At 58.6% G+C, this 105657-nt stretch carries 73 protein-coding genes and 1 tRNA gene (1 of these 74 cut by a window edge); 41 read left to right on the top strand and 33 right to left on the bottom strand.

The genetic code is table 11. The annotated features are described in order from the left end of the window. Positions 1–313 precede the first annotated feature (313 nt). The 6 genes from CA85_RS11915 to CA85_RS11890 all read left to right on the top strand — a co-directional run bounded on the left by CA85_RS11915 (position 314) and on the right by CA85_RS11890 (position 5232). Positions 314–754 carry a hypothetical protein gene (locus CA85_RS11915; RefSeq protein ID WP_146391564.1) on the top strand — a complete coding sequence of 147 codons (441 nt, stop codon included), beginning with the start codon at positions 314–316 and terminating at the stop codon, positions 752–754. A 168-nt stretch (positions 755–922) separates the two neighbouring features. Further along, entirely contained in the window at positions 923–1306 is a 384-nt protein-coding gene (locus CA85_RS11910) for a hypothetical protein (RefSeq protein WP_146391563.1), read from the top strand. Between the two features lie 110 nt (positions 1307–1416). After that, complete coding sequence (leuB, locus tag CA85_RS11905) at positions 1417–2493, top strand: 3-isopropylmalate dehydrogenase (RefSeq protein WP_146391562.1); 1077 nt, start codon at positions 1417–1419, stop codon at positions 2491–2493. 71 nt (positions 2494–2564) lie between these two features. Continuing rightward, complete coding sequence (locus CA85_RS11900) at positions 2565–3521, top strand: phosphatidate cytidylyltransferase (RefSeq protein ID WP_146391561.1); 957 nt, start codon at positions 2565–2567, stop codon at positions 3519–3521. Between the two features lie 37 nt (positions 3522–3558). Continuing rightward, positions 3559–4083, top strand: coding sequence for an NADPH-dependent FMN reductase (locus CA85_RS11895; RefSeq protein ID WP_146391560.1), 525 nt, complete (start codon positions 3559–3561; stop codon positions 4081–4083). A 36-nt stretch (positions 4084–4119) separates the two neighbouring features. Next, positions 4120–5232 carry a glycosyltransferase gene (locus CA85_RS11890; protein WP_146391559.1) on the top strand — a complete coding sequence of 371 codons (1113 nt, stop codon included), beginning with the start codon at positions 4120–4122 and terminating at the stop codon, positions 5230–5232. A gap of 48 nt (positions 5233–5280) precedes the next feature. Here the strand turns inward: CA85_RS11890 and CA85_RS11885 are convergent, their stop codons facing one another. Then, positions 5281–7272 carry a hypothetical protein gene (locus tag CA85_RS11885; RefSeq protein ID WP_246112723.1) on the bottom strand — a complete coding sequence of 664 codons (1992 nt, stop codon included), beginning with the start codon at positions 7270–7272 and terminating at the stop codon, positions 5281–5283. A 478-nt stretch (positions 7273–7750) separates the two neighbouring features. Here CA85_RS11885 and CA85_RS11880 point away from each other — a divergent pair, with 478 nt between their 5' ends. Continuing rightward, complete coding sequence (locus CA85_RS11880) at positions 7751–9181, top strand: MFS transporter (protein ID WP_246112722.1); 1431 nt, start codon at positions 7751–7753, stop codon at positions 9179–9181. Between the two features lie 150 nt (positions 9182–9331). Here CA85_RS11880 and CA85_RS11875 read toward each other — a convergent pair whose 3' ends face one another. Beyond that, the gene (locus CA85_RS11875; protein ID WP_146391558.1) at positions 9332–9745 is read right to left on the bottom strand and encodes a DUF2780 domain-containing protein; all 414 of its coding nucleotides are present in this window, start codon (positions 9743–9745) and stop codon (positions 9332–9334) included. Between the two features lie 326 nt (positions 9746–10071). On the opposite strand from CA85_RS11875, the gene CA85_RS11870 reads away from it, so the two are divergent. From CA85_RS11870 to CA85_RS11860, 3 genes are all read left to right on the top strand, one after another. Then, on the top strand, positions 10072–10479 hold the full coding sequence (locus CA85_RS11870) for an RNA recognition motif domain-containing protein (protein ID WP_146391557.1): 408 nt from the start codon (positions 10072–10074) through the stop codon (positions 10477–10479). Positions 10480–10844: 365 nt separating this feature from the next. Then, on the top strand, positions 10845–11153 hold the full coding sequence (locus CA85_RS11865; protein WP_186774893.1) for an ISAzo13-like element transposase-related protein: 309 nt from the start codon (positions 10845–10847) through the stop codon (positions 11151–11153). Next, positions 11137–11742 carry a PEP-CTERM sorting domain-containing protein gene (locus tag CA85_RS11860; RefSeq protein ID WP_146391555.1) on the top strand — a complete coding sequence of 202 codons (606 nt, stop codon included), beginning with the start codon at positions 11137–11139 and terminating at the stop codon, positions 11740–11742. Before CA85_RS11865 ends, CA85_RS11860 begins: the two co-directional genes overlap by 17 nt. 445 nt (positions 11743–12187) lie before the next feature. Here the strand turns inward: CA85_RS11860 and CA85_RS11855 are convergent, their stop codons facing one another. Further along, positions 12188–16558, bottom strand: a complete 4371-nt coding sequence (locus tag CA85_RS11855; RefSeq protein ID WP_146391554.1) for a PVC-type heme-binding CxxCH protein — start codon at positions 16556–16558, stop codon at positions 12188–12190. 63 nt (positions 16559–16621) lie between these two features. Continuing rightward, a complete protein-coding gene (locus tag CA85_RS11850) occupies positions 16622–17749 on the bottom strand; it encodes a Gfo/Idh/MocA family protein (protein WP_146391553.1) in 1128 nt (375 codons plus the stop codon). Between the two features lie 188 nt (positions 17750–17937). Here CA85_RS11850 and CA85_RS11845 point away from each other — a divergent pair, with 188 nt between their 5' ends. The 5 genes from CA85_RS11845 (at position 17938) to CA85_RS11825 (ending at position 25514) form a co-directional block, all read left to right on the top strand. Next, complete coding sequence (locus CA85_RS11845; protein WP_186774892.1) at positions 17938–19086, top strand: AraC family transcriptional regulator; 1149 nt, start codon at positions 17938–17940, stop codon at positions 19084–19086. A gap of 182 nt (positions 19087–19268) precedes the next feature. Further along, complete coding sequence (locus CA85_RS11840; RefSeq protein WP_186774891.1) at positions 19269–19613, top strand: ArsR/SmtB family transcription factor; 345 nt, start codon at positions 19269–19271, stop codon at positions 19611–19613. A 93-nt stretch (positions 19614–19706) separates the two neighbouring features. Continuing rightward, positions 19707–20795 carry an ACR3 family arsenite efflux transporter gene (arsB, locus tag CA85_RS11835; RefSeq protein ID WP_146391551.1) on the top strand — a complete coding sequence of 363 codons (1089 nt, stop codon included), beginning with the start codon at positions 19707–19709 and terminating at the stop codon, positions 20793–20795. Between the two features lie 227 nt (positions 20796–21022). Further along, a complete protein-coding gene (locus CA85_RS11830) occupies positions 21023–24004 on the top strand; it encodes a PSD1 and planctomycete cytochrome C domain-containing protein (protein ID WP_146391550.1) in 2982 nt (993 codons plus the stop codon). A 1-nt stretch (position 24005) separates the two neighbouring features. Further along, the gene (locus CA85_RS11825) at positions 24006–25514 is read left to right on the top strand and encodes a DUF1501 domain-containing protein (protein WP_146391549.1); all 1509 of its coding nucleotides are present in this window, start codon (positions 24006–24008) and stop codon (positions 25512–25514) included. A gap of 236 nt (positions 25515–25750) precedes the next feature. On the opposite strand, the gene CA85_RS11820 is transcribed toward CA85_RS11825, so the two are convergent. The 4 genes from CA85_RS11820 to CA85_RS11805 all read right to left on the bottom strand — a co-directional run bounded on the left by CA85_RS11820 (position 25751) and on the right by CA85_RS11805 (position 30032). Beyond that, positions 25751–27961 carry an AI-2E family transporter gene (locus CA85_RS11820; protein ID WP_146391548.1) on the bottom strand — a complete coding sequence of 737 codons (2211 nt, stop codon included), beginning with the start codon at positions 27959–27961 and terminating at the stop codon, positions 25751–25753. A gap of 160 nt (positions 27962–28121) precedes the next feature. Then, positions 28122–28463: a transposase gene (locus tag CA85_RS24890; RefSeq protein WP_186774890.1), complete on the bottom strand. Its 342-nt coding sequence runs from the start codon at positions 28461–28463 to the stop codon at positions 28122–28124. A gap of 477 nt (positions 28464–28940) precedes the next feature. Further along, positions 28941–29183 carry a hypothetical protein gene (locus tag CA85_RS11810; RefSeq protein ID WP_186774889.1) on the bottom strand — a complete coding sequence of 81 codons (243 nt, stop codon included), beginning with the start codon at positions 29181–29183 and terminating at the stop codon, positions 28941–28943. Positions 29184–29417: 234 nt separating this feature from the next. Continuing rightward, a complete protein-coding gene (locus CA85_RS11805) occupies positions 29418–30032 on the bottom strand; it encodes an RNA polymerase sigma factor (RefSeq protein ID WP_146391546.1) in 615 nt (204 codons plus the stop codon). A 123-nt stretch (positions 30033–30155) separates the two neighbouring features. Between CA85_RS11805 and CA85_RS11800 the strand changes: the two genes are divergently transcribed. From CA85_RS11800 to CA85_RS11785, 4 genes are all read left to right on the top strand, one after another. Continuing rightward, positions 30156–32762, top strand: a complete 2607-nt coding sequence (locus CA85_RS11800; protein WP_146391545.1) for a protein kinase domain-containing protein — start codon at positions 30156–30158, stop codon at positions 32760–32762. Between the two features lie 586 nt (positions 32763–33348). Continuing rightward, positions 33349–34146 (top strand): ADP-ribosylglycohydrolase family protein, encoded by a 798-nt coding sequence (locus tag CA85_RS11795; RefSeq protein ID WP_146391544.1) that lies wholly within the window; start codon positions 33349–33351, stop codon positions 34144–34146. A gap of 148 nt (positions 34147–34294) precedes the next feature. Next, positions 34295–34537: a hypothetical protein gene (locus tag CA85_RS11790; RefSeq protein WP_186774888.1), complete on the top strand. Its 243-nt coding sequence runs from the start codon at positions 34295–34297 to the stop codon at positions 34535–34537. A 297-nt stretch (positions 34538–34834) separates the two neighbouring features. Further along, the gene (locus tag CA85_RS11785) at positions 34835–35446 is read left to right on the top strand and encodes an amino acid kinase family protein (protein WP_146391542.1); all 612 of its coding nucleotides are present in this window, start codon (positions 34835–34837) and stop codon (positions 35444–35446) included. A gap of 46 nt (positions 35447–35492) precedes the next feature. Here CA85_RS11785 and CA85_RS11780 read toward each other — a convergent pair. After that, positions 35493–35575, bottom strand: a tRNA-Ser gene (locus CA85_RS11780). A gap of 191 nt (positions 35576–35766) precedes the next feature. After that, positions 35767–37635 carry a transketolase gene (locus tag CA85_RS11775; RefSeq protein WP_146391541.1) on the bottom strand — a complete coding sequence of 623 codons (1869 nt, stop codon included), beginning with the start codon at positions 37633–37635 and terminating at the stop codon, positions 35767–35769. Positions 37636–37881: 246 nt separating this feature from the next. Between CA85_RS11775 and CA85_RS11770 the strand changes: the two genes are divergently transcribed. Both CA85_RS11770 and CA85_RS11765 read left to right on the top strand, forming a co-directional pair. Next, on the top strand, positions 37882–38091 hold the full coding sequence (locus tag CA85_RS11770) for an acetyltransferase (protein WP_146391540.1): 210 nt from the start codon (positions 37882–37884) through the stop codon (positions 38089–38091). 234 nt (positions 38092–38325) lie between these two features. Further along, on the top strand, positions 38326–40014 hold the full coding sequence (locus CA85_RS11765; RefSeq protein ID WP_246112720.1) for a S1C family serine protease: 1689 nt from the start codon (positions 38326–38328) through the stop codon (positions 40012–40014). Between the two features lie 150 nt (positions 40015–40164). Here CA85_RS11765 and CA85_RS11760 read toward each other — a convergent pair whose 3' ends face one another. Next, positions 40165–40818, bottom strand: a complete 654-nt coding sequence (locus CA85_RS11760) for a DUF6655 family protein (protein WP_146391539.1) — start codon at positions 40816–40818, stop codon at positions 40165–40167. 242 nt (positions 40819–41060) lie between these two features. Further along, positions 41061–41807: a glucosamine-6-phosphate deaminase gene (gene nagB / locus CA85_RS11755; protein WP_146391538.1), complete on the bottom strand. Its 747-nt coding sequence runs from the start codon at positions 41805–41807 to the stop codon at positions 41061–41063. Between the two features lie 160 nt (positions 41808–41967). Between nagB and CA85_RS11750 the strand changes: the two genes are divergently transcribed. From CA85_RS11750 to asnS, 3 genes are all read left to right on the top strand, one after another. Continuing rightward, positions 41968–43026 carry an aldose epimerase family protein gene (locus CA85_RS11750; RefSeq protein WP_146391537.1) on the top strand — a complete coding sequence of 353 codons (1059 nt, stop codon included), beginning with the start codon at positions 41968–41970 and terminating at the stop codon, positions 43024–43026. A gap of 86 nt (positions 43027–43112) precedes the next feature. After that, positions 43113–45092, top strand: coding sequence for a sodium:solute symporter family transporter (locus CA85_RS25675; protein WP_246112719.1), 1980 nt, complete (start codon positions 43113–43115; stop codon positions 45090–45092). 38 nt (positions 45093–45130) lie between these two features. After that, positions 45131–46519, top strand: a complete 1389-nt coding sequence (gene asnS, locus CA85_RS11735) for an asparagine--tRNA ligase (RefSeq protein WP_146391536.1) — start codon at positions 45131–45133, stop codon at positions 46517–46519. Between the two features lie 21 nt (positions 46520–46540). Here asnS and CA85_RS11730 read toward each other — a convergent pair whose 3' ends face one another. Continuing rightward, the gene (locus CA85_RS11730; protein ID WP_146391535.1) at positions 46541–48766 is read right to left on the bottom strand and encodes a hypothetical protein; all 2226 of its coding nucleotides are present in this window, start codon (positions 48764–48766) and stop codon (positions 46541–46543) included. 57 nt (positions 48767–48823) lie between these two features. Here CA85_RS11730 and mnmG point away from each other — a divergent pair, with 57 nt between their 5' ends. Beyond that, entirely contained in the window at positions 48824–50716 is a 1893-nt protein-coding gene (mnmG, locus tag CA85_RS11725) for a tRNA uridine-5-carboxymethylaminomethyl(34) synthesis enzyme MnmG (protein ID WP_146391534.1), read from the top strand. A gap of 117 nt (positions 50717–50833) precedes the next feature. On the opposite strand, the gene CA85_RS11720 is transcribed toward mnmG, so the two are convergent. The 5 genes from CA85_RS11720 to CA85_RS11700 form a co-directional block, all read right to left on the bottom strand. Then, positions 50834–51682 carry a sugar phosphate isomerase/epimerase family protein gene (locus tag CA85_RS11720; RefSeq protein WP_146391533.1) on the bottom strand — a complete coding sequence of 283 codons (849 nt, stop codon included), beginning with the start codon at positions 51680–51682 and terminating at the stop codon, positions 50834–50836. 171 nt (positions 51683–51853) lie between these two features. Beyond that, positions 51854–52243, bottom strand: coding sequence for a holo-ACP synthase (gene acpS, locus CA85_RS11715; RefSeq protein WP_146391532.1), 390 nt, complete (start codon positions 52241–52243; stop codon positions 51854–51856). 4 nt (positions 52244–52247) lie between these two features. Beyond that, complete coding sequence (gene trpS, locus CA85_RS11710) at positions 52248–53210, bottom strand: tryptophan--tRNA ligase (protein ID WP_146391531.1); 963 nt, start codon at positions 53208–53210, stop codon at positions 52248–52250. Between the two features lie 177 nt (positions 53211–53387). After that, positions 53388–55001: an amidophosphoribosyltransferase gene (locus tag CA85_RS11705; protein ID WP_146391530.1), complete on the bottom strand. Its 1614-nt coding sequence runs from the start codon at positions 54999–55001 to the stop codon at positions 53388–53390. Positions 55002–55103: 102 nt separating this feature from the next. Next, complete coding sequence (locus tag CA85_RS11700; protein ID WP_246112718.1) at positions 55104–56720, bottom strand: sodium/glutamate symporter family protein; 1617 nt, start codon at positions 56718–56720, stop codon at positions 55104–55106. A gap of 372 nt (positions 56721–57092) precedes the next feature. Here CA85_RS11700 and CA85_RS11695 point away from each other — a divergent pair, with 372 nt between their 5' ends. Then, on the top strand, positions 57093–60185 hold the full coding sequence (locus CA85_RS11695) for a CHAT domain-containing protein (RefSeq protein WP_146391529.1): 3093 nt from the start codon (positions 57093–57095) through the stop codon (positions 60183–60185). 52 nt (positions 60186–60237) lie between these two features. Here CA85_RS11695 and CA85_RS11690 read toward each other — a convergent pair whose 3' ends face one another. From CA85_RS11690 to CA85_RS11680, 3 genes are all read right to left on the bottom strand, one after another. Further along, entirely contained in the window at positions 60238–60933 is a 696-nt protein-coding gene (locus tag CA85_RS11690; RefSeq protein WP_146391528.1) for a glycosyltransferase family 25 protein, read from the bottom strand. A 37-nt stretch (positions 60934–60970) separates the two neighbouring features. Beyond that, positions 60971–62344, bottom strand: coding sequence for a glycosyltransferase (locus tag CA85_RS11685; RefSeq protein WP_146391527.1), 1374 nt, complete (start codon positions 62342–62344; stop codon positions 60971–60973). Positions 62345–62411: 67 nt separating this feature from the next. Further along, complete coding sequence (locus CA85_RS11680; RefSeq protein ID WP_246112717.1) at positions 62412–62879, bottom strand: hypothetical protein; 468 nt, start codon at positions 62877–62879, stop codon at positions 62412–62414. Positions 62880–62972: 93 nt separating this feature from the next. Here CA85_RS11680 and CA85_RS11675 point away from each other — a divergent pair, with 93 nt between their 5' ends. After that, on the top strand, positions 62973–64169 hold the full coding sequence (locus tag CA85_RS11675) for a C1 family peptidase (protein ID WP_146391526.1): 1197 nt from the start codon (positions 62973–62975) through the stop codon (positions 64167–64169). 679 nt (positions 64170–64848) lie between these two features. On the opposite strand, the gene CA85_RS11670 is transcribed toward CA85_RS11675, so the two are convergent. The 4 genes from CA85_RS11670 to ypfJ form a co-directional block, all read right to left on the bottom strand. Further along, the gene (locus CA85_RS11670; RefSeq protein WP_246112716.1) at positions 64849–70200 is read right to left on the bottom strand and encodes a bifunctional serine/threonine-protein kinase/formylglycine-generating enzyme family protein; all 5352 of its coding nucleotides are present in this window, start codon (positions 70198–70200) and stop codon (positions 64849–64851) included. Between the two features lie 121 nt (positions 70201–70321). Then, entirely contained in the window at positions 70322–71278 is a 957-nt protein-coding gene (locus tag CA85_RS11665; RefSeq protein WP_146391525.1) for a DNA cytosine methyltransferase, read from the bottom strand. A gap of 102 nt (positions 71279–71380) precedes the next feature. After that, positions 71381–72580, bottom strand: a complete 1200-nt coding sequence (proB, locus tag CA85_RS11660) for a glutamate 5-kinase (RefSeq protein ID WP_146391524.1) — start codon at positions 72578–72580, stop codon at positions 71381–71383. 159 nt (positions 72581–72739) lie between these two features. Further along, positions 72740–73594: a KPN_02809 family neutral zinc metallopeptidase gene (ypfJ, locus tag CA85_RS11655; RefSeq protein ID WP_146391523.1), complete on the bottom strand. Its 855-nt coding sequence runs from the start codon at positions 73592–73594 to the stop codon at positions 72740–72742. Positions 73595–73918: 324 nt separating this feature from the next. Here ypfJ and rimO point away from each other — a divergent pair, with 324 nt between their 5' ends. The 4 genes from rimO (at position 73919) to CA85_RS11635 (ending at position 78279) form a co-directional block, all read left to right on the top strand. Then, the gene (gene rimO / locus CA85_RS11650) at positions 73919–75391 is read left to right on the top strand and encodes a 30S ribosomal protein S12 methylthiotransferase RimO (RefSeq protein WP_146391522.1); all 1473 of its coding nucleotides are present in this window, start codon (positions 73919–73921) and stop codon (positions 75389–75391) included. Further along, on the top strand, positions 75388–76365 hold the full coding sequence (locus CA85_RS11645) for a hypothetical protein (protein WP_146391521.1): 978 nt from the start codon (positions 75388–75390) through the stop codon (positions 76363–76365). The genes rimO and CA85_RS11645 overlap by 4 nt, the downstream gene beginning before the upstream one ends. A gap of 192 nt (positions 76366–76557) precedes the next feature. After that, the gene (locus tag CA85_RS11640) at positions 76558–77181 is read left to right on the top strand and encodes a DUF533 domain-containing protein (protein ID WP_146391520.1); all 624 of its coding nucleotides are present in this window, start codon (positions 76558–76560) and stop codon (positions 77179–77181) included. 84 nt (positions 77182–77265) lie between these two features. Then, a complete protein-coding gene (locus CA85_RS11635; protein ID WP_186774886.1) occupies positions 77266–78279 on the top strand; it encodes a PDZ domain-containing protein in 1014 nt (337 codons plus the stop codon). A gap of 212 nt (positions 78280–78491) precedes the next feature. On the opposite strand, the gene CA85_RS11630 is transcribed toward CA85_RS11635, so the two are convergent. Beyond that, the gene (locus CA85_RS11630) at positions 78492–78710 is read right to left on the bottom strand and encodes a hypothetical protein (protein ID WP_146391518.1); all 219 of its coding nucleotides are present in this window, start codon (positions 78708–78710) and stop codon (positions 78492–78494) included. Between the two features lie 338 nt (positions 78711–79048). Here CA85_RS11630 and CA85_RS11625 point away from each other — a divergent pair, with 338 nt between their 5' ends. Then, entirely contained in the window at positions 79049–82588 is a 3540-nt protein-coding gene (locus CA85_RS11625; protein ID WP_146391517.1) for a DEAD/DEAH box helicase, read from the top strand. A gap of 66 nt (positions 82589–82654) precedes the next feature. Here CA85_RS11625 and CA85_RS24885 read toward each other — a convergent pair whose 3' ends face one another. Then, positions 82655–83347 carry a BON domain-containing protein gene (locus CA85_RS24885; RefSeq protein ID WP_186774885.1) on the bottom strand — a complete coding sequence of 231 codons (693 nt, stop codon included), beginning with the start codon at positions 83345–83347 and terminating at the stop codon, positions 82655–82657. A 101-nt stretch (positions 83348–83448) separates the two neighbouring features. On the opposite strand from CA85_RS24885, the gene CA85_RS11610 reads away from it, so the two are divergent. Continuing rightward, positions 83449–85422 (top strand): DUF3352 domain-containing protein, encoded by a 1974-nt coding sequence (locus CA85_RS11610; protein WP_146391515.1) that lies wholly within the window; start codon positions 83449–83451, stop codon positions 85420–85422. A 90-nt stretch (positions 85423–85512) separates the two neighbouring features. Here CA85_RS11610 and CA85_RS11605 read toward each other — a convergent pair whose 3' ends face one another. Next, positions 85513–86727: a DUF6807 domain-containing protein gene (locus CA85_RS11605; RefSeq protein ID WP_246112715.1), complete on the bottom strand. Its 1215-nt coding sequence runs from the start codon at positions 86725–86727 to the stop codon at positions 85513–85515. 207 nt (positions 86728–86934) lie between these two features. Between CA85_RS11605 and CA85_RS11600 the strand changes: the two genes are divergently transcribed. Further along, complete coding sequence (locus CA85_RS11600; RefSeq protein ID WP_146391514.1) at positions 86935–87846, top strand: lactate/malate dehydrogenase family protein; 912 nt, start codon at positions 86935–86937, stop codon at positions 87844–87846. 2360 nt (positions 87847–90206) lie between these two features. Here the strand turns inward: CA85_RS11600 and CA85_RS11595 are convergent. Together CA85_RS11595 and CA85_RS11590 are read right to left on the bottom strand one after the other, a co-directional pair. Next, positions 90207–90428, bottom strand: a complete 222-nt coding sequence (locus CA85_RS11595; protein ID WP_146391513.1) for a hypothetical protein — start codon at positions 90426–90428, stop codon at positions 90207–90209. Further along, complete coding sequence (locus CA85_RS11590; protein WP_146391512.1) at positions 90388–90867, bottom strand: helix-turn-helix domain-containing protein; 480 nt, start codon at positions 90865–90867, stop codon at positions 90388–90390. Before CA85_RS11590 ends, CA85_RS11595 begins: the two co-directional genes overlap by 41 nt. 909 nt (positions 90868–91776) lie before the next feature. Between CA85_RS11590 and CA85_RS11585 the strand changes: the two genes are divergently transcribed. The 7 genes from CA85_RS11585 to CA85_RS11555 all read left to right on the top strand — a co-directional run bounded on the left by CA85_RS11585 (position 91777) and on the right by CA85_RS11555 (position 100957). Further along, positions 91777–93585 (top strand): efflux RND transporter periplasmic adaptor subunit, encoded by a 1809-nt coding sequence (locus tag CA85_RS11585; RefSeq protein ID WP_146391511.1) that lies wholly within the window; start codon positions 91777–91779, stop codon positions 93583–93585. A gap of 11 nt (positions 93586–93596) precedes the next feature. Next, entirely contained in the window at positions 93597–96788 is a 3192-nt protein-coding gene (locus CA85_RS11580; RefSeq protein ID WP_146391510.1) for an efflux RND transporter permease subunit, read from the top strand. 50 nt (positions 96789–96838) lie between these two features. Beyond that, entirely contained in the window at positions 96839–97225 is a 387-nt protein-coding gene (locus CA85_RS11575; protein WP_146391509.1) for an RND transporter, read from the top strand. 323 nt (positions 97226–97548) lie between these two features. Further along, entirely contained in the window at positions 97549–98241 is a 693-nt protein-coding gene (locus CA85_RS11570; RefSeq protein ID WP_146391508.1) for a hypothetical protein, read from the top strand. 168 nt (positions 98242–98409) lie between these two features. After that, positions 98410–99639, top strand: coding sequence for an ABC transporter permease (locus CA85_RS11565; RefSeq protein ID WP_146391507.1), 1230 nt, complete (start codon positions 98410–98412; stop codon positions 99637–99639). 31 nt (positions 99640–99670) lie between these two features. After that, positions 99671–100207 carry an STAS domain-containing protein gene (locus CA85_RS11560; RefSeq protein WP_146391506.1) on the top strand — a complete coding sequence of 179 codons (537 nt, stop codon included), beginning with the start codon at positions 99671–99673 and terminating at the stop codon, positions 100205–100207. Between the two features lie 66 nt (positions 100208–100273). Beyond that, the gene (locus tag CA85_RS11555) at positions 100274–100957 is read left to right on the top strand and encodes an ABC transporter ATP-binding protein (protein WP_146391505.1); all 684 of its coding nucleotides are present in this window, start codon (positions 100274–100276) and stop codon (positions 100955–100957) included. Positions 100958–101555: 598 nt separating this feature from the next. Here the strand turns inward: CA85_RS11555 and CA85_RS11550 are convergent. From CA85_RS11550 to CA85_RS11540, 3 genes are all read right to left on the bottom strand, one after another. Continuing rightward, positions 101556–102815, bottom strand: coding sequence for a hypothetical protein (locus CA85_RS11550; RefSeq protein ID WP_146391504.1), 1260 nt, complete (start codon positions 102813–102815; stop codon positions 101556–101558). Beyond that, positions 102812–104647 carry a type IV pilus biogenesis protein PilM gene (locus CA85_RS11545; protein WP_246112714.1) on the bottom strand — a complete coding sequence of 612 codons (1836 nt, stop codon included), beginning with the start codon at positions 104645–104647 and terminating at the stop codon, positions 102812–102814. The genes CA85_RS11550 and CA85_RS11545 overlap by 4 nt, the downstream gene beginning before the upstream one ends. 70 nt (positions 104648–104717) lie before the next feature. Next, on the bottom strand, positions 104718–105657 hold the 3' portion of the coding sequence (locus tag CA85_RS11540) for a type II secretion system protein GspK (RefSeq protein WP_146391503.1). It continues 869 nt past the right edge of the window; only the last 940 of its 1809 coding nucleotides appear in the window; its start codon lies off the right edge, out of view — the gene reads right to left on this strand; the stop codon is at positions 104718–104720.

The following is a 105657-nucleotide window of genomic DNA, read 5'->3' as shown; positions in this document are numbered from 1 at the left end:
GCGAGCTCAAACGCCGAAATCAATCAAAATATCCCAAGCTGAAAAAGCCTCGACCCAGTCGAGCCAAGCGGATCACGGTCGAGCCCGTGAAACCACCAGATTCGCCCTAAGTCCACGCCATTAGAGCTCGGCTCCGTTTCTCCCGGCAGTGCCAGTCTAACATTGACAATCACATCCCACAAAGAAATCCTTCGATACGGGAGCCATGCCTTGAAAACCTCGGGCGCACGCTTCCGTCGGATGAGCCTTAAAACACATGTCAAATGATTCGCCTCCAAAGGGTCGGCCCCCTATTCGCATGGGCTCGTCCGTTATGAAGCTGTCGATCCCCCAATTGCTAGGATATCTCTGGGCGGCACCGAACACGTTGTTGGGGATCGCGATCGGATTGTTGCTCGGCGGACGATTTCAGCGCGTCGATGGCGTACTCGAAGTTCATGGCCGGCATGTGGCCCGGGTGCTGGCCCGGATGATCGTGCCTGCGGCAGCATTAACGATGGGGCATGTTGTCTTCGGCCGCGACCTCGAGGCACTGGCCCGGACGCGAAACCACGAACGCGTGCACGTCCACCAGTACGCGATTTGGGGCCCCTTTTTCTTGCCCACTTATCTCGGGGTGTCACTGTGGCTCTATGCCCGTGGACGTGATGGCTATCGCGACAATCCGTTTGAAATCCAAGCCTATGCGATCGACGATCCGGGGTGCCCCCAGTCTCCTAGACCGCAGGCCCGCTCGGACGATGGGCTAGATTAGCGCGCGGTCGCCACTGAGATGCGAGGTCCAGCGATCGCAGACACCCTCACCTGCAGCCCATTTGCGTTAGAACGCGGGAACGGCAACCGATTCTTGTGAGGGACTCGTCGCCTCGTCCACTACCATGTCCGTTACGAAACTTTCTGTTCCTTCGCCAGGAGAATTTCTGTGAGCATGCCTCCCGCCAACCCCTACAGCAACTCGGCCGCTTCGTCCGACGAACCGGTTTATCTCGGCGGTCGACAGCGGTCACTGAAAATCCGCCGCATCGACCCGCTGTCACTCGGTTGCATGCAGGGAGCGTTGTTCGCACTGATAGGCTTGATTCCCGTGCTGTTCATCATTTTCATGACGATCGTTGGTGCTGCGGGCGGCGGCTTTCGCGCCGCTGGGAATCAGCTTGTCGTCGGGGTCGCTGGCACGCTGATCTTGGGCGTCCTGGCGCCATTGGTTTACGGTGTGATGGGATTCGTTGGTGGGGTGGTCCTGGCGTTGGCATACAACTTCATTGCCTCCTTCAGCGGCGGGGTCGAATTGGAGCTCGGTGAGTAGAGCGTGCGGCTGGCCGATCGCGGTGGCACCCTGGGGCTGAACGGGGGATTCAGCTAATCTGTGGGGGAAAATTGTTTCCCCATTCCGTCACGTTCTCACATTCCTTGACCATGAAACACTCCATCGTATTGCTGCCCGGGGACGGGATCGGCCCTGAAATCGTTGCTCAAGCCCGGGGCGTCCTCGAGGCAGTCGCCAGTCGCTTTGGTCACGATTTCTCGTTCAGCTCGCACCGCATTGGTGGGATTGCGATTGACGAGACCGGCGATCCGCTGCCCGCAGAAACGGTAGACGCCTGTCGCTCCGCCTCGGCCATCTTGCTCGGTGCGGTCGGTGGTCCCCGCTGGGATGATCCTTCGGCGAAGACGCGTCCCGAAGCCGGGTTATTGCGAATTCGCAAGGAACTCGGGTTATTCGCTAACCTGCGTCCGATCAAGTTATTCGATGAACTCGCCGACGCGTCCCCCTTGCGGGCCGACATCGTGCAGGGCACCGACATCCTGTTCTTTCGCGAGCTGACCGGCGGGGTCTACTTCGGCGAGTCCGGCAGCAGCGGGGAAGGCGAGGACGAGACCGCTTTCCAGTCGATGACGTATTCGCGCCGAGAGATCAAGCGGATCGTGCGGATGGCGGCCACCGCTGCCCGCGAGCGATCCAATCGATTGACGAGTGTGGACAAAGCCAACGTGCTCGAACCGAGCCGGTTGTGGCGGCGCGTGGCGGCGGAAGTCATGACCGAAGAGTTCCCCGATGTCCAATACGATGTCGTGCTCGTCGACGCCATGGCGATGCATCTGATCAATCGCCCTGCGGACTTTGATGTCGTGGTGACGGGGAATCTCTTCGGCGACATTTTGACCGACGAAGCCTCGATGCTGCCTGGGTCGCTCGGCATGCTGCCGAGTGCTTCGTTAGGGGAATCCGGTCCGGGACTGTACGAGCCGATTCACGGCAGCGCCCCTGACATCGCGGGTAAGGGAATCGCCAACCCTTTGGCAACGATCCTGGCCGCCGCGATGATGCTACGTCATTCCCTCTCCTTGCATGCCGAGGCTGACGCGATCGAAACCGCCGTCGCCGGTGTCTTGGCCGATGGACTGAGGACTGCGGATTTGGCCCGAGGTGATTCCGAGGCGATCTCTTGCGAAGCCATGGGAGCAGCCGTGGTCAAGAAGATCGCGGGCTAAACGCCTATCCGAAAAGGGGGCTGAGTGCTGACCTCCCGATCGCATCCCCATAGCAGGTAAACGAATCCCGCGTGCCCGACTTCACCACCTTCATTTTGATCGGCGTCATCCTGACGGCGCTTTCGATCGCGACCTTGGTCGGGATTGTGATGGGGCGTGGGAACGCGCCGGGGACGGATGCGGCCTTGGTGAAGCGTTTCCAAGCCAAGCTGCGTGTTTGGTGGATCATGGTGGCGGTGTTTGTTATTGGCACCCTGGCGGGACCGACGACGCTGGTGGTGATCTTTGCGGGAGCGTCATTTTGGGCCCTCCGCGAGTTCATCTCAATGACGCCGACGCGACGTGGCGATCATCGTACATTGTTCTGGGTGTTCTTCATCTTTCACCCTCTGCAATTCATCCTGATCGGGCTGGGCAGCGCTTACTACGAATTTTACAGCATCATGATCCCCGTCTACGCGAGCCTGTTCATTCCGGCGCGGGCAGCGATTTCGGGTGACGCCAAGCGTTTTCTCGAACGATGTGCCAAGATTCAGTACGGGTTGATGATTTGCGTCTATTGTCTTTCCCATGCCCCCGCCCTGCTGCATCTCGATCTTGTTCGCACCGATGGTACAGCTTGGAAAGACAACACTAACTTGCTCATGTTTTTCGTGTTGATCTCGCAGCTATCGTTGACTCTCGAACGGGTTTGGAGCCGCTGGATTGGCAAGCACGTGATCGCGCCGCAAATCAATGCCTCCCGCACCTGGGAAGGTGTGGTCGGCTCGGTCATGACGACGGGTTTGATCGCGGCGATGCTGCGTTGGGCAACGCCGTTCTTTTGGTGGGAAGCTCTGTTGATGGGGGTCGTAGTCACGATCATGGCGAGCGTGGGGACGCTGACGATGAGCGCCATCAAACGCGATCGGGGCGTCATGGATACCGGCACGCTCGTCGAAGGCCACGCGGGAATTCTCGACCAGATCGACAATATCTGTTTTGCCGCACCGATCTTCTATCACGTGACCCGTTTTTTCTTTACCTAGTCTTTCCTCTCGATCAACGGCCCAGCCGTTTGACAGCATGCATTTGATTCTCAGCTCGTCGCTTCACCCGAACAGCCGCAGCCGCATCCTGGCCCGAGAAGTGGCCCAGCGTCTGCGAGAACGGGACTGTGAGGTGGAAGTGTTCGATCTGTCGCAGCGAGTTTTGCCACCCTGCGACGGAGCGACTGCGTACGGTGACCCGGAAGTCATTGCGTTGGCAGATCTCATCCGCCAGGCAGATGCCATCTTCGTGGCCTCGCCGGTCTACAACTACGATGTCAACGCCGCGATTAAGAACGCCGTCGAACTGACCGGCAAGGCTTGGACGGGCAAGATTGTGGCGTTGATGTTGGCCGCTGGTGGCCACGGTAGCTACATGTCCGCGATGGGATTGGCGAACAGTCTGATGTTAGATTTCCGTTGCCTGATGGTACCGCGATTTGTGTACGCCACGGGCGTGGATTTTGAAGGCGAACAGCTGGCGGATGAAGACATCACCCGCCGAGTCGATGAACTCGTCAACGAGACCATGCGGATTTCAGTGGCATTGAATGCCGGGTAGCCTGTTGTTGGCTTGTTCTCTTCTCCAAGGTCCCCCGTGCAGATCGACCTCGTCATTACCGAACTTAACGTAGGTGGGGCTGAACGGACGCTGACCCGCTTAGCCATCGGGCTGAAGGACCGCGGGGACGAGGTTCGCGTGTTCTCGCTCGGGCCGCTCCCAACGCCTGAACTCGGTGCATTGGTGAGCGACCTGCAGGCTCACGGAATCGAGATCGAGTCCGGCCAGGGACGTGGGATTGCCGACCTAGGATCGGTCTATCGAAAGCTGCGGAGTTGGCTGCGATTGCGACCTGCTGCGCTGCGTCAGAGCTTTCTGTTCCATGCCAACGTGCTAACCAAGGCAGCGTTGCCCGCACCCGAGCGACGGAACTGGGTAGCCGGTGTGCGAGTGGCCGATCCCAACCGCCCGCGCATCGTCATTGAAGGCCAGGCACTGCGCAGTGCCGCGAAGGTGGTCTGCGTCAGCTCAGCGGTCGCCGAGTTTGCTCAGCAGCAGTATCGGCTTCCGTCAAGCGAGCTCAGTGTGATCGGAAATGCGGTCGAGACCGAACGATTTGCGAGTGCGGTGCCATTGGACTGGCGAGATTTCGGATGGCCCGCCGATATCCGTGTCGTGTTGTTTCTCGGCCGACTGCACACTCAGAAGAACATCGCGCTGCTGCAGCGGACGCTCGATCGCTTTGCACCGGCCGGCTCCAATGTCAGACTCGCGATCGTCGGCAGCGGCGCGCTCGGCGCGGATTTGCGACGATGGGCGGACGGGGTGCCAGGAGATCGCGTCGGCGTACTCGACTGGCAACCCAATATCCCGGCCCTGATCGCGGCGAGTACCCTATTGGTACTGCCGAGTCACTATGAGGGGATGCCCAATGTCGTGATGGAAGCCATGGCGGGCGGGAAACCGGTTGTCTGTAGCCGCGTGGAAGGCAGCTTGGAACTCATCGGAGACGCTGCCGAGCAAGGTTTTGATCTAGGAGATGATGAACAGTTCGTCGCCAAGGTGAACCATTTTCTAAACGACGCCGACTTTGCCGCTCGAGTGGGAGCGAAGAACCAACAGCGGATGAACGATCTATTCTCGGTGCAACGCATGGTCAACACCTATCGTGGCCTGTACGAGACGATTGGCGAAGGGCGAGCGTCGTGACCTCCACCGACGGTGGTGGCGTCGTTTAACGAAACACCATTACTAACCTCACCACTCGATTTCCACGGGGCGGCCAAGCATGATGCTTCCATCTCGCTGCGCGTTGGCCTGCAGTCGGACGGGCCCGGTTCCGATCTGTGCAGGCGTCAGCGTGACATCACCAGAGTCGCTCTCGAAAGTATGGATCACACGTCCGAGATGGATAAGATGGATGCTTTCAGCTTCGTCGCATGCCACTGAAACGGTCATCTCGCCGGGCGTGTCGCTCGGTGTCTGTTCGATCTGCGGGAGGTGCGATTCTTCGCCAACGAGGATATTTCTGTGAGTGCCGATACGCGGCTGCGTGGGGTGAGCGCCGATGAGCGAGACCCGAACATCCACTACCCCTTCGGCGTTCGCGGGCAGGTTGACGCGAATTTTTGGTGTCGGTCGAATGCGTCCTGCGGACTTTCCGTTGAGGTAGAGTTCGATTGCCGCAGTGGGAACACTGTCGGGAGTCCGGGGCAGGGACTGCCACGTGATTTCGATGGCGGGTGGTTTGCTCTCGATTCGCACGAAATCGTTGGGTGCGCGGGCAAATGGCTGGCACAAGGGATCGCCGACGATCAGCAGTTGGTAGGGTGATGGAACGCTCAGGTAGAACGCTTCGATCGCCGCCACCCCTTCGCTGTAATAGGGATACATCATCGCGGAAGGGAACTTTGGTGGCAGCGAGTACGGTTCGGTCACAGTTCCGCTGCTCATCGCAGCGCCGGCATGCAGCAGGGCGGTGAGTTTCGTTTGCGAGTTATTCTGAAACATGCCGCCGAAACTGGTCAAGTTCTCAGCGATCGCCCCTGACGCAAACGTCCACTTTTTGTTACTCAGCGGCAGCGAAGCAGCCCCCAGCATCATGCCGACATAGGAACCGGATTGGCTCGGTAGCGCCGAGGAAAAGATCTCAACGTCGTCGTTGCGGGAGAGGAGCCAGGAAAGAGCATCGGTGGTGACGGGGAATCGTGTTTTGGAACGCACGTCCTTGGTCTTGGAGAAACCAAACGTTGCATCGGGGTAGGTTCGGTCTGCCGGGGCGGCGAGGCTGAGCGAATCGATGGCTTGCTGCAGAGTACTACCATTTTTGTGAACGACGGCCAGCACGCACGAGAGCATGTAGGGCATCCCACCTTCGTCGGCTTTCACGGCATGGCCACAATTGGTCCAACCTGCGGTGTTCGAGAAGCCGATCGGTCCCTGCATGGTATGCGGGACATCTTCGAGCTGGTCGAGCAGGCGGCGGCGATCGCCGGGCAGGTCCACGGCGTCCCCGCCGAAGAGTTGGGAGAGCGGTTCGGTCTCGATCAGGTATCGTCGATTAATCCAGCCCCGCTCGATGGACTTTCGGACCTGCGCGAGTGCTTTGTCTTCCTCACCGCTGCGCAGCCAGTTTTCTGCTGCGAGGATGCGGAGTGGAAAGAGCGTCGGGAATTGATCGGCGAGCGATTGCATGCTCTCGGCAGCCTCAGTGAACTTCTCCGCTTTGCTGTCGCTGATTGCCGCCTCGAACTGCTGCGCGTTCTCGCCGCTAAATGGGTTCGCGAAGTGGCGGCCAAAGGGGCCGCGGGCGTAGAGGTTGGCTCCCCAAGCGAGTAGATTGGGAGAATCACTCAACACCCAGCGATAGAAGTAGGTCAGTGAGTTGATCGACGCGACCGGGGTTCGGTACTTGCTATCAGCCGGGTCGGGAAAGCGTTTGGCAAGCTCGCCGATGTTGACCGACGTGGGGAAACCTGCCGAGTAGGCGACCACCCTGATCTGGGGGGCGATTCCGCGAGAATTGATCGTCTCCAATAACGGCTTGAGAATTCCGTCACGAAACGCATCGAGTGAGATACTCAGCTCGCTCGGGACATCTTCCAGCACGATCACATTGTGGGAGGGAATGTCGCGCAGGGCCGCGTAGTGATTGGCGATCGTGAGCGAGTCGGTCGATGAACCGTTGACAATCAGGGCAACGTTCTCACCGGTCAATCCGGCCTGCAGTCGCGTTGGAGCGACTAGCACGCAACCCACCACCAGCAACAGTGAGACTGCCCGAAGCGATAACGCTGGGAACCACCTTTGACTGTGATTCAGGTGGGTGCGGGCGGGGCGCCCGCGAACCGGTGCGTGGGAGTCCCGCCCGCAGTGGTAGAAAGCGCGTTTTTCGGACGAATATAAGACTGCACAGCGTTGCCGCATCAGGTGCCAACGCCGGCGTTGTCGGCAGAAGTTTGGAAAGTTCACGCGCATGACTCGGGACCGGGTGGATGGCAACGCCAGAGGGACATTGATGAAACAGCGTCTCGGGATGGGCAACGCATGCATTAACGAATATTTCACACTATAGCCCAAACCCAAGTGTCTCGATGGGTTGAGCCGCTCGAGGCGGGTGGTTGCCTTTCCGGCACCATCGCGTTGGACCAACCCACAAACCGCCCCAGTCGTCATGGCGGCATCAATGCACTTGACGACAACCGTTCCGTCACCGATTTTTGAGGATATGAAACTCGCCACCCCTTCTCCCCGTCACACCGTCGCAAACCATAACACCGCGCCGACCGATGGTGAGCCGACCGATGCCGCCTGCCGGGGGACATCGCATCCAGAGGCACTGCCTCAGGAGTCACCAGCCGCGGATGTGGAAACTACCGATCCCGCAGGTGCCTCGTCATCGTGGCCTGCGCCGTCGACATCCTCTGCTCGGCCTGTCCCCGTCTCGATGCGTCCGGAGCCCTTTTGGGAGCCGCTGCGACTGCGGCTGTTTCGGTTTTTCTGGATGGCGTCGTTGGCTTCGAATCTCGGCACGTGGATCCACGAGGTCGGTGCGGGGTGGTTGATGACCACGCTCCAAGGCAGCCCTGAGATGGTGGCGGCGGTGCGGACGTCGATGTCTTTGCCCATCGTTTTTCTCGCGATTCCCGCTGGTGTTTTGGCGGACCGGTTTGACAAGCGGCGACTGCTGATCATGACGCAGTCGCTGTTGTTTGGCGTCACCGCGATCCTCGCCGTGCTCACCTGGAGCGGCCATATCACCGCATGGGGGCTACTGGCACTGACCTTTGTGATGGGGTTGGGCATGGTGGTGCATGTCCCGACCTGGCAATCGGCGATTCCCGAACTCGTGCCACGCAACCAGATTTCTCGCGCCGTAGGATTGGGGAGCATCAGTTTTAACCTGGCCCGCACGCTGGGCCCAGCCCTCGGCGGTGTACTGATTGCCCTGGTGGGGATCTGGAGCACTTTTGCGATCAATGCCTGCACGTTTGCCGGCGTGGTGATGGTGCTGATCTCGTGGCAGCGGACGGCCAATGAGAGCAGCCGAGGCCGCTCGTTTGGATCCTCTCTGCGGCAGGGTGTCCGCTACGTCGCGATCCATCCAGTGATGCGTCATGTGATGCTCGGCGTGGTGCTCTTTGTCCTGCCCGGCAGTTCGCTGTGGTCGCTCTTGCCGCTCTATGCCAAGACCGAGCTCGGTTGGGGGTCGAGTGGCTTTGGGATTCTCGTCGCCTGCGTCGGGGCGGGGGCGGTCTCGGGTGCGGCCTTGCTTCCGCGACTGCGTCATCGATTCGGCTCGGATCGGTTGGTTGCCGCCGCGATGTGCCTGTTCGCGGGGGGGCAAGCCATCATGAGCTTTTCGCCATCGTGGCAGATCCTGCTGCCTGCGGTCCTGCTGATGGGGGCGGGCTGGATGGCGACCTTGACGACGCTCAACGCGACCGCACAGATCACCCTGCCGACACGCCTGCGAGCTCGTGGGATGGGTTGTTACCTGACGATGATGGCCGGTTCGATGGCAGTCGGGTCACTGCTGTGGGGCCAGATCGCGGGCCAGATTGGTCTAGGAGGAGCGTTGTTTTCCGCCGCCATCCTGATGCTGTTCACAGCGATCGTCGGACTCTTCTTTCCGCTGGCCACTCGGCTGGACGACTGAACGGGCTTTTCTGGCAGGCGAGTGCGCCAAACATTCGTGTTCCCCGAGGCCTGACGACCTGCGGCTCAGAAATCACTGAGCCGGGTGTCGCCACGGGGTAGCAGTCCTAATCTGGCGAAACGGTCCCGCGTTTGGGAGAAACAGGGACCTCTACCGTCCCATCAGCGATTTGAGCATGGGCAATTTGGCGATGATCTGCTCGACAGTTTCGTCACCGAGCTTTTCACGCAGGAACGCAAAAACCGTTTTGAGCATCGGGCCGATTTTATCGACATCGACACCGGTGCTGGCCAGGGCGGAGGCCATTTCCATTCCCGCGCCCGACTTCCCGCCGAACATCGACGAAACGGAGCTGGTCAGCTTGCCGAGCAGGCCGCCCCCCGCAGCGGGATCGGGTGCTTCGGCAGCTGCTTTCTCCGCACCGGGAACCGCCCCAGCGACCTGGGCAAACAATTGCGAACCGATCTGGCTCTTGAGCAACGCCATCACTCTGCTGAGGGCTGCGTTCGCAGTTTTTGAATCGATACCGAGTTGGCTGCTGATCAGTTTGATCAATTCGTCCATCGTTTCGCTTTCGTTGGAAAAAGACTACTTAAAACGTCCGCCATGACTCCAAGAGGGTGCCTCCCTACAGCACAGGCGTTTCAACCGTCAGCCGTGCCACCTGATTGTGGGTCGGCGAAGGCCGGCATACAAGACTGCCGAGCCGCCGGAGGGTTATTTTTGCGACATCCGCCATTGACTGCCGCTCGCCTTTGGTTCAGGCTGAACGGCCAGTTGAGCACCACACTCTCGGCGGTGTGTTACTTTTGGAAGTGTTTTCCAGTAATTCCGCCCCTGAATGCGAGAGGCATTTTGTCTCGTTGGTGACGGTTCGTAAGGTTAGTTTTGTGACGAATATTTATGTAGGGAACTTGTCGTTCTCCGCTACCGAAGACGATCTTCGGGAAGCATTTGAGCAGTACGGCGAAGTATCCACTGCCAACATCATCATGGATCGAGAAACAGGTCGCAGCCGCGGTTTCGCATTTGTCGAAATGGCGGACGCTGAGGGTGCCAAGGAAGCGATTGAAAACCTGGACGGTCAATCGATCGCCGGTCGCAATGTGACAGTGAATGAGGCTCGCCCACGTGCTCCCCGCACCGGTGGCGGTGGCGGCGGAGGAGGAGGTCGCGGCGGCTACGGTGGCGGCGGCGGCGGTCGTGGCGGCTACGGCGGCGGCGGCGGTGGTGGCGGCAGCTACGGCGGTGGCGGTGGCGGCTACGGTGGTGGTGGCGGCGGTGGCGATCGCTACTAGGCCTGCCGGTCAAATTACCAGCCGCTATCCTGCTGAGAAGCCGTTTACCGGGTTCGCGAATTCACTAACCTCGCCAGCCCACTGAGTAAACATCACGAAAACGGGACGAACTCCAACGGGTTCGTCCCGTTTTTCGTGCGCTCTGGCAACAAATCAGGTTCATCCGACGGAAGCGTGCGCAGAGCACAGCGGAAGGTTTTTGAGTACTGTCATATCCAGAACGAAAATTTGCAGTGCGCGCGTACGCTCAGCGGCACCACCAATAGGGTAGCTTTTTCGACACTCAAAGTCCACTGTTTGTCGGCCAGCCAGCACGGCTCGGTTAGGGCTACCGCGTCCCGCTCTATCGGGAACGCCTGCACCGCGTGGCGGTCACCCTTGGAATCCCAATTCGCGTCGCTCATCTGCCTCCGTATTGCAGCAAATACAACCCGATCGATCATCGCCTGTTCTGTCACCTAACACGAGCGATCAGCGGACGGCTCGTCGAATCACTCTCATGGATGCAGACGCTGATTTCGAAAGTCAGCACGCGAACTGGCTTGAAGGTTGTCTGCGAGTTGGCTCGCAAAGTCTACCACTCTGGAATCAAGGTAGAGCAAGCATTCAAAGACAACGAACCGACTCAGCGGGACTCAAGCCTCAGTAAATTCAACTATGTCATCCCATGCTGAAATCCCGAAGTTGTTTCCGAACAGGTCCTATGATGCTGGCGACAGCGGCTTCATTGATTTGCACATTTACAGTAACTCTGCCGACGAACTGGATTCCTATGTTTACGGTGTAAATATAACGGGAGGGCCCGGGGTGGCGTTCTCGGATCCGCAGAGCGAGTCCTTCCTGATGGACGGGGACTATGTCTTTTCCGGGGTGAGCTCGAGCGTGATCAATTCTTTTCCGGTAACGTTCGTCGGCGGTGGTGGTAGCGAAATCACGGTGGGCGACAATACCGAGGACCCGGCATCTGCGTTTACTCCCTCGCCCGTCGTGCTGCCGGGATCGGGAGCCCCCAGCCTCCTGGCGCGACTTGAATTTGATACGAATTCTGCTGGAACCTTCGATTTCGAGTTTGATGCTCTCTCGACTTTTTCCGACATAGATTTCAACGGCATCGCCGTCTCGTCCACCGGCAGTAGTATTACCGTGAATGCCGCCGCCGTTCCAGAACCTTCCAGCATACTGATATTCAGTCTTGGGTGCGTCGTTGCAGGATGGTCGCACCGACGCCGCAGGCGGCGGGCGGTTGTGCCAGCAGGCATCTAAGCCAGTTGCAAAGGCACCGTGTCGCCGGGATTGGACGCCACACTGCCGAACCAAAAGTGCTATTGCGAGGGACAGGATGTCGCTCGCCTCAGCCGAAGTCCTGCCTCGAGTGAGGCGAGACGCGTTGGGAGAACGCGAAGAGGCGTAAGCTTCCAGCTTGCGGTCGGCAACAACGCCAGCTCAAAGCTTACGCCACTTTCAATCTCCGCAGCAATGTTGCCGATGGTGTTCGCTTGCGCACAAACCACCGGCTATTTTCTCAAAATGCCCTCGGCGTCGGTTCAACTCGTCGGGTTCTGTCGGTCTCGAACCCCGCCATGGCCCCGTCCCGCCATGGCCCCGTCCCGCCATGGCCCAGTGCCGCCATGGCCCAGTGCCCTTCCGTTGAGCCTGGGCTTCCCACTTGGTTCCCGCCGCATGCTGGCGGATCAACCAGGCCGGCGGATCATTCGGGTTCCGTGTTTGCATCGCCACCCCGGGCTTGCTCGACGGTCACGGCCATGATCATTGGGGCGCTGATGTCATCGCCCTTGACGAATTCGAGCCTCTCGATCGGGGCGTCCCGTTGGGGCGAGACGCTGAGATAGCGGATCTGTTGTTGGCCGAGCGCGAACGCAAACTCGCTGCCGGGGACATCGACGCGGCGGATATAGTCGGCGAAATGGATTCCGTTCTTCAACTCGTGGTCCTCGGTTTCGCCGCCGGCGTAGTGCAGACGCACAATCATCGAAACAGTTTGCTCGGTGCTGAAGGGAAAACTCCATCCGCCGACGCCGCTGAGCAGGTGGATCGCTGTGGCGGGAGAGCCCAACGGGATCGACACGCTCCGAGGCATTTTGGGAGGCAGGGGCCCGTTGGGACCGTGCAATAGGATGAGGTTCGGAACCGTTTGATTCTGAGGGTCCGTGAGCAGGAAGGGCACTCCTTGGAAGACTTTCGGTCCCCAGTTCTCGAAGACCATCCGGTCGGGGCCTCGGTCGCTATTGCTGAACAGCCCCTTGGTGCTGATCGCGGTGGAAAACTCATCGAGCGGGATTGGCACGTAGCCACCGGTATCGGTCAAGAATTCCAACAGGTCGCTGAGCTCCGATTCACTGATTTGCTTCTCGAAACCCTCCGGCATCACACTCTTCCGCGAGGCGATCAGCTCCTCGATGTCTTCACGCGGGACGCTGATTTTTTTCGCTTGCGAATCAACGATCGTGATCGACGTTTTGGATTCGCCAGCGAGCATCCCGTTGATGATCAATCCATCGAGGGTCAGCACGCTGTACATGCGGTAGTTGCCCTCGACGTTTCGCGACGGGTCGACGATATGCGTCAAGAGTTCGGCTTTGGGATGGACCGCCATGCCAGTGAGGTTGGGGCCGACCTTTTGGCCCATGTCCCCGTGTTGATGACAGTTCGCACAAACTTTCTTGAAGACGGCTCGGCCGGCATCGACATTGCCACTGAGTTTGGTCACATGCATCAAAGATTGCAGCACCTTCTCGCGATCCGCGTCCGGCAATCCGCCACCGCGAGCGAGCAACGCTTCGGCTTGAGACTGCATGGATTTGTCGGGGAACGCTCGCAGCGACTGTTTCTGTTCGAGTGACAGTTCGTCGAAGTCGAACTCATTGGCTTCGGCCGCCGACAACAATGATTTTGCCCAGTCGGGTTTACTGAGCACGACATCGATCGCCGATGACTTGACGCTCGGTGAGAACGCGGCGAGCGCTTCGATTAAAACATCGCCCGCGTCGCTGGCATTGCTTCGCTTGATCGCTGAGAGGAGTTCGCCGGCAAGCTCCGGGGAGGTTTGGGGGGTGATGGTTTCCAAAATCTCTGCGACCACGCCAGGGTCATTGGCGCGGAATCCGATCAGGTCCCGCGCGGCCGACAATCGATCGGTCGGGGCGGCGTCCTGATCAGCCATCACGTCCATGATCGAATCGATAATCATATCGGCCTCGGAGTCCAATGCGTCGATGCCCGCGCGAGCGGCGAGGCGAAGCAGTTTTACCTGGACCGGACCGCCAACATTCTGGAACGTTTCGACAAGACTTTTATGGAGAGACTCGTTCGTGGCAATCGTGAAATCGTTGGGCAGTCCCCTGGTCAGTCCATCGAGGATGGCCACGGACAAGCTTGGGGCGGCATCCGACAAACTCGCGACGATTCGCTCGAGGCGATCAGCATCCGGTTGCTGGCGTGCGACATGCTCCGAGACGCGCTCTGTGATGTTGGCGAGCGGACCCGTGGCGGTCGCCTTGGAGGTGGCGACCGATTCCAAGAAGGGAACGCAGTGGGTCGCGGCGGCGGATGTCAGAGCATCGATCAGGATTGGGTCGGTTTCGCCGCTGGCCAGTTCAACGACAAGCTTACCCGCGTCACGCGATGTGGGCATGTCCGCAAGCGTCAGGATCGCCTGTAGGCGGACCTGTGCATTGGCGTCGCGGAAAAGCGACTTGTGTTCGAGCAGGGTCTGCGATCCGGTTGCGTCGGCCGGCATCACCGCGATCGCACTGCGGCGGACTCCTGCCGATGGGTGTTTCAGTCCCGACGCAACGGCTTGCCCCGTCAGAGCGTTCGATCCGTGGAGCGTGCGCAGGGCATGGATCGCTGCCACGTTCAAGCCAATAGGATCGACGTTTTCATCGCCGATCAACTCCACCAGTTTTTGCTTGATCTCGGCTTTGCTGCACGCGTCCCGTTCGATCAGCAAGCGTTGGGCGTGCAATCGCCATCGCATCGAAGGGTGGCTGAGTGTCTGTACCAAGTCCTCGTCACTCGCTGCGGCGAGGTCCGTGAAGTCGTGCAGTTTTCCCTCTTCCGCTGGTACGACGCGATAGATGCGGCCATGTCGTTTGTCGCGTAGGTCGCTCTCGTAGGCTGCTCCTTTACCGGTTTGGAAACCGTTGGGCGTCGGGTTATGTTGCACGATGTAGTTGTACCAATCGAGAACCCAGACGGCTCCATCGGGACCGACCTCAGCCATCACCGGCGCACTCCATTCATCGTCGCTGGCGAGCAGATTCAGGGGGCTGGTCGACGTGAAGTTGGCGCCCTGGGGGCTCAGGACAAACGTTCCGACCAAGTGCCCCGTCGGGCCGGCTACGAAGGCGGTTCGGTTCCACCACTGCGCCGGGAACGCTCGGGCCGTGTAGAGAGCGTGACCGGCCCCCGCGGTATAGCCGCCGTGGTGATCGACCTGGCGAACATTTTCGGTGATCGGGTCAAATTTGTGCGTGTCGGCAATCGCATGCAGCGTCGAGGGGGCCCAGCCGCGAACCCGTTCGTAGTATCGGTTGGGGATCGGCATGAACATGCTGGGGTTGTGATTGGCGGTCGACCCGAAAATCAAACCCTCTTCGCTGATACCGAGACCCCAGGTGTTGTTGTCGCTCGAGCGAACGAATTCCAAGTCGGTGACCTGAGGCGGATCGGATTGCGACAATTTGAATCGCCAGAAACCCTGGCGGAACGACTGCGATTGGCCGCCAGCGAATTCCGGCCGGCTGTTGTTGTATCCCTGCATGGCCCAAATCCAATTATCCAGCCCATAGCGGAAATTGCTCACGCCGCCGTGGGTGTCGCCGAGCGACCAGCCGGTGATCAGGGTTGTCTTTTCATCAGCAACATCATCGCCGTCGGTATCCTTCAGGTAGATCGTCTCGGTACCATTCTGCACGACAGCTCCCCCGCGAACGATCACGATCGACGTGGGGATGCTCAATCCTTCAGCGAAGACAGTGAATTTGTCGGCCACCGCGTCGCCGTCGGTGTCTTCGCAGATGCGAATTCGGTCGCGGTCTTTGCCAAGTTCATTGGGGTAGTCGAGCGTCTCGCAGAGCCACAGTCGCCCACGAGCATCCCAGGTCATGGCGATCGGTTTGGCCTGGAAGTCACGCTCGTCGGCGTAGCGTTCGACCGCCAATCCTACTGGGGTGACGAAGTGCTTGATCGATTCTCCGGGGGGCAGTGGTTTCTGCATCAACGTCTTGGGTTTGCCCTGCACACCCCACCTGTCGCTCGGCGTGTAGTTGGGGATTTCGGGGCCCACGTCGATGAACTCAGCGTCAGCCACATCGGTGCGTGGGGCGGTCATTTCCGGGGCGTCAAAACGTCTCTCCGCTAGATAATTACCCGCCTTGGCTGGGTCACCACCGGCTGCCCAGCGGATGCCGCGTTCGACGAGGTTTTGGAATCCCGCGTTGTTCCACGTTCGCCCGTCGTGTCCGGACGCGGTGTAAAAAACACGGCCTTGCCCGTCGGTGCGGATCCAGGTCCACGGTTCACGCCCCTCTTCATCAACCCGGTACTCCAATACCGTGCGATTGGCATCGTTGTGCAAGTGATGCACGTAGGTTTCATCCCAGCTGCGGAAGCCGCCGTAGCCCTGCATCAGTTCGTGATCCGGATCGGCTATCTCGGCTTGAAAGACGCCAGTCCCGTGGCGTTGAAATTGGGCGCCCATCAGTGCGACCAGATCCGGCTGATTTCGAAAACAAAAAGATGCGCAGTGCAGCGGCACGAATCCACCGCCCTCAGCGACGTAGTCCAGAATCGCGTCGGCGCGGTCCTTGCTGATCTCGTCAATGTTTGCGAAGACAATCAACGCGTCGTATTGCTCGAGATTGTCTTTCGTCAACGTGCGCAGGTCATCGGTGTAGACCAGCGAGATGCCGCGGTCAGCCAGCACCGGTTGCAATTCGTCAAACCGGGCCCGGGGTTGATGGGGACCGTTGTCGCCGAGAAAGAGCGCGGTGAGGTCGGCAGCCTGTGCCAAACCGGCTAGCGAAAAGCAGAGGAAGCAGAGTGCAAGTCGGAACATGGAGGCAAGCCTATCGGAGGTCGGACGTGATGCAGTGGATGGGGGTGTTTGACGAGAGCAGGGCTAAACGGGCTGCTTCAGCGTGAACTCAGGCAGCTGAACGATTTTTCCTCCGTTCATCGCCGATTCGTGGGCGCAGATGCCCACGCAGGTCCAGTTCGCTGACGTGACCGCATCGGGACGCGGATCGCGGTCTTCACGCAAGGCACTGATGAACTCGTGAACGAGGTGTGGGTGCGAACCACCGTGACCGCCGCCTTGAACGAAGGAGAGATGTTCGCTGTCGTGAATCTCCTGTGGCATGGTGAACCGGCGGATCGACTCGGGGAGCAACGACGCGAAGTCAGGGACCTCGATCTTTTCGGGAATCTCCGGTTCAGGCTTCTTCGCGGTGTGCAAAACGTGAGGCTCGTTTTCAATCAATGTCCACTCGAAACTCTTCTTTGTTCCATAAACGTCAAAGCTCTCTCGGTATTGCCGAGCCACGTCGTAGAGGGCTCGCCAGATGTGAGCGGTCAGCTCGGTATCCTTGATCTTGATGTGGCATGACTGGACCGCAAACGGATTGCCCGATAGTTCTGCAATCTCATCACGAACCTTTCCGGATCCGAAGCAGCTGACGTACTCGGCTAAACCATCGACCAGTCCCAGGCATGGGCTGACCACGTGCGTGGCGTAGTGCATCGGCACCATCTCTTTCCAATAGTCCGGCCAGCCGTCCATGTCCTGCGGGTGCGAAGCGGCCAGGTGCTGGATCTCGCCCAGTTCGCCCTGGTCGTGCAGTTGTTTGATATAGAGGAACTCGCGGCTGTAGACCACTGTCTCGGCCATCATGTACTTCAGTCCAGTTTGCTGGACCTTGTCGACGATCCGCTTGCAGTCTTCGATGGTCGTTGCCATCGGTACTGTGCACATTACATGCTTGCCCGCATCCAGCGCCGCCAGTGACATCGGGGCGTGGTCTGCGATCGGGCTGTTGATGTGGACGCAGTCGATATCGGCATCGGCGAGCACGTCAGCGTAGTCCGTGTAACGACGGTCGATACCGAATTGGTCACCGGTCTTGTTCAGTTCGGTTTCGTTGCGACGACAAATCGCGACCACTTCGGCATCGGGATGAGCCTGGTAGATCGGGATAAATTCCGATCCGAACCCGAGTCCCACCATCGCTACTTTTACTGTCTTCGCCATTTCACTCGTTCCTCGTGTTTGAGTTTGATGCTGCATCTGTCGATCGATTGCCCCACGATTGTGGCTAAAACCTGAGCTGCAACAATGCAATTTCACGCAGAAGTATTGAGATATTTCACCTCGCGAATTATTCTGATATGCGGCAGAAATGCCGTCTTGAGTCCCCTGAGTTCGTGTCTGATTGAGGAATGATGCCACGTCGCGCCGTCGCCTTATTAGTGGAAACGTCGAATTCCTACTCGCGTGGCGTGCTCGAAGGGATCGTGGACTACGTGCGCAAGCACGAGCGTTGGTCGATTTTTCTGCCCGAGCAGGAACGCGGCGGCGAGCCACCGAAGTGGTTGGGGCGGTGGCAGGGAGATGGCATCATCGCGCGGATCGAGAATGATTCCATCGCAAGAGCGTTGACGCGGTCGCAGATGCCTGTGGTCGATGTCAGTGCGGCCCGGCATCTTCCCAGTATCCCCTGGGTCGAGACCGACGACGTTGCCATCGCGCGGTTGGCGGTGGAGCATCTCCTCGACCGGGGTTTCCGAAATCTCGCCTATTGCGGTGATCCCGGTTTCAATTGGTCGAACTGGCGCCGGGATGAGTTTCGCAAACTTGCTCAGTCCGAGAATTTCGAACCGCACGTCTTCGACACTCTGACTCGCAATGATGCCAAGTATTCATGGACGCGAGAGAAACGCGGCCTGGCAGCCTGGCTCAAACGACTGCCGCGGCCGGTGGGGATCATTGCCTGCTACGACATCCAGGCGCAGAAGATTCTTGAGGTTTGCCGGGAGTTGGACATCGCCGTTCCCGAAGAGGTGGCCGTGCTCGGTGTCGACAACGATCACTTGCTTTGCGAGCTCGCCGACCCGCCTCTGTCGAGTGTGATCTGCAATACGCGGCGTACCGGGTACGAAGCGGCCTCGCTGTTGGATCGATTGATGCGAGGCGAAACTGTCGGCGATGCTCCGGTTCTCGTCAAACCGATCGGTATCCAGGCGAGGCAATCGACCGATATCCTCGCCATCGACGATCCCGATGTCGTCGCTGCACTGCGGTTCATTCGTGAGCATGTTTTCGAAGGAATCAACGTCGCCGATATCGTCCGCCACGTGCCGTTGTCCCGCCGGGTCTTGGAGAGCCGCTTCCAAAAGATGTTGGGCCGATCGCCGCATGCGGAAATCAATCGGTTGAAACTCGATCGCATCAAGCAGCTGCTCAGAGAAACGGACTTCTCGTTGCCCGAGATCGCCAGCCGAACGGGTTTTGAACACGACGAATACCTCTCCGTCTTTTTTCGCAAGGCGACCGGCATGCCCCCAGGCAAGTATCGTCGGACGCCGTAACGTCGGCGGCGAGGTCCGCAACGTAGGCGGCGAGGTCCGCAGTGTTTTTTCGGCCGTTGGTTCGTGCTGAAGGACGCCCTGGCAGGCGGTGGCGGATGTTGTGTTTTGCGATCTTGACGCGGTCGGTCTCAGGTACTACGTTTGCATGATGACGCATGTATGCAACGAACGGATCCTCTGCCATGAAACCCCACGAAGCCTCGCAGTGCTGCGGGCCGATTGACGACCTGTTGGACGCCGAGCTTTTCAAAGCCTTGGGCGAACCGACTCGGCTGAAGCTATTGTCGTGCCTCGCCAAGTGCGGTCGGCCCTGCTCGGTGACCGAGCTAGCCGAGTGTTGTGACGTTGATTATTCCGTGGTTTCGCGTCACTTGGGCATGTTGGAAAGAAGTGGCGTCCTATCGGCCTCGAAGGAGGGACGCACCGTTTTCTACAACGTGCGGTACCAGCATTTGACGGACGCCTTTCGCTCCTTGGCCAAGGCGATCGAGACCTGCCGCCCCAAGTGTGGGACGAAGAAGCCCTGATTCCAGACGGGCGAGGCTCGGCTGGATCGTTTTACTTGTCACAGTTCAGCGTTTCTGTGACTTCTCTACCAAATATTTCGCAATAAAAAAACGATGGACACCACAAGCAAAGCTGAGAAGCCTGGCATTAGCTTCTTCGAACGAAACCTGACGTACTGGGTTGTGATCTGCATGGTTGTCGGGGTGTTGATTGGCAAATTCGTGCCAGCCTTCCCCGAGTTTCTTTCCAAGCTCGAGTACGCCAATGTCTCGATCCCGATCGCGATACTGATCTGGTTGATGATCTACCCGATGATGATGAAGGTCGATTTTGCCAGTGTGAAAAATGTGCGTAAGAACCCACGGGGGCTGTACGTCACCTGGATCGTGAACTGGCTGATCAAACCCTTCACAATGTTCGCGATCGCAGCATTCTTTTTTTATGTCGTGTTCAAGCCTTGGATCCCAGCAGAACTCGCCAAAGACTATCTGGCGGGCGCAGTTTTGCTTGGGGCCGCGCCCTGCACAGCCATGGTTTTTGTATGGAGTCACCTCACACGCGGCAATGCTGCCTACACGGTTGTTCAGGTCGCGACCAATGATTTGATCATTTTGTTCGCATTCACGCCGATCGTGGCCCTGCTGCTCGGTATTGGGGGGATCACGATTCCGTGGATGACATTGATCGTTTCGGTGGTGTTGTTCGTGGTCGTGCCGCTCACCGCGGGCGTGTTGACGCGTGGGTTCGTTATCCGTTCCAAGGGAGAGGCGTACTTCCAAGACGAGTTTCTTCCTCGCTTCGGCAACGTCACCATTGCTGGTTTGTTGTTGACGTTGGTGTTGATTTTTTCGTTCCAGGGCGATGTGATTCTCAACAATCCGCTGCACATCGTGATGATCGCCATTCCGTTGATTATCCAGACCGTGTTGATGTTCTTTATCGCCTATGGGACTTGCTACCGGCTCCATTGCCGGCACGACGTCGCGGCGCCCGCGGGGATGATTGGTGCATCGAACTTCTTCGAGCTTGCCGTTGCGGTCGCGATCACTCTGTTCGGTGCCGCTTCACCGGTCGTATTGGTCACGATTGTCGGCGTGTTGGTGGAAGTGCCCGTGATGCTGGGGCTCGTCGCTTACGCGAATCGAACCCGGGGTGCGTTCTCTGACTCGGAGGCCAGACCGGAAGGCGGAGACGCGGCTTGAGCACCTTTCTCAGGCAATCGGATAGGTGTTGTCCACAATTTCAGCTGCGGCGAGCGGGTTCTTTGCGTAGAATGGTGTTCTGCGAATTCGCAGCGGTCGCCGCTCACTCGGCTAGCGGAACATCCCGCAGGCAGTGGTGACTGTACAAATTTGACGCTCGAGCGAGGCGGATGAACTCATCGCTTGCTAGCGTTTGAAGTTGTCGTCAGCCCTTGAATACCACTGAAATGTTTGATTCGATCATCTCCCGCTACCCATTCATTGCACTCATTTGGTGGGCTGCAGCGATCGCTAGCACGGTTGTGGCTGCTGAGTCGCCAGCGGACGCCGGAGCGGCTGCCGCGGCTGACTCGTCGTTGACGACAGCCGTTGAGTTTGCAACCGATATCCAGCCGATTTTCAATGAGCACTGTGTCGCCTGTCATGGCGGTGTGAAGCAAGCCGCGGATGTGTCGTTCATCCACCGCGACGCGGCCCTGGCGGTGATCGAGCCCGGTGCTCCCGAAGACTCTCTGTTGATCGACCGGATCACGTCGGACGATGAGTACGAGATCATGCCCCCGGCCGAACACGGTTCACCGCTGGCCGCGGAAGAGGTGGAGGTATTGACTCGCTGGATCGCCGAAGGTGCTCAGTGGCAACAGCCCTGGTCCTATGAGCAGCCATCTGCACCGGAGATTCCCGAGACCGGCAACGACGATTGGTGCCGCAGCCCGCTCGACAGGTTCGTGCTGGCGAGATTGCAGCGGGAAGGCGTTTCGCCGGCGCCGCCTGCCCAGCCGCTGCAGTGGCTACGGCGGGCGACGTTTGACTTGACCGGATTGCCACCGACGGCGGCCGAGGTGTCCGCGTTCTCGGCGGATCTCGAGCGGGCATGCGACGATCAGGCTAAGCAGGAGCGGGTGTACGCTGAGACGATCGAACGTCTGCTGGCATCGCCGCAATACGGTGAACGCTGGGCATCGGTTTGGCTGGATCAAATTCGTTATGCCGACTCGAAGGGTCTTGGGCTGGACGGTCGACGGAACATTTGGAAATACCGAGACTGGGTGATCGATGCTTACAACGATGACATGCCCTTCGATGAGTTTACGATTCGGCAGCTCGCAGGCGATCTGCTCGAACAACCCACGATCGACGATTTGGTTGCGACGGCCTCGAACCGTTTGACACAGTCGAACGATGAAGGGGGTACCGATGACGAAGAGTTTCGGATCGCAGCGGTGCTCGACCGAGTGAGTACCGTTTGGCAGACCTGGCAGGGCATCACGATCGGTTGTGTGCAGTGCCACAGCCATCCCTATGATCCCATCTCTCACGAGGAATTCTATCAATCGGTCGCGTTCTTCAATAACACGGCCGATAGCGATCTCGGCGAAGAGTATCCCATCCTTCGCGTGCCTTTGGAAAGCAAGAACAACGACGCGGCAGTGAATCTCGATCGGGAAATTCGCAGTCTTGAGGAATCGATCTGGAGGCGAGAGCGTGATGTGGTCTCCGATAAAAATGCCCACTGGCGGCCGATCACCGAACTGAGGGCGGAGGCGGACAAACAGACCGATATCGATGTCGAGATTCGCGACGGGACGACCGAGTTCTTTACCACTGATACGCTCTCCAATGGGACCACGATCACATTGACCGGTGAAATCCCAGCTGGTGTCGAGGAATTGACCGCCATTCGTTTAACCCTGGCGCCGCGGAACTTGGAAACGGCAAAGGCGGATTCGGAATGGGGGTTTGTGCTCTCTCAGATCAAGGCCAGTCTGTTGGTGCCTGGTGAAGATGTCGTCCACGTCCTACTCGATCGAGTGATCGGTGATGAAGCGCACCCATTCAAAGACCCCGATCAGAGTTTGAATGAGAAATCACGCGATGGATTCGCAGCCTACACTCGGATCCATTACCCACGGACGGCTGTGCTCGTCCTCGACAAGCCGCTAGCTATCAACCGGGCAAGCAATCTCGATGAACCCGTTGAACTGAAGATTGAGCTCAAGCACAGCGTCAACGCACTCGGTGCGTTTGCTTTGGTCTCGCGCCGGGGCAGTCTCGCTGTTTCGGACGTCGCGGATCTGCAGGCACAACTTGGCGGCGAGGCATTGGTCGACCAACGCGAGCGGCTTGCCAAAGCCGAGTCGCAGCGGAAGGAAATCGCCAGTACGAAGGTGCCGATCATGCGCGAGCGGCCCGAGCACCTCAGTCGACCGACGCACGTATTCATTCGCGGCCTGTTTCTGACTAAGGCCGATCGAGTTGAACCAGGTGTTCCAGCATCGATGCCGCCGCTGGTCTCGGCGGGCGGGGAAAACGCGGATGCCTCTGCGGGTTCACCGCCGACGCGTCTAACTCTCGCGAAGTGGATCGCCAGCGACAACAACCCGTTCACTGCCCGGGTGGCCGTCAACCGCGTGTGGGCCCGGCTATTTGGGATTGGTATCGTGGCAACGGAGGAGGACTTTGGTTCGAGTGGGGAGCGACCCTCGCATCCGCAGTTGCTCGATCATCTTGCCACGCGTTTTCAAGGCGAGCAATCATGGAGCCAAAAGGAGCTCTTGCGATCCATTGTGCTCTCGAGCACCTACCGTCAGGACGCGGCCAGTCGTCCGGGCTTGAAGGCCCGCGATCCTGAGAACCGTTTGCTCGCTCGCGGCCCCCGCTTCCGTTTGCCAGCCGAAATGGTTCGTGACGCGGCGCTCGCTGCTTCTGGGTTGCTGACCGAAAAATTGCACGGCCCGCCCGTCCAGCCACCCATCCCCGCAGGAATTTGGAAACCATTCGCGGGCGACCCCTGGAAGACACCTGGCACGGACGATCCCGATCGGTATCGTCGTTCGATCTACACTTACACCAAACGCAGTATCCCCTATCCCATGTTCGCGGCTTTCGACGCCCCGTCGCGTGAATTTTGCACGCCCCGCCGGCTCCGCAGCAACACACCACTGCAAGCTTTGACGACGCTCAATGACACCACCTTTGTCGAGTGTGCCGAGGCGCTCGCTTCGCGAATGCTCAACGAGCACGATGAAGTTGGCGACCAGCTGCGATTCGGTTGGATAACCGTTGCCACGCGTGATCCAAATACGGCGGAGCTTGCCGCCCTGAAGTCGCTTTATCAAACCTGTCTCGACGACGGAGATCCGCCCGACGACGCCATGCAGGCGGTTGCGGCGGTGCTGTTGAACCTCGACGAAATCATGAGTAAGTAGAATGTCTCAACGAGAAACTCTCGCGCAATCTGTCGTTCGCCAATCGCTGGAGAACACGACGCGGCGAAACTTCCTCAATCAATGTGTCTCGGGCATGTCAGCGGGGATGGGCGGGTTGTACCTAGCGTCTCAAATGGCGGGCAGCGCTCAAGCAGGCTTCCAGCCCCAGCATGCCGCCACGGATCCGCTCAGCCCCTTGTCTCCGCCCCAGCCTGCGAAGGTGAAACGGGTCATCTATCTGCACATGGTCGGAGCCCCCAGCCAGTTGGAGCTGTTTGACTACAAGCCGGATCTGAATGCGCTCGATGGCAAGGAGTGTCCGCAATCGTTCCTGGAGGGAAAACGTTTTGCGTTCATCAACGGCACCCCGCGGATGCTCGGCCATCAGTATCAGTTTTCGCAGCATGGCGATTGCGGAGCCTGGGTGTCCGAGATGATGCCGCATACAGCCGAATGCGTGGATCAGCTCTGTTTTATCAAAACGATGCAAACGGACCAGTTCAACCACGGCCCGGCGCAGTTACTCTGTCATACCGGCGCTACCGTCATGGGGTCGCCTTCGATTGGATCCTGGGTTACTTGGGGGTTGGGGACAGAAAACTCGGACCTGCCCGGGTTCATCGTATTGCTTTCGGGCGGGCGGTTGCCGAGGGTTGGCAAGGCCTTGTGGAGTTCTGGCTTTTTGCCCTCGGTGTATCAAGGTGTGCAGTGCCGATCGCAGGGAGATCCGGTTCTCAACGTCACCAATCCGCCGGGCGTGTCACGCTCGCGGCGACGACAACAACTCGATACGCTCGACACGCTCAACCGAGAATCGTACGAGCAGTATGGCGACCCCGAGACACTCACGCGCATCGCGCAGTACGAGATGGCGTTCCGGATGCAGGTTGCCGCTCCGGACGTGATGGACATCCGCAAAGAGTCCGCAGAGACCTTGGCTGCTTACGGCGCCGAACCGGGCAAGGAATCCTTTGCGAACAACTGCCTCCTCGCACGACGGCTCGTCGAGCAGGATGTGCGTTTTGTTCAACTGTTTGACTGGGGATGGGACACTCACGGTTCCAGTAAGGGCGAGTCTCTCAATCATGGTTTCCGCGATAAATGCAAGCAGACCGATCAACCCGTCGCGGCTTTATTGAAGGATTTACGCCAGCGAGGTTTGCTCGAAGACACCCTCGTGATCTGGGGTGGGGAGTTCGGACGCACCCCGATGCGTGAGAACCGGGGCGGCGGCACGATGGCGTACATGGGCCGCGACCATAGCCCCGATGCCTTCACGATCTGGATGGCGGGCGCCGGCGTCAAACCCGGCTTCACCTACGGCGAAACCGACCCTGTTGGATACACGGCGACGACCAATCCAGTCCAACTCCGCGATCTCCACGCCACGCTGCTACACCTGCTCGGATTCGACTACCAGCAACTCACCTATCCGTTCAAAGGTCTCGATCAGAAGCTCACCGGCGTCAAACCAACCCGGCTTGTCAAAGATATCCTCTTAGACAGTTAAGCAACGCGTGATCGATGGATGACGAATTCTGCGAACGCCGTTTGGTCGCCGACAAGACAATATGCCGACGAGACAACAGATTGTCGTTTTCCCACAAGTATCCCGCAGCGGTTTATAGAAGATAGCTGTAGGTCAGCGGATCGCCACCAACGGCTATTTTCGAAAAACGCCTGCGGCGAAGCATCACTCGTGGGCAAACCACGGCTCGCCGCTTCGTCCGCGGCGGCACTGAATGCTCAGCTGGGTTCCTGGTTCTTCATCGCTGCCTTATCGGTGGCGAGCACTGGGTCGTTTTGAGCGAGGATGGATCGGATCTTGGCTGCTGTTTGCGAGTAGGAAGTCGTCATGCTGGTGGCACCGGCCTTGCGGAACTTGACGAACAGATTGTCGTAATTCTTGAATTTGCCCAAGCACGCGATCACCACCGCGCCTTGATAGCCCTCACCGCGAATGGTCTTGCACAGATAGCGGGCTTGCGCAAAACCACCCTTGGGCAATACCACGATCACAACCAGTGGCGGATCCATTTGGGCGACTTGCTTTCCCACATCTTGCGGTATCTTTTCGTCGTCGATTGCCGTCAGCCGGAAGCTTTCCGCTCCGGCAATCCGAAGTAGGTTCAGAATCAGGATCTCACTGAAGTGGTGTGAGGTGCAACCTACGATGGTCGGCAAAGTGGAGTCGCCAGCACTGCTCGCCTCGGACGGACTCGCCTCGGTTTCGTCGCCAGAGTTCAGTTGGGATTTCCCGTCTTGAAGGTCCTCCGGATCAGCGGGCTCCGGATTTTCATAGGCGGCAATCAGTCCGCCGGTCAGTGCAAAGAGTCGGTTCGCGTCGGCATCCGTGAGATTCTCAGCGTCGTGGTCCAAGCGAATTCTTTTGAGTGCCGGTACGAGGACATTGTCGCAAGTTTGATCGATACCATGTTCCTCAACATGCTGCGTCAATATCTCGCCGGCACGGTGCTCGTCGCTCGCTAACAGCCTTTGGTAGAACCGCATTGAAGGCGAGATCTGGACGTCCTCGCCCAATAAAATCGATAGCATCTCGAAGCGGGGGGCATATCGGCCGAGGACGACGAAGCAAACCGTCAGCGGCGTCGAGAGGAACAAGCCGACCGGTCCCCACAGCCATCCCCAGAAGATGGCAGCAAAGACCACTGCGACTGCAGAGATCCCCGTGCTGGCGCCGTAGAGCCAAGGTTCCAAAACGTTGTTGCTGATTAGTTCCATCGTGACGATCAGTGCTGCGACGGCAATGAACACGCTGTAACCGGGGAAGACCGCGAACGCCATCGTGAGCGGGAAGACCGCCGATGCGATGGGACCGATGTAAGGTACGAATCGCAGGCAGGTCCCCATCGCTCCCCACAACAACACGTTGGGAAAGGCCCCTTGCTCAGTCATCAGAGCTCCGATGACTGCCAAGCCGATCGAAAGCACCACCCCGTAGGAAGTGTTGACAATCGTCTGAGCGATCAGGTAACGGCTGATCCGGCCGGCCGCCTCGTCCATCGCTTCGGTGGTCGTGACGTAATCTCCATGGCTGACCACCGCGATGATCCGATCACGCAGGTCTTCCCGGTGAATCAACGTGAACAACGCGATCACACATACCAAGCCTGCTGTTGCCAAGGGCCCGAGCATCGTTCCGGCAGTCGATGCCCAAGACGCCAGTGGCAGGTCGTCTTGGATCTCAATCATGTAGAGCGGTCGCTTCGGAGACGATCCGTCGTGAGTGAACTCCATCTGGTCGGCGCCGGGGGCCGGGAAAAATCTGTCCGTCCAGCGCTGCACCAGCGATCGGTCGCCCGGAACGTTGGTCGGCCCTCGGTCGGGTAGCGCTTCGACGGGGAGCCCTTCGACGGGGAGCCCTTCGATGGCATCGTCAAAGCCAGGAGTCTCAATGATGCCGGGCGTCGGGTCGTCTGGAGGCGTTGCTTGAGCGGGGACAGCCTCGGTGGTGGAGCTGTCCGCCGCCGGCTCGGAGCTTTTTGATGCTCCGTCGTCCGACTCCGCCTCGTCGGCATCTTCGGTCTCGGACTCCGCGCCGCTCTCCATCGCTTGGGTGACGTCATCAGCTAACTTGTCCAGCGATCCACCGACTCCTGTCGTCATGCCCGCCATGCTGCGAGCTTTATTGACCAACTCATCGCGGTGCGTGGGCAGATCCGAGATCAAATTCGAAATCTCGCCGCCAATGAGTGTTGCCACGCCCGCGAGTAGCAAGAACGTCAGCGTCGCGGTCAGGACGACCGCCAGGACGTTGGGGACGCCCCTCCGCTGCAACCGAATGACGATTGGGCTGAGCAGAAACGATAAAAGCAATCCGAGTGCTAGTGGGATGAAGACATCTCGCGCGAAAAACAATGCGGCCACTGCCAGCACGACGGCGAGCAACTGCGCCACCGTAGTGATCAAGGCGAGTTCAGATTTCGGTTTTGTCATCCACGCGGACCTGGGAAGGATTGCATTGAAGTAGTGAGCCAGCCAACGGCTGTAAAAAGCATGAACGCGACGGGGGCGTAGCGATACCCCTCAACAAAGATGCGGGCTAGTGAACGGATGATCGCATCGTCGAGCCGTGAACAGGGCGACTAGCGCTGCGTCACAGCTTAATCTTCGGGTAGATCGATGTGAGTTTTGTTCTTGCGTCGTCGATCTTCATCTGCCAATCGACGCCACGCTGTCTTTTGTTGGCATCGCAAGCCCATGCAGACGTCTCCGATTCGAGCGTGGCGATATCACCGATCCGGCGACCAGCAACGCATTGTCGAGTCATGCTGCTCAACTCGTTCTCTGCAATGTTCAACCAACTGCCATCCTTGGGCGTATAGTGGAACTCAAGGCGGCGAACCAATGATCTCGCACGATCGGGTTCAAAGACTTCGTAGAAGGCTCCATTCGTGTGCGTGTTAAGATTGTCGCACACCACAATGACCTGGTTCATCCGACGGAAGCGTGCGCAGAGCACAGCGGAAGGTTTTTTGAGGCATGGCTCCAGTATCCAATGATCGTTCAAAAATGCTTCCCTGACGAACAAACGCTCGCCAGGGACCGACAACACCATTGGCGTACCGCTTTTGCAGGGAAACGCTGGCGACCGAGATATCCCTTGCCAAGCCAGCACCTCTGCAGAGCTCGGCTCCGTTTCTCCCGCCAGTGCCAGTCTAACATTGATAATCACATCCCACAAATAAATCCTTCGATACGGGAGCCATGCCTTGAAAACCTCGGGCGCACGCTTCCGTCGGATGAGCCCTTTTTTTGCGCACGAGATCGCGGATTCGGTGGTAGATGCCCCCGGCAATCTGGCCAATTCAGATTTGGTCACTGGCAATCCGACCGTTTTCCAGTTACTTGCTCCACGACCGCGCAGCAGCCAATCCAGGGGCATCGAATTCGAGCTAGTTGTCATCGGTTTGTGTCAGACCGACGATAAGCCCAACGGATTGCCGGGAGCGCAAAGCCATTTTTGGTCGCGCCGAGATGCCTCTTCGGCCAAATGCTCTGGGCTGCCGGCGGCGCGGCGGAATACTCGTCCGAACTTGAGCACAATGTCGCACCAACCATGGGTGTCCAAGCCGATGCGAGTCAGGATGGGCTGCAGATGCTCTGGGATTGACCCGACCTTGTCGCTGCGAATTTGACGCCCCGTCCAATCAAGCAATTCCAGGTACCTTTCCAACGAGACACTTAGGAATCCCTTCAGGCTGCCGCGCCGCCCCGAGTCGTCCAGATTCGGAAAGTCAGAGGGACACGGAAAGTCAGAGGCACATAGCACCTTTCGAAGAAGTTTGACTTCGCCTGGTGGACAAAGTGCTATGTCCCCGTGGTCCGTCCGCAACTGCTCCTCCCTAAATTCGTGATTGATCACGATGGCCGCCACAAGTGCAATGAAGCACTAGAGATCGAGCGTCTGCAGGTCGCTTAATCGGCGTCGCAGTGTCTTAAGGACGCGAGACTTGGCTTGATACACACTGGCTCGCGAAAGTCCAGTTGCTTCGGCAACGTCTGCTGCAGGTTTGCCGTCGATTGTCGTCTGCCAGAACGCCTTCCACGTCGTCGACTCAAACTCCGCTTCAACTTCGCGAAGTATCTGCTGGCAGATCGCACTGAGCATATTGGAACTGGTGATTGTTGATTCTACCGCGTCGACTTGTTGCTGCAGTAGCAACATGGCTTGCGTTCCACCGCCGGCCTGCTGCTGCTTGGCGGCTTGACGGAAGTAGTCCACCGTCCGGCTGCGCGTGATCGAAGCCAACCAACTGCGAAAACTGCCTTCCGCTTCCCGGCGCTCAAACCGAGAGATCCCTCGGGCCACGGTGCTGAAAACGTCTTGCACCACGTCCGCTGCGTCGGCCTCCGGCACCCCCGATGATCGGCACCAACGATAAATGATCGGCCCGAACACAGATGCCAAACGCTCCCACTGCTCTGGGGCCATCCGCCGAACGCCCGAGAGGCATGCTGTGGAGAGCGTGGGGTGATCGCTGTGGTGTTTGCGTGCGGAGTTCATTCAAAAAGTGGTGTCAGACGTTTGCGTTCATAACTGGAGCGGCCCTGTAATTCCGAAATTCCTGGCGAATTACTTACCCACGAAGTCCCCCTTCCAATTTGTCTTACCTCGAAGGAAAATGCAATGATGACTGCAATCCCGTCGCAATGCCCGCCCTCGAAGAAACTGCACGATTACGCTTTGGGAAAACTTGCCGACGAGGATAGCGAAGCAGTCTTTGAACATCTTTCTGAATGTTCCGCGTGCACATCCGAGCTGGAAACTCGTGACGACTGTGAAGATTCCTTGATCGCGAATCTTCGCAAGGACGCTCCACACTCTCGGCTGGATGACGAAGCAAACTGCTCGGATGCGGTTGCCCGAGCTGTACGAGCCTTTTCCGCGACATCCCATCTCCTGCTTGACGAACTTCCAGTTCACATCGGGGAGTATGAAATTGTTCGCTCGCTCGGATCAGGTGGCATGGGCAGCGTCTATCTTGCCGAACACACGAAGCTGGGCCGGCAGGTGGCGATCAAGGTGTTGGCGACCCATCGGCTCGCCGATCCGCGTATGCAACAGCGATTTGAATCGGAGATGCGAGCCGTTGGGCGCCTCAGCCATCCCAACATTGTCACCGCCCATGACGCACGCGAAATCGAGGGCACAGCAGTTCTGGTCACCGAGTTTATCGATGGCCTTGATCTGCGACAGCTCGTTGCCGCAAGCGGGCCGATGCGAATTGCTGATGCGTGCGAAATCTTGCGCCACGTCGCCTTGGCACTCGCGTATACACATGATCAAGGATTCGTCCATCGGGACATCAAGCCATCGAACATCATGCTCAGTCGTACTGGCGAAGTGAAACTGCTCGATCTGGGACTTGCTCGTTTTCAGTACGGTGCCCCCGATCACCCCGAGATCACGGGGACCGGTCAAGCAATGGGAACGGCAGATTATATTGCCCCTGAACAGATTGCCGACAGTCGTACCGTGGACGCCCGAGCGGATATCTATGCACTTGGCTGCACTCTGATGAAGTTGTTGACCGGGAGTGCTCCTTTCGCCGATGAGCATCATCCCACGCCTTTTGCCAAGATGACCGCTCACGTTTCCAACGATCCCCCACGACTTTGCGATCGTGCTGCCAACGCGCCCAGAGAACTCGGGAAGTTGCTCGATTCGATGTTGCAAAAAGAGCCTGCCCGCCGTCCTCAGACACCCCGTGAGGTCGCCGATCGGCTAGCAAAGTTCACAGACGGTCATGAAGTAAAAACACTGCTCGCAAGGGCTGAGGGGGTGGCAGTTGCCAAAGATCGTCCATCGCAACCACCCCAACGATTTGACTCTCCCACGATGACGAAACCTTCTCGTCAGGACGTGCCGGCGACGGTCGCGATCGCAGCGAGCTTTCTTGGCTTGCTGCTTGGTCTGATACTGGGCGTCATCATCTCAATTCAATTCCCCGACGGCACCACCACGCAGATTGATGCCCCAGCGGGCAGCCGGATCGCGGGCGAGCAGCAAGCCTCTCGGAAGCCTCGTCCGTCTTGGAACGGACCCTCGACACCTCCCCAATTTGACCAGGCCCTTGCTCCGGTCCAAGCCATCGGCAACACGGGGGTCCCCTCGGGAGAGCGGCTCGCGATGATGATCTTGCTGGATCAAGACGACCTGACCCCGCAAGAGCTTGCCGAAGCGAAACAAATGCTCACATTGCCCCGTGGACACAAGTTTTCTGCGGTGATGACGAACCATGGTATTTGGATTCCGCTAGCTGATGAGGTCGAAGCACCGATCGTGCGCGAGCACAATGGAACAAGGTACGCATTGGCGTCGTCTCAGCCCACAACGCGAATCGAGTGGCGAGAGATGTCCGGTCACATCACCACGCAGATAGTGCCATCGCCCGAACAGGCTGATTCCTATCGGCTGCAACTTCACTTCGATCCCACGCTCGAAAAACAAGTCCGACAACTGACGCGAACGAGCCTCAACGAACAACTCGCGATCGTTGTGGACGACGAAATCACCATGGCTCCAAGAATCCAATCAGCGATACGCAGCTCCGCAGCTTTGACAGGCAATTTCACGCTCCAAGAGTGGCAGGCGATCCAGAGGAGCATCCTCAAAAGCAATGGTGGTCAAGCGAATTCGGCAACGCCACAGGCGAACAACGCATTGAAGGAAATCGGATCTGGATTTCACAACTTTCACAGTACCTATCACAAGCTTCCCGGCAGTACCAACTACCGTGAGGGAAGCCACGGTGTCAATGGTAATACCATGCATCCATTCAGCTGGCGAGTCGCGATCCTCCCCTTCATTGATCATACGAAACTGTTTGAAGAGTATCGTTTTGACGAGACTTGGGACAGTGAGCATAACTCCAAGCTGTTAGAAAAGATGCCTAGTGTTTATGGCAGTCCTGCCAACGCAGCGGACGATGCCCCTGGCATAACACACTTACTTGGCTTTGCCACCGAGCACGGAGGATTAGGGACTGGTGACGGACAGCGCTTCCAAGACTTTACCGATGGCACCTCGCCTACGATCCTTGTCATTGAAGCCAGCAAGAGCGTCCCCTGGACCAAGCCCGAGGATTTAACGAATACCAACGTCACGTCCATCAAGGGCCAACCGCTGCGTTATTTGATGGCCGATGGCACCGTCGATCAAATGGACCCGATTGACCGCGACAAGCTGCAGAAGTTGATTACCCGCGATGGCGGAGAATTCATTGCAGACTGAGCGAATTCGCGGGAAGCGAAGTCAGAGGACGAAGTCAGAGGGACACAGCTATCTTTCGAAGCAGTTCTTCTCGGAATTGAGTGGTTCATCCGACGGAATCGTGCGCAGAGCACAGCGGAAGTTTTTTTGAGGCATGGCTCCAGTATCCAATGCTCGTTCAAAAATGCGTCCCTGACGAACAAACGCTCGCCAGGGACCGACAACACCATTGGCGTACCGCTTTTGCAGGGAAACGCTGGCGACCGAGCTATCCCTTGCCAAGCCCGCACCTCTGCAGAGCTCGGCTCCGTTTCTCCCGGAAGTGCCAGTCTAACATTGATAATCACATCCCACAAATAAATCCTTCGATACTGGAGCCATGCCTTGAAAACCATGGACGCACGCTTCCGTCGGATCAGCCAATAAATTCCGAGAAGAACCAAATTAGAAAGTCGCGGCATCGACACGCGTCGCCCTGTCAGCTTGTCTGAGAGGACCCCAAGCCGACAGACTTTGCTCTCATGCGGGGCAAGCCCACACGGGAGCGGGGTGAACGCTCTATGTTGTACAGAAACTGTTTATTCGCAAATCTGCTAGAGGAATAATCGTGATTGGTGCCATTGTCGGTGATGTGATTGGATCTTGTTTTGAGCGCTCTCCCACCAAGCGGACTGACTTTGAGTTGTTTTCCGAAGACTCCTGTTTCACGGACGACAGTGTCCTAACCATCGCGGTTGCCGATTGGTTGCTGCACAAGGGTGACCTCCGACGCTACTTCCACGAATATGTCGACCGGTATCCCGGCGCCGGATACGGTGGAACGTTTCGCAATTGGGCGATGTGCCGCGACACCGAACCATACGGTAGCTGGGGCAACGGTTCGGCGATGCGAGTTTCACCGGTTGCCTATGTTGGTTCGTCGCTTGCTGAGACACTGCAGCTCGCTGAAGAGACAGCCGTCGTGACCCACAACCATCCCGATGGAATACTCGGCGCATTGGCTGTTGCCGGAAGTGTCTTTGTCGCTCGCACGGGCGGGACGAAGGATGACGTACGTGATTTTGTCGATTCGGAGATTGGGTATGATCTCACTCAACCGATTGACGAATTGCGAGCATTTTACTCATTCGATGTATCCTGCAAAGGTTCTGTGCCCCATTCGATTTGCGCGTTTCTCGAATCGGAGTCTGTCGAACACGCCATACGGCTCGCCATTTCCATGGGCGGTGACGCCGACACAATGGCGTGCATTGCCGCTTCTATCGCAGAACCGTTCTTCGGTGGTGTTCCCAATGAGCTTTGGCGTCCTACCGTGAAGCGGCTCGACGATCAGATGATCGCCACGATTACAGATTTCCGGCGCCGCTTCGGCGCCGAGGATTCTAAGCCTTCGATGAGGAGATGACTTCGCGTCAACGCGACGGTACGTCGAAGCATTGGCCGACTTCGAACGAGCACTCGAACTTGAGCCTGATTCGCCGTACCGCCTTGCGACCCTCGCAGAGATCTTGGCAACTTGCCCTCAGGGTCGCTACCGGGACGGAGCTCGCGCGTTGCAGCTCATCACCAAAGCGAGCGAACTCATGGATGATATCGACGCCGATTACCTCAGCTGTCTCGCTGCTGCTTATGCAGAGCAGGGCGACTTCAAGTCCGCGGTCTCGTCTCAGCGGAAGGCGCTTCACCTCACCAGCAATGACGAAGAAAGAGAAAACATGCAACTCTTCATCAAGTCGTACGAAGCGGGCGAGCCTTGCTGGATGGAACCGCCGACCTGGCGACAACGGTGGGCATGACGCGAAACGCATCGAGTGCGTTGCTCGCTTGCCGACGTCGATGGACCTTGGCAACGGAGATCGGGCCACCGGCGAGTACGATGCGAGAGTCGCGTGCGAGTACCGCGATGCTGAACGCGACAGCGAGAAAGACGTTCTCTCGCCAGCCCCGCTAGCTCGTTGCTTTGGCCGAATCTACACTGTCTCTCCAATGCTGCCCTCGAGTGAGCCTGCCTCGAAGCCGCGATGAAGTCTTACGACGCTTCAAAACATGGCAAGATTCGCTAGGAAACCTAAACCGACTCGCGAGCAGAATCCTTGCAACAACCCCGTGTCATCAAAATCGGCGGCAGCCTGCTGACTCTGCCTCACTTGAAGGAACAGTTCCGGGCCTGGTGCCAGGACAACCCTCACCCGCTGACGTGGGTTATCGTCGGTGGTGGCGAGATGGTCGATGCGGTCCGCCGGATCGATCAGGCCAAGCGGCTGCCTGAAGCGTTCGCACATTGGCTCAGCATCGATCTCCTGCAGCACACCGCGAGACTGGCTCACGAAATCCTCGACGACGTCGTGCTCTGCGAGACCCTGGACGAAGTCGAGCAGGCGGCGGTGAAATCGACGGCAGCGAACGCCCGTCCCGTTACGGCGATTGTCCAGGTAGGGGTTTTCTTCTGGCGGGGTGCGGGCAACATGGGGCTGCCAGCGAGTTGGGACGTGACCTCGGATGCTCTCGCGGCGGCGTTCGCTCGGATGCGCGGCGCCGAAGAGCTGGTCTTGATGAAATCGTGCGGACCTCCCTGCGACGCCTCTCAATTCGACCAGCTCGCTGCGTGCGGCTACGTCGATCCCTGCTTCGCGGGTCTGGCGGGCGAGATCGAACGAGTGCGGTTCGTGGACCTGCGATCTTTCCAGGGGAGCGACAGGGCATGAAAAAACCTCGCAAAACACTTGGTTTTGCGAGGTTTTTTCCATTCAGCGGAGGACACGAGACTCGAACTCGCAGCCCCTTACGGGGTACCTCAGTTCCAGTGAGGCCGCTCACCAATTCGCTTATCCTCCCAGTTTCGTTCGGTGCCTGGGCACTGAGCCGAACCCGCCTGGCGGTGAATACCGGCGAGAGGACGCTAGTTTGCAACACTAGGCGGATTTTGGCAAGACCTTGTCGCCCGTTTCCTCGGCCCGATCGCAGGAATCCGGTGATCCATCTACTGTGGCCGGATGAGACGAGGGGAATCCCGGACGATAGGCGGCTAGGCCAAGTGCATTTCGACCGCGCGAGCGATGGCCGCCGCGGAGAGTCCCTGGGCATCGAGTTGCTCGTCGGGTGAACCGCTCAGGGGCCGCTTCCGCACGGCGAGGCAGTTCACCGGGGTCGCATGATCGGACAAACTCGTCAGCACGGCCTCGCCGAGACCGCCTTCAGGAAAATGATCCTCGATGGTAAAGACCACTTCAGTCTGGTCTGCAGCGTGCCGGATCGTGGCGTGGTCGAGCGGTTTGATCGAATACAAATCAATGACGCGTACGGCGATCCCGCGCTCTTTTAAGACGTCATAGGCCTCGAGTGATTCGTGCAGCGTAATGCCAGCGGCGACGAGCGTGACACGGTCCTGGTCGCTCTGACGCAGCACTTTACTGCCGCCGATCGTGAACTCTTCATCCGCAGCATAGATGACTGGGGTCTTGCCTCGGGTCGTTCTAAGGTAGCCGAGCCCGCGACGATCGGCCAAGGCGTCGACGAGAGCTTCGGTGGAGACGGCATCGCAGGGATACAGGACGACACCGTCAGCGATCGTGCGGAACATCGCGATATCCTCGAGCCCCATCTGCGACGGTCCATCCTGCCCGATCGAAACGCCGCAGTGAGAGCCCACGAACGTGACACTGCCACCGCTATAGGGGGCCATGCGAATCTGATCGAATGCGCGGCTGAAGAAGGCAGCGAACGTCGATACAAAAGGCAGCTTGCCACGGAGGGCCACTCCCGTTGCAGCGCCGACCATGTTTTGTTCGGCAATGAACATTTCAAAGAAACGCTCGGGATGCTCGTCGGCGAATTGTTTTGCTCGCGTGGAATTGCTCACTTCGCCGTCAAACGCAACCAGATCTGGGTACTTCTTCGCCAGCCGGCAGAGAGCATTTCCGTAGGCGTCCCGCGTAGCTAGCTCTTCGCCGAGTTCGTACTCAATCGGCAGTGGCGTCTGGGATGGTACCTGCCGCTGCGTCACCTCGGCTGGCGGGTGGATCGTTCCGACCACGGTCTCGTTAACGTCGCCAACGTCGGACATGGCTTCGTCGATCCTGTCATCGCTGACGGGTTTGCCATGCTGGCCCTCTTTATTTTCCAAGAACGAAACTCCCTCGCCTTTGACGGTCCAGGCGATGATCATCACGGGTTGACCGGTGGACTGGCACGCCGACTCGTAGGCCCTGCTGAGTTGGGCATGGTCGTGGCCGTCGCTGACCAAGATGCATCGCCAACCAAACGCCTCGATCCGCTGGCGGTAGGCTTCCAGGTCATGTCCATACATGGTTTCACCGCGCTGGCCCAATCGGTTGACATCGAGCACACCGATTAAGTTATCGAGCTGGTAGTGGGCGGCTAACTGGATCGCTTCCCACTGCGAGCCCTCCGCCATTTCGCTATCACCGAGCAGGACGAAGGTGCGGTAGGGGAGTTCGTCGATGTACTTGGCGTTGATCGCCATGCCCAGTCCCACCGAGAGGCCCTGACCGAGTGACCCGGTGGCCGCTTCGGTGAATCGAAACCGCGAGGTCGGGTGTCCTTCCAATTCGCTGTCGAATTGGCGATAGGTCATCAATTCCTCTTCGCTAACCTCTCCAGCGGCCGCCCACAGCGAATAGAACAGCGGGGACGCGTGTCCTTTGGAAAAAATCAGCCGATCGTTGCCAGGATGCTCGGGGGTTTTCACGTCGTACCGAAAGGTGCCGCCGAACATGAGGTCAACCATCAACTCGACCGCCGAGAGCGATGAAGTCGGGTGGCCCGATCCGGCCTGAGAGGTGCAGCGCAAGATCCAACGTCGGATTTGGGTGGCGATACGGTCCAGAGTTTTTTCGTCGGCCGCGGATTTTTGGTCGGTCATTGAGTCAATCATGAGAGGGCTCCGGCAAGAGATGCGGGCGATAGGGTGGTCCATTGGCACTCAGCGGCAACTGCAGCACGCGGGAATGTTGATGCAAGTAGCGCGCCGGATCTTTTCGCGGCTGGCGTAAAAATCGGGAATGCGAATTGCACTGCCGCGTTGGTACTTCATCGACGGATCGTCCCGCTTCGAGGGCCGGTTCGTTGCCTCACAATCGCTCTCTGAATCCAGCAACTCGTTTACCTAAGAGTCCCAACCATGTTCATGAAAGAATCAGCATCGGACGATCTGATCAAGATCGACGACGTGAAGCAGCTTTCCAGCCCTCAGGAATCCTGTGTCAAAGGCCGTCGGCAGGCCGGCGAGGAGGAACAGGACCCGCGATCATTCGAAAAGACCGAGCTGAAATTCCCCTCCGGCGAGCCGCTTCCGCAGTGCTGGCTCGACGCCGACTACGAGCTGAAATGACGCTCGCAGCGGCTTGCCGCGACCGAGCGGCCAGCCTTACCCCCGCCCGCATATCCGGTCGTTAATCTTGGATTGATGTGAGAAAAATGGACTTTCCCGCGTTTTGGTGGGTGTGTTTCGCTACAATCGACTGCGTCGGACCGGGGCGGTCCGAATCACGCACGCCGTCTGAAGCCAGGTCGCGGGCGGCGTGATGGAGAGTTCGCTCACTCGAGATTAGACAGGATGACACCCATGTGGGATGAAACGTCACCAACGCCTCACAACGAAAAATCGTCGCCCGGAGACCGACTGCGTGACGACGCGCGGCCACGCGAACTCGTGGCCTTCCGAGTCGCTGTCCCGACCGCCGAGCAGGAACAATTGGTCTCCTGGGATGGCGTCGACCGTGGCGACATAAAAAACCTAGAAGGCGAGAATTCCGGCAAAGCGCCAGAGGAGTCAGCTGGCGCGGATGCTGCCGATACGGACGCGATTATCCACGCTGTGCTGGCGGAGGAGCCAATGTCGTGTCCACCGCCACCGCCGGTCGAACCGCCACCGCTCCCCAGTGACATCGCCCAGCATAGTGACATCGCCAAGTCCAGTGACATCGCCAAGTCCAGTGACATCGCCAAGTCCAGTGACACTGCCAAGTCGATCGGCACCGTCGTACCTGGCGATGGTGGTGATTCCACTGACTCCGATGGGACCACGTCAGCAGACGCCTCCGCTGGCGGCGAGAAAGAAGTAACTGATGAGCTCAAGACACGGGCTTCTCGGCGGACCGACAGCAATCCGGTCATCCAAAGTTTGACGCTGATCGCGTCGATGATCGTGATGCTGCTGATCGCCCGCTTCAGCGTGCCACGGATCGTCGAAGAGGTACGCTATTCCTGGCACCGAGGCGAACTGCGGGCGGAGTACGAGACGGGTAGCGAAGGCCTGCAGAACGTTTCCCTTGATTCGCTCAGCCGCGGTTATGAGATGGTCACATCCGTGGTTGGCCCCTCGGTGGTGCACATTGACGTGCAGCGTAAGCCGACTGCCTCCGATGATCAGATCCGGAAGATGCTCGGCAGTGAATTCTTTGGTATGTCCGACCAGGGCAGTGGCGTGGTGGTCGATGAAGATGGATACGTACTGACGAATCGACACGTTATTGCCGGCGGCGAATCGATTTCATTGACACTGAGCGATGGCCGCCGTCTGCCGGCGCGGCTCGTCGGTGCGGATGCGCTGACGGACCTGGCGGTGCTGAAGGTTGAAGCGGATCGGTTGATGCCCATTCGCTGGGGAGATAGTGATGCACTGCGGGTCGGATCGCCTGTGTGGGCTGTCGGTAGCCCCTTCGGACTGGACCGGACGGTCACTTTCGGGATTCTCAGCGGCAAGCACCGCGTCGTGCGGGCCGGCGAGCAGTACGGTGCTAGCGGTCTATATCAGGATTTCATGCAGAGCGACGTGGCGGTAAATCCGGGTAACAGTGGCGGGCCCCTCGTCAATGCCAAAGGCACCCTCGTCGGAATCAACACGGCGATCGTGGGCGATACGTACCAAGGCGTGAGTTTCTCGATCCCGAGCAATCTATCCAAGCAGATCTACGAGTCGATTCGCAGGACCGGACGCGTCCAGCGAGGCTATCTGGGTGTGAGCCTTAGCAAGGTTCCCGATGATCTGTTGGCCGGGGAAAACACTCGCATGCGGGGCGCGTTGATCAATAGCATCGCGGGCCCAGGGTCTCCCGGCGGGATGGCTGGTTTGCTCGATGGTGACGTGATCCGCCGCGCCGACGGCGTGGAAGTCCAGGACGTGGGCCACTTGATGCGGATCGTGGGAGCGGCTGGCTCGGGGACTCCGCTCGTGCTGGATCTGCAACGCGGCGACGAGGAATTGCAGCTGACGGTGAACCTCGGCAATCGCCCCTTTGAACTGGACCGTTAAGGAACGCGTCATCAATAAGTGGCGAATTTAGCGAAAGCCATTCTGTGGTCGACGAGGCGACGAACTGCTAAGGAACGAATTTCTGGCCGAGGCCCACTGTTTCGCTCTCGGCATCCGAGGCGCCGGCCTGAGCATTGTGCGGCGGGCGTGTTATCGCTCGCTCAGCCCGAAACAGGATCCGTCCAGCGAACAGGCTGCCGAATCGGTCTGTCCGACGCGGTTGGCAGGATGCACAATCGTACCGCTGAAGTAAGGGCCCATCCCCAACGTATTGCGGATGTCTTGGCGGGAGTCAGCCCGCATGGTACCCGAACGCCAGATGATCTCTCCGGTGTCGCGTTGGACGGCGAACAGAGAAATTTTGGACACGCCGAATTGGGTATCCCGAACGCACAAATTGACATCAGGAATGTTGCTGGCGTCGGTCACGCCGATCGTGCTGTTATAGGAATCGGTCCCATATACCGCCAACCCCGCTTCGACGACGACCTCAGCATCGTCTCGTGATTCCGCCAAGCGGACACCGCACAATCCCATCTCTTCGCGAAGACGGTAAACGAGATAGCCGCCTCCCGTGTCTCCCAAACCATTCGTGTCGAGATAGCACAGACGCCCGCACAGCGGCGCAAAGTCAAACGACCGAATGACTGCGTCGGCCGTGCTATTGAGCAGCAGTTGGGCTGAGGCGGTGCGCGACGTGTCGGTGACCGTGACCGTCGACCGGCAACCCGTCACTGCCAGGGAGCCGACCACGAGCCCGAGTCCGGTCCATCGTTGAAGTCGGGAGAATGTCCGCAGTTGCATTCGGTCTCACCACGTCGATATCTGGGTTTCATCCGTATCGCTGTGAGCGGGGCATCACTGGGGTCGCAGTGAAAATCCGGTCGCGATTCGAATTTGTTCGAGCAATGCATTCCGTTGCCTTGCCTTCCTCCTCTTGCGTCGGCCGATCGCGGTGGAAGCATCGAATCAAAGCCCAGCGACGGTCAAGGTTTGACGGATGCTCACAATCGTTATCACCCGCGTGTTCGGTAGCAGTGGCTATCTCAATCGTCGCCCGGTTTCAATTCCGACGCGGCTGATTCATCGAGCACAAAATGGACGTGTGGATGCGACTGCAGGTAGGATGCTGGATTGTCTGCGCTGATCGGGCCTTGGATCGCCCCAGCGACTGCTGCGGCTTTCGCTTGCCCTGTTGCCAGCAACACAATCTGCTTGGCCCGCATGATGCTGGCGATCCCCATCGTGATCGCTTGACGCGGGACCTGGTCAGGTGATTCGAAGAAGCGTTGATTGCTGTCGATCGTGCTAGGGGCCAGGTCGACGACGCGAGTCAGTGAATCTTTCTTCGTCCCGGGCTCGTTAAAACCGATGTGCCCGTTGGTTCCGATGCCGAGCAACTGCAGATCCACGCCGCCGGATTGCTGCAATTGGCGTTCATATTCGTCCGATGCCGATTGGGCGTCGTCTGCGTGCACATCCGGCAGATGGGTTCGAGCGAGATCGATGTCGACGTGATCAAACAGATGCTCACGCATGAAATGCCGGTAGCTCTGCGGATGCCCTGACTCCAATCCTAGGTACTCGTCAAGGTTGAAGCTCGACGCTTGGGAGAACGACAAGCCGTCATTGCGATGACGCCGACAGAGTTCACCGTAAACCTGCAGCGGCGTCGAACCAGTCGCGAGGCCGAGAACAGTTGGGGAACCGCTGCTGAGCACATTCGTAAACAGGTCTGCGACTCGCTCCGACGCTGTCTGGTGATCGGGGTAGACACTGTACGCGATGCTCACTGATTCAACCTTCAATGGGAGTGCATGGACTGTTTCTCACCTCACCCTCTGAGCGACTCGATGCGGCTCGGCGGTGAGACCGCACCGGGTACATCGGTGTTGATCTTCCCGGTAAGATGCTGCCACATTTCATACCTTGAACCGTCATGGGCTGTCTAGCATGAGCATTACTACCGCACCCTTCGGGCAGACGAACGACGGCGAACCCGTCATTAAAACAACGCTGACCAACCGCCACGGCCACCGCGTCAGTCTGATGAGTTGGGGGGCGGCGATTTTGGAAGTGGAGGTGCCCGATCGCAATGGCACACTCGCCAACGTAAACCTCGTTTTCGATTCGCTCGAACCGTATCTCGGCACCCATCCAGGATTCGGCAGCACGATGGGCCGGTTTTGTAATCGGATTGGCTTGGGCAGGTTCAGCATTGATGGCGTGCCCCATCAAGTCACCGTCAACCATGGCAAGCACTGCTTGCACGGCGGCAAGGTGAACTTTTCGCATCTCAACTGGGACACCGAGACCATTGCGGGGGATCCCAACGGGGCTGAGGCTGCCGACCGAGCCGACCGCGTGCGTTATGCATTGGTCAGCCCCGACGGCGATGAAGGGTTCCCGGGCGAATTGACCGTGACTACGGAATACTGCTGGAACGACGACGACGAACTGACGATCGAGTACACCGCGTCAACGTCCGCAGCGACGCACGTGAACCTGACCAACCATAGCTATTGGAATTTAGGCGGGGTGGATTCGGGGACGGTGCTTGACCATGTTGCCGTGATCCCCGCCGACGAGGTGTTGCAGGTCGATGAAGATCTGATCCCGACGGGCGAGATGGTTCGCGTCGAGGGCACACCGTTTGACTTCCGCTCGGCGACCGCGTTCGCCAAACGCATCGCTGCCTTGTCAGCCACGAAAGGTTATGACCACTGCTACGTTGTGGCGGGCGAGGCGGGGCAGCTTCGCCGGGCAGCCCGTGTGATCGATCCGCAATCCGGACGCATCCTCGAGGTGGAAACGACCCAGCCTGGGATGCAGCTCTACACGGCCAATCATCTTCGCGGCAACGAGAGCAGCAACGGCCACGGGCCCCACGACGCGTTCTGTCTCGAGACGCAGCATTATCCTGACACACCGAATCATCCGAACTTTCCCTCTACCTTGCTGCGCCCCGACGAGAAATTTCACGAGATCACGGTACATCGATTCTCCCGCTAGGCTCACATGCGGCAGTGAAATAGCTTAGAACTACGCCATCTCCCGGCACATCAAGCATCGTTTATCCCCGCCTTTATCTACAACTTATGAACATTCTCGAAGTCGTACTGTTTCTAGGATCCGTCATCGGCGTGATCGCATTAGGAATCTGGATGGCCAAGGAGCCCGATGATGGGGATCCGAGTGATGACGCATCGGATTACTTCCTCGCCGGACGCGGTCTGACTTGGTGGCTGGTCGGTTTCTCTTTGATCGCCGCCAACATTTCGACCGAACAGTTTGTGGGCATGTCGGGATCGGCCGCCAACTGGTTGGGGATGGCAATCGCCTCCTATGAATGGATGGCAGCGGTGACGTTGGTGTTGGTGGGGTTCCTCTTTCTCCCGCGTTTTCTCAAGGCGGGGCTGTTCACCATCCCCGAGTTTTTGGAATACCGCTTTAACTGGGTCGCGCGCCTCGCCATGGCGATCCCAGCCGTGGTCACGCTTGTCTTCGTAGCGACGTCCTCGGTGATTTTCTCAGGGGCCAAGTTCATCTCGGAGTACTACAACACGGTTCCGGTGCTCAATAACTTGACCGCGATGTGTTGGCTGATCGCTCTATTCGCAGCGGCCTATGTGTTCGTTGGTGGACTCAAGGCCTGTGCATGGACGGATTTGGTTTGGGGATCCGCATTGATCCTCGGCGGTGTGATTGTGATGGTGATGGCCTTTGTCCAGCTCAGCGAGCGTCCTGCCGAGGAATTGATCCAAACGAAAGTCGCAAACTCCGACGCCACCGTCGCAGACTTGGAGGAAGCAGGCTTTTGGCGACGATTTATCTTGCTCAATGATGGCGTCGACGACGAAGCGGTCGCCGTCCACGGCGAGAACGGCAGCGGTGGCAAGACGCACATGGTCCGGCCCAAAGAAGACTCGGAAATCCCCTGGACCGCGTTACTCATCGGGTTGTGGATCCCCAACTTTTTCTATTGGGGGCTCAATCAGTACATCGTGCAGCGCACGCTCGGTTCGAAGTCGCTTGCCGAGGGGCAGAAAGGGATCGTTTTTGCCGCCTCGATGAAGCTCATTATTCCGTTTCTGGTGGTGATCCCTGGGATCATGGCGTTCAATTTGTTCAGTGGCGACCTGCACGAATCAGCTGCTCAACGGAACATCAATTCTGTCGAAACAGCTGGGGATTCGAGCGTCTTCACTGTCGACCGTGCCTTTGTCGAACTGCAACCGGAATTGGCCTGGCAGGCATTGCAACAGAACGCGAAACTGGCCGATAAAGATCTCGATGTTTCCCCTACCGATTCACCCGAGCGGATCAGCGAGCAGATCAATGACTACGCGGTGATCGCCGCAGAGACGGCCCCCAATGCCGTGGCGGCCAACAAACTCGTTGGCTACGACTACGACTCGGCTTTCCCTGTACTCGTGCGCAATCTGATCAAACCCTACCCCATGATTTCATGGTTCATTCTTGCCGCACTCTCCGGTGCAGTCATCAGTTCACTCGCATCGATGCTCAACTCCGCATCGACGCTCGCGACGATGGATTTATATGCCAAGGTCACCAAGGAAACCAATCAACAACGACTCGTCGTCGTCGGCCGGGTGTTCGTGGTGTTGTTCGTTCTTCTCTCTGCGATGGTAGCCCCCTACCTCGATCGTTTTGAGAGCATCTTCTCCTATATTCAAGAGTTCCAGGGCTTCATTTCGCCAGGCATCCTCGCTGTCTTTATCTTGGGATTCTTTTCGCCACGCACCCCTCGTTATTTCGGATGGTTGGGGATTGTCATCAACGTGATTGCCTACTGGGCATTGATGACGGTATTGGGTGACTGGATCGTCGGGAACGACTTGTGGTATGCAGACCAAATCGCCTTCCTCGACCGGATGGCGATTTGCTTCTTCACGGTGTTGATTGTCGGTCTCGTTGTCACATTGATCAATCCTCTGAAGACCCCGGTGACGATGCCAGTCAACGAGAAAATGGACATGGCGTCCTCAAGAGGTGCCCAGATCGCTGGCGCGTGCGTTATCTTCGTGACCGCAGGACTGTACTACTACTTCTGGTAATAACGGCTGCTGTTCGCTTCACTTTTGAAAGGATTTTCGTGGACTGGATCACTATTGACGCATGTCGACGCTGTACGGATTTGCCCACCGAAGCGGAAATTCGTGGCTGGGTGCGTACGCGGCGTGACAGCAAAGGCGGCTTTAGCTTTCTCGAGGTCAACGATGGAACCTGTCTGGGAAATTTGCAAGTCGTTGTTCCTGGTGAACTCGAAAACTACGCCAGTGAAGTCCAAAAGCTGACGGCGGGATGCAGCGTGATCATCAGGGGGCAGTTGCTCGAGTCGCCCGCCAAGGGGCAGGCCACCGAACTGCATGCGGAGTCGGTGCAGGTGACGGGATGGTGTGACGGGGAGACGTATCCTCTGCAGAAGAAACGCCATTCGTTTGAGAAACTACGCGAATGGTCACATCTTCGGGCGCGCACGAACACGCTCGGCGCGGTCATGCGAGTGCGAAACCGGTTGAGCCAGTCCATCCATCGATTCTTCGACGAGGCTGGGTTCTTTTGTCTCCACACCCCGATCGTGACGGCGAGCGACTGCGAGGGGGCGGGTGAGATGTTTCGCGTGACGACGCTGAACCTTGACAAACTCGCTGGCTCGAACCGTCCTCTCGATGCTGGACAAGACTTCTTCGGCAAACCGACACACCTAACCGTCAGTGGCCAGCTCGAAGGGGAGACCTACGCGTCGGCGATGTCCAAAATCTACACGTTCGGTCCAACCTTTCGCGCCGAGAACAGCAACACGTCGCGACACCTCGCCGAGTTCTGGATGGTGGAGCCCGAAGCGGCGTTCTATGACCTCAGCGATAACATGCAACTCGCCGAACGGTTCCTCAAACGCATCTTTTCTGACTGCCTCGATTCCTGTGCCGAAGACATGGCGTTCTTCGATGAACGAATTGAAAAAGGGAAGCTCGCCCAGTTGCAAGACGTCGTCGACAAACCGTTCGAGCATATGACGTATACCGACGCAGTCGATCGTTTGACGTCCAGCGATGAATCCTTCGAGTACCCCGTGAAATGGGGCATCGACCTGCAAGCCGAGCATGAGAAGTATCTCACCCAGCTCGTCGATGGTCCATTGATTCTCACGGATTACCCCGCGTCGATCAAACCGTTCTACATGCGTGTCAGCGACGACGGGAAGACCGTTGCCGCGATGGATGTGCTCGTGCCAGGAGTCGGTGAGATTATCGGCGGCAGCCAGCGCGAGGAGCGGCTCGATGTACTGCAGCGACGCATGGCGGAGGCAGGGCTCGATGAACAAGAGTACTGGTGGTATGTCGATTTGCGGCGATACGGCAGTGTGCCCCACGCTGGCTTCGGGCTCGGCCTCGAACGGGCTGTGCAGTACGTCACCGGGATGACCAATATCCGTGACGTGATCCCATTCCCTCGGACACCGGGCAACGCCGACTTCTAGAACTCGGCTCGGACGGTGCCGTTACCGGCCTGGAATTGCACGGAAGGAGCGAATTCGAGCACGGGGTGCTAAGCCCTGTGTGTCGATCGGCTCTTCGAGCACATAACTGCCAACATTGTTCGCTTGATCAAGGGCGTCGATTCGTAGGTAGATTTCGCGGGGCAACTGTGGGTCAGCGGGCCAGACATAATCGCCTGTATTGCGAAGTCCGGCGGCGATGGTCGTCCACGGGCCGCTCACCGAATCACTGAAGGACAGCGTGATCGGGCGGGAGACGAGGTAGTCGTCCTCGCAGTGAAAAGTGATCACGAGTGAACCGGCGCGGTCGCCGGTGCCGTACTTCGCACCCGAGATTCCGGTTTCCGGAAGCGTCTCATCAACAACCACGACAATATCGGGTGCATCACCCGGCAAGGGCCGTGGACTCGAAAGGCCATTGGTAGCGACAACGACGATCTGGAATCCAAAGATGCCCTCGCCGCTGGTCTCGATGTCGAAGGGGCTGAGCTTGTCAGGATCGCTCCCCCACTTCTTCCAGGCTTGTCCGCCATCGGTCGTGCCATAGAGTTCGATCTCCTCGACACCGCGACCACCGATCGCTTCGATCTCATAGTCGAGGCTAAATTGATGACTTTCGCTGTGGCGAACGACGGCGCGACGAGACAAGAGATCGAGGTCGAGCGGGGTGTCAGTGACGGGCTCGCGACGCGAGACCGTCGGGGCGCGTTCTTGCTCGCGAAATTCGCCGGGCTGGACCGGACGCATGTTGGGCTCGCTACTGAAGGAGCGGCTCGGATTCTTGGACCGCCGCGGATCCAGCGGAGTCCAGGGTGACGCAGCGTCGTCGGCGTCGGCGGCTTCGGCTGGTGTCGGTTCGTCGGCGCGTGTCGGGGCGGCGGGCGTCTGGTCGGGCTTGTCGATGCTCGCCTCCGGCGGTGCCGGTTGGTTGAGCTGCGTGGGTGCGGGACGCTCTGCAGCCGGCAATGGGATCGATTCGGTGAAGAACGGTGTTTCCGGTTGGGCGCCGCCGGTGGGCGGCTGGGCGCCGCTGGCGACAGGTCTGCGGTTCGGCGCTGGCGGTGGCGCCATCGACGGTGAGGACTTCGACGGTGAGGGAGCACTTGGCGGCGCCATGTTCGGCGAATTCGCGGGCGCCTCGAGTGGCCGCATGGCCTGCATCGGCGTTTCCGGTTTTCCCTGTGGCGTTTGCAGTGTTTCAGCCGCCGCTGGTGACTCGGGGCCTGCTGGCAAGGACTCGATGGTGGGGGCCGAGCGGCCGAAATCGTTGCTGATTTGGTCCGCAGTCGATGGGGGCGGCAAGACGGGCGAATTCCCCGCGAGCGTCGAGGTCGGCGACTGGTTCGGCTGCCCAAAATTCGGGTAGCCTGGCGGCGTCCCCGCGACATTGCCGAGCCCGAAGGCGTTGCCAAAACCCAGTGGTCCCGATGCCAACCGCGTTTTGCCCGCGGTGGCGATGCGGGGTTTTTCGATGCGGTCTTTGACCACGACGGTTTCGTTGCCCGCACCGTCAATTACCCGCAAACGCAGTGATAGCTGACGCCAAGGTTCGGCGGGTTCGAATGCGAACTCACCTCCTTGTTCCGTCCGTTGGACGGTGATCGAACGCCATTTCTGAGAGGTGTCAGTCGCGTAGTAGGCGGTCATCGTCGATGCTTCGGTGGCGTCATGGACCGAAAACGTCGCCGTCATCTTGCCGTCCGCATCTGCCTCGGCGTCCAATTCGACTACCGGGTTGGTGGTATCGACGACCACCTTCAACTCCGCTTCGATAGGGCCCGACGGATGGGGATGGCCGCTCGCATCGATGGTGCGGATCGCGAACCAAAATGTGCCATCGGGGGTTTCGGAAACCTGAAACTGACGGGCACTCGGTGGCTGTCGATCGAGCAGTTGCCATTTTTTGCCAGAGCCGGGTGACGCAGAGGTGCCCTCTCCCCGAACGGCATCACCGGACAGCTTGTCGCTCACCATCATGCCATTGGGCGACTCTTCATCGGCAGCCGAGGCCATGTACAGGTAGACTTCTCGGGGCGGGGCCCCGTCGGCGCCGATATTGAACGGGATTAAAAACGATCCCGATCCCAAAATAACGTCTGGCACCGTCTGCGCCGCAGCGCAAGGGGCGGCTGCTGAGACAACCACCAACAGGGCAACCAGGACCGCGCCTCGACTCAATCGCAGTATTTGATTTGCAGTTCCTGGATTTCGGTGCTGTTCAAATCGCATGGTTTGGTCAAAATCAGGGAATTACGGGCGCTCGATGCGTTGCTCGAAGAATACACCTTGTCTGCCATATCGGCATTTCCTCCCAGCGGACTTCAACTTTTGAATCGCGACTCATTTCAAAATCGTTATGACTATGACGTTGTCGTCATTGGGGCTGGCCATGCCGGCACCGAAGCGGCTGCGGCCTCCGCACGCTTGGGGGCACGCACCGCCCTGCTGACGACGAATCTCGACACCGTGGGCCAGATGTCCTGCAATCCTGCGATCGGCGGGGTGGCCAAGGGGCAGATCGTTCGTGAGGTCGATGCCCTTGGTGGATTGATGGGACAGGCTATCGATGCCACCGCGATCCAGTTTCGCATGCTTAACCGCCGCAAAGGCCCCGCCATGCACAGCCCCCGAGCGCAGGCGGACAAGAAGTCCTATCAAAATCACATCAAATGGCAGATCGAATCTCAGCCCAATCTCGATCTTCGCCAAGAGACCGTCGAGGATCTGCTGACCGAGCCCTCCGATAGCAAGGATCCGCAAGAATCGGCGACCCAGCGCGTCGTCGGCGTGAAGGTGCGCGGTGACGCGGTCTACCTCGCGAAGACGGTGATCTTGACCACAGGCACATTTCTTCAAGCGATCATGCACACCGGCGAGGCCCAGAGTGCGGGTGGTCGGGCCGGTGAGGGTACCACGGCCGGTATCAGTGGTGCCCTGCACCGACTGAACTTTGAGCTCGATCGATTCAAAACCGGTACCCCGCCGCGGCTCAACGCCCGCACGATCGACTTCAGCCAAATCGAAGTCCAACCTGGTGACGACGAGCCGCAGCCGTTCAGTTTCCTCACATCAGAGATCACGACCTCCCAGATGCCATGTCATATCGCCCACACCAATGAGGCGGTGCATGACTTGATCCGAGAAAATTTGACGCGGGCTCCGATGTACAGCGGCCAAATCGATTCGCAGGGTCCGAGGTACTGTCCCTCGATTGAAGACAAAGTGGTTCGCTTTGCTGACAAATCGAGTCATCAGCTGTTCCTTGAACCCGAGGGGCGGCAAACGCAAGAGGTCTACGTCAACGGGATTTCCACCAGCCTGCCGCGCGACGTCCAAGACGCCATGTTTCGCTTGATCCCCGGCCTCGAGAAAGCGTCGATCATGCGTTACGGGTACGCGGTCGAATACGATTTCTGTCCCCCCACCCAACTCTGGCCGCATCTCGAATCCAAAAGCGTCGCGGGACTATTTCTCGCAGGCCAAATCAACGGCACGACCGGATATGAGGAAGCCGCGGGGCAAGGTCTCATCGCGGGGCTCAATGCCGCCCGCACCGTGGCTGGACAATCCACATGGGTACCGGCAAGGCAAGACGCCTATCTCGGGGTGCTCGTCGACGATTTGGTGACGATGGGAACCGACGAACCCTATCGAATGTTTACCAGTCGGGCTGAGTATCGCTTGTTGCTGAGGCAAGACAACGCCGATCGTCGTTTGACGGCCCAGGCCGATCAGCTCGGTTTGATCGATGCACCGCGCCGCGACCGCTTGGCTGAAAAACTCGAACAGATCCGGATTGGCCGCGAACTCCTCGCAGCGGCGCGGATCGAGAAAAGCCCGGCCGACGTCTACCTGCGACGCCCTGAAGTGACATGGCCCATGATGTGCGAATTGGTACCCGAACTGAACCAAATCGCTCCCGATGCGGCTGAGCAATGCTGCATCGATATCAAGTACGCTGGCTATCTCGACCGGCAGCAAATGGACGTCGACAAACAGCAGCGGATGAGCGAGAAACGGATCCCCGTCTCGTTTGACTACAACCGCATCGGGTCGCTGCGAACCGAGGCACGCGAGAAACTCACGAAGGTGCGCCCGCTCAACCTTGCCCAAGCTAAACGGATCAGTGGGATCACGCCCGCTGATCTCGCCTTGGTTCTGGCGCACCTGGAGCACTGAGTGATGGCTGGATTGCTCTCGCGTTGTTCGGCCGCCAATTGCTCACCGCTCGATGCGGCAACGCAGTGAAGCATTATTTCTCGGGAAAACAACGCGGGCATCCCGCCCGCATTCACCTCAACCGTTGCGTTTGGCGACTTCCGATTTCATGAACGCCAAACCGTCTTTGGCGAGGGTCATTTCGTCAGTGAACATCCGCCGCCAAATCTTGGTCGCCGCGGCGATTTCAGGCAGTGCCAAGCCGAAGGCTTCGATCACCATCCATCCGTCGTATCCACTGCCGGCGATCGCATCAAAGTTCTCTTTCCAATTGATTCCACCGGTGCCTGGCGTGCTGCGGTCGTTCTCGCTGATATGAACGTGGAAAAGCTTTTCCCCACCGGCGTTGATGGCATCCGTCACACTCTTCTCTTCGATGTTGCTGTGGAACGTATCGTACATGATCCCACAAGCCGGATGATCGACCTCCCGCACAAATCGAGTCGAGTCGGCGTGTGTGTTGAGGAAATAGCACTCGAACCGGTTGAGCGCTTCGACTCCCAACCGAACGCCCACCGAACCGGCGTGTTCGGCTGTCGCCCGCATCGATTCGACGCCCCATGTCCACTCATCTTCGGTCGGTCCGTTGCCACTGAACACGCCGATCGCAGAGTGATAAGGACCGACGATCGTCTCTACGCCTGCGGCGGCGGCGCAATCGAGAGCCCGCTTGTTTCCGTCAACGCCTCGTTGCCGAACGGCGGGATCTGGGGAAATCGGGTTGTCTTCCTCATTACGGATCATCACCCCGGTGCGCCTCAGCCCGATCGAGTCGAGCTGATTGCCCAGTGCAGCATAATCCAGGTCGAGGTTGAACATCGGCAACTCCACGCCGTCGAAACCAGCCGCTTTGAGCTGCTCGCAGACCGGCAGCAACTCGTCGGTGACTTCGCCCGACCACAACAACAGATTCATGCCATACTTCATTGAATTTTTTCAACCTTCACTCAGGGGAGGAAACGGGAGACTTTCGAACTTTGCCCCGACTAGCTTACCTTAGTGAGAACCTGCGGGCCACTGATGGTCCAGCGGGGAGCCAATCTGGCGAGGGCGTCATGGCGGCTCCTTTTCAGCGGCCCGGCCTCCGCGAATTGATCGCTAGGGCGTGTCATCCTGCCACAAGATGACATAGGCGATCGCTTGCGAGCGGCATCCACCGAGGCTGACGTGGATCGTGTCGACCCCCGCCTCGAGGGCGCGTTCATGGGCGATTCCCGACAGTGAGATGGCGGGGCCGCACGTCGGCCGCGATTGGATCTCAATCTCGGTCCAGCGGACGCCTTTGCGGTGACAGTGCAGCGCCTTGTATACCGCTTGTTTCGCAGCCCAGCGACGAGCGAAATGGCTGGTCGCATCGGGGAGTTGGGCGCAGTGGTCGATTTCCGAGGGCGTGTAGACCCGTTCGAGAAACTGTTCGCCGTGCTGTTGGATCATCTGTGCGATCCGAGCACACTGCACAATTTCGGTACCGACCGCCACAATCGCCATGGGGTCACCGCAGCCCGGCTGCCGAGCGTGCCCGGTCGAGCACGCCACCGGCGACCTCGCGGGCTCGAGCCGCACCAGCAGCGAGGATGTCCCGGACCGTATCGAGATCCTGAGCCAGTTCTTCGCGTCGCTCTCGGGCGGGAGCGAAGTAGGCTTCGCTGGCCTCGGCGACCGCTTTCTTGACCTCACCATAACCGAAGCCGCCGGCCCGATACTTCTCCGCCATCGCGGCGATCTCGTCAGGCGATGCGAATAATTGGTAGAGATCGAAAAGGTGGTCGCCGACGGGATCCTTGGGCTCGTCGACAGGACGGCTGTCGGTCACGATCCGCATGATCTGCTTGCGGATTTTCTTCACGTCGCCAAATAGCGGCAGGGTATTGTCGTAGCTCTTGCTCATTTTCTGGCCATCGGTCCCCGGCACCCGGGCCCCTACGTCGAGTGTCTTGGCTTTGGGCAAGACAAACGTTTCACCGAAGGTGTGATGAAAACTTCCCGCGAGGTCGCGGCAAACCTCAATGTGCTGGACTTGGTCGGCACCCACGGGAACGATTTGGGAATCGTAGGCGAGGATATCGGCAGCCATCAGCACGGGGTAAGTGAACAATCCAGCGTCCGCGTTGAGCCCCTTCTCCTTCTTGTCCTTGTAGGCATGGCAGCGTTCGAGCAATCCCATTGGGGTGCCCGTCATCAACAGCCATGTCAGCTCGGTGACCTCCGGAATGTGCGACTGCACAAACAACGTCGCTTGGTTCGGGTCGAGGCCGAGAGCGAGCAGATCTAGGGCGATGTCGAGGGTGTTGGCACGCAGTTGGTCGGCGCTGCGAACGGTCGTCAATGCATGCAGATCGGCGATGAAATAGAACCCATCATTGGATTCCTGCAAGTCGATGTATTGGCGGATGGCACCAAAGTAATTCCCCCAGTGAAGTTGACCGGTGGGCTGGATGCCAGAGAGTACACGCATGGAGCTGGTCGAGAAAGAAAGTGGGGGTCGGTTGAAATGAATGGTGCAAGTACCGTAGTGGACGAGGCGACGAGTCCTCTCGCAAGTACCGTAGTGGACGAGGCGACGAGTCCCGTCGATTCGCGTGATCGTTCGCCCTGCTGGGACTCGTCGCCTCGTCCACTACGCAACGGTTCCTTAAGTGACGCCGACGGCGTGGGCGAGTTGTTCGTAGGTGCGTTGGTTATCGATCCGTGAACCGCGGTTGTCACAGGCGATCTGGTACAGGTGTTGACCGATTGGTGTCGGGTACTTGCCCGTCACACAGGCCTGGCAGAGTTGGCTTTGCGGCAGGTCGATCGCGCGGGCGAGTGCTTCAACGGGCAGGTATTGTAGCGAATCGGCACCGAGATCGTCGGCGAGTCGCTGTTGCGACTCCTCGGTCAACTCACCATCGAGTGAAAAATACTTCGGCGCGATCAGTTGGTCGATCGTGCTCATGTCGATGCCGTAGAAACAGGGGGCAACGATGGGCGGGCAGGCCACGCGGACATGAATTTCCTTGGCTCCACCGACATCTCGGATACGGTCGAGCAGCGCGTTCATGGTCGTGCTGCGGACGATCGAATCTTCGACGAGAATGACTCGTTTCCCCTTGAGTACTTCTCTCAGCGGGGTGTACTTGGCCGCTGCCTTGGCCTTCCGGGCTCGCCCACCTTCGATGAAAGTACGGCCGGCGTAGCGATTACGAATCAAACCTTCCCGGCAGGGAATTGATAGCTCGTAGGCCATCGAATCGGCGGCGGCCTTGCTCGTGTCGGGGACAGGGACAATGATCGTGTCGGGGTCGTCCAACGGGATGCGGCCGAGGGCCCGTTCGGCGGTAGCGAGTTCCCGGCCGAGGTTGGTTCGTGTCAGGTAAACACTGCGATCATCCAGGGTGCTGGCCACGTTGGCGAAATAGACCCATTCGAAGAAGCAGTGCTTGGGTTCCTGCGGAGGAGCGAACTGTTCCATTCGGAAGCCGGTTTCCGGATCGACGATGATGGCGTGTCCCGGCGGTAGCGATTTGATCTGGTCCGCTTCGAAACCCAGGTTCAGCAAGGCCACACTTTCGCTCGCCGCTGCAAACAAGGGTCCTTCGTGGATGTAGCACATGGGTTTGTTGCCCATCGGATCGCGGGCCACGATCATTTCGCCTTCGGCCGTGAGCAGTGCGAGCGAATAGGCGCCGTCGAATCCAGCCGTTGCTTGACGCAGTACGTCGATCCATTCTAGCCGCCCATGGTTCGCCGACAGCAACCGAGCAAATTCGTGCAAGAAGATTTCAGTGTCGGTGTCGAGCGTCAGGTGATGGTCACCGTCGGCAAGCAGTTTTTGCTTGAGCAACGAGTAATTAGCCAGTTGCCCGTTGAAACAGAAACTGAACCACTTTCGTTTATGGATGTGCTTTCGCTCAAACGGCTGCGCGTAATTGCGGTCATCTTTCCCGCAGGTGGCGTAGCGGACGTGGCCAATCGCGGCGCGACCGGCTAGCGATTTCATCAGGTTTTCCGCCTTGGCCCGGTGGTTCAGACGAAACACCTCCGTGACGGTACCGACATCGCGGCGGGTTTTGAGTAGCCCTGGCCGATCGGGATCAAAGGTGCTCATCCCAGCGGCGAGTTGGCCGCGGTTTTGGATGTCGAGCAACATCCGCGGCAGCAGACGCGAGATGCGTCGCGGGCCATCGTCGGTGCAGATGGGACTGCGCCCGCGTCCGGAGAGATGATAAATCGCGGCGACGCCACACTCGTGGTTCAGTTCGGCCATGAAAATCGTGTTCGCAAAAAAAGCGGATGGCTGACGGTTCGATAACAGCCCCTTGAGTTTACCGGCATCGCGAGAGAACGCAATTCAAGGACCCGTCCCAGGCTACCTATTTTCGGCTACCGTCCCATTTGGTGACCGGGTTCTAGCGTTTGCGGATGCCGCAGCGGCTGTAATTCGTGATTTCCAGCTCACCCCCCAAGTCACTAGGCCGATCAACACCGCGGTCACGGCGAGCGCGGAGAAACCGATCGGGACGCGTTCCAAGACCAGCAGCGGTAAGCCGACCGTGATCATACCGCCGCCGATGAAAGGAGCTGAAAGCGGGGCAGCCAACGCATATTGCTTCGCCGCGGGTGTCTCTAAGTCCGGATCGACGACGCGTAGGAGAACGAATCCCGTGGCGGTTGTTCCCGTCGACATCCCGAAGTTGATCAGCCCGAGCTCGAACCAATGCCCCGCTGGCAGAATCTTTCGCGAAAGCACCAAGAGGCAGAACGTGGACCAGATCGCACCGCCCAAAAAGAGACCGAACAGGGGCACCCAAAGAGCCGCCACGACGGCCAGGTTGAGGGTGGCTACAGCAGCGACGACGAGCAAATCCATGCTCGATCCCACCAAACGCTGGATGCGTTGATGATCGATCCAGTGTTCACCCACCGCCGCGATCACGCAAAACCGGACGACCGCGCCGCCGAATAACGTGTAGATGAATAGTGGGAAGGAACCGACCACCGATCCGACCCGCAATCGGTCACGCAGAATATCCTCGCCCGCAGTCTCGCCGCGATCGGGGGCAAACCAGCCCGCGGCATCGACCGTCGCTGCCAATTGGTCGACCGCGTACTGCATGGCCAAGCCAAGGACAAAGGCCAGCATCAGCCAGAGCAACTGCAGCAGCAATGGATCGATGGCATCGGAGGGAGGGCGAGGACAGCCCTCGTCTATGGAGTTGTCCTCGGCGGCGCCCCTGGCCACCGCATCGTTGAGATTTCCAGCGTCGGCCGGCAACTCGGCCGCTGCGTTGCCGACCGTGTTCGCGTGTGCCGATGCGGGGGCCAACCATCCGCAGCGGACTCCCACCTCGATCCAGAAAATTCCCGAAACCAATCCGTAGATCAATCCCGAGGTCGCCATCAGCACTCCCAGGTCCAGTCCATTGTCCATCCCGATCGAGGGGTGGGCCAATACCGTGCCCATGGCCGCTGCGGTGCCGTGGCCCCCGGCAAAGCCAGTTTCGATCAACATGCCCGCTGACGCAGGCAGTGAATACTGCGGACCAATCCACCACCACACCAAGAGCAGCCCAATCGCTGTTTGGCCGACGACGATGATCCACACCATCAATGCTTCGCGGGCGACGGGCGAGAATCCCTTGGAATCGTCAGACACGCTGTTTCTCGGCTCGTCCTCCCTCCGTGCAGGGGATCGGCTCAGCAGCATGCCGGCAAAAACTACCGCGATCAACCAAGCCGGCCATTGCCGCAGGTTGGCGATGGAGTCGCGAAAAAACGATTCCACGCCGGCAGGAGTAGTCCCCGCGGCTGCGGGGGAAGACGCATCACTCCAAAATAGCCACACCATGCACTGAAAAACGACCAAGCCGATCGTTCCGGCAAGCAGCGAGGCAGGAATTCTCGCGGCAGCGAAAAGGCGAAAACGCGTGCGCAAGGCCACACCGAGGCACAGCAACACGGCGGTGATGATGACAGCGCCTAGCATGACTCCAGGGCAAAATTGAGTGCGGAAGGTGGGGCGGGTGAAGTAAGTCGTTCCATCACAATCACTTGAAAACGGCATCACCTCCCGGGCGAGGACCCTCGCCTCGGGCTGAGCGACAGCGTCGATTCTAACCCTTGAGCGGTTCGCTCGCGACGCAGGGTGGTCGGTTTGCGGACGGTTTGCCGATCGGGCCAATAGGACCGCTATCTCCCGCCCAGTCGGAACTACCTGCGGCCCGCATGCGTCCGTATTATCAAAGGATCATTCGTACCGCGTTGTTCCAACGGGTAGAGTGAAGCATGGTCGCAGCCTTTTTGGGGACGCCCGCGCCAGCGACCTGGACCCTCATTCCTCATCTATCGCCGGAATCTCATGCACCGAAATCTCCTCACCCTGCTGTTGGCGTGGTCGATCGTCGTGGCAGCCAGTGCAGCTCGGAGCCCCACCGCCACGGCTCAGAGCCGCATGGGGACAGATCCGATGATCACGTACTATCAAGCCCTGCAGGCGTATCGTGACGGTGACATCTCCAACGCAATTCGCGGCTTTGAGATGGCCGAGCGAGGCACACGCACCGATCCCAGCGGCAAATGGATCGACGCGATCCCGGCCCGGGTCATGCTGGCGGAGTGTTATTGGCAACTCGGTCACCTGCCCGCCTGTCGCGCCAACTTGGATGCCGCCAGCGGGATCGCGATCCGCAATCGTGGTTGGATCGGCAGCGTGGATTTCTCCGCGTTGAACGTGGCAGCACAGGCTGCCTCAACGGGGAATTTGTGGCCGGGGGTGGCAGCGGTTCAGATTTTGCCGGTGCCATCGAAACTGCCGCTGCATGTTGGGCAACCCGTTACCGAACAATCCTTGGCGGCAGGTGGAGTCATCCAGCCGCCGAATATCAAGAGTATCGACGTCGTCGAAATCATGCGTTGTCTGGCGATCGCCTCGCATCGCCGGCGCGTTCTGCTCGGCCCGCTCTCGGCCGATGATAGCGTTGGCAGCGAGTTGCTCGAAGCGACCAAACGGCCGACGGGATTGAACCATCGGTTGGCCGTGAGTTTGCTCCATACGATGCGCGGTTGCGAGTACTACGCCACCGGTGAAGGCAAGACCGCAGTCGACCGGGCGAACAACTATGCGTCGCCCGGTGGTGCCCACCCGCTCACACCGATCTCGATGTTATGTGCGTTAAAGGTTTCCTCCGGAGGCGACGACTTTGGGGAACTCAGCGATGAATCGCGAGGGGCACTCGTCAGCAACGCCCAGCAGATCGTCAATGCAGCGGCGGCGTTGAAACAGTATGAGTGGATCGGCGATGCCTTGCAGGTTGCCGTGGGGGTTGCCGACGACGTGCAGCTCGGCCAGATCGAACAGACCGCCGTGATGGCGGCGCGGACGCTCGTGCAGCGATCTCGGATGGCTTCGCTGCACTGCTACCTCGTCGCTGCCGATGCTGCGGTGTCTGCCGGTCGAGCCGGTCCGGCATCCGAACACCTGCAAGCCGCCCTGGCGCTCGCGGAACGGCGGGATGTGCAGTTGCCCCGGCTGCGAGCTTATGGAGGCTACCTCGGGGCTCGCATCGCGGCCAAGAACGGCCAATCGATCGGCGGCGCAGCGGGTGGTGAGATGGCATCGGCACTGAGCACGGCAACGAACTTCATGTTCCATTTGCAGAACCAACGCCGCCCGGTCGTCTCGATGCCTTTCCTCTACCAAACCGATATCGTGATGGCGAGTCTCGGTGGGAACGTTGGCAATCAATCCGCCAAGCGAGTGCTCAACGCTTATGCGGGGCCGATCGGTAACGCGATGTGGCGTCAAGATCCGCTCAATGCACTCGCGGCGATCTATTTCGATGACACCGCTCTCCACGCGGCGCTGTTGCGGATGGCGGTGCTGGAAAATGATGGTGCGGCCGTGCTGCAGCAGACCGATCAATTACTCGCCAAGCGGTTCACCTCCCAACTGCCTCTGCAAGGTCGCCAGTTGCAACTGCAGACTCTCGCGTCCTCCTCGACCGATTCATTGTGGCCGTCCGTTCGCCAGGCGATGGCGGCGCCTTCCCCGGCCATGACGCGATTGCGCGAGCTGACCCAGGCTTCGCTCGTCGCACCGGCGCCGCCTGCCGATCCCAATGCCGCCAATCCGGAAGCCGTCGCGGTGCGTGCTGCTGGGGATGCTCAAGTGATGGAGGCGTTGCTCAGTGACTTGTCCCTGAGCCGGGTCGGAGTGCCGGAGATCAACCCACCGCGTGTCGCCAGCACCGACGTGTCGGAGATCCCCGACGGCGTCGCCTTGTTGACCTTTGTCATCGACTCCGGCCGTATTCTGGTGACGGCCTCCCGGAGCGGGACGACACACTCGTGGGTGGTACCGGGAGCGAATCGATTGCCCGCCATGATCAGCCGTTTGCTGCAGGATATCGGCGCCGCTCAATCGCGCGGCAAACGCTTGCCCGAGGATGACGCGCGTTGGAAGGACACTGCCGCGAAAATGCGTCGTTACCTCTTGCCACCGAATTCCCAGTGGACCGAGGCGGGACTGGAGAAAATCATTGTGGTGCCCGATGGTCCCCTGTGGTACCTCCCCTTCGAACTGCTGCCGGCCACCGGTTTCGCCGAAGAGGAACCTGACGACGAGGGGGGCAGCGATGACTCGGAAGAGGATGATCAAGAGCAGCCGCCGGCAGACGAGGGAGACGCAGAGCCGCCTGCGCTATGGGCCGACGCAGTCGAACTGCAATATGCGCCGACACCGGGTCTCGCGCTGCGTCATGTCGCTGCGGCGACATCCGAAAACCGGATCGCGATGATCGTGGGAGACTTTTTCGCGATCCGCGATCGTCAGGCCAATGAATCCATCGTCAGCGAGATCATGCAACAGGCTCCTGATGCTCTGTTGAGCACGCTCGCGACGGCACCACCGACAGACCAGATCGGACTGGATATCGGGCACCTGATCGTTGCTTCGCCTGTCACACCGAATGTGAGTACACCGCTGGCCAGCCGGATCGTACCGACAGACAATTCGGCGGGCGGCGATCGCGATTCCCTACGCAGTTGGGTTCGTTTTCCCGCCAGCGGTCCGCGGTCAGTGTTCCTACCCGGCCTCCGCACCAGTGCCGCTACGGGAAAACTCGGCGATGGCAACGAACTGTTCTTTCCGATGATTGCTCTGCAAGCATCGGGGGTTCGTGAAGTGGGCCTGAGTCGCTGGGCAACCGGTGGTGCCTCGGCGGCGACGGTGGTGACGGAGGTGGTCAACGAAGTCCCTTACACCTCACTCTCCGCTGCGATTCGGCGCGGCACGATGATGCTGAGGCAATCCGAGCTGTCGATCTCGCGGGAACCGCTGCTCGGGAGAGCCGATAGCGAGACGGCCGAGCTCAGCGGCGACGAGCCACTCTTCTGGGCGACCTATTTGAGCAGCGGATCGCTCGAACTGCCACCGCCGAGTAAAGAGAATTGAAGGCGATAGGAGACAGTATCGATCGTCGCGGAAGCAGCCGTTGTTTTAAAGATTAGGCTTCGCGCGACTGCGGATTGTTCTCGTGCCAATAGATGTCGTCAAGGTCGTTCCTCACGCTCGGCAGATTGAAGTCGGGCATGGTCAGGGGCGGAGTGTGCTCGATCACATAACTGTCAATGCGATCTGTTTCATGGGCGAGTTGGAAATCAATGTCTTCGGTCAAAGGAGTCATGCGGTCGATGATCGGACGGTTGAGGATGTAGCTGTACGTCGACGGGGTTTCATCAGGGGCACATCGCACGAGATGCTGGTTGATGACACCCGCCGGATTCTTGGCGCTGCCTAGATTGTCGTTGTGGTAGGAGAGGTGGCAGACATCCCAGGCGACGTCGTCGGGGAATTCGATTCGATCTAAGTATGAGAAGAACTGTGGGTGAATCGTCGCATCGTCTTCGAAGATAATGATCGGCAGTTCAGACGGACCCCGCTTCATCAGATCCAAATGAGAGAGACCGCAGGCGGCGGAGCCCCACATATGCTGCAGGTCGGTTCGCCAGCGTCCCTGGAGGATTTCGGGCAGCCCGCGTTCACGGAATTGATCTCGTTCGGGCGTGCGGGCTTGCATGATCTCGACGTTGCGGAACCCGGCCAGAGCAAGATCCGTTTCAATGCGTCGTAGACGTTCTCGAGATCGCTCGTCCAACGTGCTGATCACGATGGCCGGCGTCTCTCTGTCGATGTTCTTCATGGGTCACGCTTGGAACGGATAGGAGACGTGGGGATTCTCAGGGAACGATCGCTAGCTGCGCCAGCGAGCGGGCGTTGCCGTGGGCCGCATAGACGGGCGTGCCGCTGCGACACGTGATCTGCCCGTTAGGCGAAACCTGTACCTCGCCGATGGGGCGATCGTGGACGCAGTAGTTCCATCCTTGGGCAACTTCTTGCCATCGCTCGGGGTCGCTATGGCAATACAGATTGAAGGCGGCCTGATCTCCCCAATCCGTCGTACCTCGCAGCTCGGCAGAGCTTCGCATGCGGGCCGCTTCCTCAAAATAACGCTGCATCGCAGCGGCCGTTCCGGCGCTAAACCCGCTGTTGAGGAACGGGTGATTGGAGAATAATTCGAATGCCCGCTTCCGCATGGTCGGGTCTTGGATCGAGTGCGTCCAGCCGACGATCGCGCCGTTGTGTGGATAGCCCAGCGGTTCACGGACAGCCAAAATTCGGTCGGGATATTCTTGAGTCAATTGCCAGAGCGGGTCCAGGTTCGCTTGGATGACGACGTCACTGGCGTCCCAGTAGGCGACCGATTGACCCGGCGGCAGAGCTGCGGTGATCTGGGCGAAGTCCGTCAAACGCCGCACGGGCGGCATCTGTCCGTTGGACACCCGGTGGATGAGGCGGAGGTTCTGGCAAGTCGCCAGCAAGCGCTGCTCGCTCGGATAGAGACCGTAACCGACAGCGATCACTTCTTGCTCATTGCCCGATGCTCGGAGCATCCGCAAGAACACGTCTCGAAAACGCTGGACATCGCGGCGATTGAAGGCGACGAGGATCTTCGCGTTCACGCTGGCCGACTCGCCCGAAGAGGTGGCCGCATCGTCCGCCGGCAATGGCGATCGGCAGCGATCCGATTTCTCAGGTTTCGCGAGATGCCTCGCCCGGGCATCGCTCAGGTACTCGATGCGGCCTCCGGCCCGGCGGATATCTTCGCAGCAACAAAGACATTCGCACTTGTTGACCGTCCATCGGAACGGAATTCTTTGCAGCGTCGTGCGGCGAAACAAGGTCGCCCCCATCGCCACGTGAGGTGACGAACCATGCCGGGCACGATCGCCGAGGTAATCGGCAGCGACGGCGGCAAAGTCGGGACGCGTCATCAATGCATGGTGCAATCGTGCGATGCAGTCGGGCGCCAAGATCACGTCATCATCGAGGAACATCACCCAGTCGCCCTGCGCTCGAGCGATGCCCTCGTTTCGAGCCCGTGCGATCGTCGCGATGCGATGAGCATCGTCGCTCCTGGGCGCGCCGACGAGCTGTTGCCATCGGACGCGGACTCCTCGTTGGCGACGCAGCGATTCCAGGACCGCGTCGGGCAGGTCGCCGTCGCAGCGTGTCAGGATGACAACATCGATCGTCGGTGGGTTAACACTCAAGGCAGTGGCTCGAAAGGGTGTTCACTCAAACGGGCAGGAAATCTGGCCGGGGAGGGGCAGTTCCCGTTCACCGGCAACCAGCCGAAACACCCTCCGGATGCATGCAGTAATGATCGACGCTGCGGTCGTCGGGAAGCGGCGGGTAGTACTGGGCACTCTCAGCGGCGGTCAAACCCGCCTCCATTTCCAAAATGGATTGAGCGAATTCACGGACATAGATGATGCCCGTGACCGTTCCCTTTTCGAGTAGGTCATAGGCTTTCTCGGCCAACACCTCGCCTTCCAACCACGTCCCCTGCTCAAGATCAACCTGATTGGTGTCATTGGGAATGAAAAGGGACGTCACATCGGGGGCGAAGAAGGAGCGTTTGATTACAAGCTTTGGTGACAGCCGCTGGGTGGCTGTAACGAAGACCGGTCCCTCACGGCTGTCATTACGGCTGAAGGAAATCTCCGCGAGATCGGGAAATCGCGGCGGAATGGAAACGGTACCCGATAGGTACATGGCGCGCATCTGTTGTTCCGTCTTGCTCACGTTGCGGTCCTTTGTGATAGGTTGTCAGGTGTGTATGTGTTCTTCCGGGCACCAAGGTACCCCCCCGGCGTTCCCGGTGCAACTTAATTGTCTATGACTGTGACAAAGCCAGCGACCGCCATCGAGCTGCCAGCTCATTTTGATCTGCGGGACTATCTGCCGACAGCAGGCGAGCAGGCTCAGGGTGATTGCGTGGCCTGGGCGATCGCGCACGTCGTCTATACCTGCCAAGTTGCCCAGGAGCGTCGCCAGCAACCCCTCGACTCCTGTGACCTCTTCAGTCCCGCATTTATCCGGGCCCAGCTCCGAGGTGACGACGATGGTCTTGCCGTCGCTCAGGCGATCGAGCTCGTCCAGCGACAAGGTTGTGCGACACGGGCGACGATGCCGTTGTCATCGTGTGAGGTCAGCCCAGAGGCAAGGCATGAAGCCAACCGTTTTCGGGCTCTGCGAAGCGAGCGGCTGACAAGCCTAGACCAGCTCAAAGCGGGCATCTGCGACGGTTGCCCGGTGGTGCTCGTCGTCCGGATGGGAGGCGACTTCCGCTGCGATGCAGTCAATGAGCATCCTTATCGATGGCAAAACGAAGCGGATCCGAGACCGGGCTATCATGCCGTGGCAGCGGTCGGGTTCGATGATCGGCAGGCTGCCGTTCTGCTGCTCAATTCATGGGGGACGCAGTGGAAAGACAACGGGTTTTGCTGGGCCGCCTACGCTAACTTCGACCGCATCGACGACGAAGCCTGGTGTGCCGAGGCCCATCGGATCGGTGTCAAACGCTCACTGCCCGCAACCCTGACGATGGCAACGGCCGATGGCGAACGTTCGCAGTTGAGGCCAATCCATCGCTTTCAACGGCGCGTCATCCGGCACGCCGCTGACGGCAAGGTCTATGAATCCGGCCAGCTGATCTCGCCGGATCAATGGGCATTCGATGACATCGCCTGCAACCAAACCCAGCTCTTTGCGCTCGGGCGCGACCAAACGGTGTACCGGATGAATGAATCGCCCAATGGCACGAGTTGGACGCAACTCGACCGCGGTCCAATCGCTGACAAAAAGGTGACCATGATCGCAGGCGATCGGCTGTCTGAGTTGTGGGCACTGACAGGCGACAAAAAACTGTTTCAGTATCAGGAGGCTAGCGAAGAATGGGGGTTGGCGGCATTGCCCGACCCGGCTGCCAAGCCGATCGATCTGCGAACACTCGCAAACCGGGTTCATGTGACGACTGATGATGGCAGAGGCTACCGGCATGATCCCGAGAACGGTTGGGCCGACGCCTTCTAGGCTGTAGGGCCGGTTCCCACCGACCGCATCCGGAAAATTCCTCGGCTAGCGTAAGCTCACCGAGGGTTGACCGTACTACTGGCGCGCAGCTTACGCAGGACATCACGGGCAACCGGATTATCTCTTTCCACGCCAACGTCCCCGCGGAGTTTGAGGCACATCCGCCGGAAGCGTGCGCCCGAGGTTTTCAAGGCATGGCTCCCGTATCGAAGGATTTCTTTGTGGGATGTGATTATCAATGTTAGACTGGCACTGCCGGGAGAAACCGAGCCGAGCTCTGCAGAGGTGCTGGCTTGGCAAGGGATATCTCGGTCGCCAGCGTTTCCCTGCAAAAGCGGTACGCCAATGGTGTTGTCGGTCCCTGGCGAGCGTTTGTTCGTCAGGGACGCATTTTTGAACGATCATTGGATACGAGAGCCATGCCTCAAAAAACCTTCCGCTGTGCTCTGCGCACGCTTCCGTCGGATGAACCGAGTTTGAGTCGAATGGTGTCGCCTCAAAATCGAAAACCGCTTGATTCGGTTGTTTTCGGCACCTCAATTCTGCGCGATGGCAAAATTGCTCGGCGCGGCACAGTGCTTCGAAAATGAAACGCGTTGGATCGGTCTGAGCGATGGGGAGCATGCTAATTCAATCCGTCAAGAATCAGCTTCGTTCTCAGCGACGAATTGCTTTCCGATCAGTCCTCAGCAACTGGGCGAGGAGGGAGAGTCCGGGCGATTCGAAATCCCATGTAGGGATGTTGGGCATCCATTCTCACTTCCTCGCGTTTTGCACTCCGCATGGTTGTCGGCACATAGAAGACTGCGCTGCCCCGGAAGATATTAAGACTCGAGCGCCAGCGTTTGGTCTCCACGCTGTCGTCGACGAGCACCGATTTGCTCAGGTTCCACGAGGATGAGGACTCACAGCATTCCATGACATTTCCAAGCGTATCGAAAAGCCCAAAATCATTGGGAATCAGCTGCTTGATCGGGTGAAAATACACTTGAGATTGACGTGTCGAGCTCTCAGTCGTCCAGGCATATTTTGGCAAGAGATCGTCGGCGTTGCCGAAGTGACGAGGCGTGGTGGTTGCTGCACGGGCGCAGTACTCCCACTCTGCCTCGGTCGGCAAGCGGTAGCCGTTTCGTTCCAGAAAGTCGTCCGGCAGAGTAATGTAGCCGACGGTCTCGAGTTCCTCTCGCATCTCGCTGATCGGAGGGTAACACATCTGATCTTCATCGATCCCCGCCTGTTCGCTCAGCCATCGGCAATAGCTGATCGCGTCAAACCAATTAACCGTGGTCATGGGGGAGTTTTCGTTGCGCGTGTAGTCGGGGGCGTGACGCGCTTCGGGTTTGTACTGCTGGAATTGTGCCAAGGTCACCTCTGCTGCACCGATCTCAAAGCTCCGCGGGATTATCATTTTTCGGGGTACCTCGCGATGATGGTCGCGAAAGGGCTCATGTCCCGGCGACCCCATTGGGAACTCGACAGGACCGAAGATCGCGATCAGGATATGGTCCTGATAGCGTGACCAGCCTGGCATCGGGTGGCTAGCTATGGTGGACGGTGACGGGGCCGTTTCGATTTTCGCTCGGATCTCATGCCAATCCCATTTGTGGCAGAGGTAGCTACAGATCGAGTGAATGGCAGCCGACGGATCCTGGGTTCCCCAATCCTCCATCTTTTGACGCAGCTGCGCCGCAACGGTCTCGGGTACCTGTTCCGGTTGAAACTGAGCGAGCGCAGTGATGAGGGAGAATTTTCGCGATGGATCGGTCTCGGTGAGTAGCTGTTGCAGCACAGCGGCCGGGTCTGTTCGGAAAGCGGCCATGCGATCGATTAAGAAAGAGCGTAATCGACAATCGGGCTTGGCATCGAGGTAGGGCCACAAGCTATCTGGCGCCCCGAGCCGGAACAACGCGATCGCTGCATTGGCATGGCGACTGGCAAAGGCATCTTTCACGTCATTGGAAACAAACGGCCGATGCCAGACCGAAGCGGCGACGAGTTTGTCAACTCGGTCATCGTAGACAACCGAGATGCTGGCTGGGCGGAAGTTCTCACTGGCGAGTGCGTGGCACTCGTGAAGATGGGCTTGGCTGCTCATCCGATCCAGAGTTTTTGACTGCATCCTGCCACCCTTCCACCATACTGCGGAATAGCTTACGTCGAACTCATCGAACGCTCCGACTGGGTTGATGCGCACATCGGATTGCTGCCACCCCTCCAAGTTTCTCGATTGATAGGAAAAAGGGGCATCGTTCCAAGCGTCTTGGGATTGGGGGTGGAAAGCCGTTCGCCAGCGGACCGAGCTGTAACGATCCTGGCCGTCTTGGTCGCGGGTTTTTAAGTTGGACTTGGGGACATATCCACCGTCTGCTAGCGGTCCCCAGCCTTCGCGTTCGTGCTCGTCTTCGGTGAGATGCAGGTAGATTCGCGAATCAATCATCGCGGCGGGAGCACCCGTCCAGAGGACGCCGTAGTTGAGAGTATTGCGGCCATCCTGCGCGTTCACCATCGTTGTGACGTCTGCGGGAAAGAGTTCCTGTTTACGCATCTTTGATTGGATCTCATCGATGTTGTCCGTATCCTGGTGCTGTGTGAACTCCCATGGCAGGTGATCGCGTACCCAGATCGTCGCCACGTGGGTCGCCGTTTCGTTTTGGTAGGCTCTTACGCACTGGGGGCGGAATCCGTACCTGCCGAGTCGTTCGCTTAGACCGGCGAATCGCTCCAATGGCAGACGCTGGCACATGGCAAATGAGTCCATGGCGATCCCTCCTAGATGCTCGATCTCTCTACGCAACTCCGCATCAATCTCGTCCGCTTGTTGAGTGATCGACGTGGCGGGCGGCACAGCCGACGGCCAGTTCGGTGTCGCCTCTTTCTCTAACTCGAGTTTCAATGCCTTGACGACGTTGCTGGGCAACATTTCCGCGACGGGCAAGAGCTGTTCAAACTGCTCGGGTGTGGCGATACATAACAAATCCGTCAGCGTTACGTGGTGCGTTGGCTGAAGGCATTTCGATAACACGATCGCTGAGTTCAGCCGCACCTGATCGGAATGCGGCGGAGCAAAGTAACGCTCCATCGGTTTGGACAGGTACCCAGCGATGTTGGCCAGTCCCGGTGCGAACTCGACGACCAAAGGTGTACCTTGATTGACGACGATTGTGGAAAGTCGTTCGACGTGTTCGTTCCACCTCTCATTGACTGGGTCCAGCTGTGCGAGAGCGAACGCAGCCCGCAGCCAGAGCGGATCATCCTCCGGAGCCGACTCGACGATTTGCCACAGTGAGCTGACCGACTCGCTGAGCCGTATTTGCAGTCGCTCACAGATCAGGTTGATCTGTTCGGCATCGGAGGTGAGTATCTTGTCGACCAATGGCTGGGTCTGCGACGGATCACTTTCGATCAACGCCAAACGTGCCGCCAAGATTTCATCGTCGGAAAGCTTCGGGTCGGAGATGACCGCTTGCAAAGCGGGGGCCACATAGTCGCGAATTGGCTCGAGGGTGGTAATGGACTCCAGGATGTGATCAGTGTCAGAGGCCAATAGTCGTTCCACGCCAAACTTCGTTTCCTGGGCGATCATACGCTCATTGACTCTTCCCTTCGTCCACAGGGCCCCTATGCCGCTTAGCAGTAACACTGCCGCAGCGGTTATCCAATGATAGCTATGAAAGCGGGTGGCAGCGGTCATCAGGGCTTGTTCATCAGGGTTGCGACGGCTGGCATCGGTCAGCGTCAAGATTCGCAAGTATTCCCAGTTGCTCGGTAGGAAGCGTGTTTCTTGTTTGCGCCGCCAGTACTGCGTCAGTTCCTGGAGTCGCAGCTTGGCCCGACCGCGTGCTGTTTGCTGGTCGCTACGGGTCAGCCATTGGCGCAGTGGTCGTACGAGGAAGTCGTGTGTTAATTGGTAGTACCGCGTTGATGGACCGGCATCCACGTCATCGGTCAAGCTGTCGCGCGCTGGATCATCGAGAATGGCAGCGGTGGGAGTGATCAGACGCAGTTCTCCATCGAGGGATTCGAGCAATTGGTCAAAGTCTTCTTGATTCAAACCAGAGACTTCACGCAGCTGCGACGCGTCCTTCATTTGCCCTTTAATATTCGAGCCGACTTCAGGTAACAACTCGGCCAAGACGGCTCGGGCAGGCACCTCCATGGCGCGGTGATGGGGTGAGGCGATTGAGTCGTGAAAGGTGGCGTCGAGGAAATTGATATCCACGCCATCAGCGCCGACGAAATTCCCAAGCGTTTTGCGATTCCATTCGCGTCCCTTGAGCAATTGGGCGAGCACGACTAAGTGAATCGAGATGACTTTGCCGTTCTCGGCGACCGCCTCGACGATCGAGTAAATGAAATTCTGTTGCTCATACGTCAGCGTCGCTGGATGAGCGGGCAAGCAACCGTAGGCGCGGCCGAACTCGGAGAGCACATACCTTGCGTGGCGAAGTTCGAATCGATCCACCGCCGTGCTATTGACGTCTTGGACCAGGTGAATGTCCAGCTCATGAAAAAAACGTGTCGCCGCCATCCAAAAATCGTCGCGAATCAGGACCAGGCATTGCAAGTTGATCCCGTCGCATTGGCGGATCGCATTGATCAATTCGGCATCGTTCATGATCGGATGCGCGTGCAGCCACTGCTCGAATTGATCCAAGATGATGACGACTTTCTTGCCGCTGGCCGCCTCGCCCCTGCGGATCGATGCCATCATTTGAACAAGACTAATCTCGTCTTGTGGTTCATCAGCGAGCGGTGCCAAGAGTCGCAGTAAACGCGATTCGGTGTGCTTGGCATTGGCTTCCACGTAGGCGACATGAACTGAGTTATGCAGCAGCGGTACCAAGCCCGCACGAACGAGCGACGATTTGCCAGACCCGGATGCGCCGTAGATGAGGCCCACTCGGAACGAATCTTGGGGCACGCGAGACTCCATCCGGAGTTTCAAGCGGCGGATCACTTCCGGGATACCTTGGGCATCCCGCACCCCGGGCACCAATTTCAGGAAAAAACCTTGGTCATGCTCGTCGAAGGCTCGCAGTCCTTTCGGGACAACGAGTGGCTCCTCCGAAACGCTCTCTACCTCGAGCGATTCGTTATCGGTGCGCACGGGCGACTTGGAACGGAAGTCGGGCGTGTGGTGGCTGTCGGCGAAACGCTGGAGGTCGTTGGCGAATTCGTCGCTGCTGCTGTAGCGATCCGACAAGCGTTGGGCGAGCGCTTTCATGCAGATGCGTTCCAGCTCGGCGTCGATCCGCCGGTCGAGCTGGCGAAGGGGGCGTGGCTCGGCGCGAACAATGTTCTCAAGCAACTGTTCGCTCGAGCCGCCCGAGAAGGGGCGTTCGCCGAGGAGCAACTCGTAGAGCACGATACCCAGTGCGAAAATATCAGCCCGGCCGTCGACCAAGTGCCCTTCCCCTCGGGCTTGCTCGGGGCTCATGTAGCAGTAGGTCCCGACCATCGTCTTGCGTTCGGAATTTCGATCGAGGTCGATGTCGCGAATGGCCAAGCCAAAATCTGTCAGCCACGGGCGATCGTTTTTCTCGATCAAGATGTTGCTGGGCTTCACGTCGCGGTGAACCAGCCCCTTTTCATGGGCGTGTTGGAGCGCATCGGCCATCTCGATGATCCACTGGACACTCTGGGCAACAGTGGGCCGACGCTGCTGCAAACGTTCGCGTAGATCGATGCCTTCAATTAACCGGGTGACAACGAAAAACGGAAACTCATCGGTCGAACCAACGTCGTAAACAGGAACGATGTTGGGGTGATCGAGCATGGCCGCGATCCGTGCCTCGGCATGCCACTTCGACGCATCCGCCTTGGGAGAGGGGAGTCGACGGGGGACCTTGATCGCCACCTGTCTGGCGAGCAGATCATCCGATGCTTGAAACACCATCCCGAACCCACCCTTGCCGATCAGTCGAGAGACCTGGTAGCGACTGATGCGTTTGGGAAGAGGGATATCACGCGCAGATTCTTCACCTGACCAAGTGAAATCGCCTTGTTTCGTACTATCGTTTTCGTCCGACACGGAGTGCTTTCCTCGTAAGACCTAACGGGGGGGACCGTGTAGTGTAGTCGATCTCAGTGTTCAAGTGGTTGGAACTGCTCGCCGCTCGCTCAGTCAACAGCCCATCGCGGTGCGGTATCGCCTATCGCGGACCGGCGGATCTCGCGACGGCTGGGGATGCAGATTCTAAAACCGCTCGGACAACGAAGACGGAGACACTATTGCCGAGCATCTTCCAGCGTCTGCGGACACCGATTCGATCGGGGAAACGGAACTGCGGTGAGAAACCCAGTAGCCGAGCGACTTCGGTTGGGGAGAAACGGCGCACCCGATCTCCCCTGCGGAGATAGGATCCCGATCGGATAATCGACTTGCCGTAGCCACTGCCGAAGCAGGCCGCCCGAGCCGATACGTCATCTGGGTCAACGATATCCATCGACGTCCGGTAGGAGTCGACAATCGCTCGATCAACCCAGAGTTCAGGAGCGGTTTGAGCATCTTCGTCGAGGATGCTGGCGATCGGGAAATTCCACTGTCGTGTCGGTGCCGCGATGCGAGGCGACGCCACCTCGCCTGCGTCTCGGCGGGCGATGAGGTAGTGCCGCCGGCGCAGGTTGGGGACACCGAATTGTGTGGGGCACAGATCGCCGCTCCAGGTCGCGTACTCGCGCTGGCCGAGGGCCTTCCGCAGGTCCGCCGCATCCTGAGAACTGGCAAATTCAGGCACGTTCTCCAAAATCACCACGCTCGGCAGCGTATCGCTGCGCGCCAAAAACCGAGTGATCGCTTGAATGGCATCGCAGCGACGGTCGCGCTGGGGCTGGCCACGGCCCCGCCGGCAATAGGGCTGGCACGGTGGAGACAGCCACCAGGTTTGGTGAGGATGCGTTGCGGTGATCTCGTGGAGATTCATGGACTCGAGACTGCGGCAATCAACGGCGAGACCGAAGTTGTGCTCGTGCACCGCGGCGCAGTCGCGATTGATATCGACCGCGCGGATGACGTTCAACGCGCGTTCATCGGAGTGGACGCAGTTGAACTGTCTCACTGATTCCGAGACACCGCCGAGCCCGCAAAAAAGTTCAACGAACGCGCTCATGGATTTTCGGTAGGCAATCGAAAGCTGTGTTGCAATATGCTGAGTCGCCGAGCACCCGCCCGCAGGCCAGCGTCAAGCGGTACAGCCCAGGTGGACCGGGCGTCATTCAGCGAGCGTGTGCAGGACGAGGTTGCTCCGATGGATCACGTTCTCGTAGGGGCGGTGGCCGAGTACCGCTTCGATTTCCGCGTTGGATTTCCCTGCGATGAGAGAGATCTCATGACTGCGATAATTGACCAAGCCGCGGGCGATCTCTTTTTCATCGGGGTCGAGCACGCGGACAACATTGCCGTGAGAGAAGCGGCCTTCGACCCGGACAATACCGACTGCGAGCAAGCTACGGCCTTGATCGGTCAATGCTCGGGCGGCCCCTTCATCGACGTGCAGACTGCCTTGGATGACGGCGGCCGTTCCGATCCAGCGCCGGCGGCCGCGGAGTGTTCGCTTGGGCGGTATGAAGAGCGTTCCAACCCGCTCGCCGGCGAAGATTTGATCGAGCACATCGTCTTGCCGGCCAGGACCGATGATGGTGGGGTGGCCGTGGGAGTTGGCCAGTTTCGAGGCGCGGAGCTTGCCCTCCATCCCGCCCTTGCTGACCGAGGACGACTTATCCTCTGCCATCGACATCACGTCGCCATCGAGGTCGTGAACGACTTCGATTTTCTTGGTGCCATCGGTGTCGGGGTGCCCGTCGTAGAGCCCGTGCACGTCCGTTAGCAAGATCAGCAGGGTGTCGTTGAACAAACCTGCGACGTGAGCGGCCAAACGATCATTGTCGCCGAAGGTTGTCTTCAATTCCGCGACGGCGACCGAGTCATTTTCATTGACCACGGCGATGGCGCCGAGCTCATGGATGCCATTGAGTGCGTTGCGGACGTGGAGATAGCCGCTACGTCGTCGCAGGTCGCTCTTCGTGAGGAGCACCTGGGCAGCCTGATATCCATGCTGCAGCAGTGATTTTTCGTATGATTTGATCAAATCGGCTTGCCCGATGGCCGCCACAGCTTGCAGATTGGCGACCTCGGTCGGTCGGGTAGGCAGGCCAAGTTTCGCGACACCGGCGCCAACCGCACCACTGCTGACCATGATCACGTGCCGGCCGGAGTCGGCGATGCGGGCGAGTTGTTCGGCCAAGAGGTCCACGCGTTTGAGGTCGAGTTTCCCTTCGCTCGTCGTCAGGACAGCGGTGCCGACCTTCACGACGACGCATTGCGTTCGGGAGATGACGTCGGCGCGGATGGCGTCGTTGGCAGCTTCGTTGTCGATGTCGCTGCCCGCTGGGGTATCGCTAGCGTTATTCAAAACGTTTCGGTCAATGGTGGAGAGGAAAGGAAGTCCGTGGGACTTGCCCCGGCAAAGACACAGGCAGTGTGAATTATCCGAGGGCGCGTAGTCAGTAAAAAACGGACGCGGCGGCCCACTTGGCTGGTGAAATGGGCCTGTCTGATTGAGTTCGCGGGGCTACAACGACATGTCGTCGAAGGTGTCACCTTGGCTCATGTCGCCGGTCCTGAGTCCCTTCGTAAACCAGAAAACACGCTGTTCGCTGCTTCCGTGGCTGAAGGTCTCCGGTTGCACGTAGCCCTTGCTGCGCTTTTGAAGTGTATCGTCGCCGATAGCTTGGGCTGCCGTCAACGCTTCTTGGATGTCACCCTCTTCGATAATCTGGTGCATGCGATTGTCGTGGTGCAGCATCACGCCGGCATAGAAGTCTGCTTGCAGTTCCAGTTTCACGGAGTATTTCAAATATTCGACTTCGGGGACCTGTTGACGAATTCGGTCGACTTCTTCGGTTACCCCTAGCAATTTCTGCACGTGGTGGCCGACTTCGTGGGCGACGACGTAAGCCTGCGCGAAATCGCCGGGTGCTCCGAGTTGCCGGGCGAGCTGGCTGAAGAATGAGGTGTCCAGATAAACTTTTTCATCCGCGGGGCAGTAGAACGGCCCCGTGCCGCTGGAGGCCATCCCGCAGCCGCTACGGACCTGGTCGGTGAACAGAACCAACGTTGGTTTACGGTATTGTTGGCGGTTCTGTTGGAACAGCTCCGTCCAGACATCTTCGGTATCGGCAAAGATGGTGGCTGCGAATTCCCCCTCCTCCTTCTGTTCAGCGGTCAGTTCGGTGGGCTCTCCGCTGGGGCCTTCGGCGACCTGTCGCTGTTGGGCCTGCTGGATAAACGGCAGAGGGTTTCCGCCGAGCAGTCCGATTACTATGGCGATCAGAATCACCCCGATTCCCCCACCAACGGCGGCCGGGCGGCCCATCGAACGGCGGTCCTCCACGTTCTCACTTTGTCGTCTGCCTTTCCAACGCATGCTGCCACCTGAATTTTGCCATGGAGCCTATCCAAAAAGGGGTCTGACCCTTGGGAGGCGAATGAATTTGCACGGTACTTCACGGCTTCGCCGGAGAGGGTCAGCCCCCTTTTCGGCGAAGCTCCTGCGAGCGAAGAACACGGCTCCTCGAGCCGAGTTCTAGGCCAAATTGTGGCAAACCTGAGAGCGGTTCGAAAGGTGACGGACAGAAAAGGCTTCTCCACCAATCGAAAATTTCAAATTGTCAATCCCGTTTTTTCTGGTTTAATACGGGTTCCGCAACGCCACACATGCTCCCCCCCTCAGCTAACCACCCATCGTTTGATGCAGCTACCGATCTACCAAAAGTCCGAAATCAACGTCGCCACGCCGCCACCGGGCCGAGCCGACGCCTCCGCAACGGGGGCCGCGGCAACGGATACGCTCGGTGCGACCATCGCCTCCCCAACGCGGGGGCAATATGCCGTTGTTTCCTTGGGCTGTCCCAAAAACCTCGTTGATACCGAACAGATGCTCGGTCGGCTCGATGCCGATGGCTACCGGATGGTGGACTCGGTCGAGGGGGCGGATTTCGTCGTCGTCAACACCTGCGCCTTCATCGACTCGGCCCGAGCCGAATCAATGGAAGCCATCGACGAGATGCTGGACCTCAAAAGGGAGGGGAAATTACGTAACGTCGTCGTCACGGGCTGCTTGGCCGAACGCCAGCAAGGCAAACTGCTCGCTGACCGGCCCGAGATCGATGCTCTCGTCGGGGTGTTCGGACGCAATGATATCGTCAGCGTTGTCGATGAACTCTATTCCGGCCTGGAAGAGCAACGCACCGTCTTCAAACCCGCGGCGGTCAACCCGCTCAGCGACGGGATCCGATCGGCGGTCACGCCGAGACACTTCGCCTATCTCAAGATCAGCGAGGGCTGTGACCGCTTGTGCACGTTCTGCGCGATTCCGAAAATGCGGGGCAAGCACTTCAGCAAACCGATCGAACAGATTGTTGAAGAGGCTGAGCGGCTCGGCCGGAGCGGCGTGCGAGAACTCGTCGTCGTCGCGCAAGACACGACCTACTACGGCATGGACCGCTACGGCGAACCACGACTCAACGAATTGCTGCAGCGGCTCGATCAGGTCGAGTCCATCGACTGGATACGGCTGATGTACTTCTATCCGATGTACATTGACGACGCCCTGATCGATACGCTCGCGTCGGCCAAGCGGATTGTTCCCTACATCGACATGCCTCTGCAGCACGCCAGCGACGCGATGCTGCGGCGGATGTCCCGCAAGACCACGCGGAAACTGCAAACCGAAATTGTCCAGAAACTGCGGCAGCGGATCGACTCGCTCGTCATGCGAACGACCATGATCACGGGTTTCCCCGGCGAGACGGAAGACGATTTCAAAGAACTGATGGATTTCGTCGAAGAGTCCCAATTCGAGAACCTCGGCGTGTTCACCTATTCGGTGGAAGAGGACACGCCGGCCGCCCGATTGCCCAATCGAGTCGATCCAGAAGTGGCCAACCGCCGCCGTGATGATTTGATGAGTCTGCAGCAGAAGATCGCTTTTCGATTCAATGGCAATCGTGTCGGCGGCGTCGAGGATGTGCTGATCGATGCCGCCATGCCTGAACAGGAGGGGGTTTTCATCGGCCGCACGCGACATGAGGCGCCCGACGTCGATGGTTTGGTGTATGTGTCCCAGGTCAGCGAAGAGTCGCCCGTCGAAGTGGGGCAGATTCGCCCCTGTGAGATTGTCGCGTCCCAGGGTTACGACCTCGCCGCTGCGGCGATGGAATGATCGTCCCCGAGTTCTGGTCCGAGGCGAAACGCCAGATCAGCCACCACGATCGACAAACAACGATTCGCCGATTTGGCTGGTCTGATGAGAGCGAAGCGGCTGCGCAGGAACATGCACGAGGTAGACTTGATGATGCGATCGAGCATATTCAGGCCGGCGAGCAGATGTTGCTTCGCGAACCCAAGGTGCCCTACAACGGGGCCGATGGGTTGCCGATTCGCGAGGAAATCATCGCGCGGCATGGAGATGCCGTCGTCACCCGCAACGCCTACGGCGCATTGTGTTTGAACACTCCCGATGTGCTATTCGCTGATGTCGATGTGACAATCAAAGGAGGATGCGCACCGTATTTCTATTCACTGTTTCTCTACGCGGCCGGCTATTTCGTGTTGGCTCGAATGTTTGTCGAGGCTCGTTCGATTTGGTTGTTCCTGCTCGGTGCGATCTTCTTTGTGATCATCGCCGGCAGCATCTGGCATTGGGTCGCAGACCGTCTGGCGGGCAATCCGAAAGATATCGCCCGCAGACGGATTGAACGCTTTGCCAAACGCTCGCCCGATTGGAGCTTGAGGCTCTATGAAACGCCGCTGGGTTGGCGTGTTCTCGTTACCCACGCTACCTTCGATCCGCGTAGCGAGGAGGTCAGATCGTTCTTTGAGAAAATCGAAGTGGATCCGATCTATGAGCGGATGTGTTTCAACCAAAACTGTTTCCGCGCGCGTGTTTCCCCCAAGCCGTGGCGAGTGGGGATCCCCGACCATCTTCGTCCCCGCCCGGGCGTGTGGCCGGTGTCAGACGCCGGGATGGCTGTGCGGACGCGATGGGTGCGACACTACGAGCAGAAATCCAAAGGCTTCGCCGCCTGCCGGTTCGATTCGAATTTGGGGGGCACGAGCGAGTGTCCCGCTGCCGCTTCGATTGTCCGGCTACACGATGAGCTCGCGTTCGCTCAAAGCGACTATCCCATCGCTTGACCCATCGATCGATCGCATCTCGCTGCCCGCGAAATCGTTTGGGGCGGTGACGCCCGCGCCCTCTCGATCGACGGTACAATGATCGGCGATGTGTTGCCGCCGCGTTCGTCGCTCGACGAAGTTTCGCGAGGCTAATCGCGCCGCGGCAGCACGCTGAGTTCTGTTCCAGATCACCGCTTGGGGAAACGTTCCATGGACATCACCGATATTTTGGGCAGTTTGTTAGGCAGCCAAACCCGTCGCGGCGGGAGTGGCCGAGGTGGGGCCGCCAAGAGTGCTCCGCAACGATCGAGCCCCAGTCGAGCACCGAGTTCCGGCTCATCCGGGCCGATCGACATCGACCGTGAAGCCAAAGAATTGGAAGACATCCTTCACGTGGCCAAAGATCGCCACGCTCAGGGGCCGGACTCCACCGCGAGACCCTCACCATCAGCCCCCGCTCCCAGCGCGAGGCAGACTGGCGTCGATCCAGAACAGGGCACACTGCTCGTTCGCGCGATGATCAATGCAGCCAAGGCCGATGGAAGCCTCGATCAGACCGAGCAACAGAAGATTATCAAACAACTCAAAAATCCGACTCGCGAGTCGTTGAAGTTCTTGCAGGACGAGTTCGACCGCCCCATGGACGTGCGCGGCTTTGCCATGTCGGTCCCCGTGGGGATGGAGCAACAGGTCTACACGATGTCGCTCATGACGATTCAATTGGACACCGGTGACGAAGCCAAGTATCTCAAAGAACTCGGCGACACCTTGCGGCTCTCCCAGGACGTTCGTGAACAGATCCACGAACGGATGGGCGCCCCGAGCGTGTACTGAGTGGGCCGGTCGGAATGGCTTTCTTGTATCGCGATGGAATCTCTTTTCTCTATATCTGATGAGCACCGAAACATGACACCTCTCATGCATCGACGTCTTCCCCTGTTGATAGTGTTTGCGTTGGCCGCTCCATTGCTTCGAGCGACAATGCTGCCTCCCGCACTTGGCCAGGACGCACTGAATTCGCCCTCAACCGCTTTAGTGGTGGACGGCAAAGTCGAGAACGTCTTTCAATCCGGAGATGATTATCTCGTCCAGATCCTCGTAAGACGCTCCGAGGCGCCTCGTTTGGACGCACTCGCTGGCACCACTTATCCGGCTCCTGGGCAGTTCGTTTATGCCCACGTTGGCGAGTCTCGTGCGGGAGTCGGTCGATCGACTCGCGACCGCAGCCTACCGCAACCCCAATCGCAGATCCGGGCCTTTCTCGCCGTGGGCAGTTCCGGCCAATGGCAGGCCAGTGGGGAGGATTGGTATCAAGCGAATCCCAGCAACGAGGATCCGGCCGATGGGGAGTCACCAGCGAGCGGAGCGGGCATCGGACTGACGACGCAGCGTGTCAATATTGGCCGGCAAGGCGCGTTGAAGGTCGTTCGAGTGATTCCAGACAGCGCTGCAGCGAACGCGGGGATCGAACCGGGAGATATCTTGGTCGAGGCCAATCGCGAGGCTCTGCAAAGCCAAAATCAATTGGCGGAAGCCTACCGCAAGAGTCACGGGCAGTTCTCGCTGACGGTGCGTGATGTCCGGACGGGGCGTGATGTGTTGGTCCCCGTCGCTGCAGGGGCAGCCGCCAATTCGCCCGGCTCGATGACCCGCAACCGTTCCATGCTGGCTTTGGGGGCAACGACGGAACTCGCCTTTCTCAATGGTGAGCCGGTCGTGAAGGTGACCGAGGTCGAAACCAACAGCCCAGCCGCTCTGGGTGGCCTGAAAAAGGGGTGGTTGGTCTTGGAGGCGGACGGAGAATCCATTGCCAGCCCGCAGGATCTGACCGCTGCTGAGCAGGCATCACGAGGCCGCATGGAGTTGGTCGTCGTGGATCCCAAGGACGATCGCAAGCGAGAACAAACGCTCCGCATTTCGCTCGGCCGCTAGGATTCCAGGCGACCTGTCCGGACTGGCGTGGACTTAAGCGGTTTTAGATTTTGAGCCGACCACGCCATTCCGACCTGTCCCAGTTCACGACATCGATTGATCAAGAACGCGGGAACGCCAACTCGCGAGTTTCAAAGTGGCGTTTGCCTCCAGCTTGCGATGTCGGCCGACCGCACGCTGGACGCTTACGCCACTTGTTGTTTCCCCGGTGTTTACTCGGCAGCGTCTTGCTGCTCGTCGCCCGGGAGTTCTTCAGCCGGGACGGGAGTGCCGTCGTCGACCATGTCGTCGGAGAATTCGGTAGCGACTTCGCCGTCCTCGGTCGTGATGGCTTGTTCACGGGGCGGCTGGCAACCCGTGGTCAGAGCCAACGCGGACAGAAGAGTGAACGAAACAGCGATCGTTTGGAATCGAAAGCGAAGGTGTGCCATGGAACTGCTCGACGGAGAGATGGGAAAGGAAACGGAGACGGCAATGTACCGGTCGACGCCGACCGATGGAATCAGCCGTGTGTTTTGAGCCGGCCCGTCCGAGTTCGCTGCGTTGAAGGAAAGTGGAATTCGTACTCAAACGTGCTTCTCTGGCGTCGAATCAGCCCGCATGCGGGCTAATTCAGAAAGAATCGTTAACTACCATCGCAATTCAGCGGCTCGACGTGTACCCTGGTTCGCTCAAATTTCCGATAGCCACCCGGTTCTAATTTTGAGGCGGGGAACATCGTGGCCATACCGGAAATGCTCGCTTTTTCACCAACGGGAACAATGACGGCATGGATTGGATCGCCGAAGACCAGATTGGATCACTCGGACTGCTGCTAGGCGAAGCCGTTGAGCGTTTGGTCGATTCGCATGATCAAGAGTTCGACAAACACGCGGCCATGATGAACGTGAAGACGCCCACGCTGACGCAGGGCGACGAGGGCGTTCGTTTTGAGTTTCAGGTGAGGGGGAATCGCCAGCGGACGCAGAACGTTGTCATCATGGTTCATCCGCAACCCGACCCGGACGACCCGGGCGCCGAATCGATGCAGTTGCGGGGCGAGTGCGAGTGCGGATGTGCGGCCCATCAACGCCAGCTCCGCTGCGCCCATACGCTCGCTTGCGCGTGGTGGATGCAGGAGCAGATCACGCGGCGACGGGGCAACGGCCAGCTGTTCGAATTTCTCGCTGGATTGAAAGCTGACGCGGTCGCGGCTGGGAAACAGTTCGTGGACGAATTGCTGCGGCGGGCCGCCAGCGCCCGGCCCGAGCGAGCCGAAGCAGAGCCGACTCAGTTGCAGTGGCGACTCCGGGTCAACGCGGCATCCCAAGCCACCCCGCTGACGATCACACCTTTTGAGCAGCGTGCGCGCAAGGGTGGCAAGGGATGGACCAAGGGCCGTGAGGTCCGCAGCTTCGATCTGCTCGAGCAGAACCTGCTCACCGAGCCGCTCGACAGCCAAATCGCGTCGCTGACGTCGATTCCGACACACGGATTCCGCGAAGACCAATACGGCATGTTCCAAGCCTTGCGGCTGCTCGCGGGGCATGAAAACGTCACCTGGGACGATTCCGACGCATCGCCTATCAACGTTTACAGCAGTCAGCTCAGTCTGACGCTGCATCCTGTGGAAGTGGACGGGGCCAAGCAATCCAAGCAATCTGGCCCGACGGGTGCGAAGACGAGCGGTAAAACGGCCCGCAAGAAAAAGCAACCCGCCAAGTCCGGTCGTTCCAAATCTCTCGCCGAACTCACCGATTTCCCTGAACTCAACGGGGCATCGGAGGCCGCAGCCGATTCCGCTGCCACGATGACGGTTGATCGCCCCAGCGACGTGCCGCCGCGAGACGCGTTGGCAGCCCCGCCGGGCGAAACGACCGCGGTGCAGTTCCAACCGCGACTCACCGTGGAAGGCATCGATATCGACGTGCATTCCTGTGAAGTCCTGTTCGGTCATACAAGTCCGGTCGAGCCCGTTGTGGTGTTGGCCGATCGGGAGCGCGACCGGTTGGTGGTCTGCACCCTGATCGATTCGGCGGCCAGCGGATTGATTCAGTTCCTCCTGCGAGAGGACTATCGCGACACAATGCTCGATGAGAAATCGGCGGCCAAGCTCGCATTGTCCGCTGGCACAATCGATTCACTGATCCATGTCGCCCTGCCGCCCCAATTGGCCGGGCCGATTCAACCGATCCAAAGCGAGCTGATTCTGCAGATGCGTCCTCGTCCGGGGGCGGGATTGAAAGTCGCACTTCGCGCCCACGATAATCGGTTCCGCAGTTCACTCGTGCCGGGACAGCAACCGGACATTGTGCCCTGCTTGAGTGAGACCGGGCCGGTGCGATTGCAGCGAAGCCTGACGGGGGAACTCGAGTCGGCGCAGCAGATCGTTGAGCGGTTTGCGTTGAACAAACTTTCCAGCGATGGAGACCATGAGTGGGTCGCAGTCAGCGATCATGCGGCGCTCGATTTGCTCGGCCGCCTCCACGACGTCGGCGATGACGCTCCACGGATTGTGTGGCCCGAGGGTGAGACGTTCCGGGTGCGCGGCGAGATCACACCGAAGTCACTACGAGTGCAAATTGACGATTCACCCGATTGGTTCGGCGTGACGGGATCGGTCACGATCGATGGGGTGGAAGTGCCCCTGAACGACCTCTTGTTGGCCGTCCGCGAGGACCGCCAACTCGTCCGTGTGGGCGACCGCAAGTTCGCCAAGATCAGTGAAGCGTTCCGTCGCCGGCTGACCCAGTTGGCCGATACGCTGGTCGCCGAAAAGGGGCACTTGAAGCTACCTGCCGCTGCCGTACCCGTGGCGCAAGAAGTCATCGGTGATGACGTGTCGTTGGAGGCAACCGTGGCTTGGCACCAAGCCGTTGAACGCCTCGATACGCTTGGTAGCTGGAATCCGGAGCGTCCCTCGGGACTCGACGCGACCCTGCGTGATTATCAGCTCGACGGCTATCGATGGCTCGCCCGCCTGAGCCACTGGGGCGTCGGTGGCGTGCTCGCCGACGACATGGGTTTGGGGAAAACGGTACAGACGCTCGGTATCTTGATCGATCGATCTTCCGAAGGTCCCGCGCTTGTGATCGCACCGACGAGTGTGGGTGAAAACTGGGTTCGCGAAGCGGCTCGGTTCGCCCCGTCGCTCAATGCGGTCCTGTACCGTGATTGCGATCGCGACGAAATCATCAAGACAGCCGGCCCGGGAACCGTCCTGATCGTTAGCTATCAACTGATGCAGCGAGACGCCAAGCGATTTGCTACGCGGCCATGGACAACGCTCGTGCTCGACGAAGCCCAGTTCATCAAAAATTCCCAAACTAAAACGTCTCAAGCCATTCGCACCCTCCAGGCGGATTGGCGATTGGGGCTTTCGGGAACGCCACTGGAAAACCATCTCGGCGAGCTGTGGAGCCTCTTCCGCACGCTCAGCCCGGGGCTGCTCGGTTCGTGGCAGCGATTCCGCAGCCGGTTTGCTGAGCCGATCGAACGACACAATGACGCCGAACGCCGTGAATCACTCGCGCGGTTGGTTCGTCCCTTCATCCTGCGGCGGACCAAAGACAAAGTGCTGACGGAATTGCCGCCGCGGACGGAGATCACACTGCGTGCTGAGCTCAGTGATCCCGAACGCAAACTCTACGAGGACGCCCGCATGGCCGCTCTCGCCGAGCTTACCCAAGGGTCGGCCGATGGGGAGAAATCACACGAGGGCCGCCGCCGAATTCAAACGCTCGCGTGGCTGACACGCCTGCGGCAACTCGCCTGCCATCCGGCGCTGGTGGATGCGGATTGGAAGGGGACATCGGCGAAACTCGACCTGCTGATGTCACTCGTTGACGAGCTCCGCGACGGGGATCACCGAGCGCTTGTATTCAGCCAGTTCGTCAAGCATCTCGGTGTCGTCCGCGAAGTACTTGATCGACGCGGTATCCCCTACCAATACCTCGATGGGTCGACACCCTCGCAGGAGCGTCAGCGCCGCGTCGATGCCTTCCAGGCCGGCGAGGGGGATCTATTCCTGATCTCGCTCAAGGCCGGTGGCACGGGGCTCAACCTCACCGCAGCCGACTATGTCTTGCACCTCGATCCTTGGTGGAACCCAGCGGTCGAAGATCAAGCGACGGACCGCGCCCACCGGATCGGTCAAGAACGCCCGGTCACGGTGTATCGATTGGTTGCCGAACGCACGATCGAAGAGCAGATCCTGCAGCTGCATGCGGACAAACGCGAGCTTGTCGCCGGCGTGCTCGATGGCACCGACGCCGCGGCACGATTGCAAACCCAAGACTTGATCGAGTTGATCAAGAGTGAAATGGCGTAGACGGCGTGTCGGTGGGTACGCCGTTCAGGAACGCGGAAACCCGCCGCTGATCGCTACTGGCGTTTCTTAAGGAGCGACGCTGATGCGATTTTGAACTTGGGAGACCCCCGGTTCGAGCCGCATCAGCAGTTCACTCATTCTGCGGTCGGCAGGATCGTCGACCGTGCCTTGCATGATCGCCGTTCGCCCCTGCATCTGAACGTTGACACCGTAGAAGGGACGTGACGTGACCGCCTCACCCACACCGCCGTTGTAGGAGGGGATGTTGGGTTGCGGGCCGAGCGTGCTCGCGCGATGCAGGCGACTATTGACGGCAATCTCCTGGGAGACTTGAGATTGCATGCTGCGTGGGGGGAGTGTGACAGCGCTGCGCAAACGGGTCCGGATGGGCGGAGTCGAACTGCTGCTCGCGTTGGTGTTATTGAACATATTGTTCAGTGCGGCGCCGAAGCCACCGCCACCGAAACCTCCACCGAAACCGCCGCCTGCTCGTCCGGTCGCCCCGCCTGCGGCACCGGCGGCCTCGGACGTTTCACTCGCTCCGACGGTAGCAGTTCGGCTGCCCACCGCCCCGCTGCGTTGGACGCCGCTAGCAAAGGCTTCATCGGGGTTCAGGCTGGTCTCGCCAGCTTGTTGGCCTTGTCCTTGTCCTTGGTCTTGAGCTTGCTGTGCGTGTGCGGACGAGCAGACGATCAGAGAGAGCACGAGCATGCTGGCGGGTACCCATTTGTACCAAGCGTTGGATTTTGAGATTGGCATCGGATATTTTGCAGTTCTGGGGCTTGGGTGAGTTAAGACAGTGTTATTCTAACCTCATCACTAGCGTTTTTCCCTTTTTTGCTTCTGGAATTTAGCTTCTTATGACATCCATTACGGTTCGGTTGGCTCGCTATTGTTCGTTCGCTCTGGTGGTAGGGGTTGTATCGCTTGGGCAACAGGTTGCTGTTGCTCAAGACCGTGGAACGGCGGGTGACGCGGTTACATTTGAATCGGATTGCCCGCCCGCGTCGCGGTTGCTGCCGTCCGATACGATGGCGTACTTGCGGATCCGCAACACCACCGAGATGAAAGCTGGGTTCTCACGGTCCACTCTCGGCCAGATGTTGGAGGATCCCGCCATGCGGCCATTCGTTTCGGATAGCTACCAAACGATCAGTCAATTGATGGAGGAATTCGCCAGCCAGATCGGCTTGTCACTCGATGAGATGTTGTCGATTCCCCAGGGACAGGTGGCGCTGGCGATCGTGCCGGGAGCATCGCCGGAAGCCGCCGAGGCGAAGCCAAACGAGGAGGAAACCGACGAACAGATTGCCCGCCGGATGCAGCAGCAGCGGCGCAGCCAGAACAGCTTTGGAGGTGTCTTCATCGTCGAGACCGGACGTCAGAATGACTCGGCCGACTCGATGGAGCGATTGCTTACTCAGATCGGTGAGCTGGCCACGAGGAACCAGTTTGTCGAGAGCGAAGAGAAATTGGGCGGTCACAGCGTGACCACGTGGCAGCCGCCACGGCAGCGGGGGCCTACCGTCGAGTGGTTCTATCGTGACGGTGTTTATGTGATCGGTATCGGTCGAGAGACAGCCACAGATGTTCTCCGGCGGTGGCAGGAAACCGATCCACCGGAGAACCGGAAAGAGGCGGCACAGCAATCCAAGAGCGCAACGAGCGACCTGACGACCAGCGAAAATCTATCGAGCAATGCTGACTTCGGTGCCGTCATGACCCGGTCCGTAGGGGCCGAAGCCGAGACGCCGCAGGTTACCTTCTTTGCCAATCCGTATGCGATTGCCAAGAAGATCATCAGTCGCAGCACCTCGTCGTTCTTTATCATGCCGATCGTGGAAGAACTCGGGATCGAAAAGATCCGCGGAATCGGCGGCAGTGTGTTTCGTGGCGGCGACATCGTTGAAGGGATCATGCACCTGCACGTCGTGATCGATCCGCCGCGAGATGGCTTCTTTGGCGTCATCCGTCCCGAACCGGTCGAGCCGACGCCACCGAACTGGGCCCCGGCGGACTCGACGAGCTACCTGACATCGAACTGGGACGTGGTCACCGCAGCGGACAATCTCGCCAAGATCGTCAACCGGTTTGCCGGTGAAGGCAAATTTGAAGAGTTTACCGAAGACCGGATCCAGGCTCGGCTCAACGTCAGTCTCAAAGACGATCTGCTGGCCAACCTGACCGGTCGCTACGTCGGCATCCGCCGCTACCAGGCCCCCGCAGCTTGGAACTCGGTCGCGCGGGTGGATGCACTGCAGGTTCGTGATGTCGACAAGGCAAAAGCCATGCTCGATAAAATCCGCGACAGATTACCGGCGGCGGACATGAAACCGGAGTCCATCGGTGGTGTGCAGGTTTACTTCCTGCGTCCTGGCCGTGAACTGCCCGACACGCTACGCCGGGTCGAGCGAAGTTTGATGCTGCTCGATGACTACCTCGTGCTCTCGGATTCCCGCGAGATCGCCGAACAAATCCTGCGGGCGCGGGGTGGGGCCCAACCTCGGCTGGCCGACGACGCAGACTACGCCCTGATGTTGTCCGAACTGGGGGCCAAGTTGGCCGGTGAGCAACCGTTTTTTCTGTCGTTCAATCGAGACGCAGACAGTTATCGGGTGCTCTATGAAATGGCGGCATCGCCGAAACTGGCCGACGCGTTCGGTCAGCGGGGTGAGAACAATCCGGTCGCCGGGAAATTCGGCGACCTGTTGCGGCGGCAGAAACTACCCAAATTCGATGACTTGAGAAAGTACTTCAATGTCAGCGGTAGCTTCGCCTATGACGAGTCCGGCGGGCTGCATTTCGGCATGATGACCTTGCGTCCCCTCGAGTGAGAGCGATGCTTGCTGAGAGCCTATCCGAAGAGGGGACGCCCTCTCCGGCGCTGCCGTTGTGAACCAAGTCATTGACTTGCCTCCGGGGCGTCAGTCCTCTTTCCCCGATAGGCTCTCGATGTCGGACGCTTGGTAGGCCTCGAAGTGCTGCTTCGTTTTATCCGCGTCGAAGGCACCGTCGTGCAGCACGAGGCGGAAGGAGAGCGTGAGCGTGTCGCCTTGGGCGATTTCAACACCATCGTATGCCGCTTGGCCAAAGTGGTGCCGGCCAAAGGGATTGGCTGCGAACAGTCCGTAACTCCGCACGTGCCAATAACACTCCGGTAGCGTGTTGGCAGGATGGTACATCATCGTGATGCCGGCCCGTTCCCAGTCCGCAGCGTCCTCCGCGGTTACGTCGTCGTCGCTCGGGGACAGATCCGCAGGAGCCACCGGGCCGCTGTAGTCGACCCAGGTGGATACCTTGCCCCATGTGTCGCTGTCCTTCAGGCCATCGGCATTGTGAATCGCGCCGCCGAGTTTCGCATCGACTTTCATCGTGCCGGCCATCCGCACGCCGAGCGATCCCTCTTTAGTGTCTCCGAAGGTCACATCCCCGTCGCTGGCGATCAATTCAACGGTCACGTCCATGATCGTATCGCCGAGGTGTTCGTGCAGTCGAAAGGTGCGTTCGTCGCGGAGCAGTCGCTTGCCGTCAGGGGTCATCCAGTCATTGCTCGTCTTCAGCTCGCTGAAGCCAACTGCTGTGGCGTTCCCATCGACGATATCAACGGATCCAAAGGTGGACGTGTCCGCTGACCGCTGGACCACCTGCCCCACCTTCATTTTTGATTTCAATGCCCAGAAATCGATGCCATTGACGTCCCCGTGGTCGAACCACATCGAACGGTGATGAGGATGGTCGTCACGTTCGAAAGGACTCGCTGCCGCGGCGTTTTGTTTGGCAGCGCCGACAGGTTCCATCGGAAAATTGCGAGTCAGCGGCAGTCCCGAGGGTGAGAGTAAAGGATAGAACCCAGGCGTGCCTTCCAGGTCCGCGTGGTAGGCGGCGAGTTCGCGGTCGCCCTGGAAGAATCGCCACACAGGCTCGCCCGCCTCATCGGTTGTCGATTCGACGCGGTACCCGCTCGCCATGGAACTGGATGTTGACGTCGCCGCCGAACTGTTGGCGGAACTCGACACGCTGATCTCGACTTGTTCGGTCGACTGTGCCTGCGGCTGCGAGGCAGTGGAAGCGAGGCTCAAATAGGTAGCCAATCCCAACGCGACGGGATTGCGTACGATAGAATAAAGGTCAGTCTTCATGGATTTCATTTACGAGGTGGATGTGTTGACGAACGTTCTTGGGTCGCAGGACATGTTAGCAGCGCCTCCCACCGCGATGTGGAGAATTCATAACTCGGGGGGCGAGAGCTGGTAGTCTCGTCAATGGCTCGGTAGCGGGGTTCAACCGCAGGCGGACGCGCCACCGATGGGGGGCGGGTCGACGTTTTTCGATAGCAGGGAGCAGGCATGAAGTTATCAATCGTAGGGATGGGCCGCGTGGGGTCGGCAATCGCATTTGCCGCGACGATGGAACCCATTTTTAGCGAACTCTGGCTGCTCAATCGCTCGATCGAAAAGGCGGAGGGCGACGCGATGGATTTGACCCACGCCAGTGCTCTGCGTAATAGCAACATGACCATCCAAGCGGGCTCGATCGAGGATGCCGCAGGCAGCGATGTGATCATTTTCACCGCCTCGGTACCGCCGACGGGGAAAGATTGGAAGCGATCGGACTTGGCCGCCGGTAACCTGGCGTTGCTCGAGAATTGGTTGCCTGCTCTGGCTCGCTCTAGCCCCGACGCGGTCCTGATCATGGTCAGCAACCCTGTCGATGCGATGACTTACGCGGCAATCCAGCTTACGGGGTTCCCCCCTGAACGCGTCATCGGGACAGGAACACTCGTCGATAGCATCCGCTATCGTTCCCTGCTCTCGGAAGAGCTACAGATTCATTCAGACGATATTCGCGCCTACATTCTGGGCGAACACGGTGATGATCAATTCGCAGCTCATTCGGTCACGATGACCGGTGGCGAGAAATTCTTGCCCAGTGAAACGACGCGGCGTTTGTTTCGCGAAACGGTCAATTTGGGTTACGAAGTTTTCAATCGCAAGGGATACACGAACTACGGAATTGCCTTGGCAACCATGACGATCGTCGATTCGATCGTTTACGACCTCAAGCACACGATGCCAATCAGTGTGATGATTGATGGGTTTCTGGGGGTGGAAGACGTTTGCCTATCGCTACCCGCCGTCGTCGGTCGCCGCGGTGTCACCCGGATTCTGCATCCGCCGCTCTCCGACGAAGAGGCGACAGCATTCCATCACTGCGCTGAGAAAGTGCGTCAGACCATCGAAGCGCTGGGCGAATTCTAAGCCTGCAACTTGCTCCCCTTTGTGCTTGTCACCCGGGAAGCAGCGTTTCGAGATCAGCAAATCGCCGGTAGCGGTGAAGGCTAGAAAACTGTCGATCGATTGAGCCGAGACGCGCAAGCGGCGCTACCTGAGTAAGGAGTTAGGTACCGCATCAGCAATTTTGCTAGACGTCATGATTACCTCTTCTCACGCTTTGGCACCCGACACCCTTTCTATGAATCGTGCGATGGCAGCGCATCGAGTCGACACACCCTGCAGCAGAGCCAAACGCAGAGGCGCAGAGATATTCGCTGGAAAGTGCAGGCGGCAGGACTCTGCGTTCTCTGCGCCTCTGCGATTCAAACGTGAGGCCGGCATTTTTAGGTGCTTCTCGAATCTTAGTGGCAGTCATCCAGGATGCGGGATGTTCAAGGCAGTGGGCTCGCAACGTCGAACGAGCCGCTGACTGGAGATTAAAAACACTGCTTGACGATCAGGCGGCGAAGCTGGGCAGAGCAGGTCTGCGTTGCCGTTGGATTCAGGTCGAGCGTCGCTACGCCGACAGATAAGAAGCATTACAGGAGGCTGCGACTTCCACGCCCTAACACTAATCCCCACTAATCGCACACTACTCCTCCCAGCCGTGTTCAAGCAGCATCCCTTCACCCCACACGAACAAGAATGAGATTAGTGTCAGATCAGCGAAGATTAGTGTTCAAAACCTACGTTGCCGGTGCCAGGATCAAGATTAAGGAGTCAGGAACCGAATTAGCAATTTGGCTAGACGTCAACATTGCCTATTCTCACTTTCGGGCACCTGACACCCTTTCTTTGAATCCTGCGATGGCCGCGGATCGGGTCGACACATCCAGGACGTCCCGCCATGCAGAAGAACTAAACGCAGAGGCGCAGAGTGCGCAGAGATAATCGCTGGAGCGTGCAGGCGGTAGGACTCTGCGTTCTCTGCGCCTCTGCGATTCAAACGTGATCAAGATTAAGGTGGATAAGATACAAGGAGTCAGGAACCGAACTAGCGGTTTGGCTAGACGTTACCTGACAGCCTTTCTTTGAATCGTGGGATGGCCGCGGATTGGGTCGACACATCCAGGACGTCCCGCCATGCAGAAGAACTAAACGCAGAGGCGCAGAGTGCGCAGAGATAATCGCTGGAGCGTGCAGGCGGTAGGACTCTGCGTTCTCTGCGCCTCTGCGATTCAAACGTGATCAAGATTAAGGTGGATAAGATACAAGGAGTCAGGAACCGAACTGGCGGTTTGGCTAGACGTTACCTGACAGCCTTTCTTTGAATCGTGGGATGGCCGCGGATTGGGTCGACGCATCCAGGACGTCCCGCCATGCAGAAGAACTAAACGCAGAGGCGCAGAGTGCGCAGAGATATTCGCCGGAGCGTGCAGGCGGTAGGACTCTGCGTTCTCTGCGCCTCTGCGATTCAAACGTGATCAAGATTAAGGCGGATAAGATACAAGGAGTCAGGAACCGAACTGGCGGTTTGGCTAGACGTTACCTGACACCCTTTCTTTGAATCCTGCGATGGCCGCGGATTGGGTCGACGCATCCAGGACGTCCCGCCATGCAGAAGAACTAAACGCAAAGTGCGCAGTGATATTCGCCGGAGCGTGCAGGCGGCAGGACTCTGCGTTCTCTGCACCTCTGCGATTCAAACGTGAGGCCGGCATTTTAGGTGCTTCTCGAATCTTAGTGGCAGTCATCCAGGATGCGGGATTTTCAAGGCAGTGGGCTCGCAACGTCGATCGAGCCGCTGACTGGAGATTAAAAACACTGCTTGACGATCAGGCGGCGAAGCTGGACAGAGCAAGTCTGTGTCGCCGTTGGATTCAGGTCGAGCAGCGCTACGCCGACAGCCGAGAAGCATCGAGGCGTCGCGATTTCCACGCCAGCGGATCATCACGCTTCACCGCTGAGACCGGCTTGATGGTCTTGGCTCCGAATAGCCTCATCAGCTGAAGCCGGACGTTCTCGTAAGCGGCTGGGTGGGCGGCGCAACCCGGGGCCTGACGGCACTCGCCTCACCATTGTGGAGCCCGCGTCGATTGAATCGACAGTCCGTGATGCCGCCGGCAATGGTTCCGTGGGCCCTGCTGGGCCTGAGAGCTGATTCGCCCGTAGGAGCGGGGGTTTCGAGGGAAGTAATCAACCCACATCGGTCAGCGGCAACTCTGAGGGATGTTCGCGAGACTCTATTCGGGGACATCCCTCTTTTGCCTTCCGTGTCGGCCGGCGGACGTCCCAGCGAGCGGGCAGGTGAACTCGCTGAATTTTGCAATCCTCGCGATCGATCCAGCAAAACGCTACCCGATGGACCGCGTGAGCCTCGATGTCGATAAAGCTGAGGAGCCGTGTCAGTTGTTGCGTGGCTCGATTCGGCAGGGATGCTCCTTGGTCGCAGCAATCGGCACCTTGGTGTCGCTGATTAGCTGGACTGGCTGCTCGTCCATGCAAAGCACGGGAATGACGCAATCGTACGGTTTTGCGTACGTTTCGAGCACGTCTTCCATATGGGCGACAAACTCGGCATCCGCCTCAGGAGGGATGACCCAGTACTGCATTTTGCGATTGTTCATGCCGTTTTTTAAGCGTTCGGCCAAGTGTCGCATGGCTGACAGAATCAACGATCCCCAGCTCAACGACCTTGCGGGCAAGCAATCGCAATGACCAATTCGAATAGCCTTCTGGTGGTGGCCCCAGTCGAGTCGCGATGACACGAGCCTCTTGTTCGCCGTCGAGCGACTTTGGCGTCGGCGGCGTAGCCCGCTTTTTGCCATCAAGTGTTTCTCGAAACCCATTCTCAACCAACCGTTGCCGAATGTTCTCCACCGTCTTGGTTCGGCAGTTAAATGCCTCGGCAATCTTGGCATCAGTCCACCCCGGTCCGTCGGCGTCCGACTTCAGGAGTATCTGAGCTCGCCGAACTTTTTGACTTGTTCCGCTGAGTTTCTTGATGACGTGCGTCAATTCCGCGCGTTCCTGATCGTTCAATCGAACGATATACTTCTTGAGCATGGGATCCCTCCGTGGTTCCCAGAAGTTTCGCTCAAAACGCCGATTCAAATAACCCTAATTCTTAGCTGCGAGGCAGCAGACTCACCGCTCACCCACCATCATCACAATTTGCGAGTTGTTCACATCAGCTGCCTGAGAGAGAGAATTGAGTGATCGATGCCGTGCTGATCTTTCGTGCACTACTCGTCCCGTGCCGAGATCAAATCGAGACTTGACAGCGGGGAATACTCCTGAATTCCTATTGCAAACGTCAAAGTTTGCCGATAGGGTAGGTGTATGCGTTTAGTCATGATTCTCCTATTGATCGCCAGTATCTTCTCGTGCCCATACCGGTGCGCGATCGGGGGTGGCTGTGCAAATACTGCGGACGCGACGCAGGTTGTCGTTGGCGGCGACTCGTGCTGCAAATCCTGCGTAGGAGAGGATGTCCAGGGCGATCAGACACCACAACCTGAGTGTCCCTGCGACGACTGTGACTGTGTCGCCTGTATCTGCAACGGTGCGACCGTTGATGGTGACTCGGGCGCAGCAGACGTTTCTGCTGCAGAGGTCGTTTTACTGGCGGTTGAATCGTATCAACGATTCTCCGAACCGCGTCCCGCGCGTCTATCATCGGCGGGGCAAATCCTACAAGGTTCTCTCTTTGTAAGCGGGCGTACTGCGCGCATCAGTCTGCAATCTTTCCAGATTTGATTGCTTCTTTCTGGGCTGTTGGCATTTCGTTTTTGTTGGAGTAGATGGCGTCTATCGCTGCGCTGTTTGCTAACCACCGAACACTTGATCCAGCGGTCTCTCCGTCGTCATCGCACTCGTTGAGCTCGATTGCTCCGAGGTGCGTTTCATGCGCTCTGAATCTGCTGCATTCACTGCAGGAGGGCTTGCGCGGACGAAGCATCCAGGAAGAAAGTCATGATTCAAGAAAGTATCGAACGGCCACCCGAGGCCGTACCGAAGGGCCCCTTTATCAACTCAGGTTCAGCAGGCAATTTGGAGCGAGGTCGCCACGATTTGGCGGCAGAGCATTCCAACGCGATTGCCGATGATGAGTCCCGGGGACCGGCAGCGGAGGGCGTTTCGGGCTCAGGCAACGGTGCACCGGAAGGAGCGCGTTCGCAGCCCAGGACGGGCGGCCAGAGTGCTCAGGCGGATCCGAAGCCAGTTGGCTCGTTCGTGCGAAGGACGTTAGGGGCTGTCGGCCCGACGTTGGTCCTGCTGGGCTTTGCTGCGGTGTTCTACTTCGGTCACAGCAACGACTGGCGGATACCAAAGTTCGCGTCCGTAATCGGGACGGCGACTCCCGAGTCCGATGATTGGTGCGCCGACCATTCCGTCCCGGCTTCGATCTGTGTCGAGTGCAATACAGGGTTGATGCCGCCCGATGAGGATTTCGGTTGGTGCAACCTGCATGGAGTTCACAACTGTGTGCTCGATCATCCGGAATTGGCGGAAGCGAACACGCTGCCGTCTGCAGAGCAATTGCAGGACGATCGTCGTCGGGCTGAGACTGCACTGGCGATGAGCGTTCGTCAGGAGAACAATAGCCGATGCACGCTCTATCAAAATCGAATTCAGTTTGCATCGATTCAATCGGTGGAGCAGGCCGGAGTTGATATCGGCTTGGTCCAACGCGATCAAATCATCGAGGCGGTCAGGGGAAATGGAGAGCTCGTCTACGATCCAACCCGAACGGCGACGATTGCGGCCCGTGTCCCCGGTAGCGTTTCCGCCGTTGAGAAGAACATTGGTGACTTCGTCCGCAAGGGTGAATTGCTGGCGTTGGTCGATGCCACGGCCGTCGGCAAGATCAAGTCAGAACTAATGCGTGCGTTGGCAGAGGAGGTCTTGCAGCAGAAGAATGTGACGAGGCTTGAGGATACTCGCGGAGCGGTCGCCGGAGCCCGCATCATCGAGGCGGAAGCTGCTTTTGCAAAGGCTCGAGCGGGTGTGCTCAACGCCGAGCAAGCAATCCGAAATCTAGGACTGCCGATCGATGCCGGCAATTTCCGGGGAATGAACGAGCAGCAAGCGATTGAGAAATTGCGGTTGCTCGGAATCCCAAAAACCTATCAGGCAAACATTGACGACCTGACGGCGTCGACCAATCTGCTGCCCGTGGTTGCTCCGATGAGCGGGACCATCGTTGATCGATCGGTCAATCTTGGGGAAGTCGTCGATCCCACTATGCGACTTTTTGAGATAGCGGATACCAGTCGAATGTGGCTCAATCTCAGTTTGCCGTTGGAATCAATTGACAAGCTTTCAGTCGGCCAGGAGATCCGATTTACCCCCGATGGGAGCGGCCGGGTCATCGAAGCGACACTCGATTGGATCAGCACCGGTGCGGATCAGCATACCCGAATGATTGATGTCCGCGCCACTCTCGATAATAGCGACGGACGGTTGCGGGACCGGACCTTCGGTACCGGCAAGGTCATCCTCCGTGATGCCGCCGATGCGACCGCGGTCCCCGCCGACGCAACCCACTGGGAAGGATGCTGCAATGTCGTCTTTGTACGAGACAAGCAATACTTCTCGAGTCCCGAGAGTCCGAAAGTCTTTCACGTTCGCAGCGTGCGACTTGGTGCAACCTATCAAGGCAAGACCGAAGTGATTGCCGGACTTCTTCCCGGCGAAGTGATCGCCGTGGAAGGAAGTGACGTATTGCGTGCTCAGCTGTTGAAGAACGGTTTGGGCGCCGGTTGCTGCGTTGAGGAATAGGGAGCAAGAACATGCTGAACTGGCTAATCGATTTTTCGCTTCGAAACCGTGCAGCGGTCATTCTGGGTACGTTGGTGTTCGCAGTGGTAGGGGCCATCTCGCTCCGCCAACTGGACATTGATGCGTTTCCGGACACGACTCCCGTGCAGATTCAAGTCAACACCACTGCCCCGTCGCTCTCATCCGAAGAGGTTGAGCGTCAGATCACCTATCCGGTCGAGCAAGCGATCAGTGGTCTACCGGGGCTGCAGGTGATGCGCTCGATCAGCAAGTTCGGGCTGTCACAAGTCGTCGTGCTGTTCGAAGATGAGGTCGATATCTACTTCGCTCGGCAGTTGATCAATGAGCGGCTGAGCACGGTGGAGCTGCCCGTCGGGATAGAACGACCGCAGATGGGGCCAGTATCGACCGGACTGGGCGAGGTGTTCCACTATGTCCTGACATTCGATGGCGTTGACTTCTCGCAAGTCTCGCAAACCGAGCGTGTCGAGCGTCTCACCGATCTACGCACCGTCCACGACTGGGTGGTCAAACCGCAACTGCGATCCGTCCCCGGCGTCGCTGAGGTCAACAGTTGGGGCGGGTACGAAAAACAGTACCAAGTTCGCTTGGTTCCCGACGCATTGATCAAGCACTCGCTCACCTACGAGCAGGTCGCCGACGCGATCCAAGCAAACAACCAGAACGTCGGTGGGGGAACGATCACCGACGGCAGTGAATTGTTGTTAGTCCACGGCGTTGGGCGTACGGTCAATATCGAACAGATCGAAGACATCGTCGTGAAAGCTGAGGACGGTGTGCCCGTTCGTGTTAGCGATGTTGCCAGCGTGCAGATTGGACATGAGATTCGTCGTGGCACGGTGACAGCCAACGGCCGCGGAGAAGCCGTTTTGGGTTTGGGCTTCATGCTGATGGGCGAGAACAGCCACGACGTCACCTGGGCGCTCAAAGACAAGGTCGAGCAGATTCGCGAGACGCTCCCTGCGGGGATGACAATCCAAACGGTCTACGATCGCACCGAGCTGGTCGACCACGTGATCCACACTGTGCAGAAGAACCTGTTTGAGGGTGGCCTGCTGGTGATCGCTGTATTGTTCATCTTCCTTGGCAACCTGCGAGCTGGCATTATCGTCGCCTTGGCGATTCCGCTTTCGATGTTGTTCGCATTCTCGGGCATGCTGAAATTTGGAATTGCGGCTAGCCTGCTTAGCCTGGGGGCGATCGATTTTGGGCTCGTCGTCGACAGTTCCGTCGTGATGGTCGAGAACTGCGTTCGGCATCTTTCCCACGGGCGTGATGGGCGTAGCCGATTGGAGATCATTCGCGACGCAGCGATCGAAGTTCGCAAGCCAACGATGTTTGGCGAATTGATCATCATGATCGTGTACCTGCCAATTCTCACTTTGGAAGGCGTCGAAGGCAAATTGTTTCGTCCGATGGCTCTGACCGTGATCATGGCACTCGCCGGATCGATGGTCTTGTCGCTGACCTTGATGCCGGTTCTGGCCAGTCTCTTTCTGCCCAGAGGAATCAAGGAAAAAGAACCCCTGTTGGTGCGTCTGCTCAAACGGGTCTACCTACCGGTGCTGCGGTTCACGATGAATCACAAAGTGTTCATCATTGGATCGGCGCTGCTGCTGATGGTCGCGGTGTTCGGATTGATCGCACCGAATCTTGGCAGCGAGTTCGTGCCGCGACTTTCCGAAGGTGCAATCACGTTGAATGTCGTGCGGTTGGCGGGCACCGATCTCGAAGAGTCGATTCGCTACAACACGCGAATGGAAAAGACGTTGTTGGCGAGTTTCCCCGACGAGATCGCCCACGTCTGGAGTCGTGTTGGAACGGCGGAGGTTGCGACCGATCCGATGGGAACGGAGCTAACCGATCTGTTCATCACCCTCCGACCGCGCGACCGCTGGAAGCGTGCCGAGAGTCAGGAGGAATTGACGCAACTGGTTCAACACGAGCTCCGTGATCTCCCCGGGCCACGACTGGCAATGTCCCAGCCCATCGAGATGCGGATGAACGAGATGATCTCGGGAGTGCGGGCTGATGTGGCTGCGATTCTATATGGCGACGATCTGGATCTGATGGTGCAAAAGGCGACCGAGATTGAACGGGTGTTGAAGTCAGTCCCCGGTGCATCTGATGTGCGAGTCGAGCAGGTCACGGGCCAACCCGTCCTGCAAATCCGCATCAAGCAGGACGCCATTGCCCGCTACGGAGTCCCCGCGTCGCAGATCATGAATTTGGTGCGTTCCCTTGGCAGTCGCAGCGTCGGTGAAGTCTACGAAGGGCAGCTGCGTTTTCCATTGATCATCCGGCTGCCCGAAGAGGCGAGAGCGAACCCGGACGCGATCAGGGACATCCTGGTTTCGACGGCATCTGGACAGCGGATTCCGCTCTCTCGCCTGGCGACGATTGAGCGCGTGGAAGCTCCCAATACGATCAAACGTGAATGGTACCAGCGCCGTATCACGATCGAATCCAATGTGCGCGGACGCGATATGGGAAGCTTCGTTGCGGAAGCGCGTGAAATGGTCGATGCCCAAGTTGCCTTGCCTCCAGGACGGTACCGAGTGGAGTGGGGAGGGCAATTTGAAAACCTTCAACGTGCGCAAGCGAGATTGATGATTGTTGTTCCCATCGCAATTCTGTTGATCTTCTCATTGCTGTACATGACTTATCGCAATTGGATCGACACCCTGCGTGTCTTTACCGGTGTACCGTTCGCCTGGATCGGAGGAGTCCTTGCCTTGTGGATTCGCGACATGCCGTTCTCGATCTCAGCCGCGGTTGGGTTCATTGCCTTGTCAGGCGTTGCGGTCCTCGATGACATGCTGTTGGTATCGACCATCCGGCAGCTTCGTCGTCGCGGACGAAGCCTTGACGAAGCCGTTGAGGAGGCCGCGATGACTCGATTGCGACCGATCCTGATGACAACGCTTGTGGCGAGCCTTGGCTTTGTTCCGATGGCATTCAGCACCGGCATGGGGGCCGAGGTTCAGCGTCCCCTGGCAACGGTTGTCATTGGCGGCGTGTGTAGCGCCATGATCATGAGCTTGCTCGTTCTGCGCGTGCTGTACGTTGTCTTCAACCTTCCGCAACGTAAACAGATACCGATCGAGGACGACTCGACGATGATTGAAGGTTCCTCAACTGAGACTCCTGACGAACGGCGTCAGGAACTTGCCTCAGTCTAATTTCGATTTGCTTTTGAATGTTACCTCTCCCCCCCTTTAGGAAATTTAGTATGACCTATCGTTTTCGATTCCCCATGTTGGTTGGCGCGGCGCTCTGTGCGGCGACGCTGTCATTTGTTGGCTGTTCCGATTCAGGCACAGTGACGACGGATGCGACCCCCGTTTCAGAAGAACACACGGACCATGACCACGACGAGCATGATCATGCGGCGCACCAGCACGGCGAGTGGTGGTGTGGTGAACATGGAGTTCCCGAAGAAGAATGCGCTCAGTGCGACAAGTCTTTGGTAGCGGAATTCAAAGCCGAAGGCGATTGGTGCGCTGAACATAACCGACCGGACTCTCAGTGTTTCATCGATCATCCAGAAAACTTCGATAAATACGCGGCTTTGTACGAAGCCAAGTTTGGTGAACGCCCCGAAATGCCGACTGAATAGTCTTTGTCGGCACATGGATAAGGCAATCCCTTTCCTCACCGGAGTGAGGGTTGCCACGCGAAAGTGATCGGGGGATTGAGGAATTACGCCAGCCTACGGATGCCTCGTCCCTCGGTCACGATTTACTCCGACGGAGCCATTCCCACCAACGGAAGACGCCCGTCGTGAATTCAATCAAATTCAGTCAACATCGCGAATCGCTCGCCGGTCGATTCAGCGGTATTTAGTTTCCATTCGGCGAATTAGGAGTATCAAGGATGACCCTTCGAATTTTGCACGCTGTGACCCTCACGTGCGTTGCTATGGTATTTGGCGTTTCTAGCATGAGCGTTGAGGCAGCTGGCCCGGGGCAGCAGTCGATCGACGCGGCGACGGAAAAGAACCAGTTTTCTTTCGTGCTGTTCTATCGTGCGAACGATGCCAGTACGCAGCAGATGTTTAAAACCCTGCAGGACACACTTCAGTCCCGCAGCGATGCGGTCGCGGTTCCCGTCAACGTCACCGATGCGGGGAACAAAGATATCGTTTCTAAGTTCGATGCTTCACGTATTCCGTTACCAGCCGTCGTCGCGATCGCACCGAACGGAGCTGTTTGTAGCGCATTCCCACGGAAGGTCGCTGCCCAACAAATCTTGGCTTCGATTGTGTCTCCGGGCCAAGCGAGCTGCTTGAAGGCACTTCAGGACGATCAGATCGTGCTGCTGTGTGTGTGCACGGCGAATGGTGCAACATTGCCTCCCGCAGTCAAAGCATTCAGCGAGAATCAAATGTACCGTGAGCGAACAAAAATTGTCAGCGTTCGGTCGGATGATCCAGCCGAGTCGCAGTTCTTGAAACAACTGAAGGTTCCTGCCGATCGCCAGTCCACTTCAGTCGCTTTCATGGCGCCTCCCGGGGCGATGCTAGGCGTCTTTGACCAGTCGGTTTCATTCGACACTTTGGCAAAGACCGTCGCAGCAGCCGGCAAGTGCTGTGAAGATGAGAACTGCGAGTTCAACAAAGCAGCGGCCAAGTAGAGCAAGGCGCGGCGCTAAAGCAACAAGTGAGCAGTAGCCGATGGAGTCGGTTGCCCCAGATTCGGGGCTCCCGCCGGCCGGCTGCATTTTGAATTCGCGATTGCGATGAACGCCGGACCGAAACTCAACCATTTACTTCACGAACGAACAGTATCCACGGAGGGATCGATGAAAATCCAACACCTGATTTGGAAAGAGATGCGAAAACGCCCTACGCCGATGATTACCAGCCTATTGGCGGTAACGCTCGGCGTGATGGCCTTAGTCGCGATTCAAAACATTGCGGTCTTCTCGCAGAAAAAAATTGCGGGGGACATGGAGTCGTTGGGCGCAAATGTGCTCGTGCTGCCGCCCAACGCTTCACTTCAGGATTACTACGCGGCTGATATGCACGGTGAAACCATGCCGGAGGAGTTTGTGACGCGTCTCGCGTTTGCCAGGCTACCTGGCGTCGAGAATTTGGCTCCTAAATTGTGTGTCGAAACGTCCGCGAGTGGCCAAGACGTCGTGGTCACAGGAATCTTGCCGCGTAGCGAGTATCAAGCCAAATCGGCTTGGCAGGGCCTGGGGATGTTCGCGAGCGATGTGGGGAGCGATCGCGGATGCTGCAGTACAACGGCGACGTCGCTCGCCGGTTCAGATGACCCGAACTCGCTGGCTACTGAGCGAACGATCCAAGACCTGGGCGCGCGAGAAGTGATTCTGGGGAGTCTTGCAGCAGAGAAGTTGTCGGCAAAAGTTGGCGATGAGCTTCCGCTACTCGGTGGTGATTTCAATGTACTCGCGGTGCTTCCCGAAGCGGGGACCGTGGATGACTCGCGGGTGTTCGCTCACCTGCATTCGGTCCAAGAACTCGCCGAAACCGGGCCGGTCGTCAACGTGATTGAAATCGTCGCCTGTTGCGAAGACGCCGCTGGCAGTTTGATCAGCAACCTGTCGGCCGAACTCCCCGAAACAAAAATCGTCACGATTTCACAAGTTGTCCAGACTCAGCTAGCCGTCAACACATTGATGTCGAGACTGTCTTGGGTCTTCTTTTCGATCTTGCTGCTGGTCGGTGCTAGCAGCATCGCCAGCGTTATGTTTGCCAACGTGACTGAGCGACGCCAAGAAATCGGTACCCTGATGGCGCTTGGTGCAAGCCGCAGTTTTGTCACCCGCCTGTTCCTCGGCAAAGCCGTCGTCCTGGGAGTGGTCGGCGGGATTGCGGGATACGCTGGTGGAACGGTCCTGGCCATCATCTTGGGGCCTCGTTTGCTGAGCGTTTCGGTACAACCACTGCCGATGTTACTCGTCACCAGCCTCGTGGCTGCGACGCTCGTCGCCGTCATGGCGAGTTTTCTTCCAGCCAGGCGAGCGGCCGGCCTGGACCCGTGCCTTGTCTTCAATGACGCTTGAGCACGTCAGTGCCGAATCAAGGAGATACGCTATGAAATTCAACGCTACCTATACGGACTCACCGCCAAGTACCGGATCGGCACTTGGTTGTGAGCAGCCGCTACGCCCGGTTTTCGCAGCTGACAATACGTTGACGGTCGCTCAATTGAGAGTCACGCTAACATCGTTGCCACTCGAACGGAGTCGAAGCGATTGGGCCAATCAAATGGTTGATGGCGCGACAGAAAAGGCTATCTCTCACCGACGCGATGTCAGAGTGATACAGTTTCCGGATCGTCTCAGCTCATCCAATGGAGACACGGTTGCCCGTGTGTTTGAGGACTTTGAGGCGATTCTCTTGCGCTCGGAACAAACCCCGATCGTGCTTGATCTGTCGTCGGTGCGGCTCTGCGGTGCGTCCTTCATCAACGGCCTGATGGCATCCAGGAATGCGATCGACGCTTGCCGAGCGACAGTCGTGATCGCAGGCGACCCCAATCGCTTGCTTTCCATGTTTCAGGTGCACCGAATTATTCAGGTCTATCCAACCTTGGCGTCTGCACTCCACGTCGGATTAGAAGAAACTTAACCAGCGGTTTCTACCGAAACTGCAATCACCCAAAGCGATTACCACTATTTTGGAAACGGAGTTCCCATGTACCAACTCAATGAAGTCACCCAGACATACCACTGCCGGGGCAAGATCGTCACGGCGCTTAACTCAATCGATATATCGATCGAGGATAACGAGTTTCTTGCCATTGTCGGTCCCAGCGGTAGCGGGAAAACGACACTGCTTTCAGTACTCGGAGGTATGCTGAAGCCAGAGCATGGTGAGGTCCTGTTCGACGGCGATTCTCTATACGATCTGCCGTTGGCCCGCCGTGCGCAGCTGCGGGGCACGAAGATTGGATTCGTCTTTCAGACATTCAACTTGGTGCCCTGGCTGACGGCGCTGGAGAACGTGCAGATTCCGATGATGCTCGGTGGGTTTTCCTCGAAGCAACAGATTGCACGCGCTTCGGAGCTACTCGAACGCGTCGGGCTTCACGACAGGATCGACCATCATCCTGGTGAACTGAGCCAAGGGCAGCAGCAACGCGTTGCCCTGGCACGGACGCTCGCGAACGACCCGCAAGTGATCCTCGCCGATGAGCCCACCGGCAACCTCGACCACGAGACTCGTCACCAGGTGATGGAATATCTCGCGGAGTTTCATCGAGACGGTCGGACAATCATCCTGGTTACCCACGATGCGGATACTGCGGCGTTTGCTAATCGCACGTTGCGGCTGGTGCATGGCGCGCCGCACTCCAATGAAGCGCTGCACGCTGCATAGCGTGCTGCCATGATGTCAGTCATTCGATTGCTTCAACTGACAGCGAAAAGTGGGTTCATCCGACGGACGCGTGCGCAGAGCACAGCGGAAGTTTTTTTGAGGCATGGCTCTCGTATCCAATGATCGTTCAAAAATGCGTCCCTGACGAACAAACGCTCGCCAGGGACCGACAACACCATTGGCGTACCGCTTTTGCAGGGAAACGCTGGCGACCGAGATATCCCTTGCCAAGCCAGCACCTTTGCAGAGCTCGGTTCCGTTTCTCCCGGCAGTGCCAGTCTAACATTGATAATCACATCCCACAAATAAATCCTTCGATACTGGAGCCATGCCTTGAAAACCTCGGGCGCACGCTTCCGCCGGATCAGCCGAAAAGTGTCAAGCGTTTCGCTGTCGTCGTAACGCTTTGTGGGCGATCGTTTGGGCTGCTAAGAATTGCCTATTGACGTCAGGTTGGATCGCGTCACTTTTGTTTTGTGTTTTCAGGCCAGAGGCCGACACATCCCCTGCCGTTGCCGCTCACCACTACCGGTAGAACGCCGACTAAATCCACACGCCGGTCAGCCAACGGCTAGCCGAACGACTTCCCCGCACCCGCTCAGGATCCCTCGAGCAGGTCGCTGAGTTTACCCGACGGACGCAGTTCATAGCTTTGGCCGTTGATCTCGAGGGTCACCCGGCGAGCGGTCACGCCAGTCACCTTGCCCTGAATCGACCCGATTTCGAACTCGTCGCCGACCTTGAGCTTCAATGTCTTGCCCCGCGTTCGCACGTTCATCCAAGCGGTCCAGTCGTCACCGCCTTGAACGAGGGCGGTTAAGAAGGTCTGCGTGGCGTCGTCAAATCCAGGAGCTGCGGCGGGCGCCTCCGGTGGTGGTGGTGGTGCCTGTGTTTTGACCATCAGGGACTGGGTCGTTTGTCGGTGCGGGTAACCATCGTCGGTGGCGACAATCTGCACCTCGAACTCTTCGATCGACTTCGGCGCGTCGCCTTCGCTGTCGTCCGTGTTCTCTGGGTCGGCCGGGGGCGAGACGACGAGTTTTGCTGATTCAGCATCCCATCGGACCCACTCGGGCAACTCACCTTCGACGCTCACATTGACGCGGTTGTTCTCCGGATCGCTGAACTTCAGCGGCAGATCGTTGTCCTTGCCGCGGAATGCGACCATCTGCGTGTCACCTTCAAACTGAGGAGCTTGATTGGGCGGTTGAAAGAAGTTGCGGTTGAGAATCGATTCACGCGAGGCTTCGAGTGAACGCGTGATCCGCCACGACGGTTCTTCGCTCGGAGGTGCTGGCTGGGCTTCGGCAATGTTCAGGCCGATGGCATCGATCATCAGGACCACGCTCAGCGCGTCGGTGCTCTCCTGGCGTTGTCCGGCAACTTGACTGAGCGACTTGCGCACCGGCGCGAAACTGATCTGGCGAATTCGGTGCAACTGATCTCGACTCTGGATCGCATACACCAAATCTACGACACCTTTCAAATCGGTCTTTCCCGAGACCCGGAAACCGAATTGGGTATATAGTTCATCGAAGGGGGCAATGCTGATCGGGTCGACAACAGCGTCACCGATATTGAGCTTGCCCACCATGCTGAGCAACCACGCCTGGTAGCTGCTCTTGGCGACTTCGGGATCACTCGACAGCGAGCGTGCTTTGTATTCGCCGAGTTGTCGCTCGGCCTGAGTGCCGGCCAGCCACTGCACCTGCAGGTCGTCCGCGGCACTGGCGAGCGAGTTCAGACGCCCCTGACGATAGCTGACCGCAGAGCGGTATTGGTTGAAGCCCCAGTTCAAGGCGAAGAGCACAAACAGGCCGCCGATTCCAATGGATAGATAACGTTCACGTTGAGTCATTGGGTTGCCTCCGATACGAATTGGCTGTCCGAGGTTGTTTCGCTGTCCGAAGGTGTTCCATCCGACGACGTCGGATCGACAGGTGGATCACTCGCTGGTGGCGGTTCGGTCGCGTCTGAAGAATCCGTCGTCGGCGTGGATTCCGTCGTCGGTGTCGATGGGGGATTGGGGGTCGATGGCGGCGTGGGGGCCGATTCGCTCAGAGCGGCCGGTTCCATCGGAGCAGGCGATTCGGCCTCCGGTGCCGAGCCAGATTCCGGTGCTGGTTCACCGCCAGTGGCTGGATCCTCGTCTGCCCGTGGAGCAACGTCGGTTTCTGGCGTAGCTGCCGGTTCGTTCAACGCGAGCATTCGGGCGTAGCGTTTCTCTCGCACCGCTTCGGGGGCGAGTTCAATGGTTTGGCTCATCTGCCAGCGATAGGCATCGTCGCTGGCGAGTTGGGTGACTTTATCGCCTGTCACTTGATGCCACTTGTCTCGCATCGTGGTTTCAAATTCCTTGATCACATCGGGGGATGTGACCAAGCCGGTAACCACAATTTTTCCGCCGCCACCACGGGGGTTGGCCGCAGCCACGATGTCTTTAACGATCAGTTCATCCGACGGTGGCATCGCGTCAGCGAGGTGCTCGAGTTCGTCGAGCCAGTTGACGTCACTATCGAGAAACTGGTCGATTTGTTCGGTGCGTTCGATCATCGTATCGGAGACTTCGGTCTTCTTTCGCAGATCGTTATTGGCCGCGGTCTGTTGGGCGATCTGAGCATCGAGCCGAGCCAGGTTACTCCAGAGCAACCAGCCGATCGTCAAGACGAGGACTGCTGGGATCCCCACCATCATGGCAATTTTCGCCGTGTCAGTCTTAGCCTCCACCGCTTTGCGAGGATGTAGGAAATCGACCAGTTCCTGCTCATGACCGGCATCGGCAACGAGCATCCCGACCAGCGGGGCGAGGCGGCCGACCATTTCACCGGTGCCCTGCCTGATTTTCGCGTCGGCGCCGACGAGTTCAAGCGGGTCGAGCAAGCGGGTTTGGCAGGGGACATCCTGTTGTCCGGAGAGTCGTTCGGCGAGCAGTTTGAGCTCTTCGCCGTGACGTGCTTCGCGGCCCCACATGACGACGTCACAGTTGGAACCCGCCGCTCCGCAAGCGATCAGGCTGCGACGAATCTCGCCAGCCAGGGATGCCGAACGCGACGTCGATGTTGCGGCGTCGCCATCAGGCAAACGCACCGATCGAACGAATTTGATTTCGCCCTGGTTGAGCAGCACGATCTCGGCTTCATTGGCGACCAAGTCAATCAGCGCCACGATGGGTTCGTCGCCGCCGTTGGTTTGCGATGCACGAGAGGTCGCCTCCGGGACTTGAAGGCGGTAGAGCGCGGCGGCTGCGATGGGACGAAGCCCGACACGCTCGAGTGTCCATCCCGCCCCCTCGATCGCTTGGCGAATCGGCGTCAGATGAGCGGGGCCGGTCGCCGCGACGATCGCATCGATGCCTTCGTCGTCGGTGTGCGTGGTGATGAAATCGATCGTCGCGCTGTCGCCAGCCGATGCGAACTGCCGGATCGCTTGGAACCGCACCATATCGGGCAGTTCATCGGTCGGTACCGGTGGGAATCGCATCTGACGCAACTCAGCACGGTCCCGCCCGACGGCGACCAACGCATCGCTTTTCTCTAGCGAATACTGGCGAGTCAACTCGGTGAGCGTGGCTTGCAGCCCGTCCTCACCGATGGGAGCCACGGCAGCGGCGCGGATGCGAATGCCGCGGGCTGAGCGATCGGCCGCCACCATGCGGACTTGTTCATCGTCCCAATCGAGTGCGATTTTCATAACAGATTATCGAAAATTCTATGTAAGTGAGTGTCCATCGGAACAGTTTAATTGCATCCCGTTGAACGGTTTAATTTTGTGGGGTGGCTAGCCCGGCCATACCGCCGAGAACGGACAAGTCGAACCCGCGCCCCAGATGCGTGAGATTGCGAAAAGCAACCACGCGTGGGTTTGTGGTGTCGGTGGCGTCAATGATGACTTCGCCACGTGCCGCCAACCCACTGGATTCATCGAAACCGATTACCTGGGCACGGTACACATCCCCGCCGGCGGTCACCAACGGGAGCAGAGCACGCATTTGGTCAAGTGACACGATGCCTTCGGTCAGCGGCCACGTCGCGTGGGAGCGATCATTCGATGCTCCGACGCTCGCCCCGCCGCCTGAGAGACCGCCGGGACCAGCCCCGCGAGCCTCTAAAAGCGCCGACATGGTGTCGATATCGACCAACGAGAGGCCCGCCAAAATTTCCGCTGGCGCCTCGTTCAAGTTGATCCGTCCCGGCAACGCTTCGGTTTCTTGAGTCGTCAACTGGTCCATCAGCAGGGGCAAGTACTCGCCCATCAAGAGCGGATCGTCGAGAAAGGGGGAGCTGTAGTTCGTTCCATCAATCGACACTTCGGCGCCAATCAGATCGAGCACTTGGTTGACCTCCACCCCAGCCCCGGCGGTCAAATCCAGGCTGGACATCGCGTCGATGCTCCAAGGCATTGTGGGGGAATTTCCCTCCTCTTCTTCATCTTCTTCGGATTGGGTGACTTCATCACCGCCGGCTGATTGGGCTGCCGACATCAACGCCTCCGAATTCTGCAACGAGGATTCGCCCGACATTCGGTAGGCAACGATGAACGATGCATAGGTCTCGTCACCGAGCGCCGTCATCAATTCATCGTAAAGCACTTCGAGATCTTCCCCATTGACGTTGACGCGGGGGTCGCCTGCTGCGGTTATGTTGTTCTCCGCTCCATGGACCGTGAGATAAGATGCCCACCCCAGCGCCCCGGCAGTATCG

The sequence above is a fragment of the Allorhodopirellula solitaria genome (genome assembly GCF_007859855.1).
In the GTDB taxonomy this organism is placed as follows: Bacteria; Planctomycetota; Planctomycetia; order Pirellulales; family Pirellulaceae; genus Rhodopirellula; species Rhodopirellula solitaria.
This window is presented reverse-complemented; position numbering and strand designations above follow the sequence as displayed.

Coding starts and splice junctions, on each gene's coding strand:
- CA85_RS11645 (WP_146391521.1), top strand. CDS start 75,388: ATGATCGTCCCCGAGTTCTGGTCCGAGGCGAAACGCCAGATCAGCCAC.
- arsB (WP_146391551.1), top strand. CDS start 19,707: ATGGACACCACAAGCAAAGCTGAGAAGCCTGGCATTAGCTTCTTCGAA.
- CA85_RS11600 (WP_146391514.1), top strand. CDS start 86,935: ATGAAGTTATCAATCGTAGGGATGGGCCGCGTGGGGTCGGCAATCGCA.
- CA85_RS11850 (WP_146391553.1), bottom strand. CDS start 17,749: ATGGCGAAGACAGTAAAAGTAGCGATGGTGGGACTCGGGTTCGGATCG.
- CA85_RS25675 (WP_246112719.1), top strand. CDS start 43,113: ATGAACATTCTCGAAGTCGTACTGTTTCTAGGATCCGTCATCGGCGTG.
- CA85_RS11825 (WP_146391549.1), top strand. CDS start 24,006: ATGTCTCAACGAGAAACTCTCGCGCAATCTGTCGTTCGCCAATCGCTG.
- CA85_RS11625 (WP_146391517.1), top strand. CDS start 79,049: ATGGATTGGATCGCCGAAGACCAGATTGGATCACTCGGACTGCTGCTA.
- ypfJ (WP_146391523.1), bottom strand. CDS start 73,594: ATGCGTTGGAAAGGCAGACGACAAAGTGAGAACGTGGAGGACCGCCGT.
- acpS (WP_146391532.1), bottom strand. CDS start 52,243: ATGGCGATTGTGGCGGTCGGTACCGAAATTGTGCAGTGTGCTCGGATC.
- CA85_RS11605 (WP_246112715.1), bottom strand. CDS start 86,727: ATGAAGACTGACCTTTATTCTATCGTACGCAATCCCGTCGCGTTGGGA.
- CA85_RS11575 (WP_146391509.1), top strand. CDS start 96,839: ATGACCTATCGTTTTCGATTCCCCATGTTGGTTGGCGCGGCGCTCTGT.
- CA85_RS11585 (WP_146391511.1), top strand. CDS start 91,777: ATGATTCAAGAAAGTATCGAACGGCCACCCGAGGCCGTACCGAAGGGC.
- CA85_RS11820 (WP_146391548.1), bottom strand. CDS start 27,961: ATGACAAAACCGAAATCTGAACTCGCCTTGATCACTACGGTGGCGCAG.
- CA85_RS11675 (WP_146391526.1), top strand. CDS start 62,973: ATGACTGTGACAAAGCCAGCGACCGCCATCGAGCTGCCAGCTCATTTT.
- CA85_RS11550 (WP_146391504.1), bottom strand. CDS start 102,815: ATGACTCAACGTGAACGTTATCTATCCATTGGAATCGGCGGCCTGTTT.
- CA85_RS11770 (WP_146391540.1), top strand. CDS start 37,882: ATGTTCATGAAAGAATCAGCATCGGACGATCTGATCAAGATCGACGAC.
- CA85_RS11630 (WP_146391518.1), bottom strand. CDS start 78,710: ATGGCACACCTTCGCTTTCGATTCCAAACGATCGCTGTTTCGTTCACT.
- CA85_RS11860 (WP_146391555.1), top strand. CDS start 11,137: ATGTCATCCCATGCTGAAATCCCGAAGTTGTTTCCGAACAGGTCCTAT.
- rimO (WP_146391522.1), top strand. CDS start 73,919: ATGCAGCTACCGATCTACCAAAAGTCCGAAATCAACGTCGCCACGCCG.
- CA85_RS11895 (WP_146391560.1), top strand. CDS start 3,559: ATGCATTTGATTCTCAGCTCGTCGCTTCACCCGAACAGCCGCAGCCGC.
- CA85_RS11875 (WP_146391558.1), bottom strand. CDS start 9,745: ATGGACGAATTGATCAAACTGATCAGCAGCCAACTCGGTATCGATTCA.
- CA85_RS11765 (WP_246112720.1), top strand. CDS start 38,326: ATGTGGGATGAAACGTCACCAACGCCTCACAACGAAAAATCGTCGCCC.
- CA85_RS11595 (WP_146391513.1), bottom strand. CDS start 90,428: ATGAACAATCGCAAAATGCAGTACTGGGTCATCCCTCCTGAGGCGGAT.
- CA85_RS24885 (WP_186774885.1), bottom strand. CDS start 83,347: ATGCCAATCTCAAAATCCAACGCTTGGTACAAATGGGTACCCGCCAGC.
- CA85_RS11840 (WP_186774891.1), top strand. CDS start 19,269: ATGAAACCCCACGAAGCCTCGCAGTGCTGCGGGCCGATTGACGACCTG.
- CA85_RS11555 (WP_146391505.1), top strand. CDS start 100,274: ATGTACCAACTCAATGAAGTCACCCAGACATACCACTGCCGGGGCAAG.
- CA85_RS11720 (WP_146391533.1), bottom strand. CDS start 51,682: ATGAAGTATGGCATGAATCTGTTGTTGTGGTCGGGCGAAGTCACCGAC.
- trpS (WP_146391531.1), bottom strand. CDS start 53,210: ATGCGTGTACTCTCTGGCATCCAGCCCACCGGTCAACTTCACTGGGGG.
- CA85_RS11565 (WP_146391507.1), top strand. CDS start 98,410: ATGAAAATCCAACACCTGATTTGGAAAGAGATGCGAAAACGCCCTACG.
- CA85_RS11805 (WP_146391546.1), bottom strand. CDS start 30,032: ATGAACTCCGCACGCAAACACCACAGCGATCACCCCACGCTCTCCACA.
- CA85_RS11705 (WP_146391530.1), bottom strand. CDS start 55,001: ATGGCCGAACTGAACCACGAGTGTGGCGTCGCCGCGATTTATCATCTC.
- CA85_RS11545 (WP_246112714.1), bottom strand. CDS start 104,647: ATGAAAATCGCACTCGATTGGGACGATGAACAAGTCCGCATGGTGGCG.
- CA85_RS11750 (WP_146391537.1), top strand. CDS start 41,968: ATGAGCATTACTACCGCACCCTTCGGGCAGACGAACGACGGCGAACCC.
- CA85_RS11635 (WP_186774886.1), top strand. CDS start 77,266: ATGCATCGACGTCTTCCCCTGTTGATAGTGTTTGCGTTGGCCGCTCCA.
- CA85_RS11695 (WP_146391529.1), top strand. CDS start 57,093: ATGCACCGAAATCTCCTCACCCTGCTGTTGGCGTGGTCGATCGTCGTG.
- CA85_RS11775 (WP_146391541.1), bottom strand. CDS start 37,635: ATGATTGACTCAATGACCGACCAAAAATCCGCGGCCGACGAAAAAACT.
- CA85_RS11760 (WP_146391539.1), bottom strand. CDS start 40,818: ATGCAACTGCGGACATTCTCCCGACTTCAACGATGGACCGGACTCGGG.
- CA85_RS24890 (WP_186774890.1), bottom strand. CDS start 28,463: ATGAACCAGGTCATTGTGGTGTGCGACAATCTTAACACGCACACGAAT.
- CA85_RS11640 (WP_146391520.1), top strand. CDS start 76,558: ATGGACATCACCGATATTTTGGGCAGTTTGTTAGGCAGCCAAACCCGT.
- CA85_RS11700 (WP_246112718.1), bottom strand. CDS start 56,720: ATGCTAGGCGCTGTCATCATCACCGCCGTGTTGCTGTGCCTCGGTGTG.
- CA85_RS11570 (WP_146391508.1), top strand. CDS start 97,549: ATGAGCGTTGAGGCAGCTGGCCCGGGGCAGCAGTCGATCGACGCGGCG.
- CA85_RS11915 (WP_146391564.1), top strand. CDS start 314: ATGAAGCTGTCGATCCCCCAATTGCTAGGATATCTCTGGGCGGCACCG.
- CA85_RS11845 (WP_186774892.1), top strand. CDS start 17,938: ATGATGCCACGTCGCGCCGTCGCCTTATTAGTGGAAACGTCGAATTCC.
- leuB (WP_146391562.1), top strand. CDS start 1,417: ATGAAACACTCCATCGTATTGCTGCCCGGGGACGGGATCGGCCCTGAA.
- CA85_RS11665 (WP_146391525.1), bottom strand. CDS start 71,278: ATGAGCGCGTTCGTTGAACTTTTTTGCGGGCTCGGCGGTGTCTCGGAA.
- CA85_RS11730 (WP_146391535.1), bottom strand. CDS start 48,766: ATGCGATTTGAACAGCACCGAAATCCAGGAACTGCAAATCAAATACTG.
- CA85_RS11590 (WP_146391512.1), bottom strand. CDS start 90,867: ATGCTCAAGAAGTATATCGTTCGATTGAACGATCAGGAACGCGCGGAA.
- CA85_RS11580 (WP_146391510.1), top strand. CDS start 93,597: ATGCTGAACTGGCTAATCGATTTTTCGCTTCGAAACCGTGCAGCGGTC.
- CA85_RS11610 (WP_146391515.1), top strand. CDS start 83,449: ATGACATCCATTACGGTTCGGTTGGCTCGCTATTGTTCGTTCGCTCTG.
- CA85_RS11855 (WP_146391554.1), bottom strand. CDS start 16,558: ATGTTCCGACTTGCACTCTGCTTCCTCTGCTTTTCGCTAGCCGGTTTG.
- CA85_RS11830 (WP_146391550.1), top strand. CDS start 21,023: ATGTTTGATTCGATCATCTCCCGCTACCCATTCATTGCACTCATTTGG.
- CA85_RS11560 (WP_146391506.1), top strand. CDS start 99,671: ATGAAATTCAACGCTACCTATACGGACTCACCGCCAAGTACCGGATCG.
- CA85_RS11800 (WP_146391545.1), top strand. CDS start 30,156: ATGATGACTGCAATCCCGTCGCAATGCCCGCCCTCGAAGAAACTGCAC.
- CA85_RS11690 (WP_146391528.1), bottom strand. CDS start 60,933: ATGAAGAACATCGACAGAGAGACGCCGGCCATCGTGATCAGCACGTTG.
- CA85_RS11880 (WP_246112722.1), top strand. CDS start 7,751: ATGAAACTCGCCACCCCTTCTCCCCGTCACACCGTCGCAAACCATAAC.